Annotated in this window: 133 protein-coding genes, 1 tRNA gene, 1 other RNA gene and 1 pseudogene (2 of these 136 cut by a window edge); 82 read left to right on the forward strand and 54 right to left on the reverse strand. The window is 66.5% G+C overall.

Annotated features, from left to right (window positions below; all coding sequences use genetic code 11):
- Positions 1-50, forward strand: the end of a protein-coding gene (locus tag ASV56_RS00255; RefSeq protein ID WP_062560287.1) for an MlaA family lipoprotein. The gene continues 658 nt to the left of window position 1, outside the view; 50 of the gene's 708 nt are visible here — the last part of the coding sequence; the start codon falls outside the window, past its left edge; the stop codon is at positions 48-50.
- Positions 40-636 carry an MlaC/ttg2D family ABC transporter substrate-binding protein gene (locus ASV56_RS00260; RefSeq protein ID WP_062560288.1) on the forward strand — a complete coding sequence of 199 codons (597 nt, stop codon included), beginning with the start codon at positions 40-42 and terminating at the stop codon, positions 634-636. The genes ASV56_RS00255 and ASV56_RS00260 overlap by 11 nt, the downstream gene beginning before the upstream one ends.
- Positions 637-752: 116 nt before the next feature.
- Here ASV56_RS00260 and ASV56_RS00265 read toward each other — a convergent pair whose 3' ends face one another.
- Positions 753-3,098, reverse strand: a complete 2,346-nt coding sequence (locus ASV56_RS00265) for a transglycosylase domain-containing protein (protein ID WP_062560289.1) — start codon at positions 3,096-3,098, stop codon at positions 753-755.
- A 253-nt stretch (positions 3,099-3,351) separates the two neighbouring features.
- On the opposite strand from ASV56_RS00265, the gene ASV56_RS00270 reads away from it, so the two are divergent.
- A complete protein-coding gene (locus tag ASV56_RS00270; protein WP_062560290.1) occupies positions 3,352-4,779 on the forward strand; it encodes an ammonium transporter in 1,428 nt (475 codons plus the stop codon).
- A 63-nt stretch (positions 4,780-4,842) separates the two neighbouring features.
- On the opposite strand, the gene ASV56_RS00275 is transcribed toward ASV56_RS00270, so the two are convergent.
- A complete protein-coding gene (locus ASV56_RS00275; protein ID WP_062562170.1) occupies positions 4,843-5,844 on the reverse strand; it encodes a polyprenyl synthetase family protein in 1,002 nt (333 codons plus the stop codon).
- Positions 5,845-5,919: 75 nt separating this feature from the next.
- Between ASV56_RS00275 and ASV56_RS00280 the strand changes: the two genes are divergently transcribed.
- The 3 genes from ASV56_RS00280 (at position 5,920) to ASV56_RS22360 (ending at position 7,107) form a co-directional block, all read left to right on the forward strand.
- Entirely contained in the window at positions 5,920-6,132 is a 213-nt protein-coding gene (locus ASV56_RS00280; RefSeq protein WP_018000019.1) for a putative signal transducing protein, read from the forward strand.
- Positions 6,125-6,874 (forward strand): tRNA1(Val) (adenine(37)-N6)-methyltransferase, encoded by a 750-nt coding sequence (locus tag ASV56_RS00285; protein WP_062560291.1) that lies wholly within the window; start codon positions 6,125-6,127, stop codon positions 6,872-6,874. The genes ASV56_RS00280 and ASV56_RS00285 overlap by 8 nt, the downstream gene beginning before the upstream one ends.
- 68 nt (positions 6,875-6,942) lie before the next feature.
- Positions 6,943-7,107: a YdcH family protein gene (locus ASV56_RS22360; RefSeq protein WP_018000021.1), complete on the forward strand. Its 165-nt coding sequence runs from the start codon at positions 6,943-6,945 to the stop codon at positions 7,105-7,107.
- Between the two features lie 95 nt (positions 7,108-7,202).
- Here the strand turns inward: ASV56_RS22360 and ASV56_RS00290 are convergent, their stop codons facing one another.
- From ASV56_RS00290 to ASV56_RS00300, 3 genes are all read right to left on the reverse strand, one after another.
- Positions 7,203-7,928, reverse strand: coding sequence for a beta-ketoacyl-ACP reductase (locus ASV56_RS00290; protein WP_062560292.1), 726 nt, complete (start codon positions 7,926-7,928; stop codon positions 7,203-7,205).
- An 86-nt stretch (positions 7,929-8,014) separates the two neighbouring features.
- Positions 8,015-9,187 carry an acetyl-CoA C-acetyltransferase gene (locus ASV56_RS00295; protein ID WP_062560293.1) on the reverse strand — a complete coding sequence of 391 codons (1,173 nt, stop codon included), beginning with the start codon at positions 9,185-9,187 and terminating at the stop codon, positions 8,015-8,017.
- 791 nt (positions 9,188-9,978) lie between these two features.
- Positions 9,979-10,806, reverse strand: coding sequence for an EAL domain-containing protein (locus ASV56_RS00300; RefSeq protein ID WP_062560294.1), 828 nt, complete (start codon positions 10,804-10,806; stop codon positions 9,979-9,981).
- A 101-nt stretch (positions 10,807-10,907) separates the two neighbouring features.
- On the opposite strand from ASV56_RS00300, the gene ASV56_RS00305 reads away from it, so the two are divergent.
- Positions 10,908-11,483, forward strand: a complete 576-nt coding sequence (locus ASV56_RS00305; protein ID WP_172823711.1) for a DNA-3-methyladenine glycosylase I — start codon at positions 10,908-10,910, stop codon at positions 11,481-11,483.
- Here ASV56_RS00305 and ASV56_RS00310 read toward each other — a convergent pair.
- Positions 11,461-12,003: a TlpA family protein disulfide reductase gene (locus ASV56_RS00310; RefSeq protein ID WP_062560295.1), complete on the reverse strand. Its 543-nt coding sequence runs from the start codon at positions 12,001-12,003 to the stop codon at positions 11,461-11,463. The two genes, ASV56_RS00305 and ASV56_RS00310, sit on opposite strands and share 23 nt — an antisense overlap.
- 22 nt (positions 12,004-12,025) lie before the next feature.
- On the opposite strand from ASV56_RS00310, the gene argH reads away from it, so the two are divergent.
- The 4 genes from argH (at position 12,026) to ASV56_RS00325 (ending at position 17,505) form a co-directional block, all read left to right on the forward strand.
- Positions 12,026-13,423, forward strand: coding sequence for an argininosuccinate lyase (argH, locus tag ASV56_RS00315; RefSeq protein ID WP_062560296.1), 1,398 nt, complete (start codon positions 12,026-12,028; stop codon positions 13,421-13,423).
- Positions 13,420-13,587: a hypothetical protein gene (locus ASV56_RS23890; protein ID WP_172823712.1), complete on the forward strand. Its 168-nt coding sequence runs from the start codon at positions 13,420-13,422 to the stop codon at positions 13,585-13,587. Before argH ends, ASV56_RS23890 begins: the two co-directional genes overlap by 4 nt.
- Before the next feature lie 12 nt (positions 13,588-13,599).
- Entirely contained in the window at positions 13,600-14,865 is a 1,266-nt protein-coding gene (lysA, locus tag ASV56_RS00320; protein ID WP_062560297.1) for a diaminopimelate decarboxylase, read from the forward strand.
- 90 nt (positions 14,866-14,955) lie between these two features.
- Entirely contained in the window at positions 14,956-17,505 is a 2,550-nt protein-coding gene (locus tag ASV56_RS00325) for a DUF4175 domain-containing protein (RefSeq protein WP_367577022.1), read from the forward strand.
- A gap of 3 nt (positions 17,506-17,508) precedes the next feature.
- Here the strand turns inward: ASV56_RS00325 and ASV56_RS00330 are convergent, their stop codons facing one another.
- Entirely contained in the window at positions 17,509-18,354 is an 846-nt protein-coding gene (locus ASV56_RS00330) for a zinc-ribbon domain-containing protein (RefSeq protein WP_062560298.1), read from the reverse strand.
- A 136-nt stretch (positions 18,355-18,490) separates the two neighbouring features.
- Between ASV56_RS00330 and ASV56_RS00335 the strand changes: the two genes are divergently transcribed.
- Genes ASV56_RS00335 through ASV56_RS00345 form a run of 3 tightly spaced genes read left to right on the forward strand, consistent with a single transcriptional unit; the run spans position 18,491 to position 20,868 of the window.
- Positions 18,491-19,165, forward strand: coding sequence for a cell division ATP-binding protein FtsE (locus ASV56_RS00335; RefSeq protein WP_062560299.1), 675 nt, complete (start codon positions 18,491-18,493; stop codon positions 19,163-19,165).
- Complete coding sequence (locus tag ASV56_RS00340) at positions 19,162-20,091, forward strand: cell division protein FtsX (RefSeq protein ID WP_062560300.1); 930 nt, start codon at positions 19,162-19,164, stop codon at positions 20,089-20,091. Before ASV56_RS00335 ends, ASV56_RS00340 begins: the two co-directional genes overlap by 4 nt.
- Entirely contained in the window at positions 20,092-20,868 is a 777-nt protein-coding gene (locus ASV56_RS00345; protein WP_062560301.1) for a lysophospholipid acyltransferase family protein, read from the forward strand.
- 169 nt (positions 20,869-21,037) lie between these two features.
- Here the strand turns inward: ASV56_RS00345 and ASV56_RS22365 are convergent.
- From ASV56_RS22365 to ASV56_RS00370, 3 genes are all read right to left on the reverse strand, one after another.
- Positions 21,038-21,825 (reverse strand): IS5 family transposase gene (locus ASV56_RS22365; protein ID WP_156429016.1). Its coding sequence is split into 2 segments (ribosomal slippage): positions 21,038-21,489 and positions 21,489-21,825, totalling 789 coding nucleotides; the frame shifts between segments, so codons are not numbered across the junction.
- A gap of 320 nt (positions 21,826-22,145) precedes the next feature.
- Positions 22,146-22,933, reverse strand: a protein-coding gene (locus ASV56_RS22370) for an IS5 family transposase (RefSeq protein ID WP_123130128.1) whose coding sequence is annotated in 2 segments (ribosomal slippage) — positions 22,146-22,597 and positions 22,597-22,933 — 789 coding nt in all. Because the reading frame shifts where the segments join, the coding sequence is not laid out codon by codon here.
- 50 nt (positions 22,934-22,983) lie between these two features.
- Positions 22,984-23,379, reverse strand: coding sequence for a CHAT domain-containing protein (locus ASV56_RS00370; RefSeq protein WP_062560305.1), 396 nt, complete (start codon positions 23,377-23,379; stop codon positions 22,984-22,986).
- A gap of 485 nt (positions 23,380-23,864) precedes the next feature.
- Here ASV56_RS00370 and ASV56_RS00375 point away from each other — a divergent pair, with 485 nt between their 5' ends.
- Together ASV56_RS00375 and ASV56_RS00380 are read left to right on the forward strand one after the other, a co-directional pair.
- Positions 23,865-24,791 (forward strand): ABC transporter ATP-binding protein, encoded by a 927-nt coding sequence (locus ASV56_RS00375; RefSeq protein WP_062560306.1) that lies wholly within the window; start codon positions 23,865-23,867, stop codon positions 24,789-24,791.
- Entirely contained in the window at positions 24,788-25,549 is a 762-nt protein-coding gene (locus ASV56_RS00380) for an ABC transporter permease (protein ID WP_062560307.1), read from the forward strand. The genes ASV56_RS00375 and ASV56_RS00380 overlap by 4 nt, the downstream gene beginning before the upstream one ends.
- On the opposite strand, the gene ASV56_RS00385 is transcribed toward ASV56_RS00380, so the two are convergent.
- Positions 25,539-26,192 carry an adenosylcobinamide amidohydrolase gene (locus ASV56_RS00385; protein WP_062560308.1) on the reverse strand — a complete coding sequence of 218 codons (654 nt, stop codon included), beginning with the start codon at positions 26,190-26,192 and terminating at the stop codon, positions 25,539-25,541. The genes ASV56_RS00380 and ASV56_RS00385 overlap by 11 nt on opposite strands.
- Positions 26,193-26,255: 63 nt before the next feature.
- Positions 26,256-26,711 carry a hypothetical protein gene (locus tag ASV56_RS00390; protein ID WP_062560309.1) on the reverse strand — a complete coding sequence of 152 codons (456 nt, stop codon included), beginning with the start codon at positions 26,709-26,711 and terminating at the stop codon, positions 26,256-26,258.
- Positions 26,712-26,814: 103 nt separating this feature from the next.
- Here ASV56_RS00390 and rimO point away from each other — a divergent pair, with 103 nt between their 5' ends.
- Positions 26,815-28,185 (forward strand): 30S ribosomal protein S12 methylthiotransferase RimO, encoded by a 1,371-nt coding sequence (rimO, locus tag ASV56_RS00395; RefSeq protein WP_082724799.1) that lies wholly within the window; start codon positions 26,815-26,817, stop codon positions 28,183-28,185.
- 4 nt (positions 28,186-28,189) lie between these two features.
- On the opposite strand, the gene ASV56_RS00400 is transcribed toward rimO, so the two are convergent.
- Positions 28,190-28,564, reverse strand: a complete 375-nt coding sequence (locus ASV56_RS00400) for a putative zinc-binding protein (protein WP_062560311.1) — start codon at positions 28,562-28,564, stop codon at positions 28,190-28,192.
- 96 nt (positions 28,565-28,660) lie between these two features.
- On the reverse strand, positions 28,661-29,512 hold the full coding sequence (locus ASV56_RS00405; protein ID WP_062560312.1) for a hypothetical protein: 852 nt from the start codon (positions 29,510-29,512) through the stop codon (positions 28,661-28,663).
- 118 nt (positions 29,513-29,630) lie between these two features.
- Between ASV56_RS00405 and ASV56_RS00410 the strand changes: the two genes are divergently transcribed.
- Together ASV56_RS00410 and ettA are read left to right on the forward strand one after the other, a co-directional pair.
- Entirely contained in the window at positions 29,631-30,488 is an 858-nt protein-coding gene (locus tag ASV56_RS00410) for a sulfotransferase family protein (protein WP_062562173.1), read from the forward strand.
- Positions 30,489-30,558: 70 nt separating this feature from the next.
- On the forward strand, positions 30,559-32,214 hold the full coding sequence (ettA, locus tag ASV56_RS00415; RefSeq protein ID WP_062560313.1) for an energy-dependent translational throttle protein EttA: 1,656 nt from the start codon (positions 30,559-30,561) through the stop codon (positions 32,212-32,214).
- Between the two features lie 99 nt (positions 32,215-32,313).
- Here the strand turns inward: ettA and ASV56_RS00420 are convergent, their stop codons facing one another.
- The 4 genes from ASV56_RS00420 to lysM form a co-directional block, all read right to left on the reverse strand.
- Positions 32,314-32,529 (reverse strand): hypothetical protein, encoded by a 216-nt coding sequence (locus tag ASV56_RS00420; protein ID WP_062560314.1) that lies wholly within the window; start codon positions 32,527-32,529, stop codon positions 32,314-32,316.
- Positions 32,530-32,534: 5 nt separating this feature from the next.
- A complete protein-coding gene (locus ASV56_RS00425) occupies positions 32,535-33,347 on the reverse strand; it encodes a hypothetical protein (RefSeq protein ID WP_062560315.1) in 813 nt (270 codons plus the stop codon).
- 586 nt (positions 33,348-33,933) lie between these two features.
- Positions 33,934-35,820, reverse strand: coding sequence for an acyl-CoA synthetase (locus ASV56_RS00430; RefSeq protein ID WP_062560316.1), 1,887 nt, complete (start codon positions 35,818-35,820; stop codon positions 33,934-33,936).
- 129 nt (positions 35,821-35,949) lie between these two features.
- Positions 35,950-36,459, reverse strand: coding sequence for a peptidoglycan-binding protein LysM (gene lysM / locus ASV56_RS00435; protein WP_062560317.1), 510 nt, complete (start codon positions 36,457-36,459; stop codon positions 35,950-35,952).
- 134 nt (positions 36,460-36,593) lie between these two features.
- On the opposite strand from lysM, the gene ASV56_RS00440 reads away from it, so the two are divergent.
- A complete protein-coding gene (locus ASV56_RS00440) occupies positions 36,594-37,136 on the forward strand; it encodes a CAP domain-containing protein (protein WP_253879799.1) in 543 nt (180 codons plus the stop codon).
- A gap of 24 nt (positions 37,137-37,160) precedes the next feature.
- On the opposite strand, the gene ASV56_RS00445 is transcribed toward ASV56_RS00440, so the two are convergent.
- From ASV56_RS00445 to tsaD, 5 genes are read right to left on the reverse strand one after another with little or no spacing between them, the layout of a single operon-like run.
- Positions 37,161-38,969, reverse strand: coding sequence for an ABC transporter transmembrane domain-containing protein (locus ASV56_RS00445; RefSeq protein ID WP_062560318.1), 1,809 nt, complete (start codon positions 38,967-38,969; stop codon positions 37,161-37,163).
- A 57-nt stretch (positions 38,970-39,026) separates the two neighbouring features.
- Positions 39,027-39,452 (reverse strand): EVE domain-containing protein, encoded by a 426-nt coding sequence (locus ASV56_RS00450; protein ID WP_062560319.1) that lies wholly within the window; start codon positions 39,450-39,452, stop codon positions 39,027-39,029.
- Positions 39,452-39,724, reverse strand: coding sequence for a YciI family protein (locus ASV56_RS00455; protein WP_062560320.1), 273 nt, complete (start codon positions 39,722-39,724; stop codon positions 39,452-39,454). The genes ASV56_RS00450 and ASV56_RS00455 overlap by 1 nt, the downstream gene beginning before the upstream one ends.
- A complete protein-coding gene (locus ASV56_RS00460) occupies positions 39,724-40,665 on the reverse strand; it encodes an NAD(P)H-dependent glycerol-3-phosphate dehydrogenase (RefSeq protein ID WP_062560321.1) in 942 nt (313 codons plus the stop codon). The genes ASV56_RS00455 and ASV56_RS00460 overlap by 1 nt, the downstream gene beginning before the upstream one ends.
- On the reverse strand, positions 40,662-41,726 hold the full coding sequence (gene tsaD, locus ASV56_RS00465) for a tRNA (adenosine(37)-N6)-threonylcarbamoyltransferase complex transferase subunit TsaD (RefSeq protein WP_062560322.1): 1,065 nt from the start codon (positions 41,724-41,726) through the stop codon (positions 40,662-40,664). The genes ASV56_RS00460 and tsaD overlap by 4 nt, the downstream gene beginning before the upstream one ends.
- Positions 41,727-41,797: 71 nt before the next feature.
- Here tsaD and ASV56_RS00470 point away from each other — a divergent pair, with 71 nt between their 5' ends.
- The 5 genes from ASV56_RS00470 (at position 41,798) to ASV56_RS00490 (ending at position 47,052) form a co-directional block, all read left to right on the forward strand.
- Positions 41,798-42,484, forward strand: a complete 687-nt coding sequence (locus ASV56_RS00470) for a uroporphyrinogen-III synthase (RefSeq protein ID WP_062560323.1) — start codon at positions 41,798-41,800, stop codon at positions 42,482-42,484.
- A 117-nt stretch (positions 42,485-42,601) separates the two neighbouring features.
- Complete coding sequence (locus tag ASV56_RS00475; RefSeq protein ID WP_062560324.1) at positions 42,602-44,029, forward strand: COG4223 family protein; 1,428 nt, start codon at positions 42,602-42,604, stop codon at positions 44,027-44,029.
- A gap of 12 nt (positions 44,030-44,041) precedes the next feature.
- Positions 44,042-45,820: a heme biosynthesis protein HemY gene (locus ASV56_RS00480; protein ID WP_062560325.1), complete on the forward strand. Its 1,779-nt coding sequence runs from the start codon at positions 44,042-44,044 to the stop codon at positions 45,818-45,820.
- A 51-nt stretch (positions 45,821-45,871) separates the two neighbouring features.
- Positions 45,872-45,947, forward strand: a tRNA-Thr gene (locus ASV56_RS00485).
- Positions 45,948-46,086: 139 nt separating this feature from the next.
- The gene (locus tag ASV56_RS00490; protein ID WP_062560326.1) at positions 46,087-47,052 is read left to right on the forward strand and encodes a tyrosine-type recombinase/integrase; all 966 of its coding nucleotides are present in this window, start codon (positions 46,087-46,089) and stop codon (positions 47,050-47,052) included.
- On the opposite strand, the gene ASV56_RS00495 is transcribed toward ASV56_RS00490, so the two are convergent.
- From ASV56_RS00495 to ASV56_RS23290, 18 genes are all read right to left on the reverse strand, one after another.
- Positions 47,036-47,290: a hypothetical protein gene (locus ASV56_RS00495; protein ID WP_062560327.1), complete on the reverse strand. Its 255-nt coding sequence runs from the start codon at positions 47,288-47,290 to the stop codon at positions 47,036-47,038. The two genes, ASV56_RS00490 and ASV56_RS00495, sit on opposite strands and share 17 nt — an antisense overlap.
- A 34-nt stretch (positions 47,291-47,324) precedes the next feature.
- A complete protein-coding gene (locus ASV56_RS23280; protein WP_156429017.1) occupies positions 47,325-47,510 on the reverse strand; it encodes a hypothetical protein in 186 nt (61 codons plus the stop codon).
- A complete protein-coding gene (locus ASV56_RS00500) occupies positions 47,507-47,824 on the reverse strand; it encodes a hypothetical protein (protein ID WP_062560328.1) in 318 nt (105 codons plus the stop codon). Before ASV56_RS00500 ends, ASV56_RS23280 begins: the two co-directional genes overlap by 4 nt.
- Positions 47,821-48,102, reverse strand: a complete 282-nt coding sequence (locus tag ASV56_RS00505; protein ID WP_062560329.1) for a hypothetical protein — start codon at positions 48,100-48,102, stop codon at positions 47,821-47,823. Before ASV56_RS00505 ends, ASV56_RS00500 begins: the two co-directional genes overlap by 4 nt.
- A complete protein-coding gene (locus ASV56_RS23285; RefSeq protein WP_156429018.1) occupies positions 48,099-48,281 on the reverse strand; it encodes a hypothetical protein in 183 nt (60 codons plus the stop codon). Before ASV56_RS23285 ends, ASV56_RS00505 begins: the two co-directional genes overlap by 4 nt.
- Complete coding sequence (locus tag ASV56_RS00510) at positions 48,278-48,700, reverse strand: hypothetical protein (RefSeq protein WP_062560330.1); 423 nt, start codon at positions 48,698-48,700, stop codon at positions 48,278-48,280. The genes ASV56_RS23285 and ASV56_RS00510 overlap by 4 nt, the downstream gene beginning before the upstream one ends.
- Positions 48,697-49,422 carry a hypothetical protein gene (locus tag ASV56_RS00515; protein WP_062560331.1) on the reverse strand — a complete coding sequence of 242 codons (726 nt, stop codon included), beginning with the start codon at positions 49,420-49,422 and terminating at the stop codon, positions 48,697-48,699. Before ASV56_RS00515 ends, ASV56_RS00510 begins: the two co-directional genes overlap by 4 nt.
- A 721-nt stretch (positions 49,423-50,143) precedes the next feature.
- Positions 50,144-50,527, reverse strand: coding sequence for an HNH endonuclease (locus tag ASV56_RS00525; protein ID WP_062560333.1), 384 nt, complete (start codon positions 50,525-50,527; stop codon positions 50,144-50,146).
- Positions 50,524-51,024, reverse strand: coding sequence for an antitoxin family protein (locus tag ASV56_RS00530; protein WP_062560334.1), 501 nt, complete (start codon positions 51,022-51,024; stop codon positions 50,524-50,526). Before ASV56_RS00530 ends, ASV56_RS00525 begins: the two co-directional genes overlap by 4 nt.
- Positions 51,024-51,215, reverse strand: a complete 192-nt coding sequence (locus ASV56_RS00535) for a hypothetical protein (protein ID WP_062560335.1) — start codon at positions 51,213-51,215, stop codon at positions 51,024-51,026. The genes ASV56_RS00530 and ASV56_RS00535 overlap by 1 nt, the downstream gene beginning before the upstream one ends.
- Complete coding sequence (locus ASV56_RS00540; protein WP_062560336.1) at positions 51,212-51,406, reverse strand: hypothetical protein; 195 nt, start codon at positions 51,404-51,406, stop codon at positions 51,212-51,214. Before ASV56_RS00540 ends, ASV56_RS00535 begins: the two co-directional genes overlap by 4 nt.
- Positions 51,406-51,894, reverse strand: coding sequence for a single-stranded DNA-binding protein (ssb, locus tag ASV56_RS00545; protein ID WP_062560337.1), 489 nt, complete (start codon positions 51,892-51,894; stop codon positions 51,406-51,408). The genes ASV56_RS00540 and ssb overlap by 1 nt, the downstream gene beginning before the upstream one ends.
- Positions 51,894-52,484, reverse strand: a complete 591-nt coding sequence (locus ASV56_RS00550) for an ERF family protein (RefSeq protein ID WP_062560338.1) — start codon at positions 52,482-52,484, stop codon at positions 51,894-51,896. Before ASV56_RS00550 ends, ssb begins: the two co-directional genes overlap by 1 nt.
- The gene (locus ASV56_RS00555; protein ID WP_062560339.1) at positions 52,481-52,669 is read right to left on the reverse strand and encodes a hypothetical protein; all 189 of its coding nucleotides are present in this window, start codon (positions 52,667-52,669) and stop codon (positions 52,481-52,483) included. The genes ASV56_RS00550 and ASV56_RS00555 overlap by 4 nt, the downstream gene beginning before the upstream one ends.
- Positions 52,666-52,878: a hypothetical protein gene (locus ASV56_RS00560; protein WP_062560340.1), complete on the reverse strand. Its 213-nt coding sequence runs from the start codon at positions 52,876-52,878 to the stop codon at positions 52,666-52,668. Before ASV56_RS00560 ends, ASV56_RS00555 begins: the two co-directional genes overlap by 4 nt.
- Positions 52,875-53,183, reverse strand: a complete 309-nt coding sequence (locus tag ASV56_RS00565; protein ID WP_156429019.1) for a hypothetical protein — start codon at positions 53,181-53,183, stop codon at positions 52,875-52,877. The genes ASV56_RS00560 and ASV56_RS00565 overlap by 4 nt, the downstream gene beginning before the upstream one ends.
- The gene (locus ASV56_RS00570) at positions 53,183-53,533 is read right to left on the reverse strand and encodes a hypothetical protein (protein WP_062560342.1); all 351 of its coding nucleotides are present in this window, start codon (positions 53,531-53,533) and stop codon (positions 53,183-53,185) included. Before ASV56_RS00570 ends, ASV56_RS00565 begins: the two co-directional genes overlap by 1 nt.
- Positions 53,530-53,697 (reverse strand): hypothetical protein, encoded by a 168-nt coding sequence (locus tag ASV56_RS23290; protein ID WP_156429020.1) that lies wholly within the window; start codon positions 53,695-53,697, stop codon positions 53,530-53,532. Before ASV56_RS23290 ends, ASV56_RS00570 begins: the two co-directional genes overlap by 4 nt.
- Positions 53,698-53,989: 292 nt before the next feature.
- Here ASV56_RS23290 and ASV56_RS00575 point away from each other — a divergent pair, with 292 nt between their 5' ends.
- Positions 53,990-54,178, forward strand: a complete 189-nt coding sequence (locus ASV56_RS00575; RefSeq protein ID WP_062560343.1) for a hypothetical protein — start codon at positions 53,990-53,992, stop codon at positions 54,176-54,178.
- A gap of 392 nt (positions 54,179-54,570) precedes the next feature.
- On the opposite strand, the gene ASV56_RS23295 is transcribed toward ASV56_RS00575, so the two are convergent.
- From ASV56_RS23295 to ASV56_RS00585, 3 genes are all read right to left on the reverse strand, one after another.
- Positions 54,571-55,227, reverse strand: a complete 657-nt coding sequence (locus tag ASV56_RS23295) for a DUF3800 domain-containing protein (protein WP_172823714.1) — start codon at positions 55,225-55,227, stop codon at positions 54,571-54,573.
- Between the two features lie 57 nt (positions 55,228-55,284).
- Complete coding sequence (locus tag ASV56_RS00580; protein WP_156429022.1) at positions 55,285-55,518, reverse strand: hypothetical protein; 234 nt, start codon at positions 55,516-55,518, stop codon at positions 55,285-55,287.
- A 197-nt stretch (positions 55,519-55,715) separates the two neighbouring features.
- A complete protein-coding gene (locus tag ASV56_RS00585; RefSeq protein WP_216635362.1) occupies positions 55,716-56,135 on the reverse strand; it encodes a helix-turn-helix domain-containing protein in 420 nt (139 codons plus the stop codon).
- Between ASV56_RS00585 and ASV56_RS23300 the strand changes: the two genes are divergently transcribed.
- From ASV56_RS23300 to ASV56_RS00710, 31 genes are all read left to right on the forward strand, one after another.
- Positions 56,134-56,406, forward strand: a complete 273-nt coding sequence (locus tag ASV56_RS23300) for a helix-turn-helix domain-containing protein (RefSeq protein WP_172823715.1) — start codon at positions 56,134-56,136, stop codon at positions 56,404-56,406. The two genes, ASV56_RS00585 and ASV56_RS23300, sit on opposite strands and share 2 nt — an antisense overlap.
- Positions 56,407-56,735: 329 nt before the next feature.
- Positions 56,736-57,104, forward strand: coding sequence for a RusA family crossover junction endodeoxyribonuclease (locus ASV56_RS00590; RefSeq protein ID WP_062560345.1), 369 nt, complete (start codon positions 56,736-56,738; stop codon positions 57,102-57,104).
- A complete protein-coding gene (locus tag ASV56_RS00595; RefSeq protein WP_156429024.1) occupies positions 57,101-58,123 on the forward strand; it encodes a hypothetical protein in 1,023 nt (340 codons plus the stop codon). Before ASV56_RS00590 ends, ASV56_RS00595 begins: the two co-directional genes overlap by 4 nt.
- Positions 58,120-58,980, forward strand: a complete 861-nt coding sequence (locus tag ASV56_RS00600) for a ParB N-terminal domain-containing protein (protein WP_062560347.1) — start codon at positions 58,120-58,122, stop codon at positions 58,978-58,980. Before ASV56_RS00595 ends, ASV56_RS00600 begins: the two co-directional genes overlap by 4 nt.
- Positions 58,977-59,810: a YdaU family protein gene (locus tag ASV56_RS22375; protein WP_172823716.1), complete on the forward strand. Its 834-nt coding sequence runs from the start codon at positions 58,977-58,979 to the stop codon at positions 59,808-59,810. Before ASV56_RS00600 ends, ASV56_RS22375 begins: the two co-directional genes overlap by 4 nt.
- A complete protein-coding gene (locus ASV56_RS23895; protein WP_172823717.1) occupies positions 59,758-60,165 on the forward strand; it encodes a hypothetical protein in 408 nt (135 codons plus the stop codon). Before ASV56_RS22375 ends, ASV56_RS23895 begins: the two co-directional genes overlap by 53 nt.
- Positions 60,162-60,431 (forward strand): helix-turn-helix domain-containing protein, encoded by a 270-nt coding sequence (locus tag ASV56_RS23900; RefSeq protein WP_062560349.1) that lies wholly within the window; start codon positions 60,162-60,164, stop codon positions 60,429-60,431. Before ASV56_RS23895 ends, ASV56_RS23900 begins: the two co-directional genes overlap by 4 nt.
- Positions 60,428-60,652, forward strand: coding sequence for a DUF3310 domain-containing protein (locus tag ASV56_RS00615; protein WP_082724681.1), 225 nt, complete (start codon positions 60,428-60,430; stop codon positions 60,650-60,652). Before ASV56_RS23900 ends, ASV56_RS00615 begins: the two co-directional genes overlap by 4 nt.
- The gene (locus ASV56_RS00620; RefSeq protein WP_062560350.1) at positions 60,649-61,014 is read left to right on the forward strand and encodes a hypothetical protein; all 366 of its coding nucleotides are present in this window, start codon (positions 60,649-60,651) and stop codon (positions 61,012-61,014) included. Before ASV56_RS00615 ends, ASV56_RS00620 begins: the two co-directional genes overlap by 4 nt.
- Positions 61,011-61,601, forward strand: coding sequence for a DNA cytosine methyltransferase (locus ASV56_RS00625; RefSeq protein WP_062560351.1), 591 nt, complete (start codon positions 61,011-61,013; stop codon positions 61,599-61,601). Before ASV56_RS00620 ends, ASV56_RS00625 begins: the two co-directional genes overlap by 4 nt.
- Positions 61,598-61,915: a hypothetical protein gene (locus tag ASV56_RS00630; protein WP_156429025.1), complete on the forward strand. Its 318-nt coding sequence runs from the start codon at positions 61,598-61,600 to the stop codon at positions 61,913-61,915. Before ASV56_RS00625 ends, ASV56_RS00630 begins: the two co-directional genes overlap by 4 nt.
- A gap of 94 nt (positions 61,916-62,009) precedes the next feature.
- On the forward strand, positions 62,010-62,228 hold the full coding sequence (locus ASV56_RS00635; RefSeq protein WP_062560353.1) for a hypothetical protein: 219 nt from the start codon (positions 62,010-62,012) through the stop codon (positions 62,226-62,228).
- A 2-nt stretch (positions 62,229-62,230) separates the two neighbouring features.
- Positions 62,231-62,389: a hypothetical protein gene (locus tag ASV56_RS23305; protein ID WP_156429026.1), complete on the forward strand. Its 159-nt coding sequence runs from the start codon at positions 62,231-62,233 to the stop codon at positions 62,387-62,389.
- Positions 62,382-62,645: a hypothetical protein gene (locus tag ASV56_RS23310; protein WP_156429027.1), complete on the forward strand. Its 264-nt coding sequence runs from the start codon at positions 62,382-62,384 to the stop codon at positions 62,643-62,645. Before ASV56_RS23305 ends, ASV56_RS23310 begins: the two co-directional genes overlap by 8 nt.
- The gene (locus ASV56_RS00640) at positions 62,635-63,279 is read left to right on the forward strand and encodes a hypothetical protein (protein ID WP_062560354.1); all 645 of its coding nucleotides are present in this window, start codon (positions 62,635-62,637) and stop codon (positions 63,277-63,279) included. Before ASV56_RS23310 ends, ASV56_RS00640 begins: the two co-directional genes overlap by 11 nt.
- Positions 63,280-63,865: 586 nt before the next feature.
- On the forward strand, positions 63,866-64,117 hold the full coding sequence (locus ASV56_RS23315) for a hypothetical protein (RefSeq protein WP_156429028.1): 252 nt from the start codon (positions 63,866-63,868) through the stop codon (positions 64,115-64,117).
- Positions 64,098-65,414, forward strand: a complete 1,317-nt coding sequence (locus ASV56_RS00645; protein ID WP_082724682.1) for a PBSX family phage terminase large subunit — start codon at positions 64,098-64,100, stop codon at positions 65,412-65,414. The genes ASV56_RS23315 and ASV56_RS00645 overlap by 20 nt, the downstream gene beginning before the upstream one ends.
- A 27-nt stretch (positions 65,415-65,441) precedes the next feature.
- Complete coding sequence (locus tag ASV56_RS00650) at positions 65,442-67,502, forward strand: portal protein (RefSeq protein ID WP_156429029.1); 2,061 nt, start codon at positions 65,442-65,444, stop codon at positions 67,500-67,502.
- Positions 67,489-67,701: a hypothetical protein gene (locus ASV56_RS00655; protein WP_062560356.1), complete on the forward strand. Its 213-nt coding sequence runs from the start codon at positions 67,489-67,491 to the stop codon at positions 67,699-67,701. The genes ASV56_RS00650 and ASV56_RS00655 overlap by 14 nt, the downstream gene beginning before the upstream one ends.
- Positions 67,702-67,732: 31 nt before the next feature.
- Positions 67,733-68,638 carry a hypothetical protein gene (locus ASV56_RS00660; protein ID WP_062560357.1) on the forward strand — a complete coding sequence of 302 codons (906 nt, stop codon included), beginning with the start codon at positions 67,733-67,735 and terminating at the stop codon, positions 68,636-68,638.
- A gap of 24 nt (positions 68,639-68,662) precedes the next feature.
- Complete coding sequence (locus ASV56_RS00665) at positions 68,663-69,655, forward strand: DUF5309 domain-containing protein (RefSeq protein ID WP_062560358.1); 993 nt, start codon at positions 68,663-68,665, stop codon at positions 69,653-69,655.
- 47 nt (positions 69,656-69,702) lie between these two features.
- The gene (locus ASV56_RS00670) at positions 69,703-70,173 is read left to right on the forward strand and encodes a hypothetical protein (protein ID WP_062560359.1); all 471 of its coding nucleotides are present in this window, start codon (positions 69,703-69,705) and stop codon (positions 70,171-70,173) included.
- A gap of 50 nt (positions 70,174-70,223) precedes the next feature.
- Positions 70,224-70,391 (forward strand): hypothetical protein, encoded by a 168-nt coding sequence (locus ASV56_RS23905; RefSeq protein ID WP_172823718.1) that lies wholly within the window; start codon positions 70,224-70,226, stop codon positions 70,389-70,391.
- Positions 70,388-70,708: a hypothetical protein gene (locus ASV56_RS00675; protein ID WP_062560360.1), complete on the forward strand. Its 321-nt coding sequence runs from the start codon at positions 70,388-70,390 to the stop codon at positions 70,706-70,708. Before ASV56_RS23905 ends, ASV56_RS00675 begins: the two co-directional genes overlap by 4 nt.
- A 3-nt stretch (positions 70,709-70,711) precedes the next feature.
- Complete coding sequence (locus ASV56_RS00680) at positions 70,712-71,218, forward strand: phage adaptor protein (RefSeq protein WP_062560361.1); 507 nt, start codon at positions 70,712-70,714, stop codon at positions 71,216-71,218.
- A complete protein-coding gene (locus ASV56_RS00685) occupies positions 71,215-71,772 on the forward strand; it encodes a hypothetical protein (protein WP_062560362.1) in 558 nt (185 codons plus the stop codon). The genes ASV56_RS00680 and ASV56_RS00685 overlap by 4 nt, the downstream gene beginning before the upstream one ends.
- Positions 71,772-73,376, forward strand: a complete 1,605-nt coding sequence (locus ASV56_RS00690) for a hypothetical protein (protein WP_062560363.1) — start codon at positions 71,772-71,774, stop codon at positions 73,374-73,376. Before ASV56_RS00685 ends, ASV56_RS00690 begins: the two co-directional genes overlap by 1 nt.
- Positions 73,373-73,789 (forward strand): GNAT family protein, encoded by a 417-nt coding sequence (locus ASV56_RS00695; RefSeq protein WP_156429030.1) that lies wholly within the window; start codon positions 73,373-73,375, stop codon positions 73,787-73,789. The genes ASV56_RS00690 and ASV56_RS00695 overlap by 4 nt, the downstream gene beginning before the upstream one ends.
- 3 nt (positions 73,790-73,792) lie before the next feature.
- Positions 73,793-75,100: a tail fiber domain-containing protein gene (locus ASV56_RS00700; protein WP_082724683.1), complete on the forward strand. Its 1,308-nt coding sequence runs from the start codon at positions 73,793-73,795 to the stop codon at positions 75,098-75,100.
- 1 nt (position 75,101) lies between these two features.
- Positions 75,102-76,868: a hypothetical protein gene (locus ASV56_RS00705; RefSeq protein WP_156429031.1), complete on the forward strand. Its 1,767-nt coding sequence runs from the start codon at positions 75,102-75,104 to the stop codon at positions 76,866-76,868.
- Positions 76,865-78,436, forward strand: a complete 1,572-nt coding sequence (locus ASV56_RS00710; RefSeq protein ID WP_062560367.1) for a hypothetical protein — start codon at positions 76,865-76,867, stop codon at positions 78,434-78,436. The genes ASV56_RS00705 and ASV56_RS00710 overlap by 4 nt, the downstream gene beginning before the upstream one ends.
- 326 nt (positions 78,437-78,762) lie before the next feature.
- Here ASV56_RS00710 and ASV56_RS00715 read toward each other — a convergent pair whose 3' ends face one another.
- On the reverse strand, positions 78,763-79,059 hold the full coding sequence (locus ASV56_RS00715; protein ID WP_062560368.1) for a hypothetical protein: 297 nt from the start codon (positions 79,057-79,059) through the stop codon (positions 78,763-78,765).
- A 100-nt stretch (positions 79,060-79,159) separates the two neighbouring features.
- Between ASV56_RS00715 and ASV56_RS00720 the strand changes: the two genes are divergently transcribed.
- From ASV56_RS00720 to ASV56_RS23330, 15 genes are all read left to right on the forward strand, one after another.
- On the forward strand, positions 79,160-80,563 hold the full coding sequence (locus ASV56_RS00720; protein ID WP_062560369.1) for a hypothetical protein: 1,404 nt from the start codon (positions 79,160-79,162) through the stop codon (positions 80,561-80,563).
- On the forward strand, positions 80,563-80,754 hold the full coding sequence (locus ASV56_RS00725; protein WP_062560370.1) for a hypothetical protein: 192 nt from the start codon (positions 80,563-80,565) through the stop codon (positions 80,752-80,754). Before ASV56_RS00720 ends, ASV56_RS00725 begins: the two co-directional genes overlap by 1 nt.
- The gene (locus ASV56_RS00730; protein WP_062560371.1) at positions 80,747-80,983 is read left to right on the forward strand and encodes a hypothetical protein; all 237 of its coding nucleotides are present in this window, start codon (positions 80,747-80,749) and stop codon (positions 80,981-80,983) included. The genes ASV56_RS00725 and ASV56_RS00730 overlap by 8 nt, the downstream gene beginning before the upstream one ends.
- 2 nt (positions 80,984-80,985) lie before the next feature.
- Positions 80,986-81,873, forward strand: a complete 888-nt coding sequence (locus ASV56_RS24770; protein ID WP_156429032.1) for a glycine-rich domain-containing protein — start codon at positions 80,986-80,988, stop codon at positions 81,871-81,873.
- Positions 81,870-82,046 (forward strand): hypothetical protein, encoded by a 177-nt coding sequence (locus tag ASV56_RS23325; protein WP_156429033.1) that lies wholly within the window; start codon positions 81,870-81,872, stop codon positions 82,044-82,046. Before ASV56_RS24770 ends, ASV56_RS23325 begins: the two co-directional genes overlap by 4 nt.
- Positions 82,043-82,360 carry a hypothetical protein gene (locus tag ASV56_RS00735; RefSeq protein ID WP_062560372.1) on the forward strand — a complete coding sequence of 106 codons (318 nt, stop codon included), beginning with the start codon at positions 82,043-82,045 and terminating at the stop codon, positions 82,358-82,360. The genes ASV56_RS23325 and ASV56_RS00735 overlap by 4 nt, the downstream gene beginning before the upstream one ends.
- Complete coding sequence (locus tag ASV56_RS00740) at positions 82,360-83,031, forward strand: hypothetical protein (RefSeq protein WP_062560373.1); 672 nt, start codon at positions 82,360-82,362, stop codon at positions 83,029-83,031. Before ASV56_RS00735 ends, ASV56_RS00740 begins: the two co-directional genes overlap by 1 nt.
- 65 nt (positions 83,032-83,096) lie before the next feature.
- A complete protein-coding gene (locus ASV56_RS00745) occupies positions 83,097-84,272 on the forward strand; it encodes a hypothetical protein (protein ID WP_062560374.1) in 1,176 nt (391 codons plus the stop codon).
- 16 nt (positions 84,273-84,288) lie between these two features.
- A complete protein-coding gene (locus tag ASV56_RS00750; protein ID WP_062560375.1) occupies positions 84,289-84,753 on the forward strand; it encodes a hypothetical protein in 465 nt (154 codons plus the stop codon).
- On the forward strand, positions 84,737-85,045 hold the full coding sequence (locus ASV56_RS00755) for a prefoldin domain-containing protein (protein WP_062560376.1): 309 nt from the start codon (positions 84,737-84,739) through the stop codon (positions 85,043-85,045). Before ASV56_RS00750 ends, ASV56_RS00755 begins: the two co-directional genes overlap by 17 nt.
- Before the next feature lie 3 nt (positions 85,046-85,048).
- A complete protein-coding gene (locus tag ASV56_RS00760; protein WP_062560377.1) occupies positions 85,049-85,240 on the forward strand; it encodes a hypothetical protein in 192 nt (63 codons plus the stop codon).
- Between the two features lie 150 nt (positions 85,241-85,390).
- The gene (locus ASV56_RS00765; protein ID WP_082724684.1) at positions 85,391-86,197 is read left to right on the forward strand and encodes a glycoside hydrolase family 19 protein; all 807 of its coding nucleotides are present in this window, start codon (positions 85,391-85,393) and stop codon (positions 86,195-86,197) included.
- On the forward strand, positions 86,194-86,400 hold the full coding sequence (locus tag ASV56_RS00770) for a DUF7940 domain-containing protein (protein ID WP_062560379.1): 207 nt from the start codon (positions 86,194-86,196) through the stop codon (positions 86,398-86,400). The genes ASV56_RS00765 and ASV56_RS00770 overlap by 4 nt, the downstream gene beginning before the upstream one ends.
- Complete coding sequence (locus ASV56_RS00775) at positions 86,397-86,648, forward strand: hypothetical protein (RefSeq protein ID WP_062560380.1); 252 nt, start codon at positions 86,397-86,399, stop codon at positions 86,646-86,648. The genes ASV56_RS00770 and ASV56_RS00775 overlap by 4 nt, the downstream gene beginning before the upstream one ends.
- A gap of 135 nt (positions 86,649-86,783) precedes the next feature.
- Complete coding sequence (locus ASV56_RS23330; RefSeq protein WP_156429034.1) at positions 86,784-86,990, forward strand: hypothetical protein; 207 nt, start codon at positions 86,784-86,786, stop codon at positions 86,988-86,990.
- 277 nt (positions 86,991-87,267) lie between these two features.
- On the opposite strand, the gene ASV56_RS00785 is transcribed toward ASV56_RS23330, so the two are convergent.
- The 4 genes from ASV56_RS00785 to ASV56_RS00800 are packed head-to-tail and all read right to left on the reverse strand — an operon-like array spanning position 87,268 to position 88,595.
- The gene (locus ASV56_RS00785) at positions 87,268-87,741 is read right to left on the reverse strand and encodes a hypothetical protein (protein WP_062560382.1); all 474 of its coding nucleotides are present in this window, start codon (positions 87,739-87,741) and stop codon (positions 87,268-87,270) included.
- Complete coding sequence (locus ASV56_RS00790; RefSeq protein ID WP_062560383.1) at positions 87,738-87,938, reverse strand: hypothetical protein; 201 nt, start codon at positions 87,936-87,938, stop codon at positions 87,738-87,740. The genes ASV56_RS00785 and ASV56_RS00790 overlap by 4 nt, the downstream gene beginning before the upstream one ends.
- A 34-nt stretch (positions 87,939-87,972) precedes the next feature.
- Complete coding sequence (locus ASV56_RS00795) at positions 87,973-88,239, reverse strand: hypothetical protein (RefSeq protein ID WP_062560384.1); 267 nt, start codon at positions 88,237-88,239, stop codon at positions 87,973-87,975.
- Positions 88,236-88,595, reverse strand: a complete 360-nt coding sequence (locus ASV56_RS00800; protein WP_062560385.1) for a DUF2493 domain-containing protein — start codon at positions 88,593-88,595, stop codon at positions 88,236-88,238. The genes ASV56_RS00795 and ASV56_RS00800 overlap by 4 nt, the downstream gene beginning before the upstream one ends.
- A 280-nt stretch (positions 88,596-88,875) precedes the next feature.
- Between ASV56_RS00800 and ASV56_RS00805 the strand changes: the two genes are divergently transcribed.
- Positions 88,876-89,808, forward strand: a complete 933-nt coding sequence (locus tag ASV56_RS00805) for a glycosyltransferase (RefSeq protein ID WP_082724685.1) — start codon at positions 88,876-88,878, stop codon at positions 89,806-89,808.
- Here ASV56_RS00805 and ASV56_RS00810 read toward each other — a convergent pair.
- On the reverse strand, positions 89,805-90,719 hold the full coding sequence (locus ASV56_RS00810; protein ID WP_062560387.1) for a hypothetical protein: 915 nt from the start codon (positions 90,717-90,719) through the stop codon (positions 89,805-89,807). The genes ASV56_RS00805 and ASV56_RS00810 overlap by 4 nt on opposite strands.
- 251 nt (positions 90,720-90,970) lie before the next feature.
- On the opposite strand from ASV56_RS00810, the gene ASV56_RS24110 reads away from it, so the two are divergent.
- The 5 genes from ASV56_RS24110 (at position 90,971) to zapE (ending at position 97,082) form a co-directional block, all read left to right on the forward strand.
- Positions 90,971-92,434 carry a hypothetical protein gene (locus ASV56_RS24110; protein ID WP_216635363.1) on the forward strand — a complete coding sequence of 488 codons (1,464 nt, stop codon included), beginning with the start codon at positions 90,971-90,973 and terminating at the stop codon, positions 92,432-92,434.
- A 29-nt stretch (positions 92,435-92,463) separates the two neighbouring features.
- Positions 92,464-93,690, forward strand: coding sequence for a hypothetical protein (locus ASV56_RS00820; protein WP_156429035.1), 1,227 nt, complete (start codon positions 92,464-92,466; stop codon positions 93,688-93,690).
- A 115-nt stretch (positions 93,691-93,805) separates the two neighbouring features.
- Positions 93,806-95,119 carry an MFS transporter gene (locus ASV56_RS00825; RefSeq protein WP_062560389.1) on the forward strand — a complete coding sequence of 438 codons (1,314 nt, stop codon included), beginning with the start codon at positions 93,806-93,808 and terminating at the stop codon, positions 95,117-95,119.
- Positions 95,120-95,301: 182 nt separating this feature from the next.
- Positions 95,302-95,910 carry a DUF6778 family protein gene (locus tag ASV56_RS00830; RefSeq protein ID WP_062560390.1) on the forward strand — a complete coding sequence of 203 codons (609 nt, stop codon included), beginning with the start codon at positions 95,302-95,304 and terminating at the stop codon, positions 95,908-95,910.
- A gap of 71 nt (positions 95,911-95,981) precedes the next feature.
- Positions 95,982-97,082 (forward strand): cell division protein ZapE, encoded by a 1,101-nt coding sequence (zapE, locus tag ASV56_RS00835; RefSeq protein ID WP_062562178.1) that lies wholly within the window; start codon positions 95,982-95,984, stop codon positions 97,080-97,082.
- Positions 97,083-97,579: 497 nt separating this feature from the next.
- Here the strand turns inward: zapE and ASV56_RS25010 are convergent.
- Positions 97,580-98,510, reverse strand: a pseudogene (locus ASV56_RS25010) (transposase); the annotation flags it as partial.
- A 159-nt stretch (positions 98,511-98,669) separates the two neighbouring features.
- Here ASV56_RS25010 and ASV56_RS00845 point away from each other — a divergent pair.
- Positions 98,670-99,817, forward strand: a protein-coding gene (locus tag ASV56_RS00845) for an IS3 family transposase (protein ID WP_437435906.1) whose coding sequence is annotated in 2 segments (ribosomal slippage) — positions 98,670-98,925 and positions 98,925-99,817 — 1,149 coding nt in all. Because the reading frame shifts where the segments join, the coding sequence is not laid out codon by codon here.
- 1,186 nt (positions 99,818-101,003) lie between these two features.
- Here ASV56_RS00845 and ffs read toward each other — a convergent pair.
- Both ffs and ASV56_RS00855 read right to left on the reverse strand, forming a co-directional pair.
- An RNA gene (gene ffs / locus ASV56_RS00850) (signal recognition particle sRNA small type) lies at positions 101,004-101,100 on the reverse strand.
- A gap of 46 nt (positions 101,101-101,146) precedes the next feature.
- Entirely contained in the window at positions 101,147-103,024 is a 1,878-nt protein-coding gene (locus ASV56_RS00855) for a bifunctional 2',3'-cyclic-nucleotide 2'-phosphodiesterase/3'-nucleotidase (protein ID WP_062560393.1), read from the reverse strand.
- Between the two features lie 155 nt (positions 103,025-103,179).
- On the opposite strand from ASV56_RS00855, the gene ASV56_RS00860 reads away from it, so the two are divergent.
- A complete protein-coding gene (locus tag ASV56_RS00860; RefSeq protein ID WP_018000263.1) occupies positions 103,180-103,641 on the forward strand; it encodes a hypothetical protein in 462 nt (153 codons plus the stop codon).
- Positions 103,642-103,659: 18 nt separating this feature from the next.
- Here the strand turns inward: ASV56_RS00860 and ASV56_RS00865 are convergent, their stop codons facing one another.
- Positions 103,660-104,547 carry a prephenate dehydratase gene (locus tag ASV56_RS00865; protein WP_018000264.1) on the reverse strand — a complete coding sequence of 296 codons (888 nt, stop codon included), beginning with the start codon at positions 104,545-104,547 and terminating at the stop codon, positions 103,660-103,662.
- A gap of 192 nt (positions 104,548-104,739) precedes the next feature.
- On the opposite strand from ASV56_RS00865, the gene ASV56_RS00870 reads away from it, so the two are divergent.
- Together ASV56_RS00870 and ASV56_RS00875 are read left to right on the forward strand one after the other, a co-directional pair.
- Positions 104,740-105,279: a c-type cytochrome gene (locus ASV56_RS00870; protein ID WP_018000265.1), complete on the forward strand. Its 540-nt coding sequence runs from the start codon at positions 104,740-104,742 to the stop codon at positions 105,277-105,279.
- A 180-nt stretch (positions 105,280-105,459) separates the two neighbouring features.
- A protein-coding gene (locus tag ASV56_RS00875; protein WP_062560394.1) for an extracellular solute-binding protein crosses the window boundary here: on the forward strand, positions 105,460-106,321 show its beginning. The gene runs 1,001 nt beyond the window's last position; the window shows 862 of its 1,863 coding nt (coding positions 1-862); its start codon is at positions 105,460-105,462; its stop codon lies beyond the right edge, outside the window.

Genomic DNA, 106,321 nt, shown 5'->3' on the forward strand with positions numbered 1-106,321 from the left:
GCCATGAACTCGGACAGGAAGGAGAGGCCATTGACCCTTATGCCGAATGAGACCCGCCGCGGATTCCTGGGGCTGATCGGGGCCGGGCTGGCCTGCGCCGCGACGCCGGCCTGGGCGCTGGACACCGGCCAGGCCAAGGCGCTGATCCAGCAATCGCTGGACGAGGTCTATGCCGTCATCAACTCGGGCCGGCCGCCGGCGCAGATGTATCGCGAATTCGAGGCGATTTTCGCGCGCTATGCCGATGTGGACATCATCGCCCGCTCGGCCTTGGGGCCGGCGGCCCGCGCGGCCGCGCCGGCCGAATTCGCCGCCTACAAGCAGGCCTTCCAGGGCTATATCGGCCGCAAATACGGCAAGCGCTTCCGCGAGTTCATCGGCTCGAAGATCGAGGTCACCGGCGCGAAGCCAGTCAAATCCTTCTTCGCCGTAACCTCGACCGCCTATCTGAAAGGCCGCAGCCCGATGGAGGTGGAATGGCACGTCTCGGACAAGTCCGGGAAAAGCCGCTATTTCAACATCATCATCGAGGGGGTGAACATGCTCGCCTCGGAACGGGCCGAGATCGGCGCGCTGCTGGCGCGGCGCAAGGGCGACCTGGCCGGGCTGACCGCGGACCTGCAACAGGCGGGCTGAACCGGGGCGCCGCGCAGGCCGCTTCTTTGCTCTTCAAATACCCACAGGGGCGGTGCAACCCGCACCGACCGCGCCGGTAAGGCAAAAAGGCCGGCCCCTCGGGACCGGCCTTTTCGTCATTGCTGATAGACACCGTCGATGCCGCGCAGGGCCTGGGTCAGCGGGTCGTCGGGCGGCAGGCCCTCGGCCGGCATCTCGGCCTCGGGGCCCGAGGTGATGGTCTCGGCCGGGAAGGTCGGCGGGCCGCCGGGCGCCTGGGTGCCCGGATCGGGCAGGACGCGGCCGCCGGCGTGGTCCTGCGGCACCGTCCCGGGCGCGGTCTGGCCCTGCGGCTGCGGCTGGCCCAGCGCCTCGGACAGCGCGGCGGCCAGCGGATCGCCGGTGCCGGCATCGTCCGAGCTGACCACCTGCGGCACGGCGCCGTTCGGGTCGAAGGCGAAATTGCCCAGCGGCTCGACCGGCAGGCCGTCGTGGATCTCGGTCATCACCGCCTGCCAGATCTCGGCTGGCAGACCGCCGCCGGTCACGCCCTTCAGCGGCTTGTTGTCGTCGTAGCCCATCCAGACCCCGGTCACATATTGCCCGGTGAAGCCGATGAACCAGGCGTCGCGATAGCTCGAGGTGGTGCCGGTCTTGCCCGCCGCCGGCCGGCCCTTCAGCCGGGCGCGGGTGCCGGTGCCATGCTCGATCACCTGCTGCATCATGCCGATCAGCTCGCCCGCCGCCTTTTGCGAAATCACGCGCTGGCCCATGCCGCCGGCCTGGCCGATCAGCGCCTGGTCGTCGCCCTTGATGCGCAGCTCCTGCAGGCCATAGGGCGCGACGGCAGTGCCGCCGTTGCGGATGCCGGCATAGGCGGCGGTCATGTTCAAAAGCGTCGCATCCGACACGCCGAGGCCCAGCGACGGCCCCGAGGCCAGTTCGTCCGAGACGCCGAAGTCGCGCGCCACCCGGCGCACCGCGTCGCGGCCGGCGATTTCCTGCAGCCGGATCGTCGCGGTGTTCAGCGATTGCGCCAGGGCGCGGGTCAGCGTCACCTCGCCGGAATAGCGCCGGGTATAGTTCTGCGGCGACCACGGTCCCGAGCCGCGCACGTTGATGGTCAGGGGCGCGTCCAGCACCATGTCGTTCGGACCATAGCCCTGGTCCAGCGCCGCGGCATAGACGAAGGGCTTGAAGCTGGACCCGGTCTGGCGCTTGGCCTGGGTCGCGCGGTTGAAGGTGCCGGCGACGGTATTGTCGCGCCCGCCGATCATCGCCCGCACCGCGCCGTCGGGCGACATCACCACCACCGCCGCCTGCGCCTTGGAGCCCTTGGAAATCTTTTCGTCGAAGACCCGCTGCAAGGCGCGTTCGGCCGCGCGCTGCACGCGCTGGTCGAAGGTGGTCTTGATGGTCACGTCCTCAGTCGTCTCGCTGGTCAGGAAGCCGGGGCCGGATTCCATCACCCAATCGGCGAAATAGCCGCCCGCCCGCGCCGCTGCCGCCTTGGAGAGCACGGCGGGATGCGCCTTGGCCTCGGCATATTGCGCATCGTCCAGGAAGCGCTGCTCGTGCATCAGCCCCAGGATCACCGTGGCGCGGTCCTGCGCCCGTTGCAGGTTCGAGGTTGGGGCGAAATAGCTGGGCGCCTTCAGCAGGCCGGCCAGCATCGCCGCCTCGGGCGCGGTCACCTCCGCCGCCGACTTGTCGAAATAGCGCTGCGCCGCCGCCTCGAAGCCGCGCGCCCCAGCGCCGAGATACGAGCGGTTCATGTAGATGTTGAGGATGTCCTCTTTCGAATATTTCGCCTCCATGGCGATGGCGTAGGGGACTTCCTTGACCTTGCGCCAGATCGAGGACTTGCGGCACTCGGCCTCGAACTCGGCCTCGGATTTCCAGCGGATCGGGTCGAAGGTCTCGCCCAGGCACAGGAGTTTCGCGACCTGCTGGGTGATGGTCGAGCCGCCGTTGCCCTCCAGCGGGCCGCGGCCGGCGGCCATGTTGATGCGGACGGCCGAGGCGATGCCGCGCGGCGAGACGCCGAAATGCTGGTAGAAGCGCTTGTCCTCGGTCGCGACCACGGCGTTCTTCAGCACCGGGGCGATCTTGTCGGCGCTGACCATGCCGAAAGTTTCGCCACGCCAGGCGAAGGTGCGGCCCTCGCTGTCCAGCATGGTGACCGAACCGCGGGCACGGCCGTCGAACAGCGCCGAAGCCTCGGGCAGGGTGGTGTAGAAATAGAAGGTCGCGGCGGCGAGAATCAGCGCAACCGTCAGCCCGAGCCGCCAGAACGAGCCCCAGACCACCCGCCAGACCAGGGTGACGAAGCCGGCGATTCCCCGCGTCACCACATTGCCGCGGCGCGGCCTGCGCGGCGGCTTGCCGCCCGATGCGGGCCGCCGTTTTGGCTGTTTCTGAGGGGCTTGGTCGAAATTCCGCTTGTCCGCGGTGATGCGGCCCTTGCCGGTCGGTGTCTTCATGCCTGCTATCCTGCCCGGCCGAGTGCTCCGGCCATTTGGCGCGGACCATACAGCAAAGCCCCGGGGTTGAGAACCGCGATGACCGATCAGTGAACTGCCGCGAGCACGCGCAAACCCCGGCAGGATTGCGCAAAATCCGGGCAGACCCTGACCGGCGCCGGCGGGAAGCTGCACAAACCTTGTGCCCGGGCCGCGGCGCTGCGCCTTCTGGCCGGGACGGAACTGCCGCGATGCAGAAAGAAGGTGCAGCACGATGACGAGACCTTTTGCGATCAAGCCGCTGATCCCGGCGCTGGCCCTGACCGGGCTGGCCTGGCCCGCCCTGGCGCAGGACGCCGCCGCCCCCGCGGCGGCCGAGACCATCGCGCCCATCGTCGACAAGGGCGACACCACTTGGATGATGGTCTCGGCCATCCTGGTGATGATGATGACCGTGCCGGGGCTGGCGCTGTTCTATGGCGGGCTGGTGCGGTCGAAGAACATGCTCTCGGTGCTGATGCAGGTCTTCACCGTCTTCTGCGTCATGGCGCTGCTCTGGGTTGCTTTCGGCTATTCGCTGGCCTTCACCGGCGCCGGTTCGGCCGAGGATGCCACCGCGCTGACCCCGTTCATCGGCGGGCTGTCGAAGGCGTTCCTGGCCGGCGTCAGCACCTCGTCGCTGGCCGAGACCTTTACCACCAACGTCTTCGTGCCGGAATATGTCTTCGTCATCTTCCAGATGGCCTTTGCCTGCATCGCGCCGGCGCTGATCGTCGGCGCCACGGTCGAGCGGATGAAGTTCCCGGCGATCCTGATGTTCGTGGTGATCTGGTTCTTCTTCAGCTACCTGCCGATGGCGCATATGGTCTGGTGGTGGGGCGGTCCCTCGGCCTATGACGCGCCGGCGGGCTTCCTGTTCGGCCATGGCGATCTGGACTTCGCCGGCGGCACGGTCATCCACATCAACGCCGGCATCGCGGGCCTGGTCGCCGCCATCGTCGTCGGCCCGCGCCTGGGCTATGGCAAGGAGCTGATGGCGCCGCACAACCTGCCCTTTACCCTGCTGGGCGGCTGCCTGCTGTGGATCGGCTGGTTCGGCTTCAACGCCGGCTCGAACATGGAGGCCACCGGCACCGCCGCGCTGGCGATCCTGAACACCACCGTCGCCACCGCCGCCGCCGGGCTGGCCTGGGCCTTTGGCGAGTGGATCTTTCGCGGCCACCCGTCGCTTCTGGGCGGGGTCTCGGGGGCGGTCGCGGGGCTGGTCGGCATCACCCCCGCCGCCGGCTTCGTCGGCCCGATGGGCGCCATCGTCATCGGCCTGGCCGCCGGCTTCCTGTGCATGTGGTTCGTGATCTCGCTGAAGGGCAAGCTGGGGATCGACGAAAGCCTGGACGTCTTCGGCATCCACGGCGTGGGCGGCATCGTCGGCGCCATCCTGACCGGCGTCTTCGCGGCGCCCGCGCTGGGCGGATCGGGCGTGTTCGACTATGCCAGCGGCGCGGTCGCACCGGATTACAGCATCGCCGGCCAGGTCACGACGCAGCTGCTGGGCGTGGTCGTGGCGGTGGTCTGGTCGGGCGTGGTGTCCTTCGTCGCGCTGATGATCGTCAAGGCCGTGGTCGGGCTGCGGGTGCCGGCGAATGACGAGCGGCAGGGCCTGGACGTCACCACCCACGGCGAGAACGCCTATAACAGCTGAGGGCCGTTCAAGGCGCAGCGAAAAGCCCCGCGCAAGCGGGGCTTTTTTCATGTTCCGAAAGGGTCAGGACAGGCGCGAGACGACGAAATCCGCCAGGTCCGACAGGATGGCGCGCAGCGGCCGGTCCGGCGCCGCGGCCAGCGCCGCCTTGGCGCGGCCGGCCCAGGCGATGGCATCCGCCCGCGCCGCCGCCAGCGCGCCGCGGCGCTTGAGGATGTCCAGCGCGGCTTCCAGGTCGCCGTCCTGCTGGTCGCCCTTGGCGATGGTGCGCTCCCAGAAGGCGCGCTCGGTGGCGTCGGCGGCCGCGATGGCCTTGATGACCGGCAGGGTCAGCTTGCGCTCGCGGAAATCGTCGCCGACGTTCTTGCCGATGGTGGTGGTCGAGCCGCCATAGTCCAGCAGATCGTCCACGATCTGGAAGGCGATCCCCAGCGCGTCGCCGTAATCGAACAACGCCTGCTGCACCGCCGGATCGGCGCCCGAGACCACCGTCCCGGCCTCGGTCGCGGCGGAAAACAGCGCCGCGGTCTTGCCGCGCACGATCTGGATATAGGTGTCTTCCGAGGTCGCGATGTCCTGCGCGGCGGTCAGCTGCAGCACCTCGCCCTCGGCGATGGTGGCGCTGGCATTGGCGAGGATGCGCATGACCTGCATGCTGCCGGTGTCGGCCATCAGCTGGAAGCTGCGCGCGAACAGATAGTCGCCGACCAGCACCGAGGACTTGTTGTCCCACAACAGGTTCGCCGTCGGCCGCCCGCGCCGCTGGGCGCTTTCATCGACCACGTCGTCATGCAAAAGCGTCGCGGTATGGATGAATTCGACCGCCGCGGCCAGCAGGATGTGGCTCTCGCCCTGATAGTCGCAAAGCCGGGACGCGGCCAGCACCAGCATCGGCCGCAGCCGCTTGCCGCCGGCCTCGACCAGATGCGCGGTCACCTCGGGGATGCGGGGCGCGTGGCGGCTGGCCATGCGCTCGCGGATCAGCGCGTTCACCCGGTCCATGTCGCCGGCGAGTTCCGCCGACAGCCGGTCGAGCGGCTTCGAGACGTTTTCCTTCATGCCCATCTGCATCCCCTTTCGCCGCAAGGCATTGCCATGCCATGGACACAGGCGCAACAGCCGCGTAGCTTTTCGGCCATCATGAAAGAGCTTCTGCGCACCACCGACCCGCTGCTGATCACCCGGGTCGCCGACCTGCTGGCGGCCGAGGGCATCGTCTCGTTTCCGCTGGACCAGCACATGAGCGTGCTGGAAGGCTCGCTGGGCATCCTGCCGCGCCGGCTGATGGTGGCGGACCGCGACCTGTTCATGGCGCGCGCCATCCTGCGCGACAACCGCATCCATCATGAATGAGACGCGCGAGGACGGCTTCCTGGGCGGTCGGCTGCGATTCGCCCAGCCGGCGCGCGGCTATCGCGCCGGGGCGGATGCGGTGATGCTGGCGGCGGCCTGCCCGGCGCGGCCGGGGCAGGCGGTGCTGGAGCTGGGCTGCGGGGCAGGGGTGGCGCTGCTGTGCCTGGGCGCGCGGGTGCCCGAACTGCGGCTGAGCGGGCTGGAGCTGCAGCCCGATTACGCGGCGCTGGCGCGGCGGAATGCGGCCGCGAACGGGCTTTCGGCCGAGATCCACGAGGGCGACCTGGCGCATATGCCGGCGGCGCTGCGGGCGCAGGGCTTCGACCATGTCATCGCCAATCCGCCCTATTTCCTGGCCGGCTCGGTCGCGCCCGAGACGGGGCGCGGCACCGCCCGGCACGAGGCGACGCCGCTGCCCGACTGGATCACCGCCGGACTGCGGCGGTTGCACCCCGGCGGCTGGCTGACGCTGATCCAGCGCGCCGACCGGCTGGCCGAGATTCTGGCGGCGCTGGCGCCCGGCGCGGGGTCGATCACGATTCTGCCAGTCGCGGCCCGGGCGGGGGCGCCGGCGGGGCGGGTGATCCTGACCGCCCGCAAGGGCGCGCGCGGCCCGCTGCGCCTGCTAAGCCCCTTCGTCATGCACGCAAAACCGTCACATTCGGAGGACGCCGAGGACCTGACGCGCCCCGCGCAGGACGTGCTGCGGCATGGCGCCGCGCTCAACCTGGGGGATAGGTAATTTTCGGTGACAATGTGACGAATCTGTGCTGCAATCCACGGGTTCGATCAATCCAAGAGGAGGACGGAATGTCGGTTGAATCCCATGTCCAGGAGCTTCGCCGCAAACACCAGTCGCTTTCAAACGCCATCGAGGCTGCGCATCGCAGCCCGGCGACGGATGACCTCGCCATCGCTCAGATGAAAAAGGAAAAACTGCGCCTCAAGGAAGAGATCACGCGCCTGTCGCACTAGCTGCGCCGGGGTAGGCCCGGCCCACCCAGGGCTTTGACGGATAAACGGAAAACGGCCCGCGATCATCGCGGGCCGTTGCCATTCCAGGGACCGGTTCAGACGAAGAACTGGCCGCCGTTCGCGCTGATGGTCGAGCCGGTGATGAAGCCCGCGTCGTCCGAGGCCAGGAACACCACGCAGCGCGCGATCTCCTCGGGCTCGCCCAGGCGGCCGACGGGGATCTGGGGGATGATGCGTTCGTTCAGGACCTTCTCGTCGATGGCGCGCACCATTTCGGTGCCGATATAGCCCGGGCAGATCGCGTTCACGGTGATGCCGGCGCGCGCGCCCTCTTGCGCCAGGGCCTTGGTGAAGCCCAGGTCGCCCGCCTTGGCTGCCGAATAGTTCGCCTGGCCGGCCTGGCCCTTTTGCCCGTTGATCGAGCTGATGTTGACGATGCGGCCGAACTTGCGGTCGCGCATGCCGGTCCAGACCGGATGGGTCATGTTGAACAGCCCGGTCAGGTTGGTGTCGATGACCTCTTTCCACTGCTGGGCGGTCATCTTGTGGAACATCGCGTCCCGGGTGATGCCGGCGTTGTTGACCAGCACCGCGATCGGGCCCAGCTCCTCCTCGACCTGTTTGATGCCGGCGGCGCAGGCGTCGTAATCGGCGACCGACCATTTATAGGTCTTGATGCCGGTTTCCTCGGTAAAGGCCCGGGCGGCGTCGTCATTGCCGGCATAGTTGGCGGCAACGGTATAGCCCGCGTCCTTCAAGGCCTTCGAGATCGCCGCGCCGATGCCACGCGAACCGCCGGTCACAAGAGCCACTTTTGCCATTTCTTCCCCCTTTTAAAATGGTCGTGAAATTGTGTTACCGAACGAGGCCGGTGCGCGCAAGATCATTGCGCGCACCTTTTTTCGGCTCAGCGCTCGAGGCAGAGCGCCACGCCCATGCCGCCGCCGATGCACAGCGTCGCCAGGCCCTTCTTGGCATCGCGGCGCTGCATCTCGAACAAGAGCGTGTTCAGGATGCGCGCGCCCGAGGCGCCGATCGGGTGGCCGATGGCGATGGCGCCGCCGTTGACGTTGACGATGGCCGGGTCCCAGCCCATGTCGCGGTTGACGGCGATGGCCTGGGCGGCAAAGGCCTCGTTCGCCTCGACCAGGTCCAGGTCGCCGACCGCCCAGCCGGCCCGCTCCAGCGCCCTGCGGCTGGCCGGGATCGGGCCGGTGCCCATGATCTGCGGATCAACGCCGGCGGTCGCGTAGGAGGCGATGCGCGCAAGCGGCGTCAGGCCGCGGCGATTGGCCTCGTCCTCGGTCATCACCAGCACGGCGGCGGCGCCGTCGTTCAGGCCCGAGGCGTTGCCGGCGGTCACGGTGCCTTCCTTGCTGAAGGCGGGGCGCAGCTTCTCCATCGCCTCCAGCGTGGCGCCGTGGCGGATGTATTCGTCGGCGTCGACCGTGGTGTCGCCTTTGCGGGTCTTGATCGTCACCGGCACGATTTCATCGGCGAACTTGCCGGCCTTCTGCGCGGCCTCGGCCTTGTTCTGCGAGGCGACGGCGAATTCGTCCTGCTCGGCCCGGGTGATGCCCCATTTCGTCGCCACGTTCTCGGCCGTGGTGCCCATGTGATAGTCGTGGAAGGCGTCCCAGAGCCCGTCCTTGATCATGGTGTCGAGCAGTTTCATGTCGCCCATCTTCTGCCCGGCGCGGATATAGCCGGCATGGGGCGACAGCGACATGGATTCCTGGCCGCCCGCCGCGACCACGGTGGCGTCGCCCAGAAGCACCTGCTGCGCCGCCAGCGCGACCGAGCGCAGGCCCGAGCCGCAGACCTGGTTCAGCACCCAGGCGGCCGAGCCCTGCGGATAGCCGGCCTTGATATGCGCCTGGCGGCCGGGGTTCTGGCCCTGGCCGGCGGTCAGCACCTGGCCGAGGATGGTTTCGGACACTTCGGCGGGGTCGATGCCGGCCCGTTCGACGATGGCCTTCAGGACGATTGCGCCGAGTTCATGCGCCGGCAGGTTTGCATAGGACCCGAGGAAACTGCCCACGGGGGTGCGGGCGGCGGATACGATTACGGCTTTTGTCATGACAGGCTCCTTCCCTGATGCCCGAAAAGATCGGTAACAGGGGAACTGTTTGCCGTTTCGTTCCGTGGCGTCAAGCGGACTTACCGGAAGGACGGCCGGGTCGGACCGCAGAAAATGCCGCCTTGCGCGCCGCGCGGCGGTGTCGGGACCGATGGGGCGCCGCCCAGCCGGCGGCGTGTTGCGCCGATACCAGGCGCCGAACGGTCTTGAGATCTTCGGCTCGGGCGGTGGTGCGCCGAAGCGCGCCCGTGGTTCCGCATGCGGCGCCGGTGCGCCGCGGTCACCATGCTTGTGTCTGAGGGACGCGGCGGTTCTCAGCCATGGAGCGTGACGTGATCCGTTCCTTCTTGGAAAAGGGGTCGAACTGCCGGCTCACTCCGCAGAACACCCCGCACCCGCCATTCTTGCGCCCGGCCCGAGCCGTCGCCCACCAGCCAGCCGACCCCAGACGACGGCCACCATTCGCGCGCCCGCGCGACTCCGTGGGATGATGCTGGACGGCCAGCTTTACGCCGCGTCGCCACCATTCGCGCGCTCGCGGGACTACGCCAGCCAGCAGTGACACCGGCACAGCGCCACCATCCGCGCGCGCCCGAGCCCGTGTGTCGCAGCACCTGTCCGGTGGGGCAGGCGCTTCTCTTCGGGTCGTCCATCGATGCCGTGCGACATGAACAGCACAGATGATCTCGGGCCCGCATTCTCAGGCCCACACGCGGGCGATGCTTGCCGACCAGGAACCGACCTTGCGAAACGGGCCGGGGCCCGCTCGTGCGGAACGAAGCCCCCGCCGCCTAGCTGCGCCGGGCGGCCGAGTTCGGGGATTTCCATGGCGGCACGATGGTCGGGGCGCCGAAGTAATAGCCCTGCAGACAGTCGATGCCCATGTCGATCAGGAAGGCGGCGTCATCCGCCGTCTCGACCGATTCCGCCACGGTGAACATGTCGAAGTGATGGGCGATGGATTGCAGCGCCCGGGTCAGCACTTGGTTGTCGCGCTGGCTGGCGATCTCGCGGATGAACTGGCCGTCGATCTTGATCATGTCGAAGCAGAAGTCGCGCAGATAACGGAACGAGGTATAGCCCGCGCCGAAATCGTCCAGCGCGAAGCTGACGCCATGCGATTGCAGTTCCTGCATGAAGCGGCCGACCAGTTCCGGCAGGCCCATGGCCGAGCTTTCGGTGATCTCCAGGATCAGCCTTTCGCCGATGCGGTCATCCTCGGCCAGGCCGGCGCGCAGGGTGCGCAGCCAGGCCGGATAGCCGATCGAGCGCGCCGACATGTTGATCGACAGCCGCAGCGAGGGCTCCTCGGCCAGGGATTTCAGCCCCAGCGACAGCGACAGGCAGTCGATCTGGCGCCCGAGTTCGGTGGTTTCGGCCAGCGGCATGAAATCGCGCAAGGGCACGATGCGGCCGGTTTCGTCGATGATCCGGATCAGTCCCTCGTGAAAGGCCGCGTGTTTCGGGCGATCCGCCTGCACCACCGGCTGATAGGCCAGCACCGCATCCCCGCGCGAGACTGCGCGGCGCACCGCGGCCATGGTCACGCGCGCCTGCTGGTCGACCGCGAAATCCAGCGGGGAACCCAAATCCGGTTGCGAATCTATGTTGTCGGTCATGCCAAGACTCCTGTCATCGGCGGAAGTCTGGCGATCATCTCCTAAGATCGCGTAAACTCGAGATGCTTTCTCGACTCAAGGTTAACGGAGCCCTGCCTGCCATGACTGAACGCTGCGCCTGGTGCGGGACCGATCCGCTGTATGTCGCCTATCACGACCAGGAATGGGGCGTGCCGGAACGCGACCCGCGCGCGCTGTGGGAAAAGCTGGTGCTGGACGGGTTCCAGGCCGGGCTCAGCTGGATCACCATCCTGCGCAAGCGCGACGCCTTCCGCGAGACCTTCGAGGGTTTCGACCCCGAGCGCGTCGCCGCCTGGGGCGCACCGCAGATCGAATCGGCGTTAACGAATCCCGGCATCATCCGCCATCGCGGCAAGATCGAGGCGACGGTCAAGGGCGCGCGGCTGTTTCTGGAGATCGAATCGGCCGAGGGCTTCACGCCCTTCATCTGGTCCTTCACCGGCGGCCGCACCATCCAGAACACCTTCGCCAGCATGGCCGAGGTCCCCGCCAAAACGCCCGAATCCGAATCCATGGCCAAGGCCTTGAAAAAGCGCGGCTTCAACTTCTGCGGCCCGGTGATCACCTATGCCTTCATGCAGGCCTGCGGGCTGGTCAACGACCACATGACCAGCTGTCCCTGCCACGCAAGGGTCAAGGCGTTGTCGCCTGCCTGACCAGCTCCCGGGCGGTGTCCGAGGCCCAGTCGGCGCCGCCCATCAGCCGGGCGATCTCGTTGCCGTCGCGGTCGATCAGCACCGTCACCGGCATGCCCATCACCCCCATCTCGCGCGCCAGCGCCTGGCGCGGGTCCAGCCGCACCGGCAGGTTGGTGACCCCGGCCTCGGCCAGGAACTTGCTGATCGCCGGCGCCGGATTGTGACCCGAAGCGATGGCCACGACCTGGAAATCCTCGCCGCCCATCTGGGCCTGCAGGGCATCCAGCGAGGGCATCTCCTCGCGGCAGGGCGCGCACCAGGTCGCCCAGAAGTTCAGCAGCACCACCTTGCCCTGGTAATCGGCCAGCGCATGGGTGCCGCCCTCGGGGTCGGTGAATGCGGTCGCGGGCACCGGGGTCGGATCGGTCCGTTGCAGCTTGGCAAGCCCGCCGTCATGTGCGGCCTGCCAGTCGATTTCGCCCGCCCATCCGGCGTTTGCACCAAGCAGCAGCGCCGTATAAAGAACCAGCCAACGCATTCCACCCCCCGAAGGACAATCCATGACCGAGCAGCCCTCCACCGCCAACCAGATGTGGGGCGGACGTTTCGCCGCAGGCCCGGACGCGATCATGGAGGCGATCAATGCCTCGATCGGCTTCGACCAGCGGCTTTATGCCCAGGACATCCGGGGCAGCCGCGCCCATGCGGCGATGCTGGCCGCGCAGGGCATCATCAGCACTAGCGATGCCGAGGCGATCGGGGAAGGCCTTCTCACGGTCTTGTCAGAGATCGAGGCGGGGAATTTCCCGTTCTCGACCGCGCTGGAAGACATCCACATGAACGTGGAATCGCGGCTGAAGGAGGTGGTCGGAGAGCCGGCGGGGCGGCTGCACACGGCGCGAAGCCGCAACGACCAGGTCGCGACCGATTTCCGGCTGTGGGTGCGCGACCAATGCGACGCGGCGATCCAGGGGCTGGACGCGCTGATCCGCGCCACTTTGTCGCAGGCGGAAAAGGGCGCGGATTGGGTTATGCCGGGCTTCACCCATCTGCAGACCGCGCAGCCGGTGACCTGGGGCCACCATATGATGGCCTATGTCGAGATGTTCGGCCGCGACCTGTCGCGCTTCCAGGACGCGCGCAGGCGGATGAACGAATCGCCCCTGGGCGCCGCCGCGCTGGCCGGGACCGGCTTTCCCATCGACCGCGAGGCGACGGCCAAGGCGCTGGGGTTCGAGCGGCCGATGGCGAACAGCCTCGACGCGGTCAGCGACCGGGATTTCGCGCTGGAATACCTGTCCTCGGCGGCGATCTGCGCCGTCCACCTGTCGCGGCTGGCCGAGGAGCTGGTGATCTGGTCCTCGGCCCAGTTCCGCTTCGTCACCATGTCGGACCGGTTCTCGACCGGCTCGTCGATCATGCCGCAGAAGAAGAACCCCGACGCGGCCGAGCTGATCCGGGCCAAGATCGGCCGCATCCTGGGCGCGGCCGTGGCGCTGTTCGTGGTGATGAAGGGCCTGCCCTTGGCCTATTCCAAGGACATGCAGGAGGACAAGGAGCAGGTCTTCGACGCCGCCGACAACCTGATGCTGGCCCTGGCGGCGATGACCGGGATGCTGTCCGACCTGACCGCGAATCGCGAGCGGCTTGAGGCGGCGGCGGGCTCGGGCTTTTCCACCGCGACCGACCTTGCCGACTGGCTGGTGCGCGAGGCCGGGCTGCCCTTCCGCGACGCCCACCATGCCACCGGCGCGCTGGTCGCCATGGCCGAGAAATCGGGCGTGGACCTGCCCGACCTGACGCTGGAGCAGATGCAATCGGTCAATCCGGCGATCACCGCCGATGTCTATAACGTGCTTGGCGTGCATAATTCGGTCGCCTCGCGCATGTCCTATGGCGGCACGGCGCCGACGCAGGTCCGCGCCCAGATCGCCCGCTGGAAGGAGAAGCTGGCATGACGCATTCCCTCCTGATCGCCGCGCTGGCCCTGATGCTGGCGACGCTGGCCGCCTGCGGCGTCGACGGCGCCCCAACGCGCCCGGAATCGACCCGTCCCGAACCGAGCGCGCCCGGCCTGCAGGTCAGCGGCGAGGCGCGGATCGGCGTGATTTCAGAACTCTAGGCCGGGATCTTCATGGATCATTTCAACTATGTCGGTGGTGAGCTGCATGCCGAGGAGGTGCCGCTGTCGCGCATCGCGGCCGAGGTCGGCACGCCGGTCTATGTCTATTCCACCGCGACCCTGACCCGGCATTTCCGGCTGTTCCAGCAGGCGCTGGACTGGACCGATCACCTGGTCTGCTTTGCCGTCAAGTCGAACTCGAACCTGGCGGTGCTGAAGCTGCTGGGCGACCTGGGGGCGGGGATGGATATCGTCTCGGCCGGGGAATATGCCCGCGCTAAGGCGGCGGGCGTGCCGGGCAGCCGCATCGTGTTTTCCGGCGTCGGCAAGACTGCGGGTGAGATGCGCCTGGCGCTGGAGGGCGGCATCCGCCAGTTCAACGTCGAATCCGAGCCCGAGCTGGAGCTGCTGTCGCAGGTGGCCGCCTCGCTGGGGGTCGTCGCGCCCATCGCGGTGCGGGTGAACCCGGACGTGGACGCCAGGACGCATGAGAAGATCGCCACCGGCAAGTCGGAGAACAAGTTCGGCATCCCGATCGCCAAGGCGCGCGCGGTCTATGCCCGGGCGGCGGCCTTGCCCGGGATCGAGGTCGTCGGCATCGACATGCATATCGGCAGCCAGCTGACCGACCTGGAGCCCTATCGGCTGGCCTATGCCAAGATGGCCGACCTGACCCGGGCGCTGCGCGCCGACGGGCACGACATCCGCCGCTTGGACATGGGCGGCGGCCTGGGCATTCCCTATCGCCGCGACAACAACGCCCCGCCCCTGCCCATCGAATACGGCCAGGTGATCCGCGATGCGGTGGGCGATCTGGGCTGCGAGATCGAGATCGAGCCGGGGCGCAATATCTCGGGCAATGCCGGGATCCTGCTGTCCTCGGTGATCTATCTGAAAGAGGGCGAGGGGCGGGATTTCCTGATCCTCGACGCCGCCATGAACGACCTGATCCGCCCGGCGATGTATGCCGCGCATCACGACATCATCCCGGTCATCGAGCCGGCGCCGGGGGCCGAGGTCGCCGCCTTCGACGTCGTCGGCCCGGTCTGCGAGACCGGCGACACCTTCGAGAAGGCGGTGGAGCTGCCGGCGCTGGGGCCGGGCGCGCTGGTGGCGCTGCGCTCGGCCGGGGCTTACGGCGCGGTGATGGCCTCGGAATACAACTCGCGGCCGCTGGTGCCCGAGGTTCTGGTCCGCGGCGATCAATTCGCCGTCATTCGGCCGCGACCGACGCTTGAGGAAATGCTGGGACGCGATACCATCCCGGAATGGCTTTGACCCTGCATCCCGGCGGTTCCCTTGGTGCCGGGGGTTTCACACCCCCGGACCCCCGTGGGATATTTTCCCAAGAAAGAAAGAGGGGGCGCCTTGGCCCGGCCTGAGCCCCCTCGCATCCGGCGGGCCGTCGGGCTGACCCGGGCCGGCATGTGGTGGGAGGCGCTGGCCGGCGCCTTCTGGCCCTTGGCGGTCTTGGCGGCGCTGGTGCTGGCGGCACTGGCTTTCGGGCTGGCCGAGCTGCTGTCGCCGCGCGGATTGCTGTTGGGGTTCGGCGTCTCGGTCCTGGCCGTGGTGCTGGCGGCCGGCTGGGGTCTGCGGCGGTTCCGGCGCCCTTCGGCCGAGGCGGCGCGGGCGCGGGTGGACCGGCTGCTGCCGGGGCGGCCGCTGTCGGCCCTGCGCGACAGGGTGGCGGTCGGCAAGGGCGATGCCGGATCGGCGGCGCTGTGGCAGGCGCATCTGGCGCGGATGCAGGCCGCGGCCGCGGCCGCGCGCGCCGTGGTGCCGGATGCGCGGCTGCGCTGGCGCGATCCGGTGGGGTTGCGGCTGGTCGCGCTGGTGGCGCTGGTCATGGCGCTGGTCTTTGCGCCGCCCGGGCAGCTGGGCCAGGGGCTGGCGGCGCTGGGGGCGAGCTTCCGCCCGGCGCCCGAGGCGCGCGAGGTCGCGGGCGGCCCCTCCTGGGAGGGCTGGGCCGAGCCTCCGGCCTATACCCGGCGGCCGACGCTTTACCTGAACGCCCTGCCCGAGGGCCAGGTGCTGGAACTGCCCAAGGGCAGCAAGCTGAGTTTCCGGCTTTACGGCGAGGGCGCTGCGGTCACCCAGGACATCGGCACGGCGGTCGCGGGCGGCGAGCCCTCGGCGCCCGGTTTCATGGCCGAGCATGACGGCGTGATCGCGGTCGCGGATCGCCGGTTCAAGGTCACCGTCCTGCCCGATGCCGCGCCGCTGGTGGCGCCGGGCAAGGTGCCCGAGCGCCGCGCCGACGGCAAGCTGGTGCAGGATTTCACCGCCAGCGACGACAATGGCGTCGCCGGTGGCGAGGCGCTGATCGCGCTGGACCTTTCTGCCGTGGACCGCCGGTATGGCCTCGCTGCCGAACCCGAGCCGCGCGAGGATGTCGTGGTCGAGCTGCCGCTGCCGGCCAGCGGCTCGCGCCAGCAGATCCGCGACCGGCTGAGCGCCGACCTGTCGCGCCATCCCTGGGCCAACCTGCCGGTCACCGTCACCCTGCGGGCCGAGGACGGCATCGGCCAGCAGGGCGTCTCGGCGCCCTTGCGCATGGTGCTGCCGGGGCGGCGCTTCTTCGACCCGCTGGCGGCGGCGCTGATCGAGGCACGCCGCGACCTTCTGTGGTCGCGCGGCAATGCCGGGGCCGCCGCGCAGATGCTGCGCGCGGCCAGCTGGCAGCCCGAGGGCTTCATGGAGGAGGATCTCTACAACGGCCTGCGCGGCGCCATCGCCACGCTGGAATCCGGCCCCCTGACCGAAGAGGCGCGGGGCAAGCTGGCGCAGGTGCTGTGGGATGCCGCCGTGGCGCTGGAGGATGGCGGGCTGGCCGATGCGCTGGAGCGGATGAGCCAGGCGCAGGAGCGGTTGTCCGAGGCGATCCGCAACGGCGCCAGCCCCGACGAGGTGCAGCGCCTGATGGACGAGCTGAAGGAAGCCACCGATCAGTATCTCGACATGCTGGCGCAGCAACAGGGCGAGGATCCGGCCGAGCGTTTCGACCGCTCGCCGCAGCAGGACCGCCAGCAGATCAGCGGCGACCAGATCCAGCAGATGATGGACGAGATCCAGCGCCTGATGAACGAGGGTCGCATGGCCGAGGCGCAGGAGCTGCTGGAGCAGTTCAACCGCATGATGCAGAACCTGAAGGTGACGACATCGCAGGACGGCTCGGGCGTGCGGCAGCGGCCGATGGACCGGCTGGCCCAGACCCTGCGCGACCAGCAGAAGCTGGCCGACGAGGCCATGCGGGGGATGCAGGACCAATACGGCCAATGGCAGCCCGGCCAGCCCGAACAGGGCCAGGGCGGAGAGGGCCAGGAAAGCGAGCAGCAGGGCACCGGGCAGGGGGACCAGCAGGGCCAGAGCCTGGCCGACCGCCAGCGCGCCCTGCGCGAGGACCTGGGCCGGCAGCGCGGCCTGCTGCCCGGTCGCGGCACGCCGCAGGGCGATGCGGCGCGGCGCCAGCTCGACGAGGCCGGCCGCGCCATGGAAGAGGCCGAGCAGGCGCTGCGCGACGGCGATGCCGCCGGCGCCATGGAGCGGCAGGCCCAGGCGATCCAGTCCATGCGCGAGGGCATGCGGGCGCTGGGCGAGATGACGGCGCAGAACCAGCCGGGCCAGGAGGGCGCGCCGCAGCAGGGCGGGCAGGAGGGCGGGCCCGAGGGACCCTCGGGCGACACGCGCGGCCAGCGCGGTCTTGCGCAGCCCTATGACCGCCAGCCGCAGACCGATCCCCTGGGCCGGGCGCTTTCGGGCGACGGCAGCGCCATCGCCAGCGGCGATCCGCTGGCCGAGGGGCCCGACCCGTCGCGCAAGGCGCGCGAGTTGCAGGACGAGATCCGCCGCCGCTCGGGCGAGCGCGAGCGGCCGCGGGACGAGCGCGACTACCTGGGCCGGCTGCTGGAGAACTTCTGAGCCTCAGTCGCCCAGGATGCGGTCGGAGAGCCAGAGCCGGCCGCGGTCGATGCCCTGCCGCCATTCGGCCAGCGTGGCGCCGCCCCGGTCGGCCGGAATCTGCGGTGCCAGCGCATAGACCGCGACCAGCCCCAGGGCCAGCATCGCCGCAAGTCCGAAGCCCGCGCCATAGCCCGAGCGCCGCCGCTCCGGCGGCAGCAGCACCGGCACGGGCGCGGCCGGGGCGTGTTCGTCGGGCGCGGCGGGGCGCAGCGCGGTGCGGGCTGACTCGAGCGCGGGTTCCGGCGCCGGCGAGGGCTCGGGCAGCGGCGCGGCGGGACGGGTCAGGGTCGCGGCAAGCTCGGCCGCATCGGGCAGGGCGGGCAGCACCGGCTCGGGCGGGTCTGGTTGCGCGGGCGCTGCCGCGGGCTCGGCGGCTTGCGCCCGGGGCTGCGGCTCGGCCGGCGCGGGCTCCGGCGGCATCTCGGGCACGGTCAGCGTGGTGGCCGGCCAGTCGATCTGCGGCGCGGGTTCCTGTGCCTCGGCGGCCGGTTCCGTCGCGGGAATGTGATCGGCCGGGGTTGCGGCGGGTTCGGGCGTCTCGCCCTTGCGGACCCGCAATTCGCGGGCGGCTTCCTCGCGCAGGATGGACAGCACCGACTCGTCCAGCGCGCGGTTCAGCACCGGGCGGGCCTGCGGGTCGAAGCCGGGCTCGGGCGCCGCGGCCACGGGTTCCGGCGCGGATTTTTCAGGCCCTTCCTGGTGCCAGACATGGCCGCAGGCCGAGCATTCGACCTCGCGCCCGGCCGGCGGGATGGCGGCATCGGCGATCTGGTACTGGGCGGCGCAGCGGGGGCAGGTCAGGCGCATGAAATCGTGTCTCCTGGCATTCGGCCTGGCCCCTGCGGGGCGGCTTTCCATTACGCGGGCGTCTCGCATTCGCCGCGCGACTGTTCTATCAAGCCGGAAACGGCGCGCCAAGCAGCCGACAGGCAAGGAGTCATCCGTGATCGAAATGCAGAACCTGTCCTTCGGCTATAGCGGCAACGATCCGCTGCTGGCCGACCTGTCGCTGACGCTTCAGCCGGGCTCGTTCCATTTCCTGACCGGCCCCTCGGGCTCGGGCAAGACCAGCTTCCTGCGGCTGTGCTATGCCGAACTGCTGCCGACCGCCGGGCGCATGACCGCCTTTGGCCAGGACGTGCGCGGCCTGGACCGCGACGGCATCGCCGCGCTGCGCCGGCGCGTCGGCGTGGTGCACCAGGACACGCAGTTCCTCGATCACCTGCCGGTGGCCGAGAACATCGCCCTGCCGCTGATCGTCTCGGGCGAGCCGGTGGACATGCCGGCGCTGGGCGACCTGTTGTCCTGGGTGCAGATGTCGGGCCAGGCCCGCGCCATGCCGCCCGAGCTTTCGGGGGGCGAGCGGCAGCGCGCCGCGCTGGCCCGCGCCGTCATCATGTCGCCCGAACTGATCCTGGCCGACGAGCCGACGGGCAACCTGGACTGGGAGATGTCGATGCGGCTGCTGCAATTGCTGATCGAGCTGAACCGATCCGGCAAGGCGGTGCTGATCGCCACCCATGACCTGAACCTGATCCGCGCCGCCAAGCAGCAGGTGCAGGCGCGGGTGCTGCGCATCGCCGGCAAGCGGCTGCAACTGGCGGGGGCCGACCTGTGAAGAAAGCCGATCTGAAATCGCTGGACCTTGCGGCGCTGTGGCGGGGGCTGACCCGGCCGGACCCGGCGGGCCATGACCGCGTCGTGCCGCCAACCGGCTTCACCGCGCAGCTGACGGTATTCTCGGCCGGTGCCATGGCCTTCCTCGCGGTTTTTGCGCTGGCCCTGGCGCTGGCGACCGGGCGGCTGGCCGATCGCTGGTCCAGCGAGCTGGCGCAGACCGTGACCGTGCGCATCTCGGCGCCCGAGGACCAGATGGACCAGCAGACCCGCACGGTGATGGAGGTCCTGCAGACCACCCCCGGCATCGCCGAATCGCGGCTTCTGCCCGACGACGAGGTGGAGAAGCTGCTGGAACCCTGGTTCGGCCCCGACGTGCCGGTCGAGGCGCTGCCGGTGCCGCGCCTGATCGAGGTCACCGAGGCCGCCGAGGGTTTCGACGCCGAGGCGCTGCGCCTGCGCCTGCAGGGCGAGGCACCGGGCGCAGTGCTGGACGACCACACCCGCTGGCGCGAGCCGCTGGTTTCCGCCGCGAACCGGCTGCGGGCGCTGGGGCTGATCTCGCTGGCGCTGATCGCGGCCGCCTCGGCGGCGATGATCACGCTGGCGGCCAAGGCGGCGATGGCCGCGAACGGACAGGTGATCCGGGTGCTGCGGCTGATCGGCGCGCGCGACATCACCATCGCCACCGCCTTCGTGCGCCGCTTCACCCGCCGCGCCGCCATGGGGGCGGCGGGCGGCACCGTGCTTGGCATGGCCGCGGTCTGGGCGCTGCCGTCGATGGACCAGGCCGGGGGCTTCCTGACCGGTCTGGGGTTCCAGGGCTGGGGCTGGCTCTGGCCGCTGCTGGTGCCCATTGCCGCGGCCGCCATCGGTTTCGCCGCCACCCGCTGGGCGGCGTTGAAGATCCTGCGCGAGGTGCGCTGAGTGAGCCATTACCAGCCGCGCCCGCCCTCGATCCTCGACTGGCCGCGCACGCTGGCCTATTACCTCTATATCGCGCTGGCGACGCTGGTGCTGGGGCTCTGGGGGCTGCCGCAGGCCCTGCGCGGGACCGAGGCCGCGAACCGCGTCGCCGGGGTCTGGCTCGGTCAGATGCTGGGCGCGGCCCGCGTCATCCTGGGCCTGCGGGTCGAGGTGCGGGGCACGCCGCCCAGCGGCGACTGCATCGTCGCCGCCAAGCACCAGAGCTTTCTCGACATCCTGGCGCTGGCCCAGGCCTGTCCGCGCCGCGCCTTCGTGATGAAGCGCGAGGTGCTGCGCGTGCCGATCATGGGCTGGTTCGCCCGCAAGGTCGGCTGCATCCCCATCGACCGCGCGCGCGGCAAAGAGGCGCTGAAGCAGATCATCGCCGAGGTCGAGGCCGCCCGCGCCCGCCCCGAGGGGCTGGGCCAGCTAATCATCTATCCCGAGGGCACCCGCACCAGGCCCGGCCAGCGCCTGCCCTACAAGCACGGCGCCGGCACCATCCAGCGCGCCACCGGCCTGACCATCCACCCGGTCGCGGTGAATTGCGGCATGTTCTGGCCCAAGCGCGGCATCCCGATCCGCGGCGGCACCGCGGTGATCGAATTCCTGGAACCGCTGCCGATGGGCGCACGCTCCTCGCAGGTCATGGAGCTGCTGGAGGCCCGCATCGAGCCGGCGAGCGACCGCCTCTTCGCCGAGGCGGGGGGCGCGAAGGCACTGGACCGGGCCGGCTGATCCGTGTGCCTGCGGCGCTCGCAGTTCTGGAGGTGCCGTTTGTGAAGGTCGGCTAAGCAGGACGGAGTGGACGGTCATCGTGCGCGATTTCGTGGTCGGCTTGTTAAGGTCGCCGTTTTGTCGAACCTGCTGCGCTTATGCCCAGAACTTATCCCCGCCTTGGCCTAGGTCATGTTGACAAATGGCGGAGCCAGAGGCGGATCGACGTGATATCGATGAAGCCAAGGAAGCTTTCGGCGGTCTTGTCGTAGCGGGTGGCGACACGGCGAGCGTTCTTGAGCTTGTGGAAGCACCGCTCGACAAGGTTCCGCAGCCGGTAGAGCCTGCGATCGTCAGCGACACGGAGCCTGCGAGACTTGCGCATCGGGACCCCCGGAAGGATGCTACGCGCCTCCATGTTTTTGCGAACCTTGTCGGAGTCATAGCCTCGATCGGCCAGCAGGATGCAAGGCTCCGGCAGGTTGTCGTCCATGACCAGATCAAAGCCCAGGTAGGCCGATGTCTGGCCCGGCGTGATGTCCGACCTCATTGGCAGCCCGGCAGCATTGACGCGCAGGTGGACCTTGGTCGTGAAACCACCTCTTGAGCGGCCAAAACCCTGTCTTGGAGTCCCCCTTTTGCGCCCGCTGCCTGATGATGGGCGCGGATCACGGGGATGGCGATCATCTGGAGCGCATCCGGCACGATCCGACTTTCGTTCAGCGCTTCGAGGATCTGCTCCCACAACCCCGCCAGGGTCCAGCGCCGGAACTGGCGGTAGACACTGGACCACTTCCCGAACTCTTCTGGGAGGTCGCGCCAAGGAGAGCCGGTCCGCGCGATCCAGAAAATCCCATCAAGAACAAGGCGGTGATTTGCGGGCTTGCGCCCGTTCGGGGCGCGCACGGCCAGAATGAAGCGCTCATGAAACGCCCATTCCTCGTCCGACATCAGGTCTCGTGCCAAGCTGGTCTCCATTGCAGGTACCAGCTTGAATCACGATCAGGCCACCCTGTGAATCCCTTTTGTCAACACCACCTAGGTTTCTTTTTGGGCTTCTTGTATGAGTGAACGTCAACTTCTTCGAAGCCTTTTTTATTGTCTGACCGACAGAAGAACTTGATGTTGACTTCGAACAGGGCTGACGCCTTCGTCAGAGTCTCAGTCAATCTTGCGCGGTTAAACTTCTCGGCATCTTTGAGGAACATGAGATGGTACAAGGAAGCCCAAAACAGCGCGGCCCGATGAAATGCAATGTCATCTTCAGGCCCCATAATGGAAAAGCATTCCGTCTTAGGTCATGTTGACAAATGGCGGAGCCAGAGGCGGATCGACGTGATATCGATGAAGCCAAGGAAGCTTTCGGCGGTCTTGTCGTAGCGGGTGGCGACACGGCGAGCGTTCTTGAGCTTGTTGAAGCACCGCTCGACAAGGTTCCGCAGCCGGTAGAGCCTGCGATCGACAGCGACACGGAGCCTGCGAGACTTGCGCATCGGGACCACCGGCAGGATGCTACGCGCCTCCATGGTTTTGCGAACCTTGTCGGAGTCATAGCCGCGATCGGCCAGCAGGATGCAAGGCTCCGGCAGGTTGTCGTCCATGACCAGATCAAAGCCCAGGTAGTCCGATGTCTGGCCCGGCGTGATGTCCGACCTCATTGGCAGCCCGGCAGCATTGACGCGCAGGTGGACCTTGGTCGTGAAACCACCTCTTGAACGGCCAAAACCCTGTCTTGGAGTCCCCCTTTTGCGCCCGCTGCCTGATGATGGGCGCGGATCACGGTGCTGTCGATCATCTGGAGCGCATCCGGCACGATCCGACTTTCGTTCAGCGCTTCGAGGATCTGCTCCCACAACCCCGCCAGGGTCCAGCGCCGGAACTGGCGGTAGACACTGGACCACTTCCCGAACTCTTCTGGGAGGTCGCGCCAAGGAGAGCCGGTCCGCGCGATCCAGAAAATCCCATCAAGAACAAGGCGGTGATTTGCGGGCTTGCGCCCGTTCGGGGCGCGCACGGCCAGAATGAAGCGCTCATGAAACGCCCATTCCTCGTCCGACATCAGGTCTCGTGCCAAGCTGGTCTCCATTGCAGGTACCAGCTTGAATCACGATCAGGCCACCCTGTGAATCCCTTTTGTCAACACCACCTAGGTATCACGTAAGCTGCCATGTCTTTGTGGACCATGGAGCAAGCTGATAAGAAAAGCCTCCTGCCCTTGAGATGGGGCTGTAACAAGTCGCCCAACTCGTCGAAGTCGATGGTTTCCTGATTGGTGGTGCACATTCCCTCCGGGTCTCCATGTGCGGAAATATGGAGATATCGGTATCGGGACTTGCCAAATTCCTTGACTGCCGCCTTGAACTCTTCGATCGTCCGGACGTACCGATAGAGCGGTTGCTTTTTATGCAATCTCAAAATTTGCGAGATCACGCCGCCTTCAAATCGGCCGTTACCCTCGTCATCCGGATCCAAGCTCTCGATAATAAACACGTCAGCCTTTGTGCTCAATTTAGCCTCATGCAGTTGGGACATCAACTCAGCCATCCTGAGTGACTAACTGCTCAAGAAATATGTCGGCAGCCTGGAAGATGCAAACAACGAAAAAGTAGCCGGCCGTCCGCAAAGGGCTCGGAGCGCTTGTCGCATGCGAGGTGGGATCGTAGTGCTTGACGGCCGGCGCGGCAACAGCGATGCGGGACGAAGCCTTTGGCCTCTCGCACGGTGTCAACTTGATCCGGCCATAAATCGCCGCGCTTCATAAGGTCATTGATGACCCCCGCCACCAAGGGTCTGTCGGCGCTGTCTTGCTGCATCGCTATCCCTCACAAGATACCATATAACCCATAGGCCGACCGGGAAACCCGCCGGCTTCCAGCCCTCCGCACCGTTTCTGCCGCGCGGGAACCCGCAGCGCGGCAAGGTCCCTTTTGACGAAATCCCGCGCGGGGGTCATTGTGCCGCGGCGCCGCGGACCCTACCTTCCACTCCGCCCCAGCGGCCGGAATTCAGGAGGACCGATGCGTCCGATCATTGATATCGACCATATTTCAAAGCGGTATGAAAGCGGCACCGTGGCGCTGAACGACGTGTCCCTGCAGATCGAGTCGGGCGAGATCCTGGCGCTGCTCGGCCCGAACGGCGCCGGCAAGACCACGCTGATCTCGATCATCTGCGGCCTCGTGGTGCCGACCGACGGCACCGTGCGCGTCGGCGGCCATGACATCCGCAGCGACTGGCGCGCGGCGCGCAAGCTGATCGGCCTGGTGCCGCAGGAGATCGCGCTCGAGCCCTTCGAGAAGGTCATCGACTGCGTGCGCTTCACCCGCGGCCTTTACGGCGAGCCGCCGGACGAGGCCTATCTGGAAAGCCTGCTGCGCAGCCTGGCGCTGTGGGACAAGCGCGACGCCAGGACGCGCGAGCTGTCGGGCGGCATGAAGCGGCGGGTGCTGATCGCCAAGGCGCTGTCGCACCGGCCCAAGGTGCTGTTCCTGGACGAGCCCACCGCCGGGGTCGACGTGGCGCTGCGGCGCGAGATGTGGCAGGTGGTGCGCGACCTGCGGGCGCAGGGCGTGACCATCATCCTGACCACGCATTACCTGGAAGAGGCCGAGGACATGGCCGACCGCATCGGCGTCATCAGCCGCGGCCAGCTGCTGCTGGTCAAGCCCAAGGCCGAACTGATGGGCGAATTCGGCAAGAAGCGCCTGACCATCGAGCTTTACCAGCCGGTGACGGACCTGCCGCCGGCCCTGGCCGGGCGGCTCGAGCGGTCCGAGAACGGCATGCGGCTGGGCTACGACTACGACACCCGGGCCGAGCGCACCGGCATCGCCCGGCTGCTGGCGGAACTGGCCGAGCATGGCATCGCGGTGCGCGACGTCGCGACCAAGCAGAGCAGCCTCGAGGAGATCTTCATCTCGCTGGTCGAGGAGGAAACCGCATGAACTGGCGTTCCGCGCAGGCGATCTTCAACCATGAAATGGCGCGGTTCTTCCGCACGGTCTGGCAGTCGCTGGCCTCGCCGGTGCTGTCCACCGTGCTGTATTTCGTCGTCTTCGGCGCCGCCATCGGCGGGCGCATCCAGTCGGTCGAGGGCGTGCCCTATGGCGCCTTCATCGTGCCCGGGCTGATGATGCTGACCGTGCTGCAGCAATCGGTCAGCAACGCCAGTTTCGGCATCTATTTCCCGAAATTCTCGGGCACGATCTATGAGCTTCTGGTGGCGCCGACCGGCTGGATCGAGGTCACGCTGGGCTTCGTCGGCGCCGCGGCCGCCAAGGCCGTGCTGATCGCGCTGGTGATCCTCTTGACCAGCTTCTGGTTCAACGGCGTCCATATCGCGCATCCGCTCTGGATGCTGGCCTTCCTGGTGCTGACGGCGCTGGGCTTCTCGCTTCTGGGCTTCATCATCGGGCTGTGGGCCAAGTCCTTCGAGCAATTGCAGATCGTGCCGATGATGGTGATCACGCCGCTGGTCTTCCTGGGCGGCGCCTTCTACTCGGCCTCGATGCTGCCGCCGTTCTGGGAGGCGGTGGCGAAGCTGAACCCGGTGCTCTACCTGATCTCGGGCTTCCGCTGGAGCTTCTTCGACCTCGCCGACGTGCCGGTCGGCACCTCGCTGGCGGCGGTCGGGCTGATGATCCTGGTCTGCATGGGCGCGATCCGCTGGATCTTCCTGACCGGCTGGCGGCTCAGGGAATAGGCGCGGCCTGCACCTGCCGGCCGTGGCGGGCCACCCAGGCCAGGGCCCCGCGCAGGACGGCGTCGTGGACGCAATGCCCGACCGCCTCGCCCAGTTCGGTATGCAGCCCGGCGAAACGCTCGGGGCCCGGATCGCAGGCCAGCGCGATGCAATCCGTGCCGGTTCCCGTCGCAAGCCCCGAGGGCAACGCCACCTGCGCCGCCAGAACGGCGGCGGTGCGCGCCTGGGCGGCGATGCTCAGCGCCTCGATCATGGCGGCATCGGTCAGCCCGGCCTCGACCAGAACCGCGATATTGATCGTGCCGTAGCCCGCGCGGGGAAACGCCCGCCGGTGGCCGACCCGCTCGGCATTGCCAAGGCCCACCGTCGCCAGGCATGTGGCCGGGCCGGCCGTGGCCGTCACGGCATGCTCCAGCCCGCGCGAGGTCATCATGCCGACAGCCGCGGCGTGGCCGATGCCCGCCATCTCGGCCGCAAGCCAGGCCGTGGCGTCGAAACCGGGCGCCAGGTCGGCGTCGCGCACCTGCCGCCACAGGACATGCCGGGCGCGGCGAAAGCCGGGGCGATGCGGCGCAAAGGACAGCACGCGCCGCGGCCGGCCCAGGTCGGCGATCAGCCAGGGCGTGTCATATGTGATCCGCATGCCATCCCCCGCTGCCCCCGACCGGCGGTTACGCGGCCGGGCCGCGAGATGCAACCGGCAGCGTCAGCGGCACAGCCGGGTCTGCGGGTCCAGCGCGACATATTGCCGGGCGCTGATCTTGTGCATGTTCAGCGAATGCTTCCACTCGCCGTTCCATTTGCGCAGGATGCCACCCCGGTAATATTGCGCCATCAGCTCGTCCACGATCGGCGGGATGATCGAGGTGCCGGGGATGCGCGGCGCGTGGAAGCCCACCGTGGCGCCCGGTCCCAGGCAGGCATTGGGCAGGGTGATGTAGATCGTGCAGGCCGAGCGGCAATAGCCCCGCACCTCGACCGGCCGGCCGCTGCGGGCCAGCTGGTTGCGATACTGGATCGCCTCCAGCACATTGCCGCCCTTGTTGTTCAGGATGACGATGGGCTTGCCGCGCGGCTGCGCGCTTGCCGGGGGGGCGGCGAGCAGCCCCATGGACAGCGCGGCGGCCAGCGAAAGACGGGTCAGGATGGATGGCATGCTCATGTCCCTTGCTATGCCTTGCCGAACGCGGAACGCCAAATGACGTTCCGGCGAGCCGCGCTTCCTGCTTAACAAGCGGCCCGCTTGCCACTATATGCCGCGCATCATGAGCCAGAACCCGCCCCTGTTGCGCCCCGATCTCGCCCCCCGCCCGATCTTCGACATCACGCGAAGGGACGGGCAACCGACCATCGGCATGGTCAGCCTCGGCTGTCCCAAGGCGCTGGTGGACAGCGAGCGCATTCTGACCCGCCTGCGGGCCGAGGGTTACGCCATCAGCCCCGACTACAAGGGCGCCGGCGCGGTGATCGTGAACACCTGCGGCTTCCTCGATTCGGCCAAGGCCGAGTCGCTGCAGGCCATCGGCGAGGCGCTGTCGGAAAACGGCAAGGTGATCGTCACCGGCTGCCTGGGGGCCGAGCCGGAATACATCACCGGCGCGCACCCTTCCGTGCTGGCGGTGACCGGGCCGCAGCAATACGAGCAGGTGCTGGACGCGGTGCATTCCGCCGTGCCGCCCAGTCCCGATCCGTTCGTGGACCTGCTGCCGGCCAGCGGCGTCAAGCTGACGCCGCGGCATTACAGCTATCTGAAGATCTCCGAGGGCTGCAACCACGCCTGCAAGTTCTGCATCATCCCCGACATGCGCGGCAAGCTGGTCAGCCGCCCGGCGCATGCGGTGATCCGCGAGGCCGAGAAGCTGGTCGAGGCCGGCGTGCGCGAGCTGCTGGTGATCTCGCAGGATTCCTCGGCCTACGGCCTCGACCGCAAATATGCGACCGAACGTGGCTACCGCGCCCATATCACCGACCTGGCCCGCGATCTGGGCGGGCTGGGCGCCTGGGTGCGGCTGCATTACGTCTATCCCTATCCGCATGTGCGCGACCTGATCCCGTTGATGGCCGAGGGGCTGGTGCTGCCTTATCTCGACATCCCCTTCCAGCATGCGCATCCGGACACGCTGCGCCGCATGGCGCGGCCGGCGGCAGCGGCCAGGACGCTGGACGAGATCGCCGCCTGGCGCGCGATCTGCCCGGAGATCACCCTGCGCTCGACCTTCATCGTCGGCTATCCGGGCGAGACCGAGGCCGAGTTCCAGACCCTGCTCGACTGGCTGGACGAGGCGCAGCTGGATCGCGTCGGCTGCTTCCAGTACGAGAACGTCAAGGGCGCACGGGCGAACCTGCTGCCCGACCACGTTCCCGACGCGGTCAAGCAGGAACGCTGGGACCGCTTCATGGAAAAGGCGCAGGCGATCTCGGAGGCGAAGCTCGCCGCCAAGGTCGGCCGCCGCATCGAGGTGATCGTCGATTCGGTCGATGCCGAGGGCGCCACCTGCCGCACCAAGGCCGATGCGCCCGAGATCGACGGCAACCTGTTCATCGACGAAGGCTTCGAGAGCCTGAGCCCCGGCGACATCGTGACGGTGACGGTGGACGAGGCCGGGGAATACGACCTTTGGGGCCGGCTGGACTGACGGCCTAGGCGCCGGCGGCCGGAACCAGGGCCTCGGCCAGTTCCGACAGCACCCGCTCGGCCTCCTCGGGGTCGAAATCGGTCTTGTAGCGCTTGCGGACGCCGTGGTCGGACAGCAGGTGGTATTGCGACGGCGCGACGCCATGGCGGCCAAGGCAGTTGCGCACGCAGGCCAGCGCGCAGCCGTCGATGGCGATGATCGGCCGGCCCGCGGTGGCGATGCGCACCAGCTTCGGCACGTCGCCGCCGACACCGGCGATGCAGGACATTTCGGCCAGTCCGCGGCGGTCCATCTGCACCGCGAGGTAATTCGCCATCTGCGCCGCGCTGGAGCAGCCAGAGCAGGAATAGACCAGGGGCAGCTGGGCGTGCGCGTTCATCACCGACCTCGCATACACTTTCGGCCAGTGAACCACGGCCGGCCCGGCCCTGTCGACGGACAAGGTGTCGCATGCCGGCAGGGTTGACGGCGTGGACTACATGCAGCCTTCCAGCAGCGTCTCCAGCTCGGCCGCATCGCGGCGATAGCGGGCCATGGTGCGCTGCATCGTCGCCTGGAAGGTCGCCTTGGTCGCCATCAGCCCGCCCGAGGTCTCGAGCCGGCGGTTGAAGGCGCCCTCGAGCTCGCGGTTGTAGCTGGCCATCGCCTTGGCGATCTGCGCCGCCGCGCAGACCCGCTTCGAGGCCGGCGTGTCCACCGTATCGGCGGTGCGCTGGATCAGCCCGGCCGTCGCCTCGACCGCTGCCTCGGCCGTGCGGGCATTGGTGGCGCTACGGCCCTGGGCGCCGGTGATATTGTCGATGCTGGACCAGCCCCCCAGCGCCAGGTCGGCCGTGCCCTTGGCATAGGCGCCGCCGGCGCCCTTGGCCGGCGTATGGGTCAGCGCCCGCTGCGCCAGGGTGCGTGCGAATTCCTTGCCCGAGACCGAGCCGTTCGCCACCCCCGTAGCACCGCCATAGACGTCGCTGAAGGTCTGCGTGCCATCGGCCAGCGCCCGCACCGCGTCGCCTGCCTTCAGCCCCGAGACCTGCATGATCGCCGCGCCCAGGTCCAGCGTCGCCAGCGCCGTCTTGTGGATCAGGTCGACGACCAGCCAGACCCGGCCCTCGTCGTTCAGCCGGTCCAGCTCCAAGGTCATCTCGCGGTATTCGCGCTCGGCCGCGGCGATCAGGCGGCGCAGGTTGTCGAGCTTGGCGCGGTTGTCGCGGCATTGCGCCGGCGGCAGCACGCGCGCGCGCCGCATCGCATCGCCCGGGCTGAGGATCGACTTGCGCGGCACCGGGCTGTGCTGCGGCGCTTGGCGGTTGTTGGGCAGGAAACCGGTCATGTGCACCTCCGTTGCGCGAGAGGTTAACCATGCGCGCGCCGGCTGTCGATATGCGGCTTCCCCCTTCGGCCGGGCTGGCTTAGGTAGGGGCTGACGGTGACGGATGAAGGCGGAACGCATGAACTGGGACCCCGAAGGCAAGCCCCGCAAGCCCGATTTCGTGGGAATCGGCGCGCAAAAGGCCGGCACGACCTGGCTGTCGCAGATGCTCTCGCAGCATCCCGAGGTCTGGACGCCGCCCTTCAAGGAGGTGCAGTTCTTCAACCACCGCTTCATCGAGGAACACCGCAAATGGCTGCCCTGGCATTTCCGCCGCGGCCGCCAGAACATCCAGAAGCGCTGGGACGCCAAGGGCGAAGAGATGCCGCCCGCGATGACGCGCTATCTGAACCGCATCACGCGCGAGCCGATGTTCACCAACCACTGGTACAAGCTGGTGTTCTCGCCCGCGCCGGCCGGCACGCATCCGATCGACGTGACGCCGGAATATTCGACGCTGCCGGTGGAGGGCGTGGAGTTCGTGGCGAAATTCCTGCCCGATGCCAAGTTCGTCTATATCATCCGCCACCCCGTCGACCGGGCGGTGTCGCAGCTGAAGATGAACCTGACCCGCGCCCGCCGCAAACCCAAGACCGTCGAGGACTGGCTCCATGAAGTCGAGGATCCGGTGCTGATGGATCGCGGCGACTACATGAGCTACGTCCCGCGCTGGAACGCGCATTTCGGGCCGGACCGGCTGCTCTACATGCCCTTCGGCATGATCGCCCGCGACCCCCTGGGTTTCCTGCGCCGGGTCGAGGACTTCCTGGGCCTGCCGCCGCATGACTATCGCGACATCGGCAAGAAGGTCTTTGCCTCGGACAATGCGCTGGCGCTGCCCGACAAGGCCCGCGCCCGGCTGCGCGAGAAGCTCGAGCCGCAATTCGGCTTCCTCGACCGCACCTTCGGACTGGATTTCACCAAGGCTTTCCGCTGAGACTTTCCCTTTCCGCCCGTCTCGACTACATATCCGCGCGATTCACGGGTCTCAGAGACGGGGAAAGATCATGGCCTCCTACCAGTTCGTTTACCACATGGACGGGGTGTCCAAGACCTATCCGGGCGGCAAGAAGACGTTCGAGAACATCCGCCTGAACTTCCTGCCCGGCGTCAAGATCGGCGTCGTCGGCGTGAACGGCGCCGGCAAATCCACGCTTCTGCGCATCATGGCCGGCATCGACAAGGACTTCACCGGCGAGGCCTGGGCCGCCAAGGGCGCGACCGTGGGCTACCTGCCGCAAGAGCCGCAGCTGGACCCGGCGCTGAACGTGCGCGGCAACGTCATGGAGGGCGTCAAGGCCAAGCAGCAGAAGCTCGACCGCTACAACGAGCTGGCCATGAACTACTCGGACGAGACCGCGGACGAGATGGCGAAGCTTCAGGACGAGATCGACGCCGAGAACCTGTGGGATCTCGACAGCCAGATCGACGTCGCCATGGAGGCGCTGCGCTGCCCGCCCGACGACGCCGACGTGGACAGCCTGTCGGGTGGCGAGCGGCGCCGCGTGGCGCTGTGCAAGCTGCTCTTGGAACAGCCCGACATGCTGCTGCTGGACGAACCGACCAACCACCTGGACGCGGAAACCATCGCCTGGCTGCAAAAGCACCTGATCGAATATCCCGGCACCATCCTCTGCGTGACGCACGACCGCTATTTCCTCGACGACATCACCGGCTGGATCCTGGAGCTGGATCGCGGCCGCGGCATCCCCTACGAGGGCAATTACTCGGCCTGGCTGGAACAGAAGGCCAAGCGGCTGGAGCAGGAAGCGCGCGAGGACAAGGCCAAGCAGAAGACGCTGGAGCGCGAGCTGGAATGGATCCGCGCCGGCGCCAAGGCGCGGCAGGCCAAGCAGAAGGCCCGGATCAACGCCTATAACGAACTCGCCGGCCAGTCCGAGCGCGAGAAGCTGTCGAACGCCCAGATCATCATCCCGAACGGCGAGCGGCTGGGCAACAAGGTGATCGAGGTCACCGGCCTGAAAAAGGCCATGGGCGACAAGCTGCTGATCGAGGATCTGACCTTCAGCCTGCCGCCGGGCGGCATCGTCGGCGTGATCGGCCCGAACGGCGCCGGCAAGTCGACGCTGTTCAAGATGCTGACCGGGCACGAAAAACCCGATGCCGGCGAGATCAGCTATGGCGACACGGTGAAGCTGTCCTTCGTCGACCAGTCGCGCGATGCGCTGAACCCCGAGGCGACCGTCTGGGAGGAAATCTCGGGCGGGGCCGAGCAGATCGTGCTGGGCGATGCCTCGATGAACAGCCGCGCCTATGCCTCGGCCTTCAACTTCAAGGGCGGCGACCAGCAGAAGAAGGTGGGGCTGCTGTCGGGCGGCGAACGCAACCGCGTCCATATGGCGAAGCTCTTGAAATCCGGCGGCAACGTGCTGCTGCTCGACGAACCGACCAACGACCTGGACGTGGAAACCCTGCAGGCGCTGGAGGCGGCGCTGGAGGATTTCGCCGGCTGCGCGGTCATCATCTCGCACGACCGTTTCTTCCTCGACCGGCTCTGCACGCATATCCTGGCCTTCGAGGGCGACGCCCATGTCGAATGGTTCGAGGGCAACTTCGAGGATTACGAGGCCGACAAGGTCCGCCGCCTCGGCCCGGATTCGATCGAGCCGAAGCGGGTGAAATACAAGAAGTTCACCCGCTAGGACGCGAGCCTGGACCCTCCACCGCGCCGACAGGTGGCCGATCAGACGCGCAACACCGGCTTGACCCTGCACGGGTCAGGCCGGCCCGGTGACGGCGCCTCACTCGGGCGGCGCCTTGGGATCTTGGCGAAAGGCCAGGCGCCACAGCAGCGTGACGACGGCAGCGAACAGGCTGACCAGGCAGACCGCGACCAGGATCAGGAACAACGAGCCCCGGGACGTCTCCGGCCTGACCCAGGTGACAAGCCCGATCCCCAGCAGCAGCCCCGCCGCCCCCGACGCGCCCCCGATCTTGATGATGTCCAGCAGGTTCATCCCCGTCACTCCGGCATGATGCGGGCGCCCATGTCGTCGGCCCAGCCCTGCAATGCGATGCGCACGGCTTGCAGGTCCCAGCCCCGTTGCCAAAGCTCCGGGCGCCCCTCGATCTCTCTGGTCCAGCGTCGGAAGACGGTCTTCGCCTGCTCTTCCGTGCGCACATGGCTCATGTCGACGCGCAGCACATGGGCATCGGGCGAGCCATGTCCGCTGCCGGGGCTCCAGGCCAGCAGGAACGGGCCGCTGCCGTCGCCCAGGGTGCCGCCGACCTGCTCGGCCATGCGGATGGCCCGCAACCCCGCCAGCTGGCCATAGCCATCGACCGCCGCCTCGCAGGGTTCTGCCGGCGCCGCCTGCGTCAGCCTGTCGCCCAAGGCATCCTCCTTGACCGGCCAGACGGTGACCATCTGCTCGGACCGTGGCGTCGGGATCTGCGAGGCGTTGGGCAGGACGGCGACATAGGCCTTGCAGATGCTCACATGCCGGGCGCGGTCGGCCGGGGTCGCGAGGCTGGGAAAGGCCACGATGCCATAGGCGGCGAATTCCGCCGGCGGATACTGGCTGGGCCCGGAAAAGATGCGCGAGGCCCGCACCAAGGGCGCGCTGGGGCTGGGCTGGGCCGAGGCGGTCTGCTGGGGCGCCGCCGTGCTGGACCAGTCCGCCGAGCCTGCGACGGGCGCGTCGGCGGATACGCCGGGAAGAGTGACGATACCGTCAAGAACGGCCGCGCCGATGTCGTCGAGCGTGCAGCGGAAGTCGAAAAATCCGTCGCAGGCTGCGCGCGCCGCGGGCGTGCCGGCAAGCATGAAACCCATCGCAGCAAGAAATCTTACAAACCGCATGACACATGACCGAACGCGGAAAGTTGGGCTTGCTCCGATGCTAACCGAAATTCTCCTGAAAAGGGAGTCATTCCGGGCGCGGGAGAGGCGGCGGTCAGTTGACCCGAGCGCAGATCTCGAACGGGTTTCGCATCGGTTTCTCCGTCGTCCCCCCGTCCGGCGGTCAAGCCGCCCCTGCCGGACGCGCGACCCGGTGGCTGTCCCGTCTCTCGGCGGGGGTGCGCCCGGTGCCGGCCGATGCGCCCAGGACCGCGGCCGCCAGCCGCGCTTTCGGTCGCTGCCGACCAGCCCCGGATCAGCACAGGATTGCATCGCGTCCCTGCAAGGCCCCGCGCTGTCGGCATGGTCGCGCCAAGGCTAGAGCCTCCGCCAACGCTTGCCGGTCAGCGGCGCATCACATGCCCACCCCGGCCACGACCCGGACGCCGCCTGATCGTCCGACGCCCGGTGCACAGGCTGTGTACGCGCGGTGTACGCCGGGTGCATGGGTCGATCATTGAAAATCAATGCCTTGCTTCACGCAACGCCCGCAGCCGTTGCGCGCCAGCCGCAGGCGCGCTCAGCCCCACTCCCAAGGCCGGGTGAACCGGCCCAGGCAATCGGCCAGTGCCTGCTCGTCCACGCTGCCCTGCCGGACCAACCGCGCCACCAGGCCGCGCTTCTTGTCCTCGACCACCTCGGCCACCGTGACCGGCAGCCCGGCTCCGGCCAGGGCCTCGTCATAGACGCGCTTGATCGCCAGCTTGCGCAGGTCGGGCTTGAAGATCTTGCCCACCGCCGTCTTGGGCAGTTCGGGCAGCACCTCGATATATTTCGGCACCGCCGCGCGTTCGGGAATGTGCTCGCGGGCATGCTCCATCAGCGCCTCGACCGTGACCTCTGTGCCCGCGACCAGCTCGACATAGGCGCAGGGCAGTTCGCCCGCGAAACTGTCGGGCTGGCCGATGGCGCCGGCGAAGGCGACGGCGGGGTGCGACAGCAGCGCGTCCTCGATCATCGCCGGGTCGATGTTGTGGCCGCCGCGGATGATCAGGTCCTTGGCCCGGCCGGTGATCCACAGATAGCCGTCCGCGTCCAGCCGGCCCAGGTCGCCGGTGCGCAGGAAGCGGTCCTCGGCGAACAGGTCGTGGTTCTTGTCGGCCTCTGTATAGGTCGAGCCCTCGAAGACGCCGGGGTTGGCGACGCAGATCTCGCCGATCTCGTCCACGGCGCATTCCTGGAAGACGCGGTCCACCCGGCGCAGGATGCGGACATGGGTATAGGGCAGGGGGATGCCGACCGAGCCGACCTTCTTCAGCCCGTCCACCGGGTTCACCGACACCAGGCAGGTCGCCTCGGTCAGGCCATAGCCCTCGGCGATCTCGACGCCGGTGGCCGAGCGGAAGCGGTTGTAAAGCTCCATCGGCAGCGGCGCCGAGCCCGAGATCGCCGTGCGCAGCGACGAGACATCCGCATCGACCGGCCTCTGCATCAGCGCGGCGATGGCGGTCGGGACGGTGATCAGGAAGGTGGCCTGCCAGCGCTCGATCAGCTTCCAGAAATTGTCGAAGACGCCCTCGCCGCGATAGCCGGCCGGAGTGGGCATGACCAGCTGCGCCCCGGACATCAGGCAGGACATCAGGATCGGATAGGCGGCGAAGACGTGAAACATCGGCAGCGGGCACATCAGCACGTCGCGTTCGGTGAACAGCAATTCGGCACCCAGCCAGCCGTTGTAGATCATGCCCGACAGCTTGTGCTGCGCCACCTTGGGCGTGCCGGTGGTGCCGCCGGTATGGAAATAGGCGGCGACGCGGTCTTCGGGCGCCGGGTCGAACAGCAGCCGGTCGTGGCGCTGGGCGCTGGCGGCGGCCTCGAAATCCAGCACCCGGGCGTGGTGACGGGTCGACACCTTGGGCCGCATCAAGGGCACCAGCAGCCGCTTCACCCCGGTCAGGTAGCCGCGCAGGTCGACCTCCAGCACGGTCTGCAGGCCGGGGGCCAGCGCCACCGCCTGCGCCGCCTTCTGCGCAATGTCGGTCTTGGGAAAGCTCTTCAGCGTCACCAGCACCTTGGCGCCGGTTTCGCGCAGGATGGCCGCGATCTGCTCGGGGTCCAGCAGCGGGTTGATCGGGTTCACGATGCCGGCGGTGGCACCCGCCAGCAGCACGACCGGCGCCTCGAGGCAGTTCGGCAGCAGATAGGCCACCACGTCACGCGGGCCGATGCCCAGGCTGTGGAACAGGTTCGCGGTCTCGGTCACCCGCTCGTGCAGGTCGGACCAGGTCAGGCTGCGCGCCGGCGCCTTGGGGTCCGAGAAAAGCTGGAAGCTGATCGCGGGGCGCTGGGGATGGCGGTCGCGGGTCAGGGTCAGGGCCTGATGAATGGTCGCCGGCAACTGCCGTTGCGCATAGGGCATTTCCGCCTCGACCGCGTTGCGGTCTGCGACGTTCGCGAACCTGACCATTGAATCCTCCCAGAAATTCTCCCGGGGCGCGCCTTGGCCCCGCCTTGGAAAGCATGGTCCGAAAAGCAGCGCCGGGGCAAGTCGGGCCTTGCCCGCGGCGCGTGGAAACGCAGCGTCAGAGACGCCGCGTCAGGCCTGCGGAATGCGCAGCGTCTGGCCGGGATAGATCTTGTCCGGGTCGGTCAGCATCGGCTTGTTGGCCTCGAAGATTTCCTGGTAACGGCCTGCCTTGCCGAGGTATTTCTGCGAAATGGCGGAAAGCGTCTCGCCCTTTTGCACGGTGTGGAACACGGGCTTGGCACCGGCGGGGGCCGGAGTTTCAGTGCTGGCGCCCTCCAGCTCGACATGGGCGATGCCCTTGATGTTGCCGACGGCGAGGATCAGCTTTTCCAGCGTCTCCTGGTCGCGGGCCTGACCCGAGATCACCACGGTATCGCCGCGCAGCTTCAGGTGGACATCCTTGCCGGTCAGGCCAAGCGCCTTCAGCTCGGCCTTGAGCGCGGCGACCTTGCGGTCGGTGTCGCTTTCCGCGGCCTGCGCCGCGGACTGCCCTGCCGGCTGTGCCGGAGCCTCTTTCGCCTCGGCCTCGCTGCCGAACAGCGACTTTCCGGCGTCCTTCACGAAATCCCAAATGGCCATGACCACTCCTTTGGCTCGGATTGCATCACAACGGCAAAGATCCGCGCAAGCGGCGGTTCCATACAATTTTCAGCAATCGGAAGTTGTGAAACTGAACCGTCTTTCCTATTTTCCCCATGAAACAAGGGGATTCCATGCTGAACAAATTGACCAATTCGTTGGTTTTCATGGCCTTAATGGGCCTGCTCGCCTCGCCGGCCCTGGCCGAGATCCAGGTGCGGGTCTCGACCAAATCCGTCGCCTTCAACCTGGCGCGGCAAGGCGCGGTTTCCTGCTACCAGACGTCGGTGCGCGAAAACAAGGCAGCCGCCGCCGCGACCAATGCCACGCGGCAGGCGCGCGGGCTGGCGCCGCTGCGTGCCAATGCCGAGCTGGCCGAGGTTGCGGCCCGCCATGCCTGCGACATGGCGCGGCGCGGGGTGATGTCGCATCGCGGCAGCAGCACGAAGGGGCCGATGCAGCGGCTGAAGAACGACGGCTATCGGCCCAGCATCGCGGCCGAGAACATCGCCGCCGGCCCCTTCACGCAAGAGCGGGTGCTGCAGGAATGGAGCCGCTCCAGCGGGCATCTGGCGAATATCCTGATCCCGCAGATGCGCCATTACGGCATCGGCAAGGCCGTCGGCAGCGATGGCAAGACGGTGTTCTGGGCGGCGGTCTACAGCGCGCCGCGCTGAGCCCGGCGCGGCCGCCGGGGCCGCTCAGCCCTGCGGCGGCAGCGCGGACGCCTCTTCGGCGCCTTCGGTGAACTGCAGCCGCGCCAGCCGGGCGTAAAGCCCGCCCTGCGCGACCAGCGTGTCGTGCCGGCCCTGCGCCACGATCCGGCCATGGTCGAAGACGACGATGCGGTCGGCCTTCTTCACCGTCGCCAGCCGGTGCGCGATGATGATGGTGGTGCGGGTGCGGGCCAGTTCGTCCACCGCCTGCTGCACCAGCCGTTCGGATTCGGCGTCGAGCGCGCTGGTCGCCTCGTCCAGAAGCAGGATCGGCGCGTCGCGCAGGATGGCGCGGGCGATGGCGATGCGCTGCTTCTGCCCGCCTGACAGCATCACCCCGCGTTCGCCGACATAACTGTCATATCCCTCGGGCAGGAGCGCCAGGAACTCGTCGGCATGGGCGGCGCGGGCGGCGGCCTCGACCTCGGCGTCGCTGGCCTCGGGGCGGCCGAAGCGGATGTTCTCGCGCGCGGTGGCGGCAAAGATCACCGGGTCCTGCGGCACCAGCGCGATGGCCTGGCGGAAATCGGCGCGGGCCATGCTGCGCAGGTCGATGCCGTCGATGCTGACCGTGCCGGCATCGGGATCCCAGAAGCGCAGCAGCAGCTGGATCACCGTGGTCTTGCCGGCGCCCGAGGGGCCGACCAGCGCCACCGTCTCGCCCGGCGCGATGTCGAGCGTAATGCCCTCGAGCGCCGAGCGGTCGGGGCGCGAGGGGTAGTGGAAGGTCACGTCGTCGAAGCCGATGGCGCCCCTGACCGGCCGGGGCAGGGCCACCGGCGCGGCGGGATCGGTCAGGCTGTCCTCGTTCGTCAGCAGCTCGGTCAGCCGCTCGGTCGCACCGGCGGCGCGCTGCAGTTCGCCCCAGATTTCCGACAGCGCGCCGACGGCGCCGGCGACCATCACCGCGTAGATCACGAATTGCACCAGCTGGCCCACGGTCATCACGTCCGTCCGCACGTCGCGGGCGCCGATCCAAAGGACGCCGAGCACGCCCGAGAAGATCAGGAAGATCACGATCACCGTCATCACCGTGCGGGTCCGCACCCGGTCCAGCGCCGAGACATAGGAGCGTTCGGTCACCTCGTCGAAGCGCGCCCGGGTCGGGCCTTCATGGGTGAAGGCCTGCACTGTCTGGGCCGAGAGCAGGCTTTCCGAGGCCGCGCCCGAGGACAGCGCGATCCAGTCCTGGTTCTCGCGCGAGAGCTTGCGCAGCCGCCGGCCCAGCACGACGATCGGCACCACCACCAGCGGCACCAGCAGCAGGACCAGCCCCGAGAGCTTGGGCGAGGTCCAGACCAGAAGCGCCATGCCACCGATCAGGATCATGAAGTTGCGCAGCGCGATCGAGACCGAGGAGCCGATGACCGACTGGATCAGCGTGGTGTCGGTGGTGATGCGGCTGATGATCTCGCCGGTCAGCACGCGCTCGTAGAAGGCCGGGCTCATGGCGATGACGCGGTCGAACACCGCCTTGCGGATGTCGGCCACGACGCGCTCGCCGAGCCGCGTGACGAAGTAGTAACGCAGCCCGGTCCCCAGCGCGAGCAGCCCGACGATGGCCAGCGCCGCGCCGAAATACTGGTCGAGCAGATGCGCGCCGGCGTCGAAGCCGTCGACCACGCGGCGCACCGCCAGCGGCAGCACCAGGCTGATCCCGGCCGTCGCCACCAGCGCCAGCACCGCCACCGCGAGCAGTCCGCGATAGGGCCGGATGAAGGGCCAGAGCGCGCCGAGCGCGCCGATGCGTTTCGTGGTCGGACGGTCCACGATGACTTTCGGTCCGCGTGCCATGTCACCCCTCCTGGGCTTTTGCGCCTTGGTGCGTTTCGGGATTGCCGGGCGGGCCGGTCACAGCGGCTGCGTGCCGCCCGCCAGTTCCAGGATCACGTCCCATTCCGCATCCGAGACCGGCTGCACCGACAGCCGCGAATTGTTGACCAGGATCATGTCCTTCAGCCGCGGCTCGGCCTTGGCCTCGTCCAGCGTCACCGGCCGCCGGACGCGGGCCACCGCCTTCACGTCCACGCATTCCCATTTCGGGTCGTCGGCGGTCGAATCGGGATGGGCCAGCGCCACCACCTCGCAGATGCCCACGACCTCCTTGCCGATGTTCGAGTGATAGAAGAAGCCGCGCTCGCCCAGCTTCATGGCGCGCATGTTGTTGCGGGCCTGGTAGTTGCGCACGCCGTCCCATTGCTCGCCCCGCTCGCCCCTGGCGATCAGGTCGTCGAAGCTGAAGACGTCGGGCTCGGACTTGAACAGCCAATGCGCCATCAGCCGATCACCTTGCGCCATTCCACCACCTCGACCGCGCCGAAGACGCCGGCCTCGGCATAGGGGTCGTGCGCGGCCCAGTCGCGCACCTCGTCGAGGCTTTCGCCCTCGACCACGACCAGCGAGCCGCAGGGCTGGCCGTTCTCGATGAAGGGGCCGGCCAGCTCTACGCCGGGGCGCCGGCCCAGCCAGTCCAGGTGCTGCGGGCGCACGGCAAGGCGGGTCTCCAGCATGCCGGGGGCATCGCGGCAGATCAGGGCGAACAGGGGCATCATTCCTCCTTCAGCGGGCGGTTCAGCAAGATATCCAGCGCATGTTCCATGGCGACGCGGCCCTCGGCAAGCCCCGCGACCAGTTGCGAGACCGGCAGCTCGACCCCCAGCTTCGGGGCCAGCGCGGCGACGGCGCGGGCGGTGGCGGCGCCCTCGACCGTGGTGCCGGCGGCGAATTCGCGGCCCGCCCCCAGCGCCAGGCCATAGCGGAAATTGCGCGACTGTTCCGAGGTGCAGGTCAGCACCAGATCGCCCAGGCCCGAAAGGCCGGCCAGGGTCTCCGGCCGGGCGCCGAGCGCCGCGGCAAGGCGGGTCATCTCGGCAAAGCCGCGCGTCACCACGCTGGCTCGGGCGCTGTCGCCATAGCCCGCGCCGATGGCGGCGCCGGCGGCGATGGCGACGACGTTCTTCAGCGCCCCGCCCAGTTCGGCGCCGGTGACGTCGGTGGTGCGGTAGAGCCGCAGCGCGGTGGTGGACAGCTGGCGTTGCAGCGCCTCGGCCGCGTCCGGGTCGGTGCAGGCGAGCGTCAGCGCGGTCGGCAGGCCGCGGGCGATGTCGGCGGCGAAGCTGGGCCCGGTCAGCACCGCGATGGTGGCACGCGGGCAGGCCTGCGCGATCAGCGCCGAGGGGCCGGTCAGGGTGGCGAGGTCGATGCCCTTGGCGCAGCTGACCAGGCGGCGGCCGTCGAAGTGCTGCGCCTCGGCGGCCAGGAAGCTGCCCAGCACCTGCGCCGGCAGGGCGAGCAGCACGGTCTCGGCGGTGCAATCCGCCAGCCGGTCGGTCAGGTGCAGGCTGTCGGGCAGGGCGATGCCGGGCAGGCGCGGATTCTCGCGCGCCCTCCAGGCCACGTCGCGGCCCCAGAGCGTGACCGGCCCCTTCGCGGCCAGCACCACCGCCAGCGCCGTGCCGAAGGCGCCCGCGCCGATCACCGCAACGCTCATGCCTTGGCCCCCCGCTTGCCGGCGCCGAGCATCGGTGCGGCGGCCTGGTCCAGCGGCCAGCGCGGGCGCGCGGCCAGGTCCATGCCGTCGCGCTGGCCGGCGTCATGCGCCTCGATCCCGGCCCAGGCGATCATCGCGGCATTGTCGGTGCAAAGCCGCAGCGGCGGGGCCAGGAAGCGCGCGCCCGCCGCCTCGGCCACGGCTTGCAGCGCCGCCCGCAGGGTCTGGTTCGCGGCAACGCCGCCCGCCACCGCCAGCACAGGCGCGGGCGAGGCGGCCAGCGCCCGGCGGGTCTTTTCGGCCAGCACATCGGCCACGGCCTGCTGGAACCCGGCGCAGATGTCGGCGCGGTCCTGTTCGTGCAACCCGCCCTGGGCCGCGACCAAGGTATCGCGCTGGCGCAGCACGGCGGTCTTCAGCCCCGAGAAGCTGAGGTCGCAGCCGGGTCGGTCCAGCAGCGGCCGCGGCAAGGCAAAGCGGCGCGGGTCGCCCTGGGCGGCGGCGGCCTCGACCGCCGGGCCTCCGGGCTGCGGCAGGCCCAGGAGCTTCGCCACCTTGTCGAAAGCCTCGCCCGGGGCGTCGTCGATGGTGCCGCCGAGCCGGGTAAAGTCCTGCGGCCCGTCCACGCGCAGGAACTGGCAATGCCCGCCCGACACCAGCAGCATCAGGTAAGGATAGGCGATCCCGTCGGTCAGCCGCGGCGTCAGGGCATGGCCGGCCAGGTGGTTCACCCCGACCAGCGGCAGGCCCGAGCCCGCCGCCAGCCCCTTGGCCAGCATCACCCCCGCAAGCACGCCGCCGATCAGCCCCGGCCCGGCGGTGACGGCGATGCCGTCCAGCTGGTCCAGCCGCAGCCCGGCCTCGGCCAGCGCCTGCTCGACGCAGCCGTCCAGCTTTTCGGCATGGGCGCGGGCGGCGATCTCGGGCACCACGCCGCCGAAATCGGCATGCAGCGCCGTCTGGCCGGCAACCACCGAGGCCAGGATGGTGCGGTCGTCGCGCACCACGGCGGCGGCGGTGTCGTCGCAGCTGCTTTCGATGCCGAGAAAGATCCGTGCCATGCTTGTCCTTGTTCCTGCGCCGCCCCGGGCATAGGCAAGGGGGGACGTAACATCTTGCCCGGCCGAATGCCATGTCCCTTGCCGTCCCTGCCATACCGCCGCCCACGCTGCTTCTGACCCGGCCCGAGCCGGCGGCGCGGCGTTTTGCCGCAGCCGCCGCGCCGCTGGGCTTGCCGGTGCTGATCTCGCCGGTGCTGCGCATCGTTCCGGTGGCGCATGACGCCGGCCGGCTGGCGGCGGCCGAGGGGCTGGTCTTCACCTCGGTCCATGCGGTGCCGGCGGCGGGGGCCGGGCGCGGGCGGCCGGCGATCTGCGTCGGGCCGGCCACCGCCCAGGCGGCGCGGGAGGCGGGCTTTGCCGTGACCGAGGGGCCGGGCGATGCCGCGCGCATGCTGCCGCTGCTCCAAGAGCTTGGCCCGGGCTGGCTGCATCCGCATGGCGCCCATGTGGCCAAGGTTTTGCCGGTGCCGGGCGTCGTGGTCTATGACCAGCTGCCGCTGGAGCTGAGCCTGGCGGCGCGGGCTTTGCTGGCGGGACCGGGGCCGGTGATCCTGCCGCTGTTCTCGCCCCGCTCGGCGCGGCTGCTGGCGGGGCAGGCGGGCGGGGCACGGGCGGCGCTGTGGCTGGCGCCGATCAGCGCGGCGGCGGCGGCGGCCTGGAGCGGCCCTGCGGCGCGGGTCGCGGTCGCGCCCGATCCGGATGCCGGGGGCGTGCTTGCGGCCATCGAAACCCTGCTCGGCGCGGAACAAAGCATGTGAGGGCGGGTTGAGGCGCCACGCGCTGCCCACTAGACTTGTGGCGGGAGCCAGTGATGATAGCGGGTCCGGGCAGCGTCGCTTGCCCGTGTTCCGGCGCAGAAGGGAACGGGGAAGATCGTGAAACAGCCAGAAGCCAATTCCAGCGAAAACAAGGCCAGCCCCGACAAGGACTTGAAGAAGAAGGCCGTTTCCGGCCCGGTGATCGACAGCCACCCGGTCAGCGCCGGCGAGGCCACCGCCGCCGCCAAGCCCGAGCCGAAGCCGGCGGTCGAATCGAAGCTGGTCGGCTCGGGCGAGGGGCCGGGGGGTGCGGCGCCGAAGCCCCGCCCGGCCGAGGCCGCGCCTGCCGCTGCCGCCGCTGCGGCGACCAAGCCCGCGCCCGCCAAGCCCGAAATCGCGAAATCCGAGCCGGCCCGCGTCGAGACCCGCGTGGTCGAGGTGCGCAAGGCTGGCTTCATGCCCACGCTTCTGGGCGGGGTGATCGCCGCCGGGCTGGGCGCCGCCGCGACCTGGTGGGCGATCCCGCATCTGCCCGAGGCCTGGCGTCCCCCGGCCGAGCAGGCCCCGAACGAGGCCGCGCTTGCCGCCGCCCGCGACGCCGCGACCGAGGCTGCACGCACCGAGATCCAGGCCCAGGGCGATGCCTTTGCCAAGCGCGCCGGCGAGGCCGGGGCCGATGCCGCCCGCCAGGCCCTGGCCGATGCCGGTCCCGATCCCGAGGCGCTGAAGGCGCAGGCCGAGAAGCTCGCGGCGCTGGAAAAGACCGTCTCGGAGCTGGAGGCGCGTCCCGCCGTGACCCCGGTGGTCTCGGGCGAGGACAGCGCCGGCCTGCAGCAATTGCTTGATGACGTGAACGGCCGGCTGGCCGCGCAGCAGGCCCGCATCGACGAGCTGGCCGCGCGCGGCACGGTCGATCCCGCGCTGGCCGAGCGCATGCAGGGCTTTGCCGCCCAGGCCGAGGCGCTGCAGGACCAGATCGCCAGCGCCGCCGCCGAGGCCGAAAAGCGCATCAGCGCCGCGCAATCCCAGGCCAGCGCCTTGCAGGAAAGCGCCGATGCCGCCAATCGCCGCGCCCAGGCCGCCACCGCTGCCGCTGTCTTGCAGGCCGCCATCGAGACCGGCGGCCCCCGCGACCAGGCCCTGGCTGATCTGCAAGCCGCGGGCATCGAAGCCCCGGCCGTGCTGACCGGCGACGTGCCGACGCTGGAACAGCTGCGCGCCGATTTCCCGGCCGCCGCGCGCGAGGGTCTCGCCGCCTCGATCAAGCAGGCGCCGCAGGACGGCGGCGCGCTGGGGGCGATCGGCGACTTCCTGCGGGTGCAGACCGGCGCCCGCTCGGTCGAGCCGCGCGCGGGCGACGATCCCGACGCCATCCTGTCGCGTGCCGATGCCGCGGTGAAGGCCGGCGACGTCAAGGGCGCGCTGGCCGAGATCGCCGCGCTGCCGCAGGCCGGGCAGGATGCCATGTCGGCCTGGACCGCCAAGGCGCAGGTCTGGGTCGAAGCCAATGCTGCGCTGGCCGCCCTGGCCGCCGGCAGCTTGTAAGGAGTCCCTGGCATGCTGCTGTCGGCGCTGAAAATACTGATCTTCTTTGCCATCGTCCTGGCGATCACCCTGGGCGCGATCCAGCTTTCGGAAAGCGGCCAGGGCCTGAGCATGGTCTATGGCGGCACCGAATACACGCTGGGCCCGGTCCAACTGCTGATCGCGGTGCTGGTCGTGGTCGTGCTGGGCTGGCTCGCGGTCAAGGTCCTGGGCATGTTCCTGGCCTTCGTGCGTTTCCTGCTGGGCGACGAAACGGCGATCAACCGCTATTTCGCCCGCTCGCGCCAACGCAAGGGCTATGAGGCGCTGTCCGAGGGCATGCTGGCCGTCGCCTCGGGCGAGGGGCGGCTGGCGCAGGACAAGGCCGCCAAGGCCGCCAAGCTGCTGGACCAGCAGCATGTCACCGACCTTTTGGCCGCGCAGGCGGCCGAGGTCGCCGGTGACAATGCCAAGGCGGGCGAGATCTATCGCCGGCTGCTGTCGGACCAGCGCACCCGGTTCGTCGGCGTGCGCGGGCTGATGCGGCAGAAGCTGGCCGAGGGCGACACCGCCACCGCGCTGAAGCTGGCCGAGAAGGCCTATGCGCTGAAGCCGAAACATGCCGAGGTGCAGGACACGCTGCTGCAGCTTCAGACCCGCGAGGGCGACTGGAAGGGCGCGCGCGCCGTGCTGAAGGACAAGCGCCAGCAGGGGCAATTGCCCAAGGACGTGCATCTGCGCCGCGACGCGGTGCTGGCGCTCAAGGAGGCGTCCGAGGTGCTGGCCGAGGGCAGTTCGATCAGTGCGCGCGAGGCGGCGATCTCGGCCAACCGCGCCAGCCCCGACCTGATCCCGGCCGCGGTGCTGGCCGCGCGCAGCTATATCGCGCAGAACGACGCCCGCAACGCCAGCCGCGTCCTGCAAAAGACCTGGAGCGTGCGGCCGCATCCCTCGATCGCCGCCGCCTATGCCGAGATCGTGCCGGACGAAAAGCCCTCGGCCCGGCTGCGCCGCTTCGAGGAGCTGATGCGGCAGAACCCGGATCACGAGGAAACCCGGCTCTTGCGCGCCGAACTGCTGCTGGCGGCCGAGGACTTTCCCGGTGCCCGCCGGGCGCTGGGCGACCTGGCGACGAAGCACCCGACGGTGCGTTCGCTGTCGATCCTGGCCGCGGTCGAGCGCGGCGAGGGCGCGGACGACGCCGTGGTGCGCGGCATCCTGGCCCGGGCGCTGGTCGCCAGCCGCGGGCCGCAATGGGTCTGCGACAAGTGCCACAATGTCATGGCGGAATGGTCGCCGACCTGCGACAGCTGCGGCGGTTTCGACACGCTGACCTGGCGCGAGCCGGACAGCGCGGTCTGGACGGCGCCTGCCGCCGGCGGGGCCGAGATGCTGCCGCTGCTGGTCGGCGGCAAGGCACCCGAGGCGCCGGTGCCGACGCCTGCCATCGTTCCGTCGCCCGCGCCGGCCGCCGCGCCGGGCATGGTCGATGCCGCGCCCGCGTCGGGTCCCGGCCGGCCGGTCGCGGCCGAGCCGCTGGCCGAGGTCGCCAATGTCCAGCCCGGCATGGTGCCGCGCGAATCGGACTATCGCCGCCCGCCGCTGGTCGCGGCCGGGGCCGAGCCCGCGATGACCGTCACCGATCCCGAACCGGAACCCGAGCCCGCGCCGCCGCCGACCCCCTTGCACCGCCCCGAACCCGAGGCGCCGCGCAAGCCGGTGATCGCGAGCCAGGGCGACATCCTGCCCGTCAGGCCGGATGTCGAGCCGCCCGAGGAGAATATCGCGCAGGTGGTCGGGAAAAAACTCTGATCCCCCCTTTTCGCCTGCGCCGGAACCTGCTATCCGGCGCGGCACGAAGATGCCGGTGTAGCTCAGCTGGTAGAGCACGTCATTCGTAATGATGGGGTCGGGGGTTCGAGTCCCTTCACCGGCACCAGTATTTTCTTCCAGTTTCCGCGCTTAGCGGAAATATGCGGAAAATACTGGCTGCCAACGGCACTAGGCGCGGAAAGCTTCTTGCTGTTTCCAGCCAGATTTCGCATCCCTTTACGCACCATTTCCTCACGTGCGTAACCATGGCCAGCATCCGAAAGCTTCCGTCCGGGAACTACCGCGCCGAAGTCGCGAGACAGGGCGTCCGTTCGTCCAAGGTGTTCCCGACCAAGCAGGCCGCGAAGGATTGGGCGAGCCGTGAGGAGCAGTTGATCCTCAATAGCGAATCGGTCAAGAGCCAAACGCCGTTCGGTGACGTGATGGACCGCTATGCGCGCGAGGTATCCTCGACCAAGCGCGGCGCCCGGTGGGAAATCATCCGCATCGAGAAGCTGCGTAAAGAGGACCTGGCCAAAAAGAAGATGGCTGATCTGCGGGCGGCCGATTTCGCGGACTGGCGAGACCAGCGGCTGACCGAGGTATCCTCGGGGGCTGTGATTCGCGAAATGAACCTGCTGTCCGCGATCCTGACGCAGGCGCGTAAGGAATGGGGCTTGATCTCCAGCAACCCGCTGACCGATGTGCGGCGCCCGGCCGCACCCCCGGCTCGGGACAGAATGCCCACTGACGACGAGATGGAGGCGTTGGCCATCTCTGCCGGGTCCGACCTGGCCAACGCGACGGCACGGGCATTCCATGCTTTCCTTTTCAGCATCGAAACGGCCATGCGGGCAGGCGAGGTAGTTGGCCTGACGTGGGACAGGGTGGACCTGAAAAAACGCGTGGCGCGGCTGGACGTGACCAAGAACGGCACGGCGCGCGAGGTGCCACTGTCCAGCGAAGCTGTTCGGCTGCTGGAAGCCCTGCTGCGCAAGGACCCGGTGTTCGGCTTGACCTCGGCGCAGCTGGACGCGCTGTGGCGCAAGCTGCGGGACCGCGCCGGGGTGGTGGGGCTGACCTATCACGACAGCCGCCACGTCGCGATTGTTCGGCTGTCCAAGAAGCTGGACGTTCTGGCGCTGGCTCGGATGGTTGGTCATCGTGATATCCGACAGTTGCAGACTTATTATTCAGAGACGGCGGAAGAACTGGCTAAGCGCCTTGACTGACGCGGATCAGCAGCGTTCGCCCCTGCCGCTTGCTTTCCAGCTTCCCGGCCTTGACCAGGTTGCTGACGGTCTTGGTCGTGCGGCCGATCCTCTCGGCATATTCATGAGCCGTCACCCATTCCGGCATTGGCGACATGCGCACAGCCCGGATCTCCGCTGTCAGCGCGTCCAGTCTGGCATTGAGGCTCGCCAAAGCATCGGGATCGAAGGCAACCATCATTTTCGGCATCTCATCCATCACCCTCTCCCTGTCCTTGTCTGGTAGCGGGGCGTCATGGCTTTCCGTCCAGTTGTTCGTCGATCTTCCAGAACGCTTCGTCCATCTCGACAAGGCAGGGCACGTCGATCCAGACAGTTCCGCCGCCGGGCTTGTTGAACGCCTGCTGCAAGTGCTGCCGGTCGCTTGGCAGCCTGACGATGTAGCGCAGGTTCATCGTCGGTATCAGCGTCTCACTCATTCCTCGCTCCCCCTCTGCTGGCGGTAGGCGCGCAGGATGGCGAGCAAGAGGGCGAGGGCCGGCGTAGGCCCTTCCGCTCCGTGCTGCTCACCGATTTCACCGCGCGGCCAGACTGCCGCGTGAATGTTCCCATCATCGTTTTCGAGCGTGACGCTCCACCCCGGCAGCAGCGCCTTGTGCAGCGCCAGAGCGGCGTCGAGGGAGCCGTCATATGCTCCGATCACGTATGCGGCCTGATAGGCCGGAAAGGGGAGTGGGCGTGGCAAGGTCCCTCCCGCCCACACGTCATCGATCAGCTTATCCAGGTCACTCATCCCCGCCCTCCGCTGGTAAGCGCGGCGCGGGCGACTCGTCCGCAGTCGAAATACAGATCGCCGCAGCCGCCAGTCAGCGGGGCCGGGTATTTGCCCGTGTCCGCGTAGAATTGCAGCGCCTCCTCCAGCGCCCTGCACCGCTCGGATATGGCGTCGTAATCGCTGGCCAGCACCCATTGTCCCCATGGGTCTGCGACTGGAATAGCCTTGGCGTCGTCGCCAAAATCCGAGTCAACCTCCATGACGTAGCGCTCCACCAGTTCGCGCGTGTCGGTCATTTCAGGGGCTCCCGCAGAGTGATTTCCGTTCCGATGGCGTAAGCGTCAGCAGCCATTCGTAATTCCGGGCCGAGATCCGCCCATCCGTCTCGCGTGCTGGAAAAGAACGAGGGCCGCCCGTCATCATCAAGGCGAACCTCAACTCGTTCCGGTTCCCCGAATGCGGTTTTGTAGGTCATTTCAACTTCTCCATTTCGGCGAGGATGGAGTCATGTGCCTGCTTGGACAAACCGTGCCCCAGGGTCATGGTAAGCGCACGCTGCATACCCTCCCGCACCTTCTCGCGGCCATAGGCTTCAAGAGCGGCGTTGGCGTGGTCAGAGGCGAGGGCGCGGATGGCTTTCGCATGTTCCTGCCGGTCTGTAACCTCCAACGGAACCGTCTCGATATATTCCGCCACCGCATCGAATGCAGCCGCGACCTGAGCCCGCGCTTCGTCACGCTCGATTTCGGTATTCTCGGCGCGTTCCAGGACCGCTTCTGTGGTTTTCTTGGACAGGTCCAGCAGGTGCTTCAGCCGCCCGATCTCGGCGCGGGCTGCGGCGAGATCGGACTCGTATTGCACGAGCCGATTTTGCATTACGATAAACTCGCTCATTTGTCCGATCCTTTCAGGGCGCGCAGGGCGACGATAGCGTCTTCGAGACGGACCCATTGACTGCCGCAGGAGTATGTCGATCTTGATAGCGCCTCGATTGCAGAAATAGCCTCCGCGACCGTCTCGATGGGCTGGGGTGGGTGGGCGTAGAGAGGTTGAACCTCCCACCAAGACGGGCGACTAGTAAAGTGCTGCCATTCTTCGGATTCGCTCCTCCTTGCGCGCCACATCACCGCCACCGCCTCTTGCGCGGTCGGGGTTTCGGGGGTGCATTCGTAACAGCCAAAACCACCAACCGCTCCGCAGCGAGAGCATTCCTGCCCATCGGGCTGCGGGGCTGGCGTCATGGCGGCGAGGATGCGGCGCTCGTAATCGGCTTGCGCGGCGGCTTTGGCGGCTTCTGCGGTATCGAAGTAGCTGAAATCTCCCTCTACTCCACATAGCCGAAACTCACCTTCATGGAAGCACGATGCGGACGTAGCTATAGAATAATCGCCGCACTCACCCCTCCCGAAAAAACAGTCCGGGCCGTATTCTTCCCACTCCAGCGCCCGCACCTGCCCCGAGGCGCAGAGGTCGGCCCGGACGTAGGGCACGCCCTTGCCTGTCAGGTCGTAGCCCTCGAACTTCCCTCCGACGATGGAGTTCCCGTCCCCATCCTCCCAATCGGGCTCCACGCATGCCCAAATGCGCTCCGGCGCGGTGGTATTGTCAGCGGTCATGGCTGGCCTCCGTGGTGGGGGTGGAAGGTGGGGCAGGCAATGGGCGCCAATGCGTGACGCATGACGCCTTTACGCAATGCAGTCGTAGTGCGGGGGAGGATGTTCGCCACTCATCACAAATGTGATCATAATAGCAGGAGCAAATGCGCCGTCCGGTCCCGTCGCTATTGGAGACCCATATGTCGATCAGGCCATCCTTCGGCGCGGTGCTGATGTCCCGCCAGCCCTCAGCCTCCCGGCGGTCGAGGACCTCGCGGAGCAGGGCGGGCAGGAGCGCGATGGCCTCGGCGTTGGCGATGGTATTTGCCGCTGCCAGGTTGCGCATCTCATGGCGGATCTCATAGGGCCTGCCCGGTATAGGGCAGCACCCAACCTGCGTCGGCCAAGGGTGCCGTCCTGCTTTCCACGGCCCGGGCGTGATCGCCTTCGCCAACCGGGCCAGGTCTTCGGTGCTGGGGAGAGCGGTCATGCGGCACCGTGTTCCGCTTGAAGCGGTCGCCAGTGCGTCGGACGCATCAGAAAGCACATATCACTGTCACGGACGAAAAAACTTGCAAGGTCGAGCCTGCCGTTCTGGAAGATGCCCGTGGTGTCCCATCCAGGGCAGTCATCGCGACGGAGTTCAACGCGAACGTCTTTGGGCATCGAGGCGATAGGCTGCCAATCAGTCGCCGGCCCTCCGGCCTCGGTGCTCGTATGGGGGGTGGGGTTGGTCATGGGGTCAAGCCTCCTGATCGCGGCGGACAACAGTCCCATCCGCGCGTTTCTTCCACGGGCTAGCCTTGCTGCCCGGAACGATGGTTTTGGGTTGCCAGATGCCGAGATGCTTCTTCCGCACCCGGTCGTCCTTGGCGCGGGTTTTCACGTCCAGCGCGGTCTTTTTGCGGTGCTCGGCACGAAGGACAGGCGCGAGATTGCTTTCCCGATTTTCTCCGCCGTTGCAGAGCGCCAGTTTGTGATCCAAGTCCCATTGGTCGCCCGGCATGATCTTGCGGCCGGACAGGTAGCACCTGCCGCCATGAGCATCGAAAACCCGAAGGCGAACCCTGGGCGGCGCCGGCGTGTCGTCGGTCTTGCCAATCCACTCATCGACGGCGCGGCTCATGCTGCGCCTCGCAGGGCTGATGCGGTCACGCCGATCTGCGCCGCCATCCAGTCCAGGATCGCGGTCTTGCTCTCCTGGAACCGCTTGCCGCCCATGCTGCGCATCGACTGGCTTTCTGGCGTCCAGATGGTCAGGATAGGCCCGCGAACCTGACCGATGGCATATCCTTCGGCGCGGGCCTCGGCCCGAACCAGCTGCGCCTTGATCCGTTGTGCCGTCGCGTTGGCCCCGCAGTCCAGTGTATAGGACTGGTGGAAACCCGTTGCGATCAGAGCGTGCTTGCGCATCGTCTCTGGTGTTTCGGCCCATGGGGCGGATTGCAGGTGCTCGGGAAGGTTCTGCCATGCCTCTCGGACGAAAGCGAATTGGTGCCGATGGCTGTTGAGGCTGCGGCCGCGCTCGATGATAACCGTGACCAGCTCCCCCTGCGCCAGATCGGGCAGGTTGTTCGCCAGCAGGCGCAGCGTGCCATCCTCGAAGCGGGCGCGGTATTCCATCACGCCACCCCATGATCCTTGAACCGAGCGTCCCAGACCTTGCGCACGGCCTTCTCGTCAATCGACAGGGTGTAGGCAGTTGCGGTGATCATCCATGCCGGATCTTCGGCATGGTCAGCGTTCAGCGCGATCAGGTGATAGAACTCGTCTACGATGCGCTGTTCCTGGCGGGCTTTGGCGAGAACGGTCATTGGCGCGCCCTCATCCGAGCCAGGGCGCGGGTCAGGTCCATGCTCGCCCGCCGCAGCGCGCCACTCTCGGGGCTGCCGCATTCGATAGCAGAGAAATCGCCGTCCTCCTTGGCCTTGTCCATCAGGTCAGCGATGCGCGAAAGGAAACGCTCGGCTTCGGCTTCTGCCTCTTGGATGCGTTGACGGTTCATCAGACCCTCCACTCCATGAGGAATGGAATCGAATCATCGAAATCCGGGCGCCCGCTCGGCTGGCTGCTGGGCGAGCCGCCAGCCCCGTAACCGCCGCCGTAGCTGGTGCCGGTGTCGCGCTGTTGGCTGTCAGCCGCCTTGCCGTCCAGCATGGTCAATTCGCTGCGGAACGGGCGCAGCGCGACTTCGGTCGTGTAGCGGTCATTGCCGCTCTGGTCCTGCCATTTGCGGGTTTCCAGCTGGCCCTCGACATAGACCTTGCTGCCCTTTTTCAGGTATTGCTCGGCGACGCGGACCAGGGGCTCGGAATAGATGGCGACGGTGTGCCATTCCGTGCGTTCCTTGCGCTCGCCGGTGTTGCGGTCCTTCCACGTTTCCGAGGTGGCGATCCGCAGGTTGGCGATCTTGCCGCCGTTCTGGAAGCTGCGGATTTCGGGGTCTTGACCCAGATTTCCGATCAGGATCACCTTGTTGACGCTGCCTGCCATTACGCGGCCTTTCCTTGCTTCTTGGTTTCGATTTCGGCCTCGACCTGCGCCGCCAATTCGGGCGCAGTGGCACGCAGCTTCGCCAGATCGGCTTGCAGGCGCCGGTCGTTCCATGCGGCCTCGCCATGCTGGCGGATGGCGGCGATCATGCTGTCAGCGGCGCTTTGATCGGCCTTGCTGGCTCCGGCAGGAGCGCGGTTCGCGGCCTGCTGCCGAGGCGAGGCTTTCGTCGCTTCCCCGTCGTCGTCCTCGGGCGCGAGCCCGGCCATGCCCAGCAGTCCATACCGGCGGGCGTAGGTGATGGCAGAGCCGACGCCCTGCATGTCGTTTTTGCCGACGACCAAATGGACCCGGCTGGTGAACGTGTCGCCGCTGGCATGGGCGAGCACCGTCTCGACATACTGCCCGCGCTCGTCAGCCCCACAGGGCTGCATGATCGCGAAGCCGTTGGCGTGGAGCGCGTCAAAGCAGGCTTCCATCACCGATCCCAGATCGGCATAGTTCGATTTCAGGTGCGGGTTCTTGGCGTTCTTGATCGCCTTACCCATCTCGGTCTGGGCCTTCGCCAGCGCCTTGATTGCGTCGCTCATGCCGCAGCCCTTTCATTGAGATAGCCCAGCCCGAAATCAGCGGGCGGCGACGTTTTTTCGGTCAGCAGATGCCCGGTGTATGACCGCCAGATCCGCCATGCAGCGCGGGTGCGCCAATCCCATTCATAGGAGCCGGGTCGGAAGGCCTCGCGCTCTTTCAGGAGTTCTTGCGGTGTGAAGTTCATTCCATGTCCCCCGCGAATTCAGCGCACATCTCGCAAAGCGACGGATCGTCCTTGCTCTGGCGGTGCCGGGGGTCGCAGTCCTCGTTCTCGTCGTCCTCCCAGAAGTCCGACCCGCAGCAGCCGCACTGGTAGTGGTCGGATGGCATGTGGAAGGCATCGTAATGCGCATCAGCCGCGCGCATGTTGCCGTCGAGACGGTGCCACATCATGCCGCCACCTCCGACTGCACGTAGCTTTCGGCGCCGGTCCCCATGCAGTCCGGGCAGGACACGCCGTCGAACTGCTTTCGGCCTTTGCACAGGTGGCAATACTGGTCGCTCCACGGGGCTGCGAAATACTGGACGTTTTGCAGCGTCCGCTTCATCTCACGCTCGACAAGCTCCTGGATCAGGCTCTGCTCGCGCTCGAAATCCTCGGGATCGATGGGCGGATATTCCACGTCGTCGCGGTGGCCCTGCCATCCTTCGTCGTAGCGGTCGGGGTTGTAGGACTCATCAAGGAAGCTCCGGGCCATCACAGCCACCCCGCGACGATGGACCCGCCCCAGCGGATCAGTTGCGCGGCCAGCGTCGGGCCGAACCAGATGATCGCGGCGGCGGCGCCCAGCCAGCAAATGAACAGGCCGATGGCGGCGTTGCGGACGGCTACCGGATCGCGCAGCAGGTGCTCGTCGCGCGCCATAGCCTCGATGCGCAGCGCCTGTTGCAGCTTCGTCGCGCGATCAACGTCCATCCAGTCGCCGTGCATGACGGCATAGGCGCAGGCATTGGACAGGACGGCGTCGGAATACAGGTCGGGCCGGGCCATCACATTGCGCGCTTCGGCAAGGGCGGCGCTGACGAATTCGGCGGGCTGGTAGGTCATTGGGTCACCTCGAAGCCAGCCGGCAAGCTGATCGGCGAGGACCAGGGCGGCGCAACCAGCGTGGTGCGCTCGGACAGGATCAGGTGGCGGATCTCGTCGGCGACGATGGGATTGTCGAGGCAGAGGCCAGCGATCAATCCGGCGGGGGCGGCAGGCGTATGCATAGCAGGGGGTGTTCCTCTCGGTTGGTGGCCGGCGGCTCGTGTGTCGCACCGGGTATGAGAGAATGTCACATATTGCGACAAAGCTGTCAATAGGAAATGTCGCAACTTGTGACACTGGACGCGCCGCCCATCCCCCATGCTATCCTGCCCCAGCCGGCGCGGTGCCGGCGGACAGCAAAAAGCCCGCCTGATTCGGGCGGGGGGAGAAACGATTTCGTGCGGTTGGCGCCGTTCTGTGCTACAAGGTGTCATCCGGGCGATATCCTCGCCCTGGTGCTATGGAGGACCTGCCATGGTCCGAGAAAATAAGATCCCGCAAACCGAGGCCCAGATGCTGCAAACGGCAGTGGATGGCATGGACAACGAGGGCGGCCCGGGCAACGCTACCAAAGTCAAACGCGACAAGGAAAGCGCGGCACAGGCTGCGCACGACGCCAAGGTCGATGCCTGGAACAAGGGATACGAAGCCTTGGCCGACTAGCGGCGCGTTCATGGGCAAGTCGGCGGCGGGGGAAACCTCGCCGTTTTTCGTTCACGGGATGAAGAAGTTCTGCGCGAGGCGGGGCGGTCTCGGGAAAGCCCCTGCCGCGAGTCGGGTGAAGCCTCGGGCAGGGGCTGCCGCGCAAGGTTACGATTATGCGAGGCAGGGAGGCACGCGCGGGGCGGCAGGCGGTTCCGAGCATGAAGAAGACCCGCCGAAGCGGGGCTGGGCGGCGTTCCAAAATGGTCCGAAACGGCCCTATGTGGCCCAGAATCGTTGCATTGGGCGGCGTGATCGGCTATATTTCAGATGCGGCCCTTGCTCAGTGACAAGCCCCCTCGGGCGCTTCCTTCGGGATAGCTGAGATTGCGGGCCGCAACTTTTTCTGGGGCTTAATAGTAGTGCTTAGCCCCCATTCTCCACAGATCATATTCAGTTTTGATCTTGTTGGAGATCAGATCGTAAGCCCAAGTATCGCCCCTCTCCCACTTCCGTTGGATAGCCCACGCGCAGTAGTCAGCGATTTGCAGGCACGGCTCCGCGGCTGCGCGCGGAAAGGATGTAGCCCACTGTTGACGTTGAACGATCTGTTGGATCACGTCATTGACGGCAGCGGTATAGACAGCTTGGCCCTTTTTGGTTCCGAGGGCTGCCGCGAATATGTGAGCTTCGGTAACGCCAGCTAGCAACGCGGGCCCCACGTGCTTGAAGTGGTAAAACCAAGCGTATTTGTAGAACGTGTCCGGGCTTTTTCTGGTGTGTGGTTGTGCTTTAGATTTCTCGAGGATGGTAACATCTATACGAAAATCTTGCCCAGAAAGAAGGCTAAACACTTCGCGGCGAACGTCATTCTTATCTGCTGTCGCATGGAGTTGCTCTCCTACTGGAAGCCCTCTCCATGCCATGTCCCGCCTGAGCGCCAGCATCTTGTCGCCTGCTTCCCATGAGGGAAGGGACACCGTGCAGACCATGAAGTAACGACTTGCGCGGTCATTCTTGCAAAACGCAAAACATCCCGCTTCATCGGAAAAAATTAGGGCGCGACTCATCACCTAAGACGATACCGTGTCGCCAAACCCCTTTCAATGACTCCCAAATCCTGTTCCTCACCCCTCCCACTCCCTCAGCATATCCGCCCAGTCGCACAGCATCCGCTCGGCGCCGTAGTCGCCTTGGCGGTGGCGTTCCTCGGCCGCTTCCAGAAGCAGGAAGGGCAGGGCCTTCATCTCCACCGCGCCCGGGTTCTCGGCCAGGGACCGCACCAGCCCCAGCACCACGCGGGCCGCGATGGCGATCTGCTCGGCGTCCTCGGTGTTGGGGTCGTGGTTGGGGTCGGGCACCTGCAATTTCCCTAGCTAAAGCAAAGCGCAAGCAGCGTTGCAACCTGCGCGACACCTTTGCCTCATTGACCGGCTGGCGGATTCTTGCCTAGTCTGACGTTCACGGTTCGTTCTGGTCGGAGGGGAGGATAAGGGGATGGTTAGGGAGGAAAGAATGTTGCGTGCCCTCCGTGGGATGAGCGAGCACGACAGGGTTCTCATTGATCTTCTTGCTCGTCGCCTTGGTTCTTCGCCTCAAGGGCCTCGGCAATGCGAAGGAGGGCGTCAGCATCATCGCCGCGCAGGCTGCGAAGAATGCCAACGATCCTCCGTTCCCTCGGGTCCGTCTCAAACAGATCCTCCGGGGCCACGTCAAGAGCCGCAGCGATAGCGTTTAGGCGGAGCGTGTTGGCGGGCCTAGTCTCCGCTTCGATCATCGCAAGTTGCGACCTGGACACGCCAGACTTTGCCGCAAGAACCTCCTGCGTCCAGCCCTTAGCATTCCGTAACTGTTTGATCCGCAAAGCCATGGGCTTGGTATAGAATTTCCAAACGCCAAAGGCTTGCCCGTAATAGTGACACGGAGGCGGGTGTTCGCTTGACATGATTGTCGCAATATGTGACATAATTGGCGACATGAGCACCCTTTCCGAATACATCAAGGCCCAGCCTGAAAAAACCAGAACACAGTGGGCGGAATGCTTCGGTATCTCCCGCCCCTACCTGTATTCCCTGATGGATGGAACCCGGCAGCCGAGCATTGATGTTGCTCAGCGGATCGCAAGGGCAACCGGCGGAAAGGTTCCCGTGACGGCATGGCCGAACATGGCCGCTATCGTCTCCGCCGCCTTCCCCGCACGTCAACCCCGCCCCGGCAAACCTGCCTCTAAGGGGAGGGCGTCGGCATGATCTTCATCCTCGGATACCTCGCCTGCTGTTTTGCCCTCGCTCTCTTGCTGCTGGCGATGATGGGGGCGGTGTAATGCCGTGGCTGGTGTCCAACACATCTGCGGCAGGTGCGGAGAGCCGGCATGGCACGGTTTTCGACCGCCTTATGGTAGGGCTGACCGAGGCTCTTTCTGGGCGTGTCGTGATCACCGTGCCGAAGCCGAAGCCCGCTGGCTCACAACCTACCACACCGGACCTGACCGCCCGCGCCGTCAGGACATGCAACCGAAAACCCGAGGCGGTGGAGGCGTATCTGCGCTTGCATCAGATCCTCGGCAGGAGAGCCTGATTTGACGCTCGCTCGCATCATCCTGCCATGGCCGCCCCGCGCCACCAGCCCAAACGCCAGCGGCCAAGGGCAATGGCGCCGCAAGGCTTCCGCCGCAAAGGGCTACAAGCTGGCCTGCTGGGCGCTGTGCGAGGCCGAGAAGATCCGTCCAGTCGATGCCATCGCAGTTGACGTGCTGGTGACGTTCTGCCCGCCGTCCCGCCGCCGGTTCGATCTCGATAACGCGCTGTCCCGCTGCAAGCAGGGCCTCGACGCCGTGGCCGAGGCTATCGCCGTCGATGACAGCCAATGGCGCCGCATCACCCTTGAACGCGGGGACGCGTGCAGAGACGGCGCCGTAATCGTTCACATCATGGAGGCCGAGGCATGAGCCGCTGGCTTCAAGCATCCCGCGCTGCGGCGGGTTTCTCCAACAAAAATGGGGCCAGACCGCAGCCTGACCCCAATGGATACACACATATGCAGACTAACGTTCAGCCCCTGAAAGGGCAAGTGAAAACGCCGGTCATTCGCGAGGGTTTCCAGACCCTAACCCCCTCTGATGCAGCGGCAATCATCGAAAACTGCTCCTATGACCGGCAGCGGAAAATCGACTCGATGCACGCCGAGACGCTGCGCGAGATGATGCAGCGCGGGGCGTGGCTGGAAAAGAGCCAGATCGATTTCGGCCGGATGCCCGACGGGAAAATCTGGCTCGTCAACGGCCACCACCGCCTGACCGCGCAGACCCGTTCTGGGCGCAGCCTGCTTTGGGCCATTGCTGTCCACGACTGCAAATCTGTCGATGACCTGCGGACGCTCTATTACCGCTACGACACCAACGTCAGGAAGCGCACATCGGAGAACATCCTTCAGGGCGTCGATTTCGCCGGGCAGCATGGCCTTTCCAAGCAGATGGCGCGCGCGCTTTTCGATGCGGCCCCGATCATTGCCTCGGGGATGACCGTCGGCACGCGCAACCCTACGCTGGAAACCGCCTTGGCTCGCAGGCTGACGGATGAGCGCATTGCCATTGCTGAGCGCTTTGTGGCGGAGGCGTCCATCTATGAGAAATGCATCGACGCTGCGCCGGCCAATCTCAAGCGAAAGCTGCTGCTGCCGACCATTGCCGCTGTGGCGCTTGTGACCATTCGGCACGAGGCCGAAATTGCGGCTGAGTTCTGGTCCGGTCTGGCTGAGAACGATGGCCTGCGGCGCGGGGATTCCCGGGCGACGCTGATCCAGGATCTGCTGGCTCGGAATGGCAAGTCGGGCAGCGCACACCAGTTTCTGGTCGCCGCTGCAAAGGCGTGGAACGCCTATCACTCTGGCCGCCTGCTGAAAATCATCAAGGTCAATTCCGGCCACACCACCAAGATTTCTGGAACGCCATACGAGGTGACGGCATGAAGGCCGAGATCGGTCATATTTCGACCATGGGGCGGCTGCGCAAGGCCGACCCCAAGCAGGTCGCGGGCATCGCTGAGAGCATCAAGGAGGTGGGGTTGCTCAACCCCATCACCGTCGTGCTGGGCAAGGTGATTTTCAACGGGCAGAAGATCGACGGCTATCAGCTTGTCGCGGGACTGCACCGCCTGGAAGCCTGCAAGAGCCTCGGGTGGGCGGATATTCCGATTGCCGTCCTCGATCTGGACGAACAGCAACGGATCATCGCCGAGTGCGACGAGAACCTGTGCGGCAGCGTCCTGACAGCGACCGAGCGCGCGATGTTCTCTGCCCGGCGCAAAGAGGCATATGAGGCGCTGCACCCGGAGACGCGGCATGGGCACAACACAAAAGAGAGTGGCCAAGTTGGCCACTCTTCATTTGCCGACGACCAATCCGCCAAGACCGGGCAATCGGCCCGTGCGATCCGCCGTGATGCCGAGCGCGGCCAGCAGGTCTGCAAGGAAGCCCTCGACATCCTCAAGGGCACCAAGGCCGACACTGGCGTTGTGCTGGACGCGATCAAGGATCTGGACCCCGCCGCGCAGGTCGTCGCGGCTTATCGCGAGGTCCAGAAGCGGCAGGAGCCGGTTAAACGGTCAACGGCTGATGATGCGCAAAAGTCTCGCGCCTCAAAGATAGACGGAGACGTGAAAGACCGGGCCGCGAAGGAGGTCGCGGAAATCATCGCTGAACACGTTCCCGGAGAATGGTGGGATGGCGTCAAAGCGAACCTCTATGCGGCCGGGGCAAGAAACATCGCAGACGCTTTGACGAACATCACGGGGCAGTCCCTCATGGATAAGGGGGGATGGGAATGAGCACCCCGTATTTTCGTTTCTACCCAACTGATTACGAGGCGGACACGGCTCACCTGACCCTGTTGGAGGATGGTGCCTATAGTCGGCTCCTGCGCCTGTGTTGGATGACGCCGGGATGCTCGTTGCCCGACGATGAAGGGTGGATATTTCGCCGCCTGCGGGTTCGTGGCGACGATGAAAAACAGGCTGTCCGTTCTGTCCTGAACGAGTTCTTCCGGAAGGTGGACGGACGCATTTGCAACGACCGTCTGGCCCGTGAGCATGAGCAGGCTGTCGGGCGTCAAGAAGCCGCTTCCGAAAACGGAAAGAAAAGCGCCGCGAAAAAAGCGTCGTTGAAAACAAACGATTTTATTTCAACTAACCAGAACCAGAACCAGAACCAAGAAGAAGAGGAAGATAAATCTTCCTTGTCGTCTGCCGACGACGGCGCCGTTGTCCAGCCGATTGACGAGATTGCGATTGCCGTCTCGGCCTACAACGCCAGCGCTGCATCGGCGGGGTGGCCGAAGGTTCAGGTTCTGAACAAGACCCGCCGTTCCTCGCTGAAAGCCCGACTCAAGGACTGCGGCGGGTTGGATGGATGGGTCGTTGCTCTCGCCAAGGCGAAGGCCTCCCCGCACCTCTGCGGCCAGAACAACCGAGGCTGGACCGCCAGCTTCGACTTCCTCACCAGCCAATCCGGCTTCACGAAATTGATGGAGGGCAATTACGATGACCGCCAATCTCCCCAGCAAAATCGCCAGTCTGCCGCCGATGACCGCTTTGGACGTATCGCGGATGCAGCCGTCCGAAATCGCGCACCATCGCGCCCAGATTTTGGCTTCCGTTGAGGTCGTCTTGCACGGCTACTGGCAGCCCGACGACGCTCAGGGCCTGCGGGCTGCGGTACTGGCCGACTGGTGCGATGAGCTTGAACCTTGGCCGGTCGAGAGCGTCCGGGCCGCTCTGCGCAAGCACCGCAAGGACCATCCGAACCGCCGGCCGAACCCGGGGCATATCTTGGCGATCCTGACCGAGGCATGGGGCCGCCGGAACGCCGAGCAGGTCAAGGCCGCGTTCACGCCGCCGCCCGAAGCCCCGAAGGAGCGGATCAGCGCCGAGGCTGCCGCCGCCATCATGGCCGAGGCGGGCATCCGAAACCCGATGGCCATCAAGACCGTCGCTGGCATCGAGGCCGCAGAATGACCCCGGCGCAGATCGCCGAGGCCCAAGCCATCGCCGCCCAGCCGGGCCGTGCTGCCGTCCTGCGCGCCATCCGCGACGTGTCTGCGCAATCCGGGGTCCCGCAAGGCGCCATCATGGGCTACGACCGCCGCCCCCGCATCGTCGCCGCCCGCCACCTGGCTATCCGCGTTGCCCACGATGCCGGCGTTTCCATGGCCGAGATTGCCCGGGTGATGAACCGCGACCACACCACCATTCGCCACGCCATTCTCAAGGGTGCCGCATGATCGACCCCATCAACAGCCCAGCCCACTACCAATCGGTTTGCCACTGCCCGAACTGCGGCCACGCCATCGAGGCCATCGAGATCACCGAGCGCCACGGGTTCCGGATCGGCAACGCCCTGAAATATATCCTGCGCGCCGGGCGGAAGGATGACCGCGCGACGGACCTGGCCAAGGCCCGCTGGTATCTGGATCGCGAACTCGCGACGGAGGGCCGGAAGTGACCAACCCCAACCGCGCCACCAACTGCTGCCCGGTCATCGACCGCTACGGACGCCACTATCCGACGCAGCTTGCCGCCGCCAATGCCCTGGGCGTCACGTTCGGCAATATCAGCTATCACCTCAACAAATGGGGCAACCTCGACCGTGTCGGCATCGGCATGGGCAACCATTGCGGCGTCACATCCAGCAATGACCAGCCCGTCCGCCTCGGTGATCGGCAATGGCCGTCGCGCACCGATCTCGCCCGATACCTAGGCCGTCATCGCTCGACTGTGGATCGCTGGCTGGCCCGTGGCGACACCGACCGCATCCTCTCCGCCCTCATGCACGCCGACACCCTGCGCGAGGGGAGGGGAGTATGAGGGTTCTGGTAGCCTGCGAATATTCTGGCCGCGTCCGTGACGCATTCCGTGCGTTGGGGCACGATGCCATGTCGTGCGATCTGCTGGATACCGAGGTTCCCGGCCCGCACTACCGAGGCGATGTTCGCGACGTGATCGATTATCCGTGGGATCTGATGATCGGACACCCGCCCTGCACGCACCTGAGCGTGAGCGGCGCCCGTCATTTCGATGCCAAACGGCGAGATGGCCGTCAGCAGGCCGCAGTCAGTTTTTTCATGATGCTGGCCCGTCAGCACCACATCCCACGCATCGCCATTGAGAATCCGGTCTGCATCATGTCCAGCGTATGGCGGAAACCGGATCAGACGATACAACCGTGGCAGTTTGGGCACGGCGAGACCAAGGCAACCTGCCTGTGGCTCAAGGGGCTGCCGACGTTGACCCCAACGAACATCGTGGATGGTCGCGCGGCTCGCGTCCACCGCATGCCGCCCGGGCCTGACCGCTGGAAGGAGCGCAGCCGCACGTTCGACGGCGTGGCGCAGGCCATGGCGATGCAATGGGGCGGCGCTGATCTGGTCCAGATGATGGAGGCAGCAGAATGAGCAACCATGACGCATGCCGCCGCATGTGGCGCTCCGTCGCCGCCCTGGCGCTCAAGGACGACAACGTGCGCATCACAGCCGCCCGCGCAGGCATGAGGTCCCGTGTCGTCTCGGGTGGATACGCCTCGACGCTCCGCACCCTCGACGGCGAAATCCGAGCCGCCAGCGCCTACTACCACGGCCCCGAATGGCAGCAGGTCTGCGAAAACGCCGGCATCGGGTTCGACCCGGAGAAGGCCATGGCGTTCGTGACCGGCGGCCCGAAGGCGATCCATAGCGCCCGCGTCAAGGTTTTGGAGGCCGCCCATGGCTAACCCCTGCGAATGGAACGGCACGCGCTACCGGAGCCAGGTAGAATTGGCGAGAGCCGCCGGCAAAAGCCCTGCCACTGTGGCGTGGCATCTAGCCATGTATGGGCATCTGGACCGGCTCGGCGCCCCGCCCGCACGTAAGCCCGCCCCGTCCAGCGAGCATGCCGCCGCCGTCCGCCTCCTGCTGCCCGAAGGCTTTGGCGTCGAGGACATTGCCCGTCGCCTGGAGGTTCCGGCCAACGTGGTGCGGGCTGTGATCAGCGGCATGCGCGCGTCGGGCGAGATCGACGCCATGTTTCCGCGCAAGGGAGGGTAGGCATGACCGAGGCCCGCATAGAGCGCCGCCACCGCAACCGCCGAGAGCGGCGCAGCAGGAAGCAAGCTGATCACGTGATGACCGGCATCATCGAGGCCATGGGCGCGGGTGCGGTCGAGGACTGGCAGGACGAACAGGAAGAGGGGCAGGAAGATGAGTGACGAAGATTGGAAGCGGACTGTCCGCGAGCCAGTCGAAGGGCATTACGCCCTTACGCAAGATGGGCATTTGATCGGCCCGATGTGGTGGGACGGCCATGTTGGCGTGTGGCGCGCAGGGGCGAAGCCGCCAAGGGAGGGTGATTGGTGGCACAAATCCGGCCGACGCTACGCGTATTGCGACGATGGTCAGGACGTGATCGCGGTCGTTTCGTCAGCATCAGTCAAGGCAATCATTGAGGCGCACCATGGCGAGTAAAGCCCAGAAGCTCCGGGACCATAAGGTCCGCATGGCGGCGGCATCAGCCGACCTGCCGGAGCTGGCCCCGATCCCGAGGCGCGAGAAAAACGGGCAACTGTCCCGTCGCGGCCGCGCTCGCAGTCCTGACATTGAAACCCTGAAAGCAAGGTGCATCCAAATGGGGAAAGAGGTCACGCCGGCCAACATTCGCGACATGCGGGCGCCCTGGTGGGGCTGTGCAGCGGGCCGCGTAATCGGCACGGAAGTCCTGGACGAAGGCACCCGCCGCGATCTGTGGTCGGCCATCGTCCATATGCGGCGTGTGGCGACCGCCTATGACGCCGCTCTCGGCAGTCCCCGCCGGCACGCCATCTGCCTGAGGCTGCTTTCGCCCAAGGGCAAGGTCGAGGCTGACGCGGAGACGCCACCGGCCGACGACCGCGACGACGCAACCAAAGAGCGGCAGGCGACCGCTGCGCATATGCGCTTGGAGGGCTGGTTGGGATACACCGACAAGGCGGCGGCCGGGGAGGCAAAGCGAGTGGTCCTGGATGATGCGATCTGCGTTGATCGTGATGGGCTGATCTCGGCGCTGCGCTGTGTCTCGGACGGGATCAAGGGTAAGCGCCTTCGGTATCGTGGTCGCGCATAAGGCGATTGACACCATCGGAAAAGTCGGTATGGTGATTTACATAAGATCGGGACGGGCGTGTGCGAAAGCCGCGCCTTTTTCGATTCCGGTCTTTGGCGGATGCCATGGCGCGACCGCTCCCTTGCGTGCAAGGGGCACTGCTACCCGGAAGGATGCAGGCTTGGCAGCCACCATCGGTAGCCCTCGTGGCGGTTAAGCCCTGCGCCGAATAAGGCGGGGTGAGTCTCGGCGACTTTCACTAGGATGGCCCTTGCTGGGTGAGATGCCAGCGCCTCTCTCCCCCTGCTCGGCACGCCGCAGCAGACAGCCCCGCCCTAACCGGCGGGGTTTTCGCATAGGTGCCCCATGCTCATCCTCATCGCCCTCATCTGCGCCGCATACCTCATCACAGCGCAGGCGGTGGGGGTGCCGACATTCACCCGGCCCTAATCCGACAGGCAACACCGCTAGCTTGAGATCACCGACCTGCGCCCTCGGGCGTCAACGCCCCGGGCCGGGCACCTGCGGGTGTCATGAGGTGGGGCGAAGGCGGGAAGCGGGAAACATCACCGCCCACGGGCGAGGCTCTCCGAAGGGATTGAGCATTATGGCAGCGCGAAAGCAGCTCTGGCACCCAGACGAGGTGCGCAAAAAAATTCAGACCAGTCAGCTTATCAACAGATTGACGCAACACGCTCTTTCTGATGAGCCGATCATGGACGCCAGCCAGGTGCAAGCGGCGCGCGCGCTGATTGACAAGGTGGTCCCGAACGCCAAGACCGAGGTCGAGCTTTCCGGCAATCCGGATAGGCCGCTGGTCGCAGTCATCGAGCGTCGCATTGTCAAAGCTGGTGATTGACACCGCAGAGGTGTTCGTTCCGCTGCTGACGGCTTCGCGCTATGCCGGCGTGTGGGGCGGCCGAGGTTCTGGGAAGTCGCACTTCTTCGCCGGGCAGATTGTCGAGGACAGCCTGGCGGCGCCGGGTGAGATGGGCGAGGGGCTCAAGACCGTCTGCATCCGCGAAGTGCAAAAGTCGCTCAAGCATTCGGCAAAGTCTCTGATCGAGGGCAAGCTGGTCCAGTTCGGCCTTGGCGAGCGCGACGGCTTCAAGGTCTTCAACGAGGTCATCCAGACGCCGGGCGACGGCCTGATGATCTTCCAGGGGATGCAGGACCACACGGCGGACAGCATCAAGTCTCTTGAGGGCTTTCATCGCGCCTGGGTCGAGGAGGCGCAAAGCCTGTCTGCATTATCGATGGGTCTTCTTCGCCCAACGATCCGATGGGAAGACAAGAAGCGCGGGCTAACATCCCGCCTCATGTTCTCGTGGAACCCTCGGCGCAAGGCCGATCCGGTGGACATGATGCTGCGCGGCCCGGAAGTCCCATCGGGCGCGACAGTGGTCCGCGCCAACTGGTCCGACAACCCTTGGTTCCCGGACGTGCTGGAACAGGAGCGGCAAGACTGCCTGCGCCAGACGCCTGATGAATACCAGCATATCTGGGAAGGTGGATACGCAACCATCGTCTCGGGCGCCTACTACGCCAAGGCGCTGGCCGAAGCCCGCCGCGAGAACCGCATCGGTCGCGTGGCTCGTGACCCGCTGCTTGAGGTTCGGGCCTATTGGGATATTGGCGGCACGGGCGCGAAAGCCGACGCGACGGCAATCTGGCTGGTTCAGTTCGTCGGCAAGGAAGTCCGCTGGCTGGATCATTACGAGGCCGTGGGCCAGCCGCTAGAGGCGCATGTGCAGTGGCTTCGGTCGCGGGGCTATCAGGTAACAACCTGCGTCCTGCCGCATGACGGGGCTAACCACGAAAAGGTTTTTGCCGTCAGTTACGAAAGCGCGCTGCGGCAAGCCGGCTTCAACGTGGTGGTGATCCCGAACCAGGGGCGCGGTGCGGCATCGGCGCGGATCGAGGCACTGCGGCGGCTGTTCCCCAGCTGCTGGTTCAACGAGGAAACGACCGGCGGGGGCCTGGACGCCCTCGGTTGGTATCACGAGAAGCGAGACGATCAGCGCGGCATCGGGCTGGGGCCTGAGCATGACTGGTCGTCACACAGTGCGGATGCGGCGGGCTTGGTCGCCGTCGCCCATGCGGCGCATCGAGACGCGCGCAAGGTGCCGACGTATCGGCCTCGGAAGGTGGTTTGAATGGCTGACAATACGACCATCGCGCAGGTGTTCCGGCTGATCGAGCAGGCGGAAGAATACGCCGGATCGCAGGAAGGCAGCCGGGAAACCGCCCTGCGCTACTACAACGGCGACAAGACGCTGGTGGAGGCAGACAAGGGCTTTTCGACCGTCGTCAGCAAGGACGTGCGCAAGCATATCCAGAAGCTCATGCCCTCGGTGATGCGCACGATCCTGTCGAATGACGTGATCGCGCAATACGAGCCGACCGGGCCTGACGTGCCAGGCCAGCCGAGCAAGGAAGCGCAGGCCGAGCAGGCCACGGACTACATCAACGGCCACGTCATCCCGGCGTGCAATGGTGAGCGCGCCATCCATGATGCGGTCTTCGACGCGCTGCTGGTCAAGACCGGCGTGCTGAACTGGGGCGCCTATGAATCGCGCCGCGTGGTCGTGCAGGAGTTCAGCGGCCAATCGCCCGACGTTCTGATGGGGCTGGACGAGCTTGGAGACGTGGAGGACGTTGAGCAGGCCGAGGACGGCAGCGTGTCGTTCCGCCTGCGTCGCATCGAACGCGAGGTCAAGATTGTGCTGCGTGCCGTCCCGCGTGGGGCGTTTCTGATCCACCCGCGCGCCACCGGGATCGAGGATAGCCCAATCGTCGGGGAACGCCAGAACCTGACCCGATCCGAACTGGTGTCGCGCGGATACGACAAGGACCTGGTCTGGGCGATCAATACCGAAAATGAACCGGCCGACCCTGATGCGACAGCCCGGCGCGGAGACGATGACGACGACGACACCGACGCCGATGTGGCGAAGGCCATGCAGACCGTGCGCATCTTCGACGTATTCATCCAGATGGACACGGACGGCGACGGCATTGCCGAGCTGCACCGCTTCGTCGTGGCCGAAGGGTCCGACCATGGCGACGATGAGGGGCGCATCGTCCTTGAACACAGCTTTGCGACCGAGATCCCCTATGCTGACGTGATCGCGGAATATGAGGCTCACCAGTTCGAGGGGCACTCGATTGCCGAAGACCTGATCGACATTCAGGACATCAACACGACGCTGACGCGGCAGACGCTCGACAACATCTATCAGGCGAACGACCCGACGCCGTTTATCCAGGCCGATGCGGTCGAAGACCTTGACCCGCTGTTCAACCGGGTGCGCGGCAAGCCCGTGCTGCTGTCTCAGGGGCGCTCGGCGCAAGAGGCGGTCCAGTTCCAGCCGATCCCGTTCTTTGGCGACAAGACCTGGGCGATGAAGCAGCAGATCGACGCCGAGGCTCTGGACCGGACCGGCATCAGTGACCAGTCGGGCGGCCTGCCCCCCGAGGCGTTGCAGAATACCAGCGCGACGGCGGCGATGATTGCCAGCGACAGCGCCATGGCTCGGTCTGAGATGCTGGTCCGCAATCTGGCGCGCGGTGGTTTACGCAAGGCTTTCCGGGGCCTGCTGCGGCTTGTCGTGGCCCATGCTGATCAGCCCCGGACGATCAGGATGCGCGGCCAGTGGGTGCAGGTCGATCCTCGCGCCTGGGACGCTGACATGGACTGCACGGTCAACGTGGGCCTTGGCTCGGGCACCCGCGAGCGCGATATGGCGATGTTGCAGCAGATCCTGGGCATTCAGCAGACCGTCATGGCGTCCTTGGGTCCGATGAACCCACTGGTGAAGCCGGAACAGCTCTACAACACGCTCAAGAAGCTCTGCGAGACGGCCGGCTTTGCCTCTGCCGATCCGTATTTCACGCAGCCCGATCCAGCAGAGGTGCAAAAGCAGGCGGAAGCGCAAGCCAATCAGCCCTCGCCCGAGCAGATGAAGGCCCAGGCCCAGATGCAGATCGAGCAGATGAAAGCCGAGGCTCGCACCCGGGTTGAGGAGGCGCAGTTGCAGGCCGATCTCAAGGTCAAGCAGGCCGAAATCGCGGGGCAGGAAGCTCTGGAACAGCTCAAGATCGCCAGCGACGCCGATCTGGCGCGGATGAAGGCCGAATTGGACCTCTACAAGCACCGCGACACGATGCAGCTGGAATGGGCGCGTCTCGGCCAGCAGGCCCAGGAGGCGCAGCGCCAGGAATTGCCCTATGTCGCGCGGTGAGCTTCAATATCTGGTCGATCACCCCGACCTGAACAAGCTTTTCGATGATGTGGAGAGCGCGGCGATGGATGCCGCCGTGTCCGCGCCGCTCAACGACGACGAAACGCGCCGCAACCTCATGGCCGAGGTGCGCGCAATCCGATCTGTCCGCCGGAAACTGCGCCACGCAGTCACGCTGGCGGGCGATACCGAGGCTTAAGCCCGGTCCACCACCCCAATGAGGTGAGCAAATGAGCGACTTCCCCGAGGAAGGCGACGAACACGTTGCGGTCGATACCGCTGGCGACGACTTTGACGAGGATCGTGAATACGACACCCTTGGCGAAGCCGCGCAGGCGCTCGGTGACGACGATGAGGGCGAGGAACAGCCGGAAGCGGAAGGCGAAGAGCCGGAAGCCGAGGATGGGCCAGCCGATGAGGTGAAGATCACGCTGTCCGATGGCACGGAGATTTCGCTTGGCGAGATCGAGAAGGGCTATCTGCGGCAGGACGACTACACCCGCAAGACCATGGAGGTTGCGCAGGAACGCGAGCGTGTCACGGCATACGATGCCACGCTGCGCGAACGCGCTGCACTCATCGAAACCGCGCAGCAGAAGCTTACTGCGCTTGTCCAAGGGCTGATCCCCCCGGAGCCGCCTGCCCATCTCGCCAACACCAACCCTGCGCAATACGTGCAGGCGCAGGCGATGCGGCAGCAGGCTATGGCGGAGCTGAAAGGCTGGCTCGATGCCGGCGACGAGACGGCGCAGGCCGTTGGCGCGCTGACGGAAGCCCAGACCGCACAGGCCCGCTCGGCGGAAAACGACATGCTCATCAAGGCTCGCCCGGCGTTGAAAGACCCGGCCGCGCTGGCGAAGTTCGACGGCGAGGTTGCAGCCGCAGCCAAGCAGTTCGGCTTTCCGGATGACATGATCGCCGCCACGCATGACCACCGCGTCAGGCAGATGGCGTATTACGCGGCTATCGGGCTGCGGGCAGAGGCGAACCGCAAGGCGGCCTCGCGCCGCGTCGAGGCGCCGAAGCAGGGGAAGCCGACGCCAGTCACGACGGCACCGGACAAGAACAGGCAGGCCATGCGGCGTTTGTCGCAAACCGGGTCCATCAAAGACGCTCTGAAAATCGACTTTGACTGACCGCCAGTCACAGAGGAAATAGCTATGGCTATTGTGGCGAATACGTTCCAGTCCACTGGATCGAAAACGAACCGGGAAGAACTGTCCGACGTCGTGGACATGATCACCCCGGAAGATACCCCCATCTACAGCATGATCGGCAAGGGGACGGCGAAATCCACGCACCCCGAATGGTCGATTGACGAGCTTCGCGCCCCTGGTGCGAACGTGCAGGTCGAGGGTGACGAATACATCTTCAACGCCATCGTCGCGCCCAAGCGTGTGGGCAACTACACGCAGATCTTCCGCGACAGCTTCGTGCTTTCCAACACCCAGGAAGCCGTTGACGACGCGGGCCAGGCGCTGAAAGTCAAGCACCAGAAGGTCAAGGTGGGCAAGGCGATCCGCAAGGACGTGGAATTCTCCATCGTCTCGAACGTGGGTTCGGTGGGCGGCGCGACCCGCGTCTCGGCCGGCCTGCCGGCGTGGATCACCACCAACGCCAGCCGTGGCGCCACTGGTGCGAACGGCGGCTTCCAAGTCGGCACCGGGCTTGTCACCCCGGCGACCAATGGCACCCAGCGCGCGTTTACCAAGACGCTGCTGGACAACGCCCTCCAAGCCGCCTACTCGGCCGGCGCCGACGTGACGGACCTTGTCGTGGCGCCCTACGTCAAGTCGGTTTTCGTGACCTTCATGTCGGACGCCAACGTGGCCCCGTTCCGCTATGCCGCGTCCAGCGGCAGCAAGAATACCATCGTCGCGACGGCGGATATCTACGAAGGCCCCTATGGCAAGGTCGCCATCACCATGGATCGTGTCATGGCGGCTTCGGTGGCGACGGCGCGCAACGCCTTCCTGATCGACCGCGACAAGCTGGAATGGCTGTGGCTGCGGAAGATCGCCGAAGACAAGGACCTGGCAAAGACCGGCGATGCGCAGAAGCGCGTCATCATCGGTGAGGGCTGCCTCAAGGTGACCAACGAGGCCGGCCTTGGCGTCATTGCCGATCTGTTCGGGACCACGCCGAGCACCTGATAATCGGGGGCGCGATCATGCGCCCTCTCATCGCATGGGAGGCCGATATGGCATCGAATGACAAAGACGCGGCCAAGGCCGTGGACGCTGTGACGACCCCGGACAAGCCGGCGGCCGCCGCACCCAAGAACGAGGAAGTCGTCGCGGATATCGGGCATCTGCGCGTCAAGACGGCCGCTGAAAAGCGCGTCGAGGCCGAGACCGGCAACAAAGAGGACCATTGGCTGCGGCCGGCGAAGGAAGCGCACGCCGACGCGGCCAAGGTCAGCATCGTTGCGCCGCTCGGGGCCGAGAGCGAAACCTCGGATCTGGCCGACGACGAGCTGACGCGCATTCGCCTGCTGTTCGACTGGCACGACGGCCAAGGCGTGTTCCACGAGCGCGGCAAGCAGATGGACATGATCCGCAACGAGGCGGCCAAGCTGCTGGCGCAGGGGATGGCGGAGCGGGTCAACCCGCCTCCGGTCGATCCGGTCGAAAAGGCGATGGCCGAGGCCAAGCTGAACGCGCTGAAATGACCATGGGCGGGCCGGGAGACTGGCCCGCTTCATCATAGAGAGGATGAGCAATGGCTGAACCGAAAGAAGCGACCACGCCCGTGCGGCTGCTGGTGGATTACTGGGCCGAAGAGGACGTGCGGACCCCGGCCGGCGAGGTCATCGACGTGCCGATGAGCGTTGCCATGGACCTGCTGTCCGAAGGCAAGGCCCAGCGTGCGGACAAGTTCGGCAAATGACCATCCGCGATAGCGACGGGTTCGAGCTGGTGGAGCACGACCCGTATACCGGGCGGTCCGTCTGGTCGTATTTCGACGGTGAAAAAACCGTCTACCGCATCGATCAGCCCGTTGACGATGTGATCCGCTCCAACGCCGAGGAGCGCGCCCACGCCGGCACGAAATGGCGCGGGGATTGGCACAAGATCGGCAGCATCCCGATGAACGTCTATCGCGCGAGCGGGATGCACGACGCCATCGGCCAGAAAGACGACAGGTTCATTGCGCGCTGGCTGACCGACAACGACGCATGGCGAACCAAGGACGGGAGGCTTTAGGCCATGAATTACGCGGAGCTTGTCACGGAAGTCGCTCTGCGTTGCGGCCTGCCCGAAATCCCAGCGCGAGCGGAGTATCTGACCCGTCAGGCCGAGCGCGACCTTGAAAAGGTGCTGCGCGTTGGGCCGATGGAGGCCGAGGCGACCCTGACGGCGGATGCCTACGGCAAGGCTGCGCTGCCTGCCGATTTCTTGGCGTTTCGCAGCGACGGCAAGTCGTCATGGCCGGTTTCCGGCAATGGTATCACGGTTCGGCCGAGCCAGGTTTTCATCCTGACCTATTACGCCAAGCTGCCCAGCGTCGTGGACAACGGCACCAACTGGCTTCTGGACATTGAGCCGGAAATCTACGTCCTTGCCGTCCTCCTGCAAGCCTATGGCGCGGCGATGGACGAGCGCGCCGCTGCGGTGGGATCGATGCTGGCCGAGCGGGTGAAGGCTTTCGTTCGCGAGGATCGGATTGCCCGCTATGGCGCGCAGAAGATCGATATTTCCGGGGTGGCGCGATGACGACGGCTCAAGACGTGCTGCAATCCGTGCTGACCAAGGCCGGTCTGGATTACATCAGCCCATCCATCGCCAACGGCGGGGAGCAGGTTCAGGAAATCGTGGACCTGATTAACGAGACGGGCAAGGATCTGGCTCTGCGCGGCGAGTGGCGCGAAATGCTGGCGTCGGCACCGGTCGGGGTATTGCCTGCCGATTTCGGCAAGCCTGCAATCGTGGTGACGGCGACCGGAACCCAGGCGCGGCGCGTCACCGATCCGGGGCAATGGGCGTTCCTGGCTGCGAACCCGCCGGAGCATCCCTATTATCGCATCGCTGGCGGTGCCGTGGAGATTGCGCCCGTCATGGCTGCAACCCTGTCCTATTGGTCCTCGCACTGGACCGACGCTGGCGAGGCTGTGACGTCGGACGGCGACGAGATCTATATCCCGATGGTGCCGATGGTGTCAGGGGCCTTTTACCGCTGGCTGCGCAAGAAGGGCCTGCCGTTCGATGACCAGATGGCCCAGCACGAGGCCGAGGTCGCAGCGGCCCAGAAGGCCGACAGGGGGCTGTGATGCTGCCGAGCCGTATCCGCCCGCCGAGAGGCAGCACCGAAAGCGCCAAGCCCGCGCCGATGGCGGTCAAGACGTTCAACGCGCCCACGGCTGGGGTTGTGTCCAATACCACCTTGGCGACGGGAAAATCCGCACTGGTGCTCGAAAACTTCTGGCCGACGCCGCAGGGCATCGAGCCTCGGGGCGGATATGCCTATGTCGCGCGGGCCGGGACCGATCCTGTCGTCACGCTCTTTGAGCACAAGGCAAGCGCGACCTACTTTGCCGCAAGCGCCACGGGGATTTATCCGTTCAACGCTTCTACCTCGGGCGGGGCCTCGCTCGATCCGTCCGTTACCGGCCTGACAAATGGCAACTGGTCCACCTACGAGGTGCAGAACAGCGGCGGCAACTTTCTGCTGTGCGTGAACGGCGCTGACAACCTGCGGCGCTTCGACGGCTCCGTGTGGCTGACGATTACCGGCACCGGAACCGGGGCGATCACCGGGGTCAACACGAACACGCTCAATTTCGTCTGGGGGCACCGCAACCGGGTGTTCTTCATCCAGAACAACAGCACCTCGGCTTGGTATCTGGCGACCAATGCGGTGGGCGGCGCAGCGACGGAGTTGCCCCTGGCTGGCGTGTTCAGGCGCGGCGGATCGCTGATGATGGGCGGCACCTGGTCCAGCGATAGCGGCGCGGGTCTTGATGATCGGTGTTTCTTCGTGACGGACGCGGGTGAGGTGGCGATATTCACCGGCGCCAACCCGGGTGACGTGAACAACTGGTCCTTGGTCGGCGTCTATGACGTGGGCATTCCGCTCGGCCGCAAGTCGATGGTCTATATCGGCGGCGACGTGCTTTTCGGGACGCGGCGAGGCATCATCCCCTTGTCCGCGGTGGTGCAGAAAGACCCGGTGGAGTTGGCGGCCTCGGCCGTTACGGCGCCGATCCAGCCCGATTGGAACGCCACGGTCGAGCGCGTGGCGGGCGGCTGGCGCGTCGGGAAATGGTCCACCATCGGGATGGTATTCGCCATGCCCTTGGGAGCCTCGACGCTAGCGCCAGAGATCTATGCCGCCAATGCCGAGAGCGGGGCATGGTGCACGATCACCGGCTGGGATGCGACCGACATTCAGCAGCTTGGCGACCGGCTCTATTTCGGCACCGATGCGGGCCGGATCTGCCGCGCATGGGTGGGGGGCATTGACCGCGACATGCCCTATCTCTGCCGCGCCCGGTTGGCTTTCGATCACCTGTCGGAGCCTTCTGCCTGGAAGTCGGCGAGCGTCATGCAGGCGGTCTGGAAGGTGCGCGGGAAGATCGACTATTCCATGGGACTTGCCCGCGATTACGGCAACCAATGGGGGGCGCCTCCCTCGGTCGCATCGATAGGCGATCCGAATGCCGGAATGAGCGATTGGGACGTGGCAATCTGGGACGTGGCACCTTGGGCGTCTGATCCGGGGAGCTACGGCATCGTGAGCGGCTGGCGCTCGGTTACCGGCATGGGCTTCGCCTTCGCCCCGACCGTCCAGCTTCTCTGCAATTCGTCGGCCAAGGTGAGCTGCCAGTTGCAGCGCATCGACGTGGGCTTTGTCTCGGGCGGCGCCGTCACATGATCCCGATGCACGCGCATCAGGAAGCGCTCAGGGTGTTCCTTGAGCGCGGCCTTGGCATCGAGATCGGCCCGGCGCAGTTCATGGGCTGGGCGCGGCCTGACGGCATCGTGGCGAGCATCGCGTTCAACAACTATCACCCGCAGGAAGGCGTGATCGAGTTGCACGGCTACGCATCTACGCGCGACTGGTGCAACAAGGACCGGCTGCGGGAACTGTTCCAATACCCGTTCGACCAGCTTGGCGTTCGCCTCTGTGTCGCCCGGATCTCGGAGCACAACCTTACCGCCCGGCGCGTCTGGCGCGCTTTCGGGGCGAGCGAATTCATCATCCCAGAGCTTCGCGGACCCGGTGAGGCCGAAGCGATCTACACGCTGCACCGCGACCAGTGGGCGGCCAGCAAATTCATGAGGTGAGTCATGGGGAAACGACAGCCAAGCGCCCCCGATCCCGTTCGCACCGCCGCCGCCCAGACCGGAACGAACGTCAGCACGGCGGTAGCCAATGCGTTCTTGAACAACGTAAACCAAGAGACCCCGTATGGTTCGCTGAACTATAACGCTACCGGGAATTACAGCTGGACCGACCCCAGCACGAACCAGACCTACAATATCCCGACGTTCACTGCGACGCAGAGCCTGACGCCGGCCGGGGAGCGGCTGCAAGACGCGACCATGGCGACACAGCAGAACCTTGCCGACACGGCCCAGACGGCATCGGGGCGGCTCAACAGCATGCTTTCCTCGCCGGTCGATCTGTCGAACGCCCCCGCTGCTGGGGCCACGCCGACCATGCAGACGGTAGGGGCGGCCAAGCCGATGCAGACCAGCATCGCAGGCGCCGGCAACATCACCCGGACCTATGGAACGGATTTCTCGCAGGACCGCGCCAAGGTCGAGCAGGCGATCATGGACCGGGCGGCAGGAGGGTTGGAGAACGACCGGAAGGCCCTTGAGCAACGGCTGGCAGACCAGGGCATCGCCATCGGCTCGGCGGCGTATCAGTCGGCGATGGACGACTACAACCGTGGCGTCAACGACATGCGGACCTCGGCCATTCTGGCGGGCGGGCAGGAGCAATCCCGAATGGCCGGGCTGGAGGCGCAGCGCGCGCAATTCCAGAACGCGGCGCAGAACCAGCAATGGACGCAGAACGCCCAGCAGGCGCAATTCCGCAACTCGGCGAACCAGCAGAATTTCCAGAACAGCCTGAGCCAGGCCGGGTTCAACAACGACGCGCGGTCGCAGCAATTCGACCTGCAAAACACGGCGCGGAACCAGTATCTGCAAGAGACCTACGCCAACCGTAACCAAGGGCTGAACGAGATCCTCGGGCTGATGAACGGGTCGCAGGTGCAGAACCCGAATTTCGTGAACACCGGACAGAACAACATCGCGAACACCGATTATGCCGGGATCGTCCAGCAGGATTTCCAGAACCGCATGGGCCAGTATCAGAACCGCATGGGCCTGTTCAACAACCTGGGCAGCGGGATCGGGTCACTGTTCGCCCTGTCTGATCGAGATGCCAAGACCGATATCGAGAAGGTCGGCAAGACGGACGATGGCCAGAACGTCTATGCCTACCGCTACAAGCACGAAGGCGAGGGTGGGCCTATCCACATGGGCCTGATGGCGCAGGAAGTCGAGAAGAAGCGGCCGGAGGCGGTCGTCAAGGGCGCCGATGGCCTGCGCCGCGTCAATTACGGCATTGCCCTGGGGGTCTGACATGCAATCGTTCATTTTCGGCGGCAATACCGGCATGACCTACCAGGACATGCTCAGGCAGCGTCAGCAGGCGCAGCAACTGCAACAGGGCATCGACAACGTGTCTGGCCCCGGTGGCGGCCTGAACGCGCTGGCAAAGGGCTTTGCGGCCAACATCCTGAACAAGCGGGCCAATGAGGCGCAAAAACAGGGCATGGAGCAGGCCAATTCGGCTTGGGATCAGTATGCCGGGGGCAGTGCCCTGGGGCAGCTGTTCCAGCAGCGGTTCGGCGGTGGCGCCCCTTTCGTTGAGGGGGCTTCGCAGCCGGCCCCGCAAGAAGCGGTTGCAGGGGCCTTCCAAGGCGCGGCTGAGGCGAGCGGGCAGTTCCCGGCCTCGCTGATCCGCACTGAAAGCGGCGGGAACTGGAACGCGCTGAACAAGGAAGGCTATGGGGGGCGGCTGCAATTCGGCGCCGCTCGATTGGCAGACGCGGCCCGTGCCGGTCTTGTTCCAGAAGGAACCACGGGGGCGCAATTCTCCCGCATGTCGCCTGAGCAGCAGCAAGCGGTCGAGAGGTGGCACTTCGCCGACATTGACCAGCAGGCGGCGGCGCGGGGGCTGGATCGTTATATCGGCCAGAACGTCGGCGGGCAGCAGATTACGCAAGACAGCATCCGGGCCATGGCGCATTTGGGCGGGATCGGCGGCGCGGCAAAGTTTCTTGAAAGCGGCGGTCGGTCGAACCCGCAGGACAGCAACGGCACCAGCTTGGCCGATTACGCCCGCATTCACGCAGGCCCGAGCCAACAGGCAGCTCAGCAACCGCAGATGCCAGGCATGGACGCCGACATGGCGCAGATGGCCGCGCTGATGGGCAACCCGTTTCTGGACGAGGGTCGGCGCTCCGTGTTGCAGGCCATGTTCCAGCAGCGGCTTGGCCAGCAGAACGCGCTTTACGAGCAGCAGATGGCGGCGCAGGACCCGTATCGGCAGGCGCAGTTGCAGCAGATCCAGTTGCAGAACGAGGCGCTGCGGACGGGGGCATCTGGCAATCCTGCCGACGTGCAGTCGCTGAAATGGCGGGCGGAAGCGGCCGGACTGGTTCCGGGGACCCCGGAGTATCAGGAATTCATGCTCGGCGGCGGTAGGGTCAACGGCGGGGAAGGCCCGGCGGCCTTCCAAGCGCTCCACATGCAGGCGCTTGCGGCTGGTTTCGAGGAGGGGAGCCCGGAATATCGTCAGTTCATGGCCACGCGCGGCGCAGGTCTGGCGGCCGAGGCGGCGGCGACTGGCAAAGCGAATGCCGAGGCAACCGTGTCGGCCCCTGGTGACTACCAGGCCGCCCAGAACGCGCTGGATCTGATCGACAACATCCGGAATGACCCTGCGCGCGGCGGGGCTACCGGCAAGTCGTCCATCTTCAATCGCATTCCCGGAACGGCGGGCTATGACTTCGCGCAGAAGGTGGAACAGGCCAAGAGCGGCGCGTTCCTGACCGCCATTCAGCAGATGAAGGGCTTGGGCGCGCTATCGAACAACGAAGGCATGGCGGCGACCGCTGCGGTCACGCGCATGAACACGGCCATGACCGAGGAAGGCTTCATGGAGGCGCTGGACGAATACGAGAAAATCGTTCGGCAGGCTTTGGCGCGGGCGCAGGCAAAGGGCGGCGGCCCGCAGCAAGCGGCGCCTGAGGCCGTCGCTCCCGTCGCGGCGGCACCAGCCCCACAGCAGCAAGCCCAACCCACGCGCCGCCGCTACAACCCGCAGACCGGGAGTTTCGAATGATCGAGATCGAAGGCCCGGATGGCGTCATTTACGAGTTCCCCGAAGGGACCGACGACGCCACGATGCAGAAGGCCATGCAGCAGGTCTATGGCGCTCCGCAGCAGGCCCAGCCCGCCGGTCAAGGCTTTGGCAACAACGTCGCTCAGGCGGCCGGTGACGGCCTGTTCTTCGGCTTCGGGGACGAGATCAGCGCCCGGCTGAACGCGATGACCGGCTACGATGCCAACACCGGCACCTATGGCAATTGGGGCACGACCTACGACGATCAGCTTGCCGCTGTCCGGGGACAGGAAAAGCAGTTCCGCGAGGATCACCCCTATGTTGCCACGGGAGCCGAGATCGGCGGGGCGATGATCCCTGCCGTTGCTGGCGTGGGGGCGGTGGGGCAGGCGGCTTCCCTTGGCGGGAAGGTTGCCAGGGGCGCGGCGGCTGGCGCTGCGATGGGCGGCCTTTACGGCTTCGGTGAAGGCGAGGGCAGGGCGGCGGATCGGGCAGACAATGCCATCGGATCAGCGGTGACCGGCGGTCTGGTCGGCGGCGCTATCCCTCTGGCAGGATCGGCTCTGGGTTCCCTGTTTCGCAATCGTGCCCAGAGCAAGGCCATTGCCAACGCAGCCAAAGGAGCCCCGACGACCGAAGAGCTGCGATCGATGGGCAATGCGCTTTACAAGCAGGTCGATGATGCCGGGGTGCAGATCAAGCCGGAATCGTTCAGTGCCCTTCGAGAAAGCCTGCTGGATCGGCTGCGGAGCGGCACGGGCTTCGATGAACTCCCAGGCCCCGGCAGCCTGACGCCCAACACCGGGCGCGTGATGCAGATCATGGAGCAGGCCGACAACACCCTGACCGGGACGCCCACGGCGGCCTTGCCGTTCAAGAGCCTCGATCAGATGCGGCGGCAGGCGGGCGCGGCGGCTGGCAATGTCGCCAACAAGACGGATCAGGCGGCCGGCATGTCGGTCATTCAGGGGCTGGACGACTTTGTTGAGAAACTCGGGCCTGACGATGTGGTCGCAGGCGATCCGCAAGCACTGCAATCGGCCATCACCAAGGCTCGCGAGGTCTGGGGCCGCATGTCGAAGTCCCAGCTTGTGGACGATGCCATGGAGCGGTCGGAGAACTACTTGAGCGGTTCAGCCAGCGGGATGCGCAACCAGTTCAAGAACATCCTGCAAAACAAGAAGCTGGCGGCGCGGTTCACGGCGGCTGAGCGGGCAGCGATGCGGCAGGTCACGCATGGCGGCCCGCTGTCTCAGTTGGTCAACCTGGCCGGCGGGGGGCTGGCGCAGATGGGAACCATAGCGACCGGGGCGGGCCTAGGAGGCGTCCCCGGCGCGGCGGCGGGCGCAGCGGTAGCGACGGGACAGCGCGCCTTGCAAGAGGCGCTGGTCGCGCGGGCAGCGGAACGAGCGCGGGCGGCTATCGCCAGCGGCGCTCTGAACCGTCCCGAGGTGGCGCAGCAGCTTGCTATCGCTGGGAAAGGATCTGAGCGGGCGCTGAACCATCTTCTGTTCGGCGCTGCGCCTCAGACTGCGAACGCCCTGCAACAGTTACTGCAAGGGCAATAGCCAGCAGCACAAGCGCCCCCACGATGGCGCGCATGTCCTTCTCGTTTCGGCTGATCCGCCACATGCAATAGAGGAAGGCAAAGGTCAGGCCGTTGGCGAATAGAACGGCGGTGACGATCTGGGACATGCTCATGCTACAGCACCCCCAGCGTGGCAATCGCCAGTCCGACCGGGGCCAAGTTGGGGAACGCGAGGAACGTCAGGAGGATGGTCATGGGAGAGATCATCCCCACAATATAGCGCAGATCCCCGCGTGGGGAAGCGCCTCAATCATGAAAGGAAGCAGCATGGGTAAACCGATCCAACCGGGGCCTGACAGGTTCCCGCTATATCCTCGTGAGAGTGTTGTTCAGCCACTCCACAACCCCGGTCTTATTGGAAGCTCTGCGATAGTTCCCTCGACCGGTCAGCTCAAGGATGATTATGCCGTCGTTGTCGTCAATGATACCGATGTTGAGCAAGCCCTTGATGATTGCTGACGGCAGAAAGTCTGTGTCAATGATCCAGATTGATTCGAGGGGCCAGCACCAACCAGAGTAGGAGCGGAGGGCCTCGTAAAGCCTGTCGTAGTCTTGCGCGGTCACTTCGCGCCTCAGGTCGTAGCTCACAGCATAAAGTGCCATCGTTCACCCTCCATTTCCCGCAACCCTAAGCGGTAGCGGAACGATTCGCCCATCCAGAACAAACGAGAACACCACAGCCGTCCTTCGGGGCGGCTTTTTCATGGAGGCCGCCGTGCCGTTCAATCCATCTGGCGTGTTTCAGCGTCTCTATCGCTGGGTCACCGACCGAGACAACAGCATCCCCATCGACTCCACCCGCATGGATGCGGAGATGGACGGCATGGTCACGGGGATCAACCAGATCGTCAACGGGACGCAGGCGTTCACCGGGACGATCAAGGGGCCGACTGGCACGTCAGCGACGCCCGCGTTCACGTTCTCGAACGATCCAGACACGGGCATGTATCGGGGTCTGGCGGATACGGTAGGATTCTCGGCGGGCGGCGCAATCGTGTTCACGATGGGTCCGACAGCGGTTCAGGCGTTCCAGCCGCTGAACATGAACAGCAACCAGGTTATTGGCCTAGCCGCCGGTTCCAGCGCCGGTCATGCGGTGCGCTACGATCAGGTCATGCTGCTGAACGGCAATAACGCCATGACCAGCCCGTTGCGCGTCCCCGCTGGCAGCGACACGGTTCCCTCGCTGCAATTCGACAATGCGAACAACGGCCTGTCTTGGGTGACCGGCACTGGCCCGGTCTTTACCGCTGCGGGCGGGGCTATCGCGCGCTTGACTGCGGGCACCTCCCTGGCAACGGCTGACGCTATCGTCACCCGTCAGGCGGGCGATGCGCGCTATGCGCAGGCGTCTCGCTCCATTGCGACTGGCGACGGGCTGACCGGCGGCGGAAACCTCAGCGCAGACCGCACCCTTGCCGTCGATGCGACTGTGCTGCGCACGAACGCCGCCAGGACGATCAGCGCCGTGCTGACCTTCAACGCCGACGCCATGTTCCAGGCGGCCAGCATGAAGGCCGTGTTCTCGAACGACGGTGCGCGTCGGGTGGCTATCACCTATCGGAACAACGCGACCGATACGGTGAACCAGTGGATCAATGCCGGCGGAGACGTTGAATTCACTAGCCCAACCAGCCGCAGCATCATCTTCTCGATGGGCACGATCTTCCGCCCGTCCGGTGACGGGGTGACGGTCGAGCGGCACACGGATGATGGCGACGGCGGCGGTATCTGTGTCCGGTCGGTAACGAACCCGACCACGGGCATGATCTTCTCGGTTCGGTCGCAGGGTGGAGCCTTGGGCCTCGGCGTGCATCAGGACAAGGTGACGACCAGCCGCGCAGAAATGTATATCGGCGCATCGAACACCGGCACAGGCGGCAACCGCGTGGTGCATTCCGGCATGACGGCTGGGTCAGTCGGAGAGCTTTGCTTTGCCAAGAACAAGAGCGGGTCAACGACCGGCTTCGGGGCAACCGTCGCCGGCAGCAATCTTGAGCCAAGCTCGGCCGCCGGAACCGATATCACCGCATCGCTGACCGGGACGTGGCGATGCCTTGGCTATGCCCCGAACACCGGCGTCACCCTGTTCAGAAGGATTTCGTGATGCAGTTCGACATTTCCAACCCGCGCTGGTCTGGCGCGGGCAGCATCGACGTGGACTGGCAGCACCCGGAACACGGACTGATCCCCTACACCGCCATCGACGCCAGCGGAGAGCCTGAGATGCAGGCCATCTGGGACGGCCTCATGCGCGGCGACTACGGCACCATCCAGCAGGAGCAGAACAATGGCTGATTACGCACCTATCCCCGTGACTTCCGCGACCTGGACGGCGCTTCCGGCCGCGACCGAGGCGGGCATCCTGCAGTGCCAGGGCGGCGCTATCCTCGTGACCCGGCACAGTGCGCCGAGCGGGGATAATGGCATCCGCCTGCAAGACGGCGATGCCATCGCCTTCGCCTCTGGCGACGTGTGGCGGTATCGCTTGGCTGGCAACGTCGGCGCCACCATCATCAGGGCCTGACCATGCGATTGATTAACGCCCCCGGCCCGATCTGGACGGGGTGGCCGCCGCTGGGCATGGGCAATGGATCGTCGCCATCCAAGCCGACCCTGACCGTCACCAACGGCACGATCACGCCATTCAGCCGCAGCGGTGTCGATTATGTCGAGATTGCATTCACCGCGTCTGGCAGCTTCACGCTTTCCGCCGGCATTGACTGGCACAACCGGGCGCTTGGGGCCGGCGGCGGCACGGGCGGGCGCGGCCAATCCACGACCTATGTCCCCGGCGGGGGCGGGGCTGGGGGGCTGCTTCGCACGCTGGGCGCGGCGCTGGCATCCGGGTCTTACGCAGTCACCATCGGGGCGGGCGGGGCCGCGATCACTTCCGGAAGTTCCCGAAATAACGGCAGCAACTCGGTTCTGTCTCTGCCCGGGGGCGGCACGGAAACCGCCATTGGCGGCGGTGGCGGGGCCACAGCTGGCGCCGGCGTGACAAACGGCGCTGACGGCGGATCGGGTGGCGGCGGGCGAGGCCAGAACACCAACGGCACCGGGGCCGCTGGGGCCGGCACATCTGGGCAGGGAAGCGCAGGCGGCTTGGGCTTCGGCAGTCCCGACGAGCCGCTGCGGGCAGCGGGCGCCGGCGGCGGCGCCGGTGGCGCAGGTGGAGCGGGGGCGTCTGGTGTTGCCGGTGCGGCTGGCGCTGGGGTTCTGCTGGACTGGATCGCAGCGCCTGCAACGGTGTGCATCGGTGGAGCGGGGATGCTTGCGGCCAACACAGACGCTTCGCCCGGCGCAACTCTCGGGTCTGGATCGCGCGGCGCGATCAACGCCGACGTGGGCAAGGGCGGCGACGGCTTCCTGTTCCTCGTCGTCCGGGCCGATCAGGTCAGTGTGGTGGCGGCATGAGCTATTACATCGCGAAAATCGAAAATGGCATCGTCTCGCAGGTGGTCGTCGTGGGCGAGGATTACGCGCTGGCCGAAGACGAGGCGCTGATCGGGCGCGAGAACACCGTAGGCATCGGCTGGTCGTTCGACGGCTGGCAATTCGCACAACCGGAAGTCGAGGTCGAAGAATGAGCACTTATCGCGGCATTAAGTCCATCCAGGTTTTTGACAGCCTGGAAGCGGCGCAGACGGCAATCCCGGCCAGTGCGGCCACCAGCATTGAGATCTGGGAGGACGGAGAAACAGCAGAATATGTCTTGGACCCAACCGGCGTTGACCTTGTCACCCACGACGGGCGGAGATGGAGGAAGGAGCTAGGAGAGCCTGGGCCGCCGGGGCCGGAAGGGCCTTCGGTAGAGGTTGTGGAATTCACGACCGACGCGGAGGCGCAGGCTTACTCGGCCGCCAATCCAACGGCCATCGTAATCAGCACGGAGGGGCTTTGATGGGCGGCGTGTTGCGTGCGGGCGCGGCGCAGCGCATCTATCGAGGCGGATCGCAGATGGGGGCCATGTTCCACGGCGGCCAGCTTGTCTGGGCCATCCCGACGCCGAAAATCGCACAGGTTTACATCGACCACACAGACGCGCCGCTCGGGAATATTTCGGCCCTGACCGCGCGCGGATCTTGGGCGCAGTCGTTCTCGAACATCGCCTTCACGGGCGGCGCCATCAACGCCATGGAGGCGGACGGGATCAGGATGAACGGCAATATCCTGCGGGCCGACATGACCCGGGGGCCGTTCGGAAAGATCACGGTGCTGTGCGACGTGACGCTGACGAGCGCAGGTCTGGCGACTTTTGCCGACCTTATTGCTGTCAATCCGGCTGGCGCCACGCCGACGAGGATCAGGATGGCCTATGGCACGTCCTTCTATCGCGGCATCGTGCCTGACAATATCAGCAACGATTTCTGGGTCGCCCCGCTGAATGTCAGGACCACGGTCGGTGTCGAGGTCGATCTGGTCAACGGTCTGTCACGGCTGATCGGCGGCGATGGCGAGGTCATGGAGGTCGCAAGCCTTGCGGCGGCGCCTGCGTCCATCACCCGTATCGAATTGTTCAAGGCCTGCATCGGCAAATGCCACAGCCTAGCCATTATCGCGGAGGCAGCATGAGCTTGCTCACCAGATGGTCCTTGGCCTCGGGACAGCGCCCTATCCCCTATCCCGATAAAAAGCATATGGTCATCATCGACGGCCAATCGCTCGGCCTCGGTCACAACGGCACCGCAGCCGAGCGGACGCAGGAGGGCTATCGCAACCGCCCTGCCTCCCGCATGCACCGGGGCCTGATGCGGAGCGATGCTGCCTTGACCATGCCGCTGCACGGCCCCCTCTCGCAGGGCTATGCGGCCGATCACGCCACGGGGCTCAGCTTCGCCGTGCCGGTTGGAAATATCCCGGCCTGCCTGACCTTCGCTTCGGCGCTCGATCTGTGGCGCCGTCAGCTCGGCCTGCCGCTGCATCGCATGATCGTAGGCTTCAACGGGATCGGCGGGCAATCAATCGTGCAATTCGATCACGACCCGTTGCCCGATCCGTTCGGCACCAAGATCCGCGACAACCACGCGCGTTGGCTTGCCGAGATGATGAGCGTTGAGCCGACTGCGGTGCCCTTGCTCTATGCCTGCATCCAGGGCGAGGCCGACGTGAGCCAGACGCCCGAATGGTATAGGGCGCAGGCGCATGTCAGCTACGACGCGGCGCTGGACGACATAGAAGCCGCAACGGGCGTCCGACCGCCGGTCGTGGTCTGGCAGACCGGGGCCTATACCAACGGCACGACGACGAATTCGGGTTCGACGCTAGCGCAGCTGCAACTGGTCGAGGATTACAGCGCTGCCTTCGCCGGGCCGCTCTATCCGAATTTTTTGGCCGACAACGTGGTGCACCCGACGCTGGATTATCAGATCCTGCATTGCGAGATTGCGGCCCTAGTCTGGGCACATCGCGAGGCGGGGCAGAACATCAACCTGCTGCCGCTGGCCCCGATCTGGTCGGGCAACACGGTGCGCATCCCCTTCAGCGTCCGTCCTGGCCGCTCGCTGGCGTTCGAGGCTGTCGACAAATACGCGGCCTATGGCGGGTTGACCAACCACGGTGTGGAAGCGACAGGCGCCAATATCACCAGCGTCACGCTGGACGGGAATGCGGTTGTTGTCACCTGCGACGGCCCCATGACGCAGGTGCAGATCGCAATGCAGTCGCAGGACGTGTCATCGTTCGCTGACGGCAGCCTTGGCAATTACGGCGCCCATCGCTGCGACATCATGGAGAGCGATCCCGAGGACAGCCTCATGCTGCCGGGTTGGAAGCTCAAGCGGTTCATCCCGTCCTGCCGCTTTGCTCGACCCTAACCAAACAGGAGGTCGCATGATGCTGCGAACCCTCGCCGCCGGCTTCGTCCGGTGGTTCACGCACTTCGGCAAGCGCAAGCTGGAATGGATGCTGGCCATATACACGCTCGGCTTCGGCCTCTGGCTGCTGATCCCGGCGACCAGCATGAGCGTGGCGAGCTTCTCGCGAGCCTTGGGCATCATGGGAGAGACTAGCTGGGGCGCGCTCTATGCCATCGTCGGCGCCTGTCATGCCGTGGCCCTCCATATCAACGGTCGATCCGCGTGGACACCCTTCGCTCGGCTCGCGGCCGTGTCGCTCAACAGCCAGGTTTTCCTAGCCATCACGGCGGGCATTTACCCGTCAAACCCGTGGGGCACAGGCGTTTTCACATACGGATTTCTAGGCATTGGCTTCTGCGGGGTCTGCATGGTGTCTGCCGCTGTGGACTGCGGGAAAGAGGTCAAGGTCTGGAGGATCCGCAATGCCGCCCACGAATGAGACGGTGCAGGCCATCGGCGCCGGTATCGCCGCGTTTCTGATCGCGCTCGGCACATGGTGGGGCACCAAGAAGGGCGATGGCAAGCCGCCTGCCGACCGGGCGCCCGCGCCTCATGAGGTCAAGGAGGCCATCGCGGACCTGCGCAAGCTGATCGAGGACGTGCGCGAGAGCCTCGACAACCACGACGACGACCATCGACAGATCGCGCGGCAGCTGGACCGGATCGAGAACCGGTTGCAGATCACGAACGAGGTCCAGCACTGGCGGGACCGGACCATCCCGCCGAGGTAAGCCATGCACTGGACCGCATCATCCTGCCTCGGGCTGCTGCTGACGGGGCGCTACAAGCCGGTCTGCGCCATTGCCTACGAGACCCGCGACTGCGCGGCGCGGCGGGCCTTCCTGCGCGCCATGGACCGGGTGTTCGAGCCTGACCATTGCCGGATCATCTGGGCGACATGGGCGGTCGGGAACGCGATCCGCTGACCGCCCACAAACTGGACGCATCCGCCCCGCACCGCTGATTTCCATCACCTGCGAGCACCACCATTTCGCCCAGCAATCGTTGGGCGAAACACCGATTCTCACCCGTCGCCAGCACCACCCCTGAGGCGGGCTTTTTCACGTGAGGACGACATGCAGCTAACTGCTGACCACCTGTCCGCCATCGCAGGCGCCGGGGTAAACGACAACATGCGCTCGACAGTCGCTGGGCTGGCGAAGGCCGGCGTCGGGGCCGGCCTGGAAAAGCCGCACCGGCTCGCGCACTACCTCGGGCAACTGGCGCACGAAAGCGGCGGCTGGCGCTATGACCGGGAAATCTGGGGGCCGACTGCGGCGCAGAAGCGATATGAGGGCCGCGCCGATCTGGGCAACACCCAGCCGGGCGACGGATCGCGCTTCCGGGGACGGGGGCCGGTCCAGATCACCGGGCGGGCGAATTATCGATCCTTCACGGCCTGGGCGCGCAAGCTGGACCCGAAGGCGCCGGATTTCGAGGTGACGCCCGATGCGGTCAACACCGACCCCTGGGAGGGCCTCGGGCCGATCTGGTATTGGTCCAGCGGCAACCCGACCCGCGCCAGCCTGAACAGCTACGCTGATGCCAACGATCTGACCACCATCACGAGGCGCATCAACGGCGGCACGAATGGGCTGGCTGATCGGCAGGCCCGATACGTCCGCGCGGCACTGGTGCTGGCCGGCTATGGCGCGACCGAGATCCGCCGCTTCCAGGTCGATGCCGGGTTGAACGCAGATGGGGTTGCCGGGCCGCGCACCATGGCGGCGCTGCATCAGCGGCTCAAGGGACTGCCGCCTGTTCGCTTCAGCGCGACCGCTGCACCGGGCAAACCCGGCTCTCAACCGACTTCAGCGCCGGGGCAGGGCGTCTTTGCCGCGCTGCTGGCGCTGCTGCAATCCATCTTTGGGGGAAGGAAATGAAGCTGGTTTCCGACTGGCGCCGCGTCTGGCGCTACTACTCCACGCAGGCCATGGCAATCGCCGCGACCGTGCAGCTGACTTGGGCGCAGCTGCCCGACGACATGCGCGCATCGGTGCCGCCTCACATCGTCAGCTATGCGACGGGCGCGCTGCTGGTGCTGGGCGTGATCGGCCGGCTGGTGGACCAAGGGGGTAAGCGATGAGCGATGTTGTCAAGTTGCAGGTAGTGCAGACTGTGCCCGAGCCGGACGGTGAAATCATCGCCGTGATCGAGGACCTGCTTGACCGCGCCAAGTCAGGCGACCTGCAAGCCATCGCCTATTGCACCGTGAGCGATGACGGTGCGGTCGGCACCGGATGGGCCGGCACTGACGGGACGCGCCATCCGCTCGGTATGGCAGTGTCTATCTTGTCGGTGCGCTATCCCACAGCTGTCATGAGGCACGAATGACCGCGTGGCTGATCGGGGCGCTGGTAGCGCTGGCCGGGGTCGTCGGCGCTTGGCTCAAAGGCAGAGGCCAGGGCAGGGCGGACGCCAAGGCGCGGCAGGACGCGGACACCATCAAGACAGTCGAAAGGATACAGGATGCGAAAGATCGCTCTCGCGATGCTGGCGGCGATTGGCGTGAGCGCCTGCGCCGGTCCAAGCGCGACTGACCCCGGGATTTGCCTCGGCCAGCGTGCCGATGTGGCGCGGCTGCGGGCGGCTCTGGAAGCCCATGCCGACACGCCGGACGCGGTGGGCGAGGCCGCGACCGACGTTGTGATCGGGTTCGAGACCGTCTGCCGCTAGACTCTGTGTTCCCGATGCGTTCTCATGCGCGCAGAGGGAATCGCCATGGTCCGCCACCGCCTACTCTTTGACCCCGGCACCACGCATGTCATCGTGACGTGCTGGCGTTGCAAGGACCGGCCGATCACCTTCTACCCTCAGGATCTGCCCGCAGATATTACCGAGCTGGAATTCTGCCGCCGCGCCAAATGCCGCGTCTGCGGTTGTGACCAGCCGTATCTTGACCGACAGCCGAAGGACACGCGAACGTCGTGGGGGCGATACGGGGCTTGATCGCTCACCCCTGACGCCGGGCGCGGTGCTGCTGCAGAGCCCCACCAACTTCTCCCGGGCAGACGCTAATCAACGCTTCACCTGCTTTGGTCAACGCCTCCGCCAGCGCGTCCGCGTGCCGGCGCTCGTCGGCTAGGGCGAGGGTCAGCCGCGCGCTGTCTGCAAGCGCGCCCTCCAACGCTCCGGTCAGCCTCTCCATCTCGGCGCGCAATCCGTCATGCTGATCTGCAAGGTTTCGATATGCTTCTGTTCCTATCCGGTCACATTCTGCATATGCCGCCATGTATTTCTTGGCGGTGTCCCGCTCGGAAGTCAACCGCTCCACCTCGGCGCGGAGGCGGGAGAGTTCGGCTTCGTCCGCTTCGATACGGTCAGCCGCTTCCGCGCCGCGACTGTGGAATTGGAGGCGCGACAATTCATCGTGCATCGCCATATCGTAGGGCATCCTCAAGACGCCCAGCAGCATCACGTCACTCATCGCGCGTCCTCCGGGGGCTGGGGCGGCTTCGGAAGCGGCGTCCAGTGGGTGGCCGGGAACTCATCGCCGGCAGTGGTGCGTATCCGATCCGACACGACGCAGATCTCCGGCACCCATCGCCAATCCTCATTCCGATATGTCGCGATGAACGGCTCGCCATAGTCAGGGCACGTCTCAATCGGTTGCCAGTCGCTCATGTCCTCTCCTTGGTGATCTGGTCGCGGGGGTGGGTCAACGGATCACTCCCGCCAGCGTCCACCCAATGCAGGTTAGGGCAAAGGCAACGACGAGAATGTCTCGGATGATTCGCTCGTTCAAAGCGTCGCGCCGATCCCGCATTGCAGCAAAGTCGGCCAGCGCCTTATTGCACCTGTCAGCATCGCGCTCCATGGCTTCCAGCGCCTTGATAAGCGGCACGGCGGTTCCCCTGCCGATCACGATTTCCCCATTGACCGCCAGCCCGACGCGGATCCGCTCGGAAAGCTTAAGCTCGCTCATGCTGTCGTTCCTCCGTGGATGGGGCGATAGACCGGCACGCGCGCCTCTCGGGCTTGCCGCGTCATGTCGGCGGTGCCGCGCCCGCCTGGGAAGGCGATGACGAAGGCCGGCTTGAGATCCAGCATCGCGCGGTTGCGAATCGGCCCAGCCGCGCGGCCGTGCTTCTTCCAGTCGGCTGGCACGTTCTCCACCGCGATCATGCGAGACGCGGCCCATTCATAGGCGAGCCGGTCTGCGCCCGTTGCGCCGCCTTGGATTACGCGGGTGATTCCGAACTTTTTATGGAGCCGGTCCATCGCCTCGAACAGGCCGTTCCGGTCGTCATAGTCTCGGCCGCCGCAGACAATCACGCGCATGAGATTCCTCCGTTGGTGGGGTAGTTGATCGCGCAAAAACTACGCATAGGCGCACCATATCATTGATAGAAAATAGTAACCGAGTCCCTTCACCGGCACCACGATCCAGCCAAAAAGCCCCGCGACCCAAGCCGGTCGCGGGGCTTTTGTATGGCAGGTCCGCGACACGTTGCGCAGATGCCGCGCCTGGTCGTTCGGACGAAACTGTATCGTTTAGGTTGTGGCGCGGGGCGAAGCTCTCTGTTAAGGCATAAGGGGATTTTCAACTGATGAGCGAGTGATGCGGGAACAGGATATCGCGATCCTTGGTGTGTGTCGGTTTTCCATGCTCGGGCGCGGTGACTGGAAAGCCTATCGCAACAAGAGCGACGACGAGCTCGAGGCGATCTATGAGGAAAAGGCGGCCGAGCTGTTCGCCGCCGAGCGGATGGAGGCGCGGCTGGCGACCTTCGAGCATCTGACGCTGGCCTCGATGCGGGCGCAGTCCGATTCGAACTTCCGCTTCCTGGTGCTGTCCTCGGACCGCATGCCCGCGGCCTATCGGACCCGACTCGAGCAGATCTGCGCCGTGGCGCCGCAGGTCGAGCTGCGCTTCGTCGCGCCGATGCATGTCTCGGAGGCCATCACCATGCTGGCGCCGGAACTGGCGCTGAACCTGCCCGACACGGTGCAGTTCCGGCTGGACGACGACGATTGCGTGTCCAAGGACTTCATTCGCCGGTTGCGTCGCCATGCCGCCGGCCTGTGGCGCAACGCGCATTTCGCGGTCAGTTTCTCGTCGCTGTATTATTGCGTCACCGACGGGCCGACCGAGGGCATCTACAACTGGTACAGCCCGTTCTTCAGCGCCGGCGCGGCGGTGCGGCACAGCACGCGCACGGTCTTCGACTATGGCCATTACAAGATCCCGCAACACCTGGTCTCGGTGACGGATCCGCATTTCCCCTGCATCGTCACCCATCGCGGCGACAACGATACCCCGCGGCACGAGGCGCAGACGCTGCGCAAGCGCGGCATGACGCGGGCCTCGGAGAGCGATGTCCGCCGGGTGCGCGAACGGCATTTCGACTATCTGAGCGCCGAGGGCATGGCGCTGTGCACCTTTGACAAGTTCGTCGATACGTCGCCGGACTTTGCCGAATTCGTGACGCCCGACGCGCAGGACGCGGACGAGGCCCAGCAGCCTCGCACCAGGACCAGGCGCCGGGCCTAGGCCAGCAGCCCGGCGGCGGCCAACTGGCGTTGCACGGCCGGGACCGGCACCAGCAGCTTGTTGCCCGAGGCGCTGCCCTCGGCCAGCAGACGGCGCAACTCGTCGGTGCGGCTTTCGCCCAGGAGCGCGCTTGCCAGCATGCTGAAGGCCTGTTTCGTCGGCTTTATTTCCAGGCTGGCGCGCAGGTGGCGGATGGCCCGGTCGCGGTCGGCGCGCATCTGCTTGCGGGCGTTCTCGAGATGCCAGACCGAGTGGCGGGGGCTGGGCGGGTCGAAGGCGATGATCTCGTCGCGCTCGACGATGCCCTTGATCAGCGGCTTGAGACAGCGCAGCTCGGCCAGCGTCATCAGCACGGTATGGCCGGCGAAGGGAATGCGCACCAGCCGGGCCTGCGGATAGGCCGGCTGCACCATATGCGTGACCAGGAACTGGTCGGGCACGCGCTCGGGATCGAAGATCACCACCGGGGCGCGGCGGGCGCGCGGCGCCTCGGAAAGCGGCCGGTGGGTGACAGGCAGGTCAGCATAGCGGCGGATCTTCAAGGGCTTCCAGGCCGGCAGCATCGGCGCCGCGGCCAGGATCCGGGCGTCGATGGCGCCGCCATAGTAGAGCGCGCAATAGCCGCCCAGGCTGGCGCCATAGGTCACGCAATCGCGGCCCGCGACCACCGGCCGCACGGCGTCGCGAAAGGCCTCGAGCGGCAGGCCCTGGTATTGCGTGCCGTGCCTTTGCGCGACGAAGACATTGTCCCAGCCATTCTCCAGCGCGAACTGGCTGCCGAAACCCACATCCGACAGGTCCGAGGGCTGGCCGCCGAAGCTGACGATCACCCGATCCGCCGGCCGGTCGCCGGCTTGCAGCAGGGTGATGCGGTAATCGGCGTGATCGACCAGGATCTGCTTCTTGCTCATGCGGCCCTCGCAGCGCGCTCGCGTTAAGGTTGTGTCAACGGCAGACTGCTAGGGTATTTATACAAATGCAATCTATAATTGCATTATGACTGCATCGCTCGCGCAATGGGTTGCGCCGCGGCTTCGGCCGCGGCAAGGCCGTTGCTTTGCCCGGCACGGCAACTGCCGCGAAAGGCCCGGATAATGGCCGCGCCTTTCGGAATGAGCAGAGGACCAACATGCCGAACAAAGCCACAGTCAGGGGTGTCCTGATGGATGCCACCCTCGCCCCGATTTCCCAGGGCAAGATCGTCGCCACGCTGAGCGGATCGGATGTGTTCGGAGGCACGCGGGTCGTCACCGAAAGGGTCGAGGCGACCACGAATGCGCAGGGCGAATGGTCGCTGGCGCTGCTGGTCAATGCCGAGGGCGACAGCGCCGGCACCAGCTGGACGGTCGAGGGTTACAACCAATATGTCGCCAAGGTGTTCGAAGTGAAGGGCCTGTTCATCGCCTCGGCCCAGGACATCACGCTGGGCGATCTGGAGCGGACCAGCGCGCAGAACATGAAGGCGGCGAAGGAGGGCGGCTTGACCCGGCTGATCGTCGCGCAGGATTTCGCCGGCTATGAGGCGCTGCCCTTTGGCCAGAAGCGCGACAGCGACCTGGTGCTGGTCGATGCCCGCGATACACCGCTGGCGATCCACAACGGGCTGAACGGCGCGCTGTTCCGCGGCGTGCAGCGGATCTATCTGGCCGACCGCGCGGTGCCGCTGCTGGATGCGCGCGGCGCCACGCTGGTCGAGGGGCAGGGCGCGAGCGTGGTGCCCGCCGTGATGCGCCAGCCATCGATGCTGCCGGCCGACGCGGTGCTGGGCGCCACGGTGACGCTGGACATCGGTGCGGGTTCGGGAACGCCGGCGCCGGTGGCGGAATGGGACGTGACGCTGAACGGCAGCAGCATCAAGGCGCAGGTCGATGCGCAGATGCGGCTGCAACTGGCCGAGGCCGGGGAATATGCGCTGAGCGTGCGCTGGGTGAACGAGGCGGGTGCGGCCGAGGCCACGACCGCGGCGCTGATCGTGACGCCTCCGGTGCAGGTGGTGCCGGAAATGACGCTGGCGGCGGGTTATTTCGATGCGGGTTCGAGCGTGACCGGGACCGCGGCGGCGGTGACGGGGCTCGCCAACAAGGGGAACGGCGGCTGGGCGCTGGCCGCCACCGCCTCGGGCGCGGCGGTCGCCATGGCGGCCGAGGGCATCGTCTTTGCCGATGGCCGCAGCCTGCAGGCGACCAATTTGAGCAATCCGAACATCGACGGGGTCTTCATCGTCGTGCGGGCGGTGCTGGATGCCTATGGCTCGGGCGTGGCGCAGATCCTGGCGGCGAACCCTTCGGGCGGCACCATCGCGATCCAGAACAACAACGGCGCCTTGCAGGCGCGCTATCACGACGGGGTGGCCCGCAGCATCGCCCTGGGCACCGTGACCTATGGCCAGGAATTTGTCGTCGGCATCGAGATCGACAATGCCGCGCGGACGGTGCGCGCCTTCACGCTGGCCGGCACGATGCTGTCCGAGACCCCGGCCGGCACGCCGGGCGTGAACTATGCCCAGGTGCGCACCGGCCAATATGTGCGCGGCACGGTCAAGCGGATCGCCGTCTGCACCAAGCCGGTCGGCGGCGCCTTCCTGCTGCGCTTCGAGGAGGTGATCGCGCATTTTCGGGCGGCGTAACGGCGCCCGTCAATACCGTCGATCTGATGATGGCGCGCGGCCAGTCGCTGTCGCTGGGCGCGAATTTCGGGGCCGAGCTGGCACCGGACGGGCGGCGCTGGCGTGACGTCTTCGGCGGCGCGGCCAATCCCGGCGCGCTGATGCTGACCGGGCTCAAGCGCGTGGATGGGGTGGCGGTGGCCAATGTCGCCAACCCCCTGCTGAACGGCTATGATACATCGGCCCAGGCCAGCGGCGCCGGGCCGATGCTGGTGCAGACCTCGATCCCCGAGGGCGCGGTCCTGGCCTGCGGGCTGTTGCGCGAGGGGCTGGCGCCGCAGGGCGTTGCCTTCCAGTTCCACGATGCCGGCGGGCAGTCGATCGAGAACCTGGACGACGACGGCGCGACCGGCACCTCGGGCCTGCTGGCGCCCTGGCAGAACGGCGAATGGTGGCTGACCGAGGCCGCACGGGTCTTTGCCGCCCAAGGCAGCACGGTGCGGGTGCCGCGCCTGTTTCTGAACCAGGGCGAGGCCGATGTCGCCCGGCCGCGCGGCTGGTGGCTGGCCGCCGCCCGCGCCACGCTGGCCGATTGGCACGGCCAGATCCAGCGGCTGGCCGGGCAGGCGGCAGCACCGAAGCTGTTCCTGCAACAGACCGGCGGCTATATGCATGGCGCGGACAGCAACCTGCACGATTGCAAGCTGGACCAGCTGGACCTGGTGCGCGAGCAGGGCGGCGTGCTGATCGGGCCGCTCTATCCCTACAAGATCGACAATGCCGATGGCAAAGGCGTGCACAAGCTGTGGTCGGAATATGTCCGCGCCTATGAGGTCGGGGTCTGGGCCGCGGCCGAGGATGCCGCCGGCCGGGCCTGGAACCTTCTGCCCGGCACGCCGGTGCGGGAGGGGAACCGGATCACCATCCCGGTTTCGGTCCGCGGCGACGAGAGCCTGACCACGGTCGGCGGCCTTTATGCCGGCTATGGCGGCGATCCAGCCAACCTGGGGCTGGAGGCAGTCGGCGGCGGTGCGATCACGGCGGCCTCGGTGTCGGGCGGCGAGATCGTCGTCGATGTGGCGGGCACGGTGACGGGGCTGCGCTATGCCATGCAGCGCAGCGCCACCGATTACCGGACGCTGACCGATGCCGCGGGCTGCGGCTATGGCGCGCATCGCGGGCTGATCCGCAGCACGCTGATCCGCAGCGTGACCTGGGGCGGGCAGGTCTTCGTCCTGGAACGCTGGCTGCCCAGCTTCGAGGTGGCGCTGGCCTGACTCGCAGGGGCCGCCCATGGGGGCGGCTCTTTTTTCGTGCCGGAACGGCGGTTTGGACTGGACATGGCGGCGGTGGTCGCAAGACTGCGCCTGACGCATCAGCGAAAGGCGAGCCATGCAACTGACCATCGACGAGGCCCTGGCCCAGGGCGGCGCCGGACGCTTCCAGCAGCGATTGCTGGCCATCTTCGGCCTGGTCTGGGCGGCGGATGCGATGCAGGTCATCGCCATCGGCTTCACCGCCGCCTCGATTGCGGCGAGCTTCGGGCTGACCGTGCCCGAGGCCTTGCAGACCGGCACGCTGTTCTTCCTGGGCATGTTCGTCGGCGCGACGCTGTTCGGCCGCATCGCCGACCGCATCGGGCGGCGCAACGTGCTGCTGCTGACGGTCAGCTGCGATGCGGTCTTCGGCATCGCCTCGGTCTCTGCGCCGGATTTCTGGTCGCTTCTGGCGCTGCGTTTCCTGACCGGCATGGCGGTGGGCGGCACGCTGCCGGTCGATTACGCGATGATGGCCGAGTTCCTGCCGCCCCGCAATCGCGGCCGCTGGCTGGTCTGGCTAGAAGGGTTCTGGGCGCTCGGCACCATCGTCATCGCGCTGACCGCCTGGATCGCGCATCTGGCCGGCGCGGCCGAGCCCTGGCGCTGGATCTTCGCCGTCGCGGCGATCCCGGCGCTGATCGGCATCTGGCTGCGGCTCTGGGTGCCGGAATCGCCGATGTATCTGCTGCGCAAGGGTGACGAGGCCGGCGCGCGCAAGGTGGTGGACCGCGTGCTGACCGCCAATGGCGCCCGCGCGCTGCCGCCCGACGTGGCGCTGACCGCGCCCGTGGCCGAGGGCGCGGGGCAGGGGCTGCTCGGTCCCGAGTTGCGCGACCGCAGCCTGGGCATCTTCGCCGCCTGGTTCCTGGTCTCGCTATCCTATTACGGCGTCTTCGTCTGGCTGCCGGCGGAACTGGCCAAGGGCGGTTTCGGCTTCGTGCGCGGCTATGGCTTCCTGGTGCTGATGGCGCTGGCGCAACTGCCGGGCTATGCCCTGGCCGCGCATGGCGTCGAGGCCTGGGGCCGCAAGCCGACGCTGCAGGTGTTCCTGCTGCTCAGCGCCGCCGGCTGCTTCCTGTTCACCATCGCCGCCAGCCCCTGGCTGGTCGCGGGGTCGCTGCTGATGATGAGCTTTGCGCTTCTGGGCACCTGGGGCGCGCTTTATGCCTTCACGCCCGAGCTTTACCCGACCGGGCTGCGCGGCACCGGCATGGGCACCGCCAGCGCGGTGGCGCGGCTGGGCGGGCTGCTGGCGCCCTCGCTGATGGGCTATGTCGTGGCGCGGGGCTTCGGCCTGGCCATCGGGGTCTTCGCGGCGCTGCTGCTGCTGGCCGCCCTCGCCACGCTCTTCATCCGCACCGAGACGCGCAACCGCGCCATCGCCTGAAACGGCGGTGAGAAAGCGGTTGCGCATTGGAAAACATGGCTTAATCTGCGTCGCAACCAAGGGGTGAATCACCTTTTGGTTGCAATTCCATGCCACGGCCGCATCAGGGAAGCCCGACCATTCCTGCCCTGCACGCCGTTCGCGCACTGTCCTTTCACCACAGTTCCTAACGAGGATCCATCATGTTTAAACCCGCCCTTCTGGCGCTGGGTCTGGCGCTTGGCCTGGCCGGCTGCGCCGGGCAGACCTGGGAAACCCGATACGACCAGCTTGACCGCGCCCAGACCGCGACCTGGCGCGTCGCCTCGGTCGAGGTCGCCGTGCCCGAGACGCTGACCACCAGCGAGGAAAACAGCTACACCCCCGATTTCGACATCGTCTGGCACGGCGAGCCGGCCGGCGACCGCCGCGCCCAGGCCGCGGCCATCGTCGAGGAGGGCATCCGGAAGGGCGCGGCCGGGCTGCATGGCAAGACCCGCGTGCGGATCGTCGCGACGCTTGGCCAGTTCCACGCCATCACCCCCAAGGTGCGCGAGAGGCTGCAGAACGCCGGCGTGCACAATATCCAATACAGCGTGCAGGTCTTTGACGCCCGCAGCGGCGCCGCCTTGACCCAGCCGCAGACCATCAAGGCGGAATTCCCCGCCCTGGTCGGCAAGGCCGGGGACGAGGCCGACGCCAGGGGCCTGACCCAGCGCGTGCAGATCGTCAACCAGATCGCGGCGGTCACGCAGAACTGGCTGGGCAATGGCGCCGATCCGCGCGGCAGCTTCAGCCGACTCGGCCGCTGATCCCGCCGAAAACGTCGGGAATGATGGAGCCGGCCCTTGCGGGCCGGTTCTTTCTTTGGCAGGGGGCGAATATGGCAAACGTATCCGAACTCTACGAGGCCCGGGTGGCCGCGGGGCAATTGCAGCCCGATGCCGCACAGCGCGGCGTGTTGCCGGTGCTGGACCGGCTGGTGCGCGAGCTGGGCGCCGCTCCGGCCCCGGCGCCGCAAAGAAACGGCTGGCTGTCGCGGCTGCGCGGCGCCGCGCCGGCGGCGGCGCCTGCGGTCCGGGGGCTCTACCTCTGGGGCGGCGTCGGGCGCGGCAAGTCCATGCTGATGGACCTGGTCATGGCGGCGGCGCCGACCGATGCCAAGCGCCGGGTGCATTTCCACGAGTTCATGCAGGAGATCCAGGCCGGTCTCGAGGCGGTGCGCAAGACCGGCCAGCAGGACGCGGTGCGCCCGGTCGCGCTGGAGGTGGCGCGGCAGGTGCGGCTGCTGTGCTTCGACGAGATGCAGATCACCGACATCGCCGATGCGATGATCGTCGGCCGGCTGTTCCAGATCCTGTTCGAGGAGGGGGTGACGGTGGTCACCACCTCGAACCGGGTGCCCGAGGAGCTGTACAAGAACGGGCTGAACCGCCAGCTTTTCCTGCCCTTCATCGCGCTTCTGCGCGAGCGGCTGGAGGTGGTGGAACTGGTCAGCGCCACCGACCACCGCCAGAACCGCGACGAGGGCGGCCAGGTCTGGTTCGTCCCCGCCGATGCCGAGGCGCATGACCGCATGGACGCGCTGTGGCGGGCCGAGACGGGCGGGCAGCCGTCCCCGGCCCTGGTGCTGGAGATCAAGGGCCGCCAGGTCGAGATCCCGCAGCATGTCGGCCGCATCGGCCGCGCCAGCTTCTGGGAACTCTGCGGCCGGCCGCTGGGCCCGGGCGACTACCTGACCATTGCCGAGGCGCTGGACGTGCTCTTCATCGACTCGATTCCGCGGCTGTCGCAGTCGAACTACAACGAGGCCAAGCGTTTCGTCACCCTGATCGACGCGCTTTACGAGGCCAGGGTGCGGCTGATCGCCAGCGCGGCAGACGAGCCGGAACGGCTTTACGCGGAAGGCGAGGGCGCCTTCGAATTCGAGCGCACGGCCAGCCGCTTGCGCGAGATGCGCGACGCGGATTGGGGGCGGGAGTAAGGGTACCGGTGTCGGGGGCAAAAGGTTCGAGGCTCTGCGATCTTTCGGGCGTGTGAAACCAGCGGGTCATGAAGGCCAGTGTCAAGGTTTGATGTTTTTGGCGCGATGAGAGGGGCTGCGCGGGGAACCCCACGCCATCAACTGAAATCAAAAGGTTGCCGCTACGGACGAGCGCAACGGGAACGGTCTAATTCCCGTTTCCCATTTTGCGCAGCGAGCCTTTCCGGTCGTTATCGGGCCGAGACGGTCAGCCACTGTCTCGATCAGCCGTTCTGTTCGCGCCCCAGCAGAAGATCTTCTGCTGTCACGCCAGACTGAACCATAGACTGAACGGCCTCTTTGACTTGCAGACCAGCCGCCAACTTTTCGGGCGATATGGCAAGAATCGTGTTCTAACAGGTCGCTGAAATAGTCGCGCTGCCGGGATGTTTTCCCCTTGAGGCCATCAGGAGCTTGGCGCCTTGCGGCTGTTTCGGCGGGCGAGCGGCGTTCTCGCCGGCTCCCTTGGTCAAGCGCCAAGCAGCCTCGGGAGCCGGGCGAGATTGTTGGCGGTCAAGACCGCCCCGCACGATCAGGCCCGACCGGTTCTCCATCAAGGCATGACCGATGAAGCACAGCATCGCCCGGTGCCGGGGATGTCCTGTAGAGCCGCGCGTCCGGAGCGGGGGCGGGCCATGGGTGGCATTCGTCCGCCTCTGACCCCGGAAATCGACCTCGGCATGGCGGCTGTGGCGTTGGTTGCGGGGCATCGGATCGGTCTTGGCGGCTACGGTCAAGGCGGATGGATCGGTGGCGGGGAGCCCGAGTCCGGGAGGATCGCCGGCTTCGTCATCCGGCGGGGTCTCGCCCGTCCGCGGTTGGGACGCTCTTCATCGAGGGTGAGCCATCAGGCCGCCACCGGTTCGAGGCCCATGGCGAATGCCTTCACCAGCGTGCCGTCGACCGAGAAGTGGTCGTCAGACAGCAGCGGCGGCGCCTGGCGGTGCGCCAGGATCGCGGCCATGATCTTGCGCGACATGTCGGTGCTCAGCAGCCGGTCGCGGTTCTTGCGAAGACGGTCGGCCTTCGGGGCTTCGCCCGTTCAGGGCTGAAATCCGTCCCCCGGACGGATTTCCGGGCGCCCTTCACCCCACACGGGATCATCAATGCCGAGGCCAGCGCAACAGCAGATCGTGGTTCATCTGCTCCATCAGCTGGCGCTCGGACCGGACCGAATAGAGGAGCTGCAGCAGGCTCGCCCGGATCAGCCGCTCCGGTGGGATCGAGGGGCGACCAAAGTCGGTGTAGAGCTCATCGGACGCAGCATCCAGGCTGGCGCGCCTCGTTCACCACCTGCCGGATCGTCCGCAGCGGGTAGCCCGCGAGGATGCGGGCCTCAAGGTCGACATAGCTGAACAGCGATCCGCTCGCCTCGTCCGCCCCGCGCATTTTTATCACCCCCATCGACCGGCGCAGGGTGAATCATGTTCCGCGGGGCAGGTCGAGGGCTGACTTTTTCAGCGACCTGTGAGCTGCTCCCCGGAAATCGGACAGTGACGGAAGCTACGATCTGACGTTTGCTGGTCTCCAAGAACGAGGAGATCAGGAATGCGGAAACGCAGAAACCATGACGCGGGCTTCAAGGCGCGCGTGGCGCTCGAGGCCGTTAAGGGCGAGCGCACTGTGTCAGAGCTGGCGGGCGAATACGGCGTGCATCCGACGATGATCCATCAATGGAAGAAGGCGCTGCTCGACGGAGCTGCGGATATCTTCGAGCGCGGCGGCAAGAAGCCCTCGACGGAGGTGGATGAAGAGACGGTCCGATCACTGCATGCCAAGATCGGGGAGCTGGCTGTCGCCAACGATTTTTTGTCACGAAAGCTCAAGCCGTGGACCGGAAAGTGAGGCGTGGGATGATCGAACGGAACCACCCGGCGCTGTCCATCGGGGCGCAGTGCCGCCTGCTGTCGATCTCGCGCTCGTCGTTCTACCACGAGCCGGCTGGAGAGACGGATCAGAACCTCGGCCTGATGCGGCTGATCGACCGGCAGTTCCTCGACACGCCGTTCTATGGGGTTCGCCAGATGACCTGGCACCTGCAGAACGAAGGCCATGGCGTGAACCAGAAGCGCATTCGGCGGCTCATGCGACTTATGCGCCTGATGCCGATCTATCAGAAGCCCAACACCAGCAAGCCGAGGAAGGGCCACAAGACCTGGCCCTACCTGCTGGGCGGGCTGCGGGTGGATCGTCCCGGCCAGGTCTGGTGCGCCGATATCACCTACCTGCCGATGCGGCGCGGCTTCCTGTATCTGGTGGCCATCATGGACTGGTTCACACGCAAGGTTCTGGCCTGGCGCATCTCGAACACGCTGGAGGCCGACTTCTGCGTTGAGGCGCTGAAGGAGGCCATCCACCGCTTCGGCGCGCCGGGGATCATGAACACTGACCAGGGCAGCCAGTTCACGTCCTTCGCCTGGACAGATCGGCTAAAGCGCGTCGGCACCCGCATCTCGATGGACGGCAAGGGGCGGTGCATCGACAATGTCTTCATCGAGCGCCTGTGGCGGTCCCTGAAATACGAATGCGTCTACCTGCATGCCTGGGAAACGGGGTCACAGGCCAAGGCTGCCATTGGCCGATGGATCACCTTCTACAACCACCAGAGGCCCCACACCGCCCATGGTGGACGGCCACCCGCCGTGGTTTACTTCAACAATATCGAAATCGATCAGCAAGCGCAGGCAGTAGCTTAAATATCCCCGAAAACTGTCCAAGGAGCGGGGAGTAGCTCACTGTTAGGCGTCACGTCGTCGTAATCATCACCAGCCGTTCGCGGGGCGTGACCTTGGATACAGTCCAGAACTCGGCCATCAATACCAACCTCGCGCCCCACCGTTTTCAGCCGGTGCCGCCAGCCATGCGACGGCTGGACGCCAGTGGGAACAAGCTCTTGCTCTTGCAGTCAGTCGCCTAGCCGGTTCGCCAGTTTCTTCGCCGCGTAAACGAACCGATGGGAGTGCGGCTCATTGTGGAAGATCGGCCCAGAGGGGATAGTGTCGAGGTAGTCCAGAAAGCCTATCTCGATAATTCCGGATGCAACGGCACGTCGCGCCATTGGCCTGTCTTGGTAGCGCCTGCCTCGGGCGTGATTCGTGCGATGGTCGCGCCTTCGTCCTGCCGCCTAAGCTGGGTGATTTCGGCCACGCGCGCCCCGGTGAACGCGCAGAGAAGCGGCACCCACCGCTTGCGGCGGTCATGCGCTCGCCTTCCAGAACCTTGCTTTTCGGGCCCGACTTGGGCTGGTAATCCCACCAGAACCGCAGAACCTTGACCGCCTCGAGCGTGGTGTATCCCATTTCTCGGGTGCACTCGTCTAGGCTTACCCAGCGGCAGCGTTTCGGCTGGGTTGCTCGGCTGCTTGTCCTTTTCGACCGCGCAGCGGAATAGGCTGCGTAGCGTCGGCAGATAGACCTTTGAAACGGTCGTGACGGCCTTATCGGTAACTGCAAAATCCAGTCAAGCCCATGCTGGTCAAGGTAAGCGTCTATCTCATGTTCAACCTGATGCGTTTCGTTCGCGCCGCAGAGCGTCCAGCCGGGCTTGGCGGGCGTTCGGGTCAAATGACTGCATGTTGCGCATCACCAGCAGGTCCAGCGATTGCTCCGCGACGGCCAAGGGGTCGTCGGGGATAGCGCCGCGACGGCAGAGGGCAGCGCCCGCGTGGCCTCGCGCCGGCCGGGGCCGAGAGGGGCGGTTAGCTCTTCTTGCCGAGGATAGGTTGCAGCGTGACGGGGACCGCGCGGACGTAGCTTTGACCGTCAAAGGTCGGACATGACCAGCCATCTGCAACCCTGTTTCCGGCACCGAATTCTGGCCCCAAAACAGAACCAAGCCCTGAAAAGCGAGGGCTTTTAGCTTTAAAGCGCTGCGAGGAAAACAGGTGAGAGGCTGGACAACGACCCAAGCGGGACTCGTTACGGCTGCTTCCTTCCGGACCTGACCGGGTTGGCGAGGCGCTCGCCCGCGCCAACCTCTCGGCGCCTAGATAGGCGCGGGCGGCGGCGGATGCAAGCGCCTTGGCGTCAGAGGTGCAGCCGCAGCCGCAGGAATCCGTCCGGGCCAAGCCCGGCCTGCTCGACCGGGGTATCGAGATGGCCGAGATGGCCGGCGGCGGCGGGCGAGGTCTCGAACAGGACCGAGGTGCCGGGCAGGGGCGAAAAGCTCCAGCCGGTGCGGGAATCGGGCGCCAGCACCCGGCGCTGCGCGACATAGCGGCGCAGCACCTCGCGCGTGCGGGCGGTGCTGTCCAGAAGCACCGGCCGCCCGCTGGCCAGTGCCGCGAAAAGCCCGCAATCCGACAGCCGGTAGCTGTTCGTGACCAGGATGAACGGCTGGCCGGGGGCGACTGGCCGGCCGCGGTGGCGCAGGTCGGCGATGCGGTGGGAATCGGCATGGGCCAGCCGCCCGTCCGGCGCATAGCGCGGCGGCCGGCTGAGGTCGATCTGCCAGTCGAGCCCGTCGATCACGTCGAAATTGTAGCTCGGGAACTCGGGGTCGATCAGCGGCTGGTCCGAAAGGCCCGGCTCGATCCGCAGAAACAGGCTGGCCGAGCGTTCCAGCCATTCGCGCACCTCAGCCCCGCTCAGCCGGATGGCGCAGAGCCGGTTCGGGAACAGGTAGAGATCGGCGATGCTGCGCAGCGTCAGCCGCCCGGCCGGCACGTCGGTGTAATGCTGCGGCCCGCCGCGCCCGCCGGCGCGAAAGGGTGCTGCCGCCGAGAGGATCGGCAGGTCCTGCCAGCGTGTGCCGCGCAGCGCCCGCCGCACGTGCCAGCGTTGCGCCATGGCCACCAGCCGCAGCCCCGGATCCTGGCCGATCAGCGCGAAATAGCTGCTGAGCGCGCGTTCGGTGCGGCCGATGCGGCGGCGGAAATGCCGCAGGGTCTGGCGATGCGCCGGCATGGCCGGGCCGGTGACGGCGGGGTGGTCGGCCTCGGCCGCGACCGGCTCGGCGCGACAGGTGAAATCGGCGATACGCCAGGCGCTGCCGTCATGCTGCAGCCGCAGGTCGATCAGCCCCAGATGCGAGCCCCAGAAGCCCGGCATCACCGCGGGCTTCCCGGCCAGCGTTCCGCGCTCGGCGTCGATGCCGGGGCCGCCGGGATGGCTGGCCGAGGGGAAGACCCGATGCGTATGGCCGGCGATCACCAGGTCGAGCCCGGGCAGGGCGGCCAGCGCGGTGGCCGCGTTCTCCATCATCGGTTGCGGCTCCAGCGCGCCGATGCCGCTGTGCGACAGCGCCAGCACCAGGTCGGCGCCGCGCTGGCGCAGAGCGGCGATGCCGGCGCGGGCCGAATCGAGGATGTCGGCGACCGCGATCTCGGGGCGCAGGGCCGGTTCCCAGTCGACGGTCTGCGGCGGCAGGAAGCCCAAGACGCCGATGCGCAGCCGGCGCGGGCGGCCCTGGCGGTCCAGGAAGCGCCGCTCCAGCAGCAGATGCGGGCTGACCGGCAGTGGCCGGCGCGGCTGCAGGTTGCTGGCAACGATCGGGAACGCCGCCCCTTCCAGGCTGGCGCGCAGAAAGCCCAGGCCGAAGCTGAAATCGTGGTTGCCGACCGTGGCCGCGTCATAGCCGAGCGCGTTCATCGCAGCGATGGCCGGGTGGCGACGGCGCGGGCCGATGCCGCCGGATTCGGCCAGGTAGTCGCCCATCGGGCTGCCTTGCAGGGCGTCGCCATTGTCGAAGAGCAGGCAGTTCGGCACCTGCTGGCGCGCGCGCGCGATCAGCGCCGCCGCCCGCGACAGGCCCAGCCGCTCGGACGGCCGGTCGGCCAGGTAATCATAGCCCAGCACATGCATGTGCAGATCCGTCGTCGCCATCACCCGCAGGTCGAGGCAATCCTCGGCAGGGCTGGAAGCCGCGGTGGCGGCGTGACGGGGCAGGGCGGGATCGTGATCCATTGTCCATGCATGCGGACATTATAAGCATTATGCAACCTTGGATTGCATATTGACGCTGCGTCGCCGATACGGTGGGGTGCGCTTGCATGCTGCGCTGCAACATGGGAAAAACCGCGCATGATGCTTTGGGCGTTTTCAGCAGCAGTGGACCTTCGATGAAATTCTCGACTCGCCAGGACACCGACATTCCCGCCGATGCCCTTTTCCGCGCCGTCGGCAATTTTCCCAGCCTCGAGCGGATGCTGGTGCGGCGCGGCGCCTCGGTGCGGCGGCTGGACGACATGGTGCGGCCCGGGGTCGGCATGGGCTGGGAGATCGGCTTCGACTGGCGCGGCCGTCGGCGCGGGCTGGACCTGCGCGTTGCCCGCTACGAACCCAATGAGCTGATCGCGCTGGATGGCACCTCGGACCAGTTCGAATTGCAGATCCGCATGACCGTGGTGGCGCTGACCCCCAGCCGGTCGCGGCTGATCTTCGAGGCCGACGTGCAGCCGCGCGGCATGAAGGCGCGGCTGCTGCTGCAGACCGCCAAGCTGGGCAAGGCGCAGCTTGACCGCAAGTTCGCCCAGCGGATCGCCGATTTCGTGACCCAGATTTCGGCCGAGGCCGCCGCCTGAGCGGCGCCCGGCGGCGTCTCAGCCCTGGGCCTGGTCGCGCAATTGCGCGGCGCGCAGCGGATCGGCCGGATAGACGCCGAGGATGTTCAGGCTGGAGGTGAAGTAATCCAGTTCTTCCAGCGCGCGGGCGACATTGGGATCCTCGGGGTGGCCCTCGATGTCGGCATAGAACTGCGTCGCGGTGAAGACGCCGTCGACCATGTAGCTTTCCAGCTTGGTCATGTTGACGCCATTGGTCGCAAAGCCGCCAAGCGCCTTGTAGAGCGCGGCCGGGATGTTGCGGACGCGGAAGACGAAGGTGGTCATCATCGTGCCGTCGCCCTGGGCATTCTTGCGACGGCTGAAATCGGGCTGGCGCGCCATGACCAGAAAGCGGGTGGTGTTGTTCTGCCGGTCCTCGATGCCCGAGGCGAGTTCGTCGAGCCCGTAGATCTCGCCGGCCAGGGGCGCGGCCAGGGCGGCCAGCGACCGCTCGCCGCGCCGCGCCACCTCCATGGCCGAACCGGCGGTGTCGGCGCCGACCAGGCTGCGGATGTCGTGGCGGCGCAGGAAGCCGCGACACTGGCCCAGCAGGACCGGGTGGCTCATCGCCTCGGTCACCTCGGCCAGCGTGGCGCCGGGCACGGCCAGCAGGCTGATGCGCACCCGCACGAAGCCCTCGTCGATGATGTGCAGCCCGCTTTCCGGCAACAGGTGGTGGATGTCGGCGACCCGGCCATAGGTGGAATTCTCGACCGGCAGCATGGCCAGTTCGGCGCGGCCGCCGCGCACCGCCTCGATGGTGTCCTCGAAGGTGCGGCAGGGCAGGGCCTCCATACGCGGCCGGTAGTTGCGGCATGCCTGGTGGCTATAGGCGCCCGGCTCGCCCTGGAAGGCGATCACGCCCTGGCTTTCGGTCTGGCTCATCCCTTGCCCCCTTGTCCTTGCAGGCCTGTGCTTGCGGGGTCCGGCCCCGGTCTTGCGGCGTCAAGCCCCGTGGCGAGGCGGTGACGCCGGCGGGTTTTGTCGCGCGCGAGCGACAACTATACCTTGAACCAGCGAAACAAAAGCGGATAGATACCGCCCAGATCCACGGATAGACCCAAGGGGCCCGCAGACATGTTCGATACCATGACCATCACCAAGGCAGCCGGGGCTATCATCGGCTCGCTTCTGTTCCTTCTGCTGATGGGCTGGGCCGCTTCGGGCATTTATCACGTCGGCCCCGCAGGCCATGGCGGCGAGGAAGAGCACGCCCAGGCCTATACGATTCCCGTCGAGGACGCCGGCGCCGGCGGCGGCGAGGAAGCGGCCGAGGAAGGCCCCGATTTTGCCACCGTCATGGCCTCGGCCGATGCCGCGGCGGGCGAGAAGGTCTTCGGCAAGTGCAAGGCCTGCCACAAGATCGACGGCTCGGACAGCACCGGCCCGCATCTGAACGGCGTGGTCGGCCGCGCGGTCGCCTCTGCCGCCGGCTTCAACTATTCCGACGCCATGAAGGCCCATGCCGCCGAGGCTCCGGACTGGACCCCCGAGGCGCTGGAGCATTTCCTGACCAACCCCAAGACCGTGGTCAAAGGCACCAAGATGGCCTTTGCCGGCCTGCCCAAGGTCGAGGATCGCGCGAACCTGATCGCCTATCTGGAAACGCTGAAATAAGCCTTCCGCGCGGCAGATCATGACGGGGCGTCCCTTGCGGGCGCCCTTTTTCATGGCGCGAGCGCAGGGCGGGGTCGGCCCATCACGCAATTGCATGTTGAACCGCCCGGCCCGACTGCTAGCCTGCGGGCAACAAGCGGGCCGGATCAGGCCCCGACATGCAAGGACGAGCAACACCCGATGACGATGCCCTTTTTGCGACATGCCCCGATGGCCCTGCTGCTGGCGCTGCTGCCCGTCACCGCCCCCGCGCAAGAGCCCAAGCCCGGGACCATCGTGTCGCATGGCATCGCGGTCTTCGGCACGCCCGAACTGCCGGCGGATTATCCGCATCTGCGTTACGTGAACCCGGATGCGCCCAAGGGCGGCGAGATCTCGGAATGGGGAATCGGCGGCTTCGACAGCTACAACCCCTTTACCCATCGCGGCCGCGCCACCGCGCTGTCGGTCATCATGCTGGAACGGCTGATGGAGGATCCGGCGGATGAGCGCGGCTCGTCCTATTGCCTGCTCTGCGAGACCATCGAATATCCCGAAAGCCGCGATTGGGTGATCTTCCATCTGCGGCCCGAGGCGAAATTCTCGGACGGCACGCCGCTGACCGCGCATGACGTGCTGTTTTCCTTTGAGCTTCTGCGCGACAAGGGCCTGTCGTCCTATCGCACCGGCATCGCCAAGATGGTCGCCAAGGCCGAGGTGATCGACGAGCATACGATCAAGTTCATCTTCCAGCCCGGCTATCCGCGCCGCGACGTGATCCAGCAGGTCGGCAGCCAGATCGTGTTCTCGCGCGAGGATTTCCGCAAGAACAAGCGCGACATCGAACAGTCGAGCAATATCCCCTTCCTGGGCTCGGGACCCTATGTCTTCGACAGCGCCGAGATGGGGCGCTCGCTCAGCGTCAGGCGCAACCCGGATTACTGGGGCAAGGACCTGCCGATCAACAAGGGCCGGCACAATTTCGACAAGATCCGCGTGGAGTATTTCTCGGATTACGACGCCGCCTTCGAGGCGTTCAAGGCCGGGGTCTATACCTTCCGCA

Source organism: Paracoccus aminovorans, assembly GCF_001546115.1.
Lineage (GTDB): Bacteria > Pseudomonadota > Alphaproteobacteria > Rhodobacterales > Rhodobacteraceae > Paracoccus > Paracoccus aminovorans_B.

Bases quoted from the DNA above. Each gene is read 5' to 3' on its own strand.
- ASV56_RS00700 (WP_082724683.1), top strand. From the start codon at position 73,793: ATGGGGAAACGACAGCCAAGCGCCCCCGATCCCGTTCGCACCGCCGCC.
- ASV56_RS00480 (WP_062560325.1), top strand. From the start codon at position 44,042: ATGCTGCTGTCGGCGCTGAAAATACTGATCTTCTTTGCCATCGTCCTG.
- ASV56_RS00810 (WP_062560387.1), bottom strand. From the start codon at position 90,719: ATGAGCAAGAAGCAGATCCTGGTCGATCACGCCGATTACCGCATCACC.
- ASV56_RS00375 (WP_062560306.1), top strand. From the start codon at position 23,865: ATGCGTCCGATCATTGATATCGACCATATTTCAAAGCGGTATGAAAGC.
- ASV56_RS00510 (WP_062560330.1), bottom strand. From the start codon at position 48,700: ATGAGCGAGTTTATCGTAATGCAAAATCGGCTCGTGCAATACGAGTCC.
- ASV56_RS23890 (WP_172823712.1), top strand. From the start codon at position 13,420: ATGACGCATTCCCTCCTGATCGCCGCGCTGGCCCTGATGCTGGCGACG.
- ASV56_RS00570 (WP_062560342.1), bottom strand. From the start codon at position 53,533: ATGACCTACCAGCCCGCCGAATTCGTCAGCGCCGCCCTTGCCGAAGCG.
- tsaD (WP_062560322.1), bottom strand. From the start codon at position 41,726: ATGGCACGGATCTTTCTCGGCATCGAAAGCAGCTGCGACGACACCGCC.
- argH (WP_062560296.1), top strand. From the start codon at position 12,026: ATGACCGAGCAGCCCTCCACCGCCAACCAGATGTGGGGCGGACGTTTC.
- ASV56_RS00535 (WP_062560335.1), bottom strand. From the start codon at position 51,215: ATGACCGTTCTCGCCAAAGCCCGCCAGGAACAGCGCATCGTAGACGAG.
- ASV56_RS00675 (WP_062560360.1), top strand. From the start codon at position 70,388: ATGACCATCCGCGATAGCGACGGGTTCGAGCTGGTGGAGCACGACCCG.
- ASV56_RS22375 (WP_172823716.1), top strand. From the start codon at position 58,977: ATGAGCACCCCGTATTTTCGTTTCTACCCAACTGATTACGAGGCGGAC.
- ASV56_RS00260 (WP_062560288.1), top strand. From the start codon at position 40: ATGCCGAATGAGACCCGCCGCGGATTCCTGGGGCTGATCGGGGCCGGG.
- ASV56_RS00635 (WP_062560353.1), top strand. From the start codon at position 62,010: ATGTATGGGCATCTGGACCGGCTCGGCGCCCCGCCCGCACGTAAGCCC.
- ASV56_RS00565 (WP_156429019.1), bottom strand. From the start codon at position 53,183: ATGGCCCGGAGCTTCCTTGATGAGTCCTACAACCCCGACCGCTACGAC.
- ASV56_RS00500 (WP_062560328.1), bottom strand. From the start codon at position 47,824: ATGAGTGACCTGGATAAGCTGATCGATGACGTGTGGGCGGGAGGGACC.
- ASV56_RS00665 (WP_062560358.1), top strand. From the start codon at position 68,663: ATGGCTATTGTGGCGAATACGTTCCAGTCCACTGGATCGAAAACGAAC.
- ettA (WP_062560313.1), top strand. From the start codon at position 30,559: ATGGCCTCCTACCAGTTCGTTTACCACATGGACGGGGTGTCCAAGACC.
- ASV56_RS00655 (WP_062560356.1), top strand. From the start codon at position 67,489: ATGTCGCGCGGTGAGCTTCAATATCTGGTCGATCACCCCGACCTGAAC.
- ASV56_RS00855 (WP_062560393.1), bottom strand. From the start codon at position 103,024: ATGGATCACGATCCCGCCCTGCCCCGTCACGCCGCCACCGCGGCTTCC.
- ASV56_RS00525 (WP_062560333.1), bottom strand. From the start codon at position 50,527: ATGAGCCGCGCCGTCGATGAGTGGATTGGCAAGACCGACGACACGCCG.
- ASV56_RS23895 (WP_172823717.1), top strand. From the start codon at position 59,758: ATGCAGCCGTCCGAAATCGCGCACCATCGCGCCCAGATTTTGGCTTCC.
- ASV56_RS00860 (WP_018000263.1), top strand. From the start codon at position 103,180: ATGAAATTCTCGACTCGCCAGGACACCGACATTCCCGCCGATGCCCTT.
- ASV56_RS00640 (WP_062560354.1), top strand. From the start codon at position 62,635: ATGGCGAGTAAAGCCCAGAAGCTCCGGGACCATAAGGTCCGCATGGCG.
- ASV56_RS00515 (WP_062560331.1), bottom strand. From the start codon at position 49,422: ATGACCGCTGACAATACCACCGCGCCGGAGCGCATTTGGGCATGCGTG.
- ASV56_RS00440 (WP_253879799.1), top strand. From the start codon at position 36,594: ATGCTGAACAAATTGACCAATTCGTTGGTTTTCATGGCCTTAATGGGC.
- ASV56_RS00865 (WP_018000264.1), bottom strand. From the start codon at position 104,547: ATGAGCCAGACCGAAAGCCAGGGCGTGATCGCCTTCCAGGGCGAGCCG.
- ASV56_RS00705 (WP_156429031.1), top strand. From the start codon at position 75,102: ATGCAATCGTTCATTTTCGGCGGCAATACCGGCATGACCTACCAGGAC.
- ASV56_RS00560 (WP_062560340.1), bottom strand. From the start codon at position 52,878: ATGATGTGGCACCGTCTCGACGGCAACATGCGCGCGGCTGATGCGCAT.
- ASV56_RS23295 (WP_172823714.1), bottom strand. From the start codon at position 55,227: ATGAGTCGCGCCCTAATTTTTTCCGATGAAGCGGGATGTTTTGCGTTT.
- ASV56_RS00630 (WP_156429025.1), top strand. From the start codon at position 61,598: ATGAGCAACCATGACGCATGCCGCCGCATGTGGCGCTCCGTCGCCGCC.
- ASV56_RS23280 (WP_156429017.1), bottom strand. From the start codon at position 47,510: ATGAGTGAGACGCTGATACCGACGATGAACCTGCGCTACATCGTCAGG.
- ASV56_RS00765 (WP_082724684.1), top strand. From the start codon at position 85,391: ATGCAGCTAACTGCTGACCACCTGTCCGCCATCGCAGGCGCCGGGGTA.
- zapE (WP_062562178.1), top strand. From the start codon at position 95,982: ATGGCAAACGTATCCGAACTCTACGAGGCCCGGGTGGCCGCGGGGCAA.
- ASV56_RS00775 (WP_062560380.1), top strand. From the start codon at position 86,397: ATGAGCGATGTTGTCAAGTTGCAGGTAGTGCAGACTGTGCCCGAGCCG.
- ASV56_RS00405 (WP_062560312.1), bottom strand. From the start codon at position 29,512: ATGACCGGTTTCCTGCCCAACAACCGCCAAGCGCCGCAGCACAGCCCG.
- ASV56_RS00725 (WP_062560370.1), top strand. From the start codon at position 80,563: ATGCAGTTCGACATTTCCAACCCGCGCTGGTCTGGCGCGGGCAGCATC.
- ASV56_RS00300 (WP_062560294.1), bottom strand. From the start codon at position 10,806: ATGACCGACAACATAGATTCGCAACCGGATTTGGGTTCCCCGCTGGAT.
- ASV56_RS00380 (WP_062560307.1), top strand. From the start codon at position 24,788: ATGAACTGGCGTTCCGCGCAGGCGATCTTCAACCATGAAATGGCGCGG.
- ASV56_RS00270 (WP_062560290.1), top strand. From the start codon at position 3,352: ATGACGAGACCTTTTGCGATCAAGCCGCTGATCCCGGCGCTGGCCCTG.
- ASV56_RS23300 (WP_172823715.1), top strand. From the start codon at position 56,134: ATGAGCACCCTTTCCGAATACATCAAGGCCCAGCCTGAAAAAACCAGA.
- ASV56_RS23330 (WP_156429034.1), top strand. From the start codon at position 86,784: ATGCGAAAGATCGCTCTCGCGATGCTGGCGGCGATTGGCGTGAGCGCC.
- ASV56_RS23325 (WP_156429033.1), top strand. From the start codon at position 81,870: ATGAGCTATTACATCGCGAAAATCGAAAATGGCATCGTCTCGCAGGTG.
- ssb (WP_062560337.1), bottom strand. From the start codon at position 51,894: ATGGCAGGCAGCGTCAACAAGGTGATCCTGATCGGAAATCTGGGTCAA.
- ASV56_RS00595 (WP_156429024.1), top strand. From the start codon at position 57,101: ATGAGCCGCTGGCTTCAAGCATCCCGCGCTGCGGCGGGTTTCTCCAAC.
- lysA (WP_062560297.1), top strand. From the start codon at position 13,600: ATGGATCATTTCAACTATGTCGGTGGTGAGCTGCATGCCGAGGAGGTG.
- ASV56_RS00830 (WP_062560390.1), top strand. From the start codon at position 95,302: ATGTTTAAACCCGCCCTTCTGGCGCTGGGTCTGGCGCTTGGCCTGGCC.
- ASV56_RS00490 (WP_062560326.1), top strand. From the start codon at position 46,087: ATGGCCAGCATCCGAAAGCTTCCGTCCGGGAACTACCGCGCCGAAGTC.
- ASV56_RS00370 (WP_062560305.1), bottom strand. From the start codon at position 23,379: ATGTCCCAACTGCATGAGGCTAAATTGAGCACAAAGGCTGACGTGTTT.
- ASV56_RS00410 (WP_062562173.1), top strand. From the start codon at position 29,631: ATGAACTGGGACCCCGAAGGCAAGCCCCGCAAGCCCGATTTCGTGGGA.
- ASV56_RS00740 (WP_062560373.1), top strand. From the start codon at position 82,360: ATGGGCGGCGTGTTGCGTGCGGGCGCGGCGCAGCGCATCTATCGAGGC.
- ASV56_RS00585 (WP_216635362.1), bottom strand. From the start codon at position 56,135: ATGTCGCCAATTATGTCACATATTGCGACAATCATGTCAAGCGAACAC.
- ASV56_RS00445 (WP_062560318.1), bottom strand. From the start codon at position 38,969: ATGGCACGCGGACCGAAAGTCATCGTGGACCGTCCGACCACGAAACGC.
- ASV56_RS23315 (WP_156429028.1), top strand. From the start codon at position 63,866: ATGGCAGCGCGAAAGCAGCTCTGGCACCCAGACGAGGTGCGCAAAAAA.
- ASV56_RS00555 (WP_062560339.1), bottom strand. From the start codon at position 52,669: ATGAACTTCACACCGCAAGAACTCCTGAAAGAGCGCGAGGCCTTCCGA.
- ASV56_RS23905 (WP_172823718.1), top strand. From the start codon at position 70,224: ATGGCTGAACCGAAAGAAGCGACCACGCCCGTGCGGCTGCTGGTGGAT.
- ASV56_RS22360 (WP_018000021.1), top strand. From the start codon at position 6,943: ATGTCGGTTGAATCCCATGTCCAGGAGCTTCGCCGCAAACACCAGTCG.
- ASV56_RS00660 (WP_062560357.1), top strand. From the start codon at position 67,733: ATGAGCGACTTCCCCGAGGAAGGCGACGAACACGTTGCGGTCGATACC.
- ASV56_RS23285 (WP_156429018.1), bottom strand. From the start codon at position 48,281: ATGACCTACAAAACCGCATTCGGGGAACCGGAACGAGTTGAGGTTCGC.
- ASV56_RS00310 (WP_062560295.1), bottom strand. From the start codon at position 12,003: ATGCGTTGGCTGGTTCTTTATACGGCGCTGCTGCTTGGTGCAAACGCC.
- ASV56_RS00755 (WP_062560376.1), top strand. From the start codon at position 84,737: ATGCCGCCCACGAATGAGACGGTGCAGGCCATCGGCGCCGGTATCGCC.
- ASV56_RS00540 (WP_062560336.1), bottom strand. From the start codon at position 51,406: ATGAACCGTCAACGCATCCAAGAGGCAGAAGCCGAAGCCGAGCGTTTC.
- ASV56_RS00750 (WP_062560375.1), top strand. From the start codon at position 84,289: ATGATGCTGCGAACCCTCGCCGCCGGCTTCGTCCGGTGGTTCACGCAC.
- ASV56_RS00305 (WP_172823711.1), top strand. From the start codon at position 10,908: ATGACTGAACGCTGCGCCTGGTGCGGGACCGATCCGCTGTATGTCGCC.
- ASV56_RS00505 (WP_062560329.1), bottom strand. From the start codon at position 48,102: ATGACCGACACGCGCGAACTGGTGGAGCGCTACGTCATGGAGGTTGAC.
- ASV56_RS00455 (WP_062560320.1), bottom strand. From the start codon at position 39,724: ATGCCCCTGTTCGCCCTGATCTGCCGCGATGCCCCCGGCATGCTGGAG.
- ASV56_RS00550 (WP_062560338.1), bottom strand. From the start codon at position 52,484: ATGAGCGACGCAATCAAGGCGCTGGCGAAGGCCCAGACCGAGATGGGT.
- ASV56_RS00575 (WP_062560343.1), top strand. From the start codon at position 53,990: ATGGTCCGAGAAAATAAGATCCCGCAAACCGAGGCCCAGATGCTGCAA.
- ASV56_RS00785 (WP_062560382.1), bottom strand. From the start codon at position 87,741: ATGAGTGACGTGATGCTGCTGGGCGTCTTGAGGATGCCCTACGATATG.
- ASV56_RS00400 (WP_062560311.1), bottom strand. From the start codon at position 28,564: ATGAACGCGCACGCCCAGCTGCCCCTGGTCTATTCCTGCTCTGGCTGC.
- ASV56_RS00290 (WP_062560292.1), bottom strand. From the start codon at position 7,928: ATGGCAAAAGTGGCTCTTGTGACCGGCGGTTCGCGTGGCATCGGCGCG.
- ASV56_RS00425 (WP_062560315.1), bottom strand. From the start codon at position 33,347: ATGGGTTTCATGCTTGCCGGCACGCCCGCGGCGCGCGCAGCCTGCGAC.
- ASV56_RS00330 (WP_062560298.1), bottom strand. From the start codon at position 18,354: ATGCGCCTGACCTGCCCCCGCTGCGCCGCCCAGTACCAGATCGCCGAT.
- ASV56_RS00805 (WP_082724685.1), top strand. From the start codon at position 88,876: ATGCGGGAACAGGATATCGCGATCCTTGGTGTGTGTCGGTTTTCCATG.
- ASV56_RS00760 (WP_062560377.1), top strand. From the start codon at position 85,049: ATGCACTGGACCGCATCATCCTGCCTCGGGCTGCTGCTGACGGGGCGC.
- ASV56_RS00685 (WP_062560362.1), top strand. From the start codon at position 71,215: ATGACGACGGCTCAAGACGTGCTGCAATCCGTGCTGACCAAGGCCGGT.
- ASV56_RS00695 (WP_156429030.1), top strand. From the start codon at position 73,373: ATGATCCCGATGCACGCGCATCAGGAAGCGCTCAGGGTGTTCCTTGAG.
- ASV56_RS23290 (WP_156429020.1), bottom strand. From the start codon at position 53,697: ATGCATACGCCTGCCGCCCCCGCCGGATTGATCGCTGGCCTCTGCCTC.
- ASV56_RS00460 (WP_062560321.1), bottom strand. From the start codon at position 40,665: ATGAGCGTTGCGGTGATCGGCGCGGGCGCCTTCGGCACGGCGCTGGCG.
- ASV56_RS00295 (WP_062560293.1), bottom strand. From the start codon at position 9,187: ATGACAAAAGCCGTAATCGTATCCGCCGCCCGCACCCCCGTGGGCAGT.
- ASV56_RS00820 (WP_156429035.1), top strand. From the start codon at position 92,464: ATGGCGCGCGGCCAGTCGCTGTCGCTGGGCGCGAATTTCGGGGCCGAG.
- ASV56_RS00715 (WP_062560368.1), bottom strand. From the start codon at position 79,059: ATGGCACTTTATGCTGTGAGCTACGACCTGAGGCGCGAAGTGACCGCG.
- ASV56_RS23305 (WP_156429026.1), top strand. From the start codon at position 62,231: ATGACCGAGGCCCGCATAGAGCGCCGCCACCGCAACCGCCGAGAGCGG.
- ASV56_RS00730 (WP_062560371.1), top strand. From the start codon at position 80,747: ATGGCTGATTACGCACCTATCCCCGTGACTTCCGCGACCTGGACGGCG.
- ASV56_RS00870 (WP_018000265.1), top strand. From the start codon at position 104,740: ATGTTCGATACCATGACCATCACCAAGGCAGCCGGGGCTATCATCGGC.
- ASV56_RS23900 (WP_062560349.1), top strand. From the start codon at position 60,162: ATGACCCCGGCGCAGATCGCCGAGGCCCAAGCCATCGCCGCCCAGCCG.
- ASV56_RS24770 (WP_156429032.1), top strand. From the start codon at position 80,986: ATGCGATTGATTAACGCCCCCGGCCCGATCTGGACGGGGTGGCCGCCG.
- ASV56_RS00615 (WP_082724681.1), top strand. From the start codon at position 60,428: ATGATCGACCCCATCAACAGCCCAGCCCACTACCAATCGGTTTGCCAC.
- ASV56_RS00795 (WP_062560384.1), bottom strand. From the start codon at position 88,239: ATGAGCGAGCTTAAGCTTTCCGAGCGGATCCGCGTCGGGCTGGCGGTC.
- ASV56_RS00690 (WP_062560363.1), top strand. From the start codon at position 71,772: ATGCTGCCGAGCCGTATCCGCCCGCCGAGAGGCAGCACCGAAAGCGCC.
- ASV56_RS00670 (WP_062560359.1), top strand. From the start codon at position 69,703: ATGGCATCGAATGACAAAGACGCGGCCAAGGCCGTGGACGCTGTGACG.
- ASV56_RS00825 (WP_062560389.1), top strand. From the start codon at position 93,806: ATGCAACTGACCATCGACGAGGCCCTGGCCCAGGGCGGCGCCGGACGC.
- ASV56_RS00600 (WP_062560347.1), top strand. From the start codon at position 58,120: ATGAAGGCCGAGATCGGTCATATTTCGACCATGGGGCGGCTGCGCAAG.
- ASV56_RS00790 (WP_062560383.1), bottom strand. From the start codon at position 87,938: ATGAGCGACTGGCAACCGATTGAGACGTGCCCTGACTATGGCGAGCCG.
- ASV56_RS00265 (WP_062560289.1), bottom strand. From the start codon at position 3,098: ATGAAGACACCGACCGGCAAGGGCCGCATCACCGCGGACAAGCGGAAT.
- rimO (WP_082724799.1), top strand. From the start codon at position 26,815: ATGAGCCAGAACCCGCCCCTGTTGCGCCCCGATCTCGCCCCCCGCCCG.
- ASV56_RS00720 (WP_062560369.1), top strand. From the start codon at position 79,160: ATGGAGGCCGCCGTGCCGTTCAATCCATCTGGCGTGTTTCAGCGTCTC.
- ASV56_RS00680 (WP_062560361.1), top strand. From the start codon at position 70,712: ATGAATTACGCGGAGCTTGTCACGGAAGTCGCTCTGCGTTGCGGCCTG.
- ASV56_RS00735 (WP_062560372.1), top strand. From the start codon at position 82,043: ATGAGCACTTATCGCGGCATTAAGTCCATCCAGGTTTTTGACAGCCTG.
- ASV56_RS00430 (WP_062560316.1), bottom strand. From the start codon at position 35,820: ATGGTCAGGTTCGCGAACGTCGCAGACCGCAACGCGGTCGAGGCGGAA.
- ASV56_RS00745 (WP_062560374.1), top strand. From the start codon at position 83,097: ATGGTCATCATCGACGGCCAATCGCTCGGCCTCGGTCACAACGGCACC.
- ASV56_RS00625 (WP_062560351.1), top strand. From the start codon at position 61,011: ATGAGGGTTCTGGTAGCCTGCGAATATTCTGGCCGCGTCCGTGACGCA.
- ASV56_RS00710 (WP_062560367.1), top strand. From the start codon at position 76,865: ATGATCGAGATCGAAGGCCCGGATGGCGTCATTTACGAGTTCCCCGAA.
- ASV56_RS00285 (WP_062560291.1), top strand. From the start codon at position 6,125: ATGAATGAGACGCGCGAGGACGGCTTCCTGGGCGGTCGGCTGCGATTC.
- ASV56_RS00770 (WP_062560379.1), top strand. From the start codon at position 86,194: ATGAAGCTGGTTTCCGACTGGCGCCGCGTCTGGCGCTACTACTCCACG.
- lysM (WP_062560317.1), bottom strand. From the start codon at position 36,459: ATGGCCATTTGGGATTTCGTGAAGGACGCCGGAAAGTCGCTGTTCGGC.
- ASV56_RS00385 (WP_062560308.1), bottom strand. From the start codon at position 26,192: ATGCGGATCACATATGACACGCCCTGGCTGATCGCCGACCTGGGCCGG.
- ASV56_RS00495 (WP_062560327.1), bottom strand. From the start codon at position 47,290: ATGGATGAGATGCCGAAAATGATGGTTGCCTTCGATCCCGATGCTTTG.
- ASV56_RS00280 (WP_018000019.1), top strand. From the start codon at position 5,920: ATGAAAGAGCTTCTGCGCACCACCGACCCGCTGCTGATCACCCGGGTC.
- ASV56_RS24110 (WP_216635363.1), top strand. From the start codon at position 90,971: ATGGATGCCACCCTCGCCCCGATTTCCCAGGGCAAGATCGTCGCCACG.
- ASV56_RS00390 (WP_062560309.1), bottom strand. From the start codon at position 26,711: ATGAGCATGCCATCCATCCTGACCCGTCTTTCGCTGGCCGCCGCGCTG.
- ASV56_RS00450 (WP_062560319.1), bottom strand. From the start codon at position 39,452: ATGGCGCATTGGCTGTTCAAGTCCGAGCCCGACGTCTTCAGCTTCGAC.
- ASV56_RS00275 (WP_062562170.1), bottom strand. From the start codon at position 5,844: ATGGGCATGAAGGAAAACGTCTCGAAGCCGCTCGACCGGCTGTCGGCG.
- ASV56_RS00470 (WP_062560323.1), top strand. From the start codon at position 41,798: ATGTCCCTTGCCGTCCCTGCCATACCGCCGCCCACGCTGCTTCTGACC.
- ASV56_RS00530 (WP_062560334.1), bottom strand. From the start codon at position 51,024: ATGGAATACCGCGCCCGCTTCGAGGATGGCACGCTGCGCCTGCTGGCG.
- ASV56_RS00800 (WP_062560385.1), bottom strand. From the start codon at position 88,595: ATGCGCGTGATTGTCTGCGGCGGCCGAGACTATGACGACCGGAACGGC.
- ASV56_RS23310 (WP_156429027.1), top strand. From the start codon at position 62,382: ATGAGTGACGAAGATTGGAAGCGGACTGTCCGCGAGCCAGTCGAAGGG.
- ASV56_RS00420 (WP_062560314.1), bottom strand. From the start codon at position 32,529: ATGAACCTGCTGGACATCATCAAGATCGGGGGCGCGTCGGGGGCGGCG.